Annotated in this window: 117 protein-coding genes, 2 tRNA genes and 1 pseudogene (1 of these 120 running past the window's edge); 73 read left to right on the forward strand and 47 right to left on the reverse strand. The window is 46.4% G+C overall.

The window, feature by feature from the left end:
* The 17 genes from ACTTJF_RS00005 to ACTTJF_RS00085 form a co-directional block, all read left to right on the forward strand.
* The coding region (locus ACTTJF_RS00005; protein ID WP_442550196.1) for a thiamine pyrophosphate-dependent enzyme at positions 1–722 on the forward strand (722 nt) is incomplete at its 5' end.
* A 218-nt stretch (positions 723–940) separates the two neighbouring features.
* Complete coding sequence (locus ACTTJF_RS00010) at positions 941–1,546, forward strand: LemA family protein (RefSeq protein ID WP_442550197.1); 606 nt, start codon at positions 941–943, stop codon at positions 1,544–1,546.
* A gap of 72 nt (positions 1,547–1,618) precedes the next feature.
* Entirely contained in the window at positions 1,619–2,119 is a 501-nt protein-coding gene (locus ACTTJF_RS00015) for a DNA-deoxyinosine glycosylase (RefSeq protein WP_442550198.1), read from the forward strand.
* A gap of 352 nt (positions 2,120–2,471) precedes the next feature.
* Positions 2,472–3,224: a DUF4198 domain-containing protein gene (locus ACTTJF_RS00020; protein ID WP_442550199.1), complete on the forward strand. Its 753-nt coding sequence runs from the start codon at positions 2,472–2,474 to the stop codon at positions 3,222–3,224.
* 48 nt (positions 3,225–3,272) lie between these two features.
* Positions 3,273–3,467: a hypothetical protein gene (locus tag ACTTJF_RS00025; RefSeq protein ID WP_442550200.1), complete on the forward strand. Its 195-nt coding sequence runs from the start codon at positions 3,273–3,275 to the stop codon at positions 3,465–3,467.
* 1 nt (position 3,468) lies between these two features.
* Positions 3,469–3,711, forward strand: coding sequence for a hypothetical protein (locus ACTTJF_RS00030; protein ID WP_442550201.1), 243 nt, complete (start codon positions 3,469–3,471; stop codon positions 3,709–3,711).
* A gap of 113 nt (positions 3,712–3,824) precedes the next feature.
* Positions 3,825–4,970 carry a toxin-antitoxin system YwqK family antitoxin gene (locus ACTTJF_RS00035; RefSeq protein ID WP_442550202.1) on the forward strand — a complete coding sequence of 382 codons (1,146 nt, stop codon included), beginning with the start codon at positions 3,825–3,827 and terminating at the stop codon, positions 4,968–4,970.
* Between the two features lie 59 nt (positions 4,971–5,029).
* On the forward strand, positions 5,030–5,371 hold the full coding sequence (locus tag ACTTJF_RS00040; protein ID WP_442550203.1) for a hypothetical protein: 342 nt from the start codon (positions 5,030–5,032) through the stop codon (positions 5,369–5,371).
* A 261-nt stretch (positions 5,372–5,632) separates the two neighbouring features.
* A complete protein-coding gene (locus tag ACTTJF_RS00045) occupies positions 5,633–5,953 on the forward strand; it encodes a DUF2325 domain-containing protein (protein WP_002949171.1) in 321 nt (106 codons plus the stop codon).
* A 3-nt stretch (positions 5,954–5,956) separates the two neighbouring features.
* The gene (locus tag ACTTJF_RS00050; RefSeq protein WP_442550204.1) at positions 5,957–6,673 is read left to right on the forward strand and encodes a hypothetical protein; all 717 of its coding nucleotides are present in this window, start codon (positions 5,957–5,959) and stop codon (positions 6,671–6,673) included.
* An 11-nt stretch (positions 6,674–6,684) separates the two neighbouring features.
* The gene (fldA, locus tag ACTTJF_RS00055; protein WP_009492535.1) at positions 6,685–7,176 is read left to right on the forward strand and encodes a flavodoxin FldA; all 492 of its coding nucleotides are present in this window, start codon (positions 6,685–6,687) and stop codon (positions 7,174–7,176) included.
* A gap of 251 nt (positions 7,177–7,427) precedes the next feature.
* Complete coding sequence (gene luxS / locus ACTTJF_RS00060) at positions 7,428–7,943, forward strand: S-ribosylhomocysteine lyase (protein ID WP_122870952.1); 516 nt, start codon at positions 7,428–7,430, stop codon at positions 7,941–7,943.
* A 207-nt stretch (positions 7,944–8,150) separates the two neighbouring features.
* Positions 8,151–8,726: a hypothetical protein gene (locus tag ACTTJF_RS00065; protein WP_442550205.1), complete on the forward strand. Its 576-nt coding sequence runs from the start codon at positions 8,151–8,153 to the stop codon at positions 8,724–8,726.
* A 208-nt stretch (positions 8,727–8,934) separates the two neighbouring features.
* Positions 8,935–9,111: a hypothetical protein gene (locus ACTTJF_RS00070; protein ID WP_442550206.1), complete on the forward strand. Its 177-nt coding sequence runs from the start codon at positions 8,935–8,937 to the stop codon at positions 9,109–9,111.
* Positions 9,053–11,494, forward strand: a complete 2,442-nt coding sequence (locus tag ACTTJF_RS00075) for a molybdopterin-dependent oxidoreductase (protein WP_442550207.1) — start codon at positions 9,053–9,055, stop codon at positions 11,492–11,494. Before ACTTJF_RS00070 ends, ACTTJF_RS00075 begins: the two co-directional genes overlap by 59 nt.
* Before the next feature lie 364 nt (positions 11,495–11,858).
* On the forward strand, positions 11,859–12,482 hold the full coding sequence (locus ACTTJF_RS00080) for a hypothetical protein (RefSeq protein WP_442550208.1): 624 nt from the start codon (positions 11,859–11,861) through the stop codon (positions 12,480–12,482).
* A gap of 49 nt (positions 12,483–12,531) precedes the next feature.
* A complete protein-coding gene (locus ACTTJF_RS00085) occupies positions 12,532–12,837 on the forward strand; it encodes a DUF5339 family protein (protein ID WP_442550209.1) in 306 nt (101 codons plus the stop codon).
* Positions 12,838–12,935: 98 nt separating this feature from the next.
* On the opposite strand, the gene ACTTJF_RS00090 is transcribed toward ACTTJF_RS00085, so the two are convergent.
* A complete protein-coding gene (locus ACTTJF_RS00090; RefSeq protein WP_442550210.1) occupies positions 12,936–13,892 on the reverse strand; it encodes an SLAC1 anion channel family protein in 957 nt (318 codons plus the stop codon).
* 167 nt (positions 13,893–14,059) lie between these two features.
* Here ACTTJF_RS00090 and ACTTJF_RS00095 point away from each other — a divergent pair, with 167 nt between their 5' ends.
* From ACTTJF_RS00095 to ACTTJF_RS00150, 12 genes are all read left to right on the forward strand, one after another.
* Positions 14,060–14,695, forward strand: coding sequence for a Crp/Fnr family transcriptional regulator (locus ACTTJF_RS00095; RefSeq protein ID WP_442550211.1), 636 nt, complete (start codon positions 14,060–14,062; stop codon positions 14,693–14,695).
* A gap of 65 nt (positions 14,696–14,760) precedes the next feature.
* Positions 14,761–16,107 carry an NAD(P)/FAD-dependent oxidoreductase gene (locus ACTTJF_RS00100; protein ID WP_442550212.1) on the forward strand — a complete coding sequence of 449 codons (1,347 nt, stop codon included), beginning with the start codon at positions 14,761–14,763 and terminating at the stop codon, positions 16,105–16,107.
* 10 nt (positions 16,108–16,117) lie between these two features.
* Positions 16,118–16,330 carry a YgaP family membrane protein gene (locus ACTTJF_RS00105; RefSeq protein ID WP_002949192.1) on the forward strand — a complete coding sequence of 71 codons (213 nt, stop codon included), beginning with the start codon at positions 16,118–16,120 and terminating at the stop codon, positions 16,328–16,330.
* Positions 16,324–16,497: a YgaP family membrane protein gene (locus tag ACTTJF_RS00110; RefSeq protein WP_298085586.1), complete on the forward strand. Its 174-nt coding sequence runs from the start codon at positions 16,324–16,326 to the stop codon at positions 16,495–16,497. The genes ACTTJF_RS00105 and ACTTJF_RS00110 overlap by 7 nt, the downstream gene beginning before the upstream one ends.
* 217 nt (positions 16,498–16,714) lie before the next feature.
* On the forward strand, positions 16,715–18,544 hold the full coding sequence (gene ciaB / locus ACTTJF_RS00115; protein ID WP_442550213.1) for an invasion protein CiaB: 1,830 nt from the start codon (positions 16,715–16,717) through the stop codon (positions 18,542–18,544).
* Positions 18,545–18,763: 219 nt separating this feature from the next.
* The gene (locus tag ACTTJF_RS00120; protein ID WP_314300771.1) at positions 18,764–19,180 is read left to right on the forward strand and encodes an acyl-CoA thioesterase; all 417 of its coding nucleotides are present in this window, start codon (positions 18,764–18,766) and stop codon (positions 19,178–19,180) included.
* A 59-nt stretch (positions 19,181–19,239) separates the two neighbouring features.
* Positions 19,240–19,398, forward strand: a complete 159-nt coding sequence (locus tag ACTTJF_RS00125; RefSeq protein ID WP_442550214.1) for a hypothetical protein — start codon at positions 19,240–19,242, stop codon at positions 19,396–19,398.
* 383 nt (positions 19,399–19,781) lie between these two features.
* Entirely contained in the window at positions 19,782–22,040 is a 2,259-nt protein-coding gene (locus ACTTJF_RS00130) for a molybdopterin oxidoreductase family protein (protein ID WP_442550215.1), read from the forward strand.
* 176 nt (positions 22,041–22,216) lie between these two features.
* Positions 22,217–23,236 carry an ABC transporter substrate-binding protein gene (locus ACTTJF_RS00135; protein ID WP_442550216.1) on the forward strand — a complete coding sequence of 340 codons (1,020 nt, stop codon included), beginning with the start codon at positions 22,217–22,219 and terminating at the stop codon, positions 23,234–23,236.
* Positions 23,237–23,288: 52 nt separating this feature from the next.
* The gene (locus ACTTJF_RS00140) at positions 23,289–24,782 is read left to right on the forward strand and encodes a subtype B tannase (RefSeq protein ID WP_442550217.1); all 1,494 of its coding nucleotides are present in this window, start codon (positions 23,289–23,291) and stop codon (positions 24,780–24,782) included.
* A 353-nt stretch (positions 24,783–25,135) separates the two neighbouring features.
* A complete protein-coding gene (locus tag ACTTJF_RS00145) occupies positions 25,136–26,143 on the forward strand; it encodes a FecCD family ABC transporter permease (protein ID WP_442550218.1) in 1,008 nt (335 codons plus the stop codon).
* On the forward strand, positions 26,143–26,916 hold the full coding sequence (locus tag ACTTJF_RS00150) for an ABC transporter ATP-binding protein (protein WP_442550219.1): 774 nt from the start codon (positions 26,143–26,145) through the stop codon (positions 26,914–26,916). Before ACTTJF_RS00145 ends, ACTTJF_RS00150 begins: the two co-directional genes overlap by 1 nt.
* Positions 26,917–27,370: 454 nt before the next feature.
* Here the strand turns inward: ACTTJF_RS00150 and gdhA are convergent, their stop codons facing one another.
* The 5 genes from gdhA to ACTTJF_RS00175 form a co-directional block, all read right to left on the reverse strand.
* Positions 27,371–28,729, reverse strand: a complete 1,359-nt coding sequence (gdhA, locus tag ACTTJF_RS00155; protein ID WP_442550220.1) for an NADP-specific glutamate dehydrogenase — start codon at positions 28,727–28,729, stop codon at positions 27,371–27,373.
* A 499-nt stretch (positions 28,730–29,228) separates the two neighbouring features.
* A complete protein-coding gene (locus ACTTJF_RS00160) occupies positions 29,229–29,417 on the reverse strand; it encodes a hypothetical protein (RefSeq protein WP_002949209.1) in 189 nt (62 codons plus the stop codon).
* Positions 29,418–29,478: 61 nt separating this feature from the next.
* The gene (locus ACTTJF_RS00165; protein ID WP_442550221.1) at positions 29,479–30,213 is read right to left on the reverse strand and encodes an EI24 domain-containing protein; all 735 of its coding nucleotides are present in this window, start codon (positions 30,211–30,213) and stop codon (positions 29,479–29,481) included.
* Between the two features lie 402 nt (positions 30,214–30,615).
* The gene (gene dut, locus ACTTJF_RS00170) at positions 30,616–31,311 is read right to left on the reverse strand and encodes a dUTPase (protein WP_442550222.1); all 696 of its coding nucleotides are present in this window, start codon (positions 31,309–31,311) and stop codon (positions 30,616–30,618) included.
* Positions 31,312–31,365: 54 nt separating this feature from the next.
* Complete coding sequence (locus tag ACTTJF_RS00175; protein ID WP_442550223.1) at positions 31,366–31,881, reverse strand: ATP/GTP-binding protein; 516 nt, start codon at positions 31,879–31,881, stop codon at positions 31,366–31,368.
* Positions 31,882–31,969: 88 nt separating this feature from the next.
* On the opposite strand from ACTTJF_RS00175, the gene ACTTJF_RS00180 reads away from it, so the two are divergent.
* Both ACTTJF_RS00180 and ACTTJF_RS00185 read left to right on the forward strand, forming a co-directional pair.
* Positions 31,970–32,347: a hypothetical protein gene (locus ACTTJF_RS00180; RefSeq protein WP_442550224.1), complete on the forward strand. Its 378-nt coding sequence runs from the start codon at positions 31,970–31,972 to the stop codon at positions 32,345–32,347.
* 10 nt (positions 32,348–32,357) lie between these two features.
* Entirely contained in the window at positions 32,358–32,765 is a 408-nt protein-coding gene (locus tag ACTTJF_RS00185) for a hypothetical protein (protein ID WP_442550225.1), read from the forward strand.
* A gap of 333 nt (positions 32,766–33,098) precedes the next feature.
* On the opposite strand, the gene ACTTJF_RS00190 is transcribed toward ACTTJF_RS00185, so the two are convergent.
* From ACTTJF_RS00190 to ACTTJF_RS00230, 9 genes are all read right to left on the reverse strand, one after another.
* Positions 33,099–34,631: a phosphoethanolamine transferase gene (locus ACTTJF_RS00190; RefSeq protein ID WP_442550226.1), complete on the reverse strand. Its 1,533-nt coding sequence runs from the start codon at positions 34,629–34,631 to the stop codon at positions 33,099–33,101.
* A 157-nt stretch (positions 34,632–34,788) separates the two neighbouring features.
* The gene (locus ACTTJF_RS00195; RefSeq protein ID WP_442550227.1) at positions 34,789–35,151 is read right to left on the reverse strand and encodes a diacylglycerol kinase; all 363 of its coding nucleotides are present in this window, start codon (positions 35,149–35,151) and stop codon (positions 34,789–34,791) included.
* Between the two features lie 138 nt (positions 35,152–35,289).
* The gene (locus tag ACTTJF_RS00200; protein WP_442550228.1) at positions 35,290–36,495 is read right to left on the reverse strand and encodes a multidrug effflux MFS transporter; all 1,206 of its coding nucleotides are present in this window, start codon (positions 36,493–36,495) and stop codon (positions 35,290–35,292) included.
* 622 nt (positions 36,496–37,117) lie between these two features.
* Entirely contained in the window at positions 37,118–37,396 is a 279-nt protein-coding gene (locus tag ACTTJF_RS00205; RefSeq protein WP_442550229.1) for a type II toxin-antitoxin system RelE/ParE family toxin, read from the reverse strand.
* Entirely contained in the window at positions 37,390–37,641 is a 252-nt protein-coding gene (locus ACTTJF_RS00210) for a hypothetical protein (protein ID WP_442550230.1), read from the reverse strand. Before ACTTJF_RS00210 ends, ACTTJF_RS00205 begins: the two co-directional genes overlap by 7 nt.
* A 525-nt stretch (positions 37,642–38,166) precedes the next feature.
* Positions 38,167–38,544 (reverse strand): hypothetical protein, encoded by a 378-nt coding sequence (locus tag ACTTJF_RS00215; protein WP_442550231.1) that lies wholly within the window; start codon positions 38,542–38,544, stop codon positions 38,167–38,169.
* Positions 38,525–38,875: a hypothetical protein gene (locus ACTTJF_RS00220; protein ID WP_442550232.1), complete on the reverse strand. Its 351-nt coding sequence runs from the start codon at positions 38,873–38,875 to the stop codon at positions 38,525–38,527. The genes ACTTJF_RS00215 and ACTTJF_RS00220 overlap by 20 nt, the downstream gene beginning before the upstream one ends.
* A 37-nt stretch (positions 38,876–38,912) precedes the next feature.
* Positions 38,913–39,299: a hypothetical protein gene (locus ACTTJF_RS00225; RefSeq protein ID WP_442550233.1), complete on the reverse strand. Its 387-nt coding sequence runs from the start codon at positions 39,297–39,299 to the stop codon at positions 38,913–38,915.
* Positions 39,293–39,538, reverse strand: a complete 246-nt coding sequence (locus ACTTJF_RS00230) for a hypothetical protein (protein ID WP_442550234.1) — start codon at positions 39,536–39,538, stop codon at positions 39,293–39,295. The genes ACTTJF_RS00225 and ACTTJF_RS00230 overlap by 7 nt, the downstream gene beginning before the upstream one ends.
* 158 nt (positions 39,539–39,696) lie before the next feature.
* On the opposite strand from ACTTJF_RS00230, the gene ACTTJF_RS00235 reads away from it, so the two are divergent.
* The gene (locus ACTTJF_RS00235) at positions 39,697–39,903 is read left to right on the forward strand and encodes a helix-turn-helix transcriptional regulator (protein ID WP_314391088.1); all 207 of its coding nucleotides are present in this window, start codon (positions 39,697–39,699) and stop codon (positions 39,901–39,903) included.
* Positions 39,904–41,105: 1,202 nt separating this feature from the next.
* On the opposite strand, the gene ACTTJF_RS00240 is transcribed toward ACTTJF_RS00235, so the two are convergent.
* The 10 genes from ACTTJF_RS00240 to mraY all read right to left on the reverse strand — a co-directional run bounded on the left by ACTTJF_RS00240 (position 41,106) and on the right by mraY (position 48,204).
* Positions 41,106–41,867: an aspartate carbamoyltransferase gene (locus ACTTJF_RS00240; protein ID WP_442550235.1), complete on the reverse strand. Its 762-nt coding sequence runs from the start codon at positions 41,865–41,867 to the stop codon at positions 41,106–41,108.
* A gap of 57 nt (positions 41,868–41,924) precedes the next feature.
* Positions 41,925–42,173: a hypothetical protein gene (locus tag ACTTJF_RS00245; RefSeq protein ID WP_442550236.1), complete on the reverse strand. Its 249-nt coding sequence runs from the start codon at positions 42,171–42,173 to the stop codon at positions 41,925–41,927.
* Entirely contained in the window at positions 42,166–42,408 is a 243-nt protein-coding gene (locus tag ACTTJF_RS00250; RefSeq protein WP_442550237.1) for a hypothetical protein, read from the reverse strand. The genes ACTTJF_RS00245 and ACTTJF_RS00250 overlap by 8 nt, the downstream gene beginning before the upstream one ends.
* Positions 42,401–42,661, reverse strand: a complete 261-nt coding sequence (locus ACTTJF_RS00255; protein WP_442550238.1) for a hypothetical protein — start codon at positions 42,659–42,661, stop codon at positions 42,401–42,403. The genes ACTTJF_RS00250 and ACTTJF_RS00255 overlap by 8 nt, the downstream gene beginning before the upstream one ends.
* A gap of 1 nt (position 42,662) precedes the next feature.
* Positions 42,663–42,851, reverse strand: a complete 189-nt coding sequence (locus ACTTJF_RS00260; protein WP_442550239.1) for a helix-turn-helix transcriptional regulator — start codon at positions 42,849–42,851, stop codon at positions 42,663–42,665.
* 194 nt (positions 42,852–43,045) lie between these two features.
* Positions 43,046–43,888, reverse strand: coding sequence for a hypothetical protein (locus tag ACTTJF_RS00265; RefSeq protein ID WP_442550240.1), 843 nt, complete (start codon positions 43,886–43,888; stop codon positions 43,046–43,048).
* A 13-nt stretch (positions 43,889–43,901) separates the two neighbouring features.
* On the reverse strand, positions 43,902–45,146 hold the full coding sequence (locus tag ACTTJF_RS00270; protein WP_442550241.1) for a tyrosine-type recombinase/integrase: 1,245 nt from the start codon (positions 45,144–45,146) through the stop codon (positions 43,902–43,904).
* Positions 45,147–45,578: 432 nt separating this feature from the next.
* A tRNA-Phe gene (locus tag ACTTJF_RS00275) sits at positions 45,579–45,654 on the reverse strand.
* Positions 45,655–45,798: 144 nt separating this feature from the next.
* Entirely contained in the window at positions 45,799–47,061 is a 1,263-nt protein-coding gene (murD, locus tag ACTTJF_RS00280) for a UDP-N-acetylmuramoyl-L-alanine--D-glutamate ligase (protein WP_442550242.1), read from the reverse strand.
* A gap of 78 nt (positions 47,062–47,139) precedes the next feature.
* Complete coding sequence (gene mraY, locus ACTTJF_RS00285) at positions 47,140–48,204, reverse strand: phospho-N-acetylmuramoyl-pentapeptide-transferase (RefSeq protein ID WP_442550243.1); 1,065 nt, start codon at positions 48,202–48,204, stop codon at positions 47,140–47,142.
* Positions 48,205–48,283: 79 nt separating this feature from the next.
* Here mraY and gpmI point away from each other — a divergent pair, with 79 nt between their 5' ends.
* From gpmI to ACTTJF_RS00315, 6 genes are all read left to right on the forward strand, one after another.
* On the forward strand, positions 48,284–49,762 hold the full coding sequence (gene gpmI / locus ACTTJF_RS00290) for a 2,3-bisphosphoglycerate-independent phosphoglycerate mutase (protein WP_442550244.1): 1,479 nt from the start codon (positions 48,284–48,286) through the stop codon (positions 49,760–49,762).
* 226 nt (positions 49,763–49,988) lie between these two features.
* Positions 49,989–51,332: a UDP-N-acetylmuramate--L-alanine ligase gene (gene murC, locus ACTTJF_RS00295; RefSeq protein WP_442550245.1), complete on the forward strand. Its 1,344-nt coding sequence runs from the start codon at positions 49,989–49,991 to the stop codon at positions 51,330–51,332.
* Positions 51,329–51,676 (forward strand): hypothetical protein, encoded by a 348-nt coding sequence (locus tag ACTTJF_RS00300; protein WP_442550246.1) that lies wholly within the window; start codon positions 51,329–51,331, stop codon positions 51,674–51,676. The genes murC and ACTTJF_RS00300 overlap by 4 nt, the downstream gene beginning before the upstream one ends.
* A 192-nt stretch (positions 51,677–51,868) precedes the next feature.
* Entirely contained in the window at positions 51,869–54,031 is a 2,163-nt protein-coding gene (locus ACTTJF_RS00305; RefSeq protein ID WP_442550440.1) for an endonuclease MutS2, read from the forward strand.
* Between the two features lie 606 nt (positions 54,032–54,637).
* The gene (locus tag ACTTJF_RS00310; RefSeq protein WP_442550247.1) at positions 54,638–55,231 is read left to right on the forward strand and encodes a LysE family transporter; all 594 of its coding nucleotides are present in this window, start codon (positions 54,638–54,640) and stop codon (positions 55,229–55,231) included.
* Positions 55,232–55,298: 67 nt separating this feature from the next.
* Positions 55,299–57,218, forward strand: a complete 1,920-nt coding sequence (locus ACTTJF_RS00315; protein ID WP_442550248.1) for an EAL domain-containing protein — start codon at positions 55,299–55,301, stop codon at positions 57,216–57,218.
* Positions 57,219–57,689: 471 nt separating this feature from the next.
* On the opposite strand, the gene hisG is transcribed toward ACTTJF_RS00315, so the two are convergent.
* From hisG to ACTTJF_RS00340, 5 genes are read right to left on the reverse strand one after another with little or no spacing between them, the layout of a single operon-like run.
* Complete coding sequence (gene hisG / locus ACTTJF_RS00320; RefSeq protein ID WP_002948222.1) at positions 57,690–58,298, reverse strand: ATP phosphoribosyltransferase; 609 nt, start codon at positions 58,296–58,298, stop codon at positions 57,690–57,692.
* Entirely contained in the window at positions 58,292–58,921 is a 630-nt protein-coding gene (locus ACTTJF_RS00325; protein ID WP_442550249.1) for a type III pantothenate kinase, read from the reverse strand. The genes hisG and ACTTJF_RS00325 overlap by 7 nt, the downstream gene beginning before the upstream one ends.
* Positions 58,908–59,240: a hypothetical protein gene (locus ACTTJF_RS00330; protein WP_442550250.1), complete on the reverse strand. Its 333-nt coding sequence runs from the start codon at positions 59,238–59,240 to the stop codon at positions 58,908–58,910. Before ACTTJF_RS00330 ends, ACTTJF_RS00325 begins: the two co-directional genes overlap by 14 nt.
* The gene (locus tag ACTTJF_RS00335; RefSeq protein ID WP_442550251.1) at positions 59,237–60,247 is read right to left on the reverse strand and encodes an outer membrane protein assembly factor BamB family protein; all 1,011 of its coding nucleotides are present in this window, start codon (positions 60,245–60,247) and stop codon (positions 59,237–59,239) included. Before ACTTJF_RS00335 ends, ACTTJF_RS00330 begins: the two co-directional genes overlap by 4 nt.
* Positions 60,244–60,810, reverse strand: a complete 567-nt coding sequence (locus ACTTJF_RS00340) for a hypothetical protein (RefSeq protein ID WP_442550252.1) — start codon at positions 60,808–60,810, stop codon at positions 60,244–60,246. The genes ACTTJF_RS00335 and ACTTJF_RS00340 overlap by 4 nt, the downstream gene beginning before the upstream one ends.
* A gap of 123 nt (positions 60,811–60,933) precedes the next feature.
* Here ACTTJF_RS00340 and gatC point away from each other — a divergent pair, with 123 nt between their 5' ends.
* The 9 genes from gatC to ACTTJF_RS00385 are packed head-to-tail and all read left to right on the forward strand — an operon-like array spanning position 60,934 to position 68,407.
* Positions 60,934–61,221 carry an Asp-tRNA(Asn)/Glu-tRNA(Gln) amidotransferase subunit GatC gene (gene gatC, locus ACTTJF_RS00345; RefSeq protein ID WP_185898467.1) on the forward strand — a complete coding sequence of 96 codons (288 nt, stop codon included), beginning with the start codon at positions 60,934–60,936 and terminating at the stop codon, positions 61,219–61,221.
* 4 nt (positions 61,222–61,225) lie between these two features.
* Positions 61,226–62,308, forward strand: a complete 1,083-nt coding sequence (locus ACTTJF_RS00350; RefSeq protein WP_122862615.1) for a type IV pilus twitching motility protein PilT — start codon at positions 61,226–61,228, stop codon at positions 62,306–62,308.
* A complete protein-coding gene (locus ACTTJF_RS00355) occupies positions 62,308–62,901 on the forward strand; it encodes a CvpA family protein (RefSeq protein WP_442550253.1) in 594 nt (197 codons plus the stop codon). Before ACTTJF_RS00350 ends, ACTTJF_RS00355 begins: the two co-directional genes overlap by 1 nt.
* The gene (locus ACTTJF_RS00360) at positions 62,898–63,371 is read left to right on the forward strand and encodes a Fur family transcriptional regulator (RefSeq protein ID WP_442550254.1); all 474 of its coding nucleotides are present in this window, start codon (positions 62,898–62,900) and stop codon (positions 63,369–63,371) included. Before ACTTJF_RS00355 ends, ACTTJF_RS00360 begins: the two co-directional genes overlap by 4 nt.
* The gene (gene lysS / locus ACTTJF_RS00365; protein ID WP_442550441.1) at positions 63,371–64,873 is read left to right on the forward strand and encodes a lysine--tRNA ligase; all 1,503 of its coding nucleotides are present in this window, start codon (positions 63,371–63,373) and stop codon (positions 64,871–64,873) included. Before ACTTJF_RS00360 ends, lysS begins: the two co-directional genes overlap by 1 nt.
* Positions 64,873–66,117 (forward strand): serine hydroxymethyltransferase, encoded by a 1,245-nt coding sequence (locus ACTTJF_RS00370; protein ID WP_442550255.1) that lies wholly within the window; start codon positions 64,873–64,875, stop codon positions 66,115–66,117. Before lysS ends, ACTTJF_RS00370 begins: the two co-directional genes overlap by 1 nt.
* Positions 66,117–66,659 carry a DUF1882 domain-containing protein gene (locus ACTTJF_RS00375; RefSeq protein ID WP_442550256.1) on the forward strand — a complete coding sequence of 181 codons (543 nt, stop codon included), beginning with the start codon at positions 66,117–66,119 and terminating at the stop codon, positions 66,657–66,659. The genes ACTTJF_RS00370 and ACTTJF_RS00375 overlap by 1 nt, the downstream gene beginning before the upstream one ends.
* 9 nt (positions 66,660–66,668) lie before the next feature.
* The gene (locus tag ACTTJF_RS00380) at positions 66,669–67,595 is read left to right on the forward strand and encodes an SPOR domain-containing protein (protein WP_442550257.1); all 927 of its coding nucleotides are present in this window, start codon (positions 66,669–66,671) and stop codon (positions 67,593–67,595) included.
* The gene (locus ACTTJF_RS00385) at positions 67,592–68,407 is read left to right on the forward strand and encodes a shikimate dehydrogenase (RefSeq protein WP_442550258.1); all 816 of its coding nucleotides are present in this window, start codon (positions 67,592–67,594) and stop codon (positions 68,405–68,407) included. The genes ACTTJF_RS00380 and ACTTJF_RS00385 overlap by 4 nt, the downstream gene beginning before the upstream one ends.
* Here the strand turns inward: ACTTJF_RS00385 and pyk are convergent.
* Positions 68,383–69,837 (reverse strand): pyruvate kinase, encoded by a 1,455-nt coding sequence (pyk, locus tag ACTTJF_RS00390; RefSeq protein ID WP_442550259.1) that lies wholly within the window; start codon positions 69,835–69,837, stop codon positions 68,383–68,385. The two genes, ACTTJF_RS00385 and pyk, sit on opposite strands and share 25 nt — an antisense overlap.
* An 80-nt stretch (positions 69,838–69,917) precedes the next feature.
* On the opposite strand from pyk, the gene ACTTJF_RS00395 reads away from it, so the two are divergent.
* A complete protein-coding gene (locus tag ACTTJF_RS00395; protein ID WP_314477093.1) occupies positions 69,918–70,973 on the forward strand; it encodes a TRAP transporter substrate-binding protein in 1,056 nt (351 codons plus the stop codon).
* 229 nt (positions 70,974–71,202) lie between these two features.
* Here ACTTJF_RS00395 and recR read toward each other — a convergent pair whose 3' ends face one another.
* Genes recR through ACTTJF_RS00410 form a run of 3 tightly spaced genes read right to left on the reverse strand, consistent with a single transcriptional unit; the run spans position 71,203 to position 73,680 of the window.
* On the reverse strand, positions 71,203–71,775 hold the full coding sequence (gene recR / locus ACTTJF_RS00400) for a recombination mediator RecR (RefSeq protein WP_442550260.1): 573 nt from the start codon (positions 71,773–71,775) through the stop codon (positions 71,203–71,205).
* A complete protein-coding gene (locus ACTTJF_RS00405) occupies positions 71,759–73,012 on the reverse strand; it encodes an ArsS family sensor histidine kinase (RefSeq protein ID WP_442550261.1) in 1,254 nt (417 codons plus the stop codon). The genes recR and ACTTJF_RS00405 overlap by 17 nt, the downstream gene beginning before the upstream one ends.
* Positions 73,009–73,680, reverse strand: a complete 672-nt coding sequence (locus tag ACTTJF_RS00410; protein ID WP_002948262.1) for a response regulator transcription factor — start codon at positions 73,678–73,680, stop codon at positions 73,009–73,011. The genes ACTTJF_RS00405 and ACTTJF_RS00410 overlap by 4 nt, the downstream gene beginning before the upstream one ends.
* 161 nt (positions 73,681–73,841) lie before the next feature.
* Between ACTTJF_RS00410 and dnaJ the strand changes: the two genes are divergently transcribed.
* Positions 73,842–75,014: a molecular chaperone DnaJ gene (dnaJ, locus tag ACTTJF_RS00415; protein WP_442550262.1), complete on the forward strand. Its 1,173-nt coding sequence runs from the start codon at positions 73,842–73,844 to the stop codon at positions 75,012–75,014.
* A 535-nt stretch (positions 75,015–75,549) separates the two neighbouring features.
* On the opposite strand, the gene ACTTJF_RS00420 is transcribed toward dnaJ, so the two are convergent.
* A complete protein-coding gene (locus ACTTJF_RS00420; protein ID WP_442550263.1) occupies positions 75,550–76,461 on the reverse strand; it encodes a helix-turn-helix domain-containing protein in 912 nt (303 codons plus the stop codon).
* 113 nt (positions 76,462–76,574) lie between these two features.
* Between ACTTJF_RS00420 and ACTTJF_RS00425 the strand changes: the two genes are divergently transcribed.
* Positions 76,575–78,530 carry a TonB-dependent receptor gene (locus ACTTJF_RS00425; RefSeq protein ID WP_442550264.1) on the forward strand — a complete coding sequence of 652 codons (1,956 nt, stop codon included), beginning with the start codon at positions 76,575–76,577 and terminating at the stop codon, positions 78,528–78,530.
* 8 nt (positions 78,531–78,538) lie between these two features.
* Positions 78,539–79,300, forward strand: a complete 762-nt coding sequence (locus ACTTJF_RS00430) for an alpha/beta fold hydrolase (RefSeq protein ID WP_442550265.1) — start codon at positions 78,539–78,541, stop codon at positions 79,298–79,300.
* Here the strand turns inward: ACTTJF_RS00430 and ACTTJF_RS00435 are convergent.
* The 5 genes from ACTTJF_RS00435 to ACTTJF_RS00455 form a co-directional block, all read right to left on the reverse strand.
* Entirely contained in the window at positions 79,274–79,483 is a 210-nt protein-coding gene (locus ACTTJF_RS00435) for a hypothetical protein (protein WP_442550266.1), read from the reverse strand. The two genes, ACTTJF_RS00430 and ACTTJF_RS00435, sit on opposite strands and share 27 nt — an antisense overlap.
* A 108-nt stretch (positions 79,484–79,591) precedes the next feature.
* Positions 79,592–80,758: an MFS transporter gene (locus ACTTJF_RS00440; protein WP_442550267.1), complete on the reverse strand. Its 1,167-nt coding sequence runs from the start codon at positions 80,756–80,758 to the stop codon at positions 79,592–79,594.
* Positions 80,759–81,109: 351 nt separating this feature from the next.
* On the reverse strand, positions 81,110–82,924 hold the full coding sequence (gene uvrC / locus ACTTJF_RS00445; RefSeq protein ID WP_442550268.1) for an excinuclease ABC subunit UvrC: 1,815 nt from the start codon (positions 82,922–82,924) through the stop codon (positions 81,110–81,112).
* A gap of 3 nt (positions 82,925–82,927) precedes the next feature.
* On the reverse strand, positions 82,928–83,068 hold the full coding sequence (locus ACTTJF_RS00450) for a hypothetical protein (RefSeq protein ID WP_442550269.1): 141 nt from the start codon (positions 83,066–83,068) through the stop codon (positions 82,928–82,930).
* A complete protein-coding gene (locus ACTTJF_RS00455) occupies positions 83,065–83,547 on the reverse strand; it encodes a hypothetical protein (protein WP_442550270.1) in 483 nt (160 codons plus the stop codon). Before ACTTJF_RS00455 ends, ACTTJF_RS00450 begins: the two co-directional genes overlap by 4 nt.
* Before the next feature lie 137 nt (positions 83,548–83,684).
* Between ACTTJF_RS00455 and nhaD the strand changes: the two genes are divergently transcribed.
* From nhaD to ACTTJF_RS00510, 11 genes are all read left to right on the forward strand, one after another.
* Positions 83,685–85,076: a sodium:proton antiporter NhaD gene (gene nhaD, locus ACTTJF_RS00460; RefSeq protein ID WP_314180319.1), complete on the forward strand. Its 1,392-nt coding sequence runs from the start codon at positions 83,685–83,687 to the stop codon at positions 85,074–85,076.
* Positions 85,077–85,085: 9 nt separating this feature from the next.
* Positions 85,086–86,618, forward strand: coding sequence for a glutamine-hydrolyzing GMP synthase (gene guaA / locus ACTTJF_RS00465; protein WP_442550271.1), 1,533 nt, complete (start codon positions 85,086–85,088; stop codon positions 86,616–86,618).
* Positions 86,619–86,747: 129 nt separating this feature from the next.
* The gene (locus ACTTJF_RS00470; protein ID WP_442550272.1) at positions 86,748–87,392 is read left to right on the forward strand and encodes a cupin domain-containing protein; all 645 of its coding nucleotides are present in this window, start codon (positions 86,748–86,750) and stop codon (positions 87,390–87,392) included.
* Between the two features lie 38 nt (positions 87,393–87,430).
* Positions 87,431–88,648, forward strand: coding sequence for a PIN domain-containing protein (locus ACTTJF_RS00475; RefSeq protein ID WP_442550273.1), 1,218 nt, complete (start codon positions 87,431–87,433; stop codon positions 88,646–88,648).
* A gap of 82 nt (positions 88,649–88,730) precedes the next feature.
* Positions 88,731–89,363 (forward strand): uroporphyrinogen-III synthase, encoded by a 633-nt coding sequence (locus ACTTJF_RS00480; protein ID WP_442550274.1) that lies wholly within the window; start codon positions 88,731–88,733, stop codon positions 89,361–89,363.
* A gap of 231 nt (positions 89,364–89,594) precedes the next feature.
* Positions 89,595–90,848, forward strand: coding sequence for a phosphoribosylamine--glycine ligase (purD, locus tag ACTTJF_RS00485; RefSeq protein ID WP_442550275.1), 1,254 nt, complete (start codon positions 89,595–89,597; stop codon positions 90,846–90,848).
* Positions 90,845–91,294 carry an RDD family protein gene (locus ACTTJF_RS00490; protein WP_442550276.1) on the forward strand — a complete coding sequence of 150 codons (450 nt, stop codon included), beginning with the start codon at positions 90,845–90,847 and terminating at the stop codon, positions 91,292–91,294. Before purD ends, ACTTJF_RS00490 begins: the two co-directional genes overlap by 4 nt.
* Positions 91,284–93,458, forward strand: a complete 2,175-nt coding sequence (locus ACTTJF_RS00495; protein WP_442550277.1) for an LPS-assembly protein LptD — start codon at positions 91,284–91,286, stop codon at positions 93,456–93,458. The genes ACTTJF_RS00490 and ACTTJF_RS00495 overlap by 11 nt, the downstream gene beginning before the upstream one ends.
* Entirely contained in the window at positions 93,458–94,168 is a 711-nt protein-coding gene (locus tag ACTTJF_RS00500) for a sodium:proton antiporter (protein WP_442550278.1), read from the forward strand. The genes ACTTJF_RS00495 and ACTTJF_RS00500 overlap by 1 nt, the downstream gene beginning before the upstream one ends.
* On the forward strand, positions 94,153–96,351 hold the full coding sequence (locus tag ACTTJF_RS00505; protein WP_442550279.1) for a polyribonucleotide nucleotidyltransferase: 2,199 nt from the start codon (positions 94,153–94,155) through the stop codon (positions 96,349–96,351). The genes ACTTJF_RS00500 and ACTTJF_RS00505 overlap by 16 nt, the downstream gene beginning before the upstream one ends.
* Positions 96,352–96,367: 16 nt before the next feature.
* Positions 96,368–97,222: a universal stress protein gene (locus tag ACTTJF_RS00510; protein WP_122862635.1), complete on the forward strand. Its 855-nt coding sequence runs from the start codon at positions 96,368–96,370 to the stop codon at positions 97,220–97,222.
* A gap of 455 nt (positions 97,223–97,677) precedes the next feature.
* Here ACTTJF_RS00510 and ACTTJF_RS00515 read toward each other — a convergent pair.
* Both ACTTJF_RS00515 and ACTTJF_RS00520 read right to left on the reverse strand, forming a co-directional pair.
* A tRNA-Leu gene (locus tag ACTTJF_RS00515) sits at positions 97,678–97,761 on the reverse strand.
* Positions 97,762–97,805: 44 nt separating this feature from the next.
* A complete protein-coding gene (locus ACTTJF_RS00520) occupies positions 97,806–98,105 on the reverse strand; it encodes a F0F1 ATP synthase subunit C (RefSeq protein WP_009493515.1) in 300 nt (99 codons plus the stop codon).
* 230 nt (positions 98,106–98,335) lie between these two features.
* On the opposite strand from ACTTJF_RS00520, the gene ACTTJF_RS00525 reads away from it, so the two are divergent.
* From ACTTJF_RS00525 to ACTTJF_RS00545, 5 genes are read left to right on the forward strand one after another with little or no spacing between them, the layout of a single operon-like run.
* Positions 98,336–99,715, forward strand: a complete 1,380-nt coding sequence (locus ACTTJF_RS00525) for a sodium-dependent transporter (RefSeq protein WP_442550280.1) — start codon at positions 98,336–98,338, stop codon at positions 99,713–99,715.
* Positions 99,716–99,717: 2 nt separating this feature from the next.
* Positions 99,718–101,058 (forward strand): sodium-dependent transporter, encoded by a 1,341-nt coding sequence (locus ACTTJF_RS00530; RefSeq protein ID WP_442550281.1) that lies wholly within the window; start codon positions 99,718–99,720, stop codon positions 101,056–101,058.
* Complete coding sequence (locus ACTTJF_RS00535) at positions 101,059–101,640, forward strand: TRAP transporter small permease subunit (RefSeq protein WP_442550282.1); 582 nt, start codon at positions 101,059–101,061, stop codon at positions 101,638–101,640.
* Positions 101,637–102,962, forward strand: a complete 1,326-nt coding sequence (locus tag ACTTJF_RS00540) for a TRAP transporter large permease (protein WP_442550283.1) — start codon at positions 101,637–101,639, stop codon at positions 102,960–102,962. The genes ACTTJF_RS00535 and ACTTJF_RS00540 overlap by 4 nt, the downstream gene beginning before the upstream one ends.
* Before the next feature lie 51 nt (positions 102,963–103,013).
* Positions 103,014–104,444, forward strand: coding sequence for a DUF4139 domain-containing protein (locus ACTTJF_RS00545; RefSeq protein WP_442550284.1), 1,431 nt, complete (start codon positions 103,014–103,016; stop codon positions 104,442–104,444).
* A gap of 513 nt (positions 104,445–104,957) precedes the next feature.
* Here the strand turns inward: ACTTJF_RS00545 and ACTTJF_RS00550 are convergent.
* Positions 104,958–105,602 (reverse strand): hypothetical protein, encoded by a 645-nt coding sequence (locus ACTTJF_RS00550; protein WP_442550285.1) that lies wholly within the window; start codon positions 105,600–105,602, stop codon positions 104,958–104,960.
* The gene (locus tag ACTTJF_RS00555) at positions 105,545–105,964 is read right to left on the reverse strand and encodes a hypothetical protein (protein ID WP_442550286.1); all 420 of its coding nucleotides are present in this window, start codon (positions 105,962–105,964) and stop codon (positions 105,545–105,547) included. The genes ACTTJF_RS00550 and ACTTJF_RS00555 overlap by 58 nt, the downstream gene beginning before the upstream one ends.
* 109 nt (positions 105,965–106,073) lie before the next feature.
* On the opposite strand from ACTTJF_RS00555, the gene ACTTJF_RS00560 reads away from it, so the two are divergent.
* Genes ACTTJF_RS00560 through ACTTJF_RS00570 form a run of 3 tightly spaced genes read left to right on the forward strand, consistent with a single transcriptional unit; the run spans position 106,074 to position 110,911 of the window.
* Positions 106,074–107,894, forward strand: a complete 1,821-nt coding sequence (locus ACTTJF_RS00560; protein WP_442550287.1) for a biotin/lipoyl-containing protein — start codon at positions 106,074–106,076, stop codon at positions 107,892–107,894.
* 18 nt (positions 107,895–107,912) lie between these two features.
* Positions 107,913–109,490: a phosphoenolpyruvate carboxykinase (ATP) gene (pckA, locus tag ACTTJF_RS00565; RefSeq protein WP_442550288.1), complete on the forward strand. Its 1,578-nt coding sequence runs from the start codon at positions 107,913–107,915 to the stop codon at positions 109,488–109,490.
* 17 nt (positions 109,491–109,507) lie between these two features.
* The gene (locus tag ACTTJF_RS00570; RefSeq protein WP_442550289.1) at positions 109,508–110,911 is read left to right on the forward strand and encodes a CAP domain-containing protein; all 1,404 of its coding nucleotides are present in this window, start codon (positions 109,508–109,510) and stop codon (positions 110,909–110,911) included.
* A 209-nt stretch (positions 110,912–111,120) separates the two neighbouring features.
* Here ACTTJF_RS00570 and ACTTJF_RS00575 read toward each other — a convergent pair whose 3' ends face one another.
* A complete protein-coding gene (locus ACTTJF_RS00575) occupies positions 111,121–111,399 on the reverse strand; it encodes a helix-turn-helix transcriptional regulator (RefSeq protein WP_442550442.1) in 279 nt (92 codons plus the stop codon).
* Positions 111,400–111,509: 110 nt separating this feature from the next.
* Here ACTTJF_RS00575 and ACTTJF_RS00580 point away from each other — a divergent pair, with 110 nt between their 5' ends.
* The 3 genes and pseudogenes from ACTTJF_RS00580 to ACTTJF_RS00590 all read left to right on the forward strand — a co-directional run.
* Positions 111,510–111,728 carry a hypothetical protein gene (locus ACTTJF_RS00580; protein ID WP_442550290.1) on the forward strand — a complete coding sequence of 73 codons (219 nt, stop codon included), beginning with the start codon at positions 111,510–111,512 and terminating at the stop codon, positions 111,726–111,728.
* Between the two features lie 189 nt (positions 111,729–111,917).
* The gene (locus tag ACTTJF_RS00585) at positions 111,918–112,355 is read left to right on the forward strand and encodes a hypothetical protein (protein WP_442550291.1); all 438 of its coding nucleotides are present in this window, start codon (positions 111,918–111,920) and stop codon (positions 112,353–112,355) included.
* A gap of 102 nt (positions 112,356–112,457) precedes the next feature.
* Positions 112,458–112,593: pseudogene (locus tag ACTTJF_RS00590) on the forward strand (NAD-dependent epimerase/dehydratase family protein); the annotation flags it as partial.
* Positions 112,594–112,810: 217 nt separating this feature from the next.
* Here the strand turns inward: ACTTJF_RS00590 and ACTTJF_RS00595 are convergent.
* Positions 112,811–113,365: a hypothetical protein gene (locus tag ACTTJF_RS00595; RefSeq protein WP_442550292.1), complete on the reverse strand. Its 555-nt coding sequence runs from the start codon at positions 113,363–113,365 to the stop codon at positions 112,811–112,813.
* 211 nt (positions 113,366–113,576) lie between these two features.
* Positions 113,577–113,705, reverse strand: the final stretch of a protein-coding gene (locus ACTTJF_RS00600) for a Type 1 glutamine amidotransferase-like domain-containing protein (RefSeq protein ID WP_442550293.1). It continues 489 nt past the right edge of the window; only the last 129 of its 618 coding nucleotides appear in the window; its start codon lies off the right edge, out of view; the stop codon is at positions 113,577–113,579.

Consider the following 113,705-nt stretch of genomic DNA (forward strand, 5'->3'; position numbering starts at 1 on the left):
TAAAAAGATATCTCGTCAAAAAATCCCAGTGGATCATCGGCGGCGACGGCTGGGCGTACGACATCGGCTTTGGCGGGCTTGATCACGTACTAGCTAGCGGCGAGAACGTAAACGTACTCGTACTTGATACCGAGGTCTACTCAAACACCGGTGGCCAAAGCTCAAAATCAAGCCGCGCGGGCTCCATAGCGCAGTTTACAGCCTCCGGCAAGCCGATGCAGAAAAAAGATCTAGGCTATATCACGATGACCTACGGAAATATCTTCGTAGCTCAAATCAACTCAAACGCGAGCCAAGCAAACACGATAAAAGCCATCGCCGCAGCCGAGGCCTACGACGGACCTAGCCTCGTGATCGCGTATTCGCCGTGTATCGCGCACGGTATAAAAGGCGGCATGGCCTACTCCGGCGGTCAAGGCGAGCTAGCGACCAAATGCGGCTACTGGCCGACCTACGTCTACGATCCGCGCCTAATCAAAGAGGGCAAAAACCCGCTCAAAATGACCTCAAAAGAGCCGGACTGGTCGCTTTACGAGGAGTTTTTGCTAAACGAGGTTCGTTACAACTCGCTTAAGAAAACCAACCCTGAGCACGCGGACGAGCTGCTAGCTAAAAACAAGGCCGACGCGCAAAGACGCTACCGCCAGCTAAAACGCCTAAGCTTGGCTGACTTTAGCGACGAGGTCGAGACTAGCGCGGAAGCTTCCCAAAGTTCCGAGTAGGGCGCAAATTTCTCTCGTCCAAATTTGACGGGCGGGAGAGATTTTCTTTAAATTTGACCGCTTGCTTTGGCGGTTAAATTTGCGCGGTATTGTTTGTAAGGTTATATTTGGTTTCCAGATAAACGCTTACTTAAATTTTTAGACAGGTAATTTTTAAGTAAATTTAAGTCTCAACAAGCAATAATCGCGCATTCTAATGCAATTAAAAAAGGAGTAAAATGTTTATCACTATAATCGTTGTTGCGGTTGCTTTGGCGGCTTATATTATTAAAATATATAATAAATTGCAGTCAATGATGCAAAATATAAGAGAAAGCTTTGCAAATATCCAAGCTACGCTTAAAAAACGCCTAGACCTTTCAAATCAAATTATAGACATAGCTAAAGATTACGCAAGCGGCGAGCAAATGGTGCAACTTGGCATTTCTGGAAACGGAGTCGCAAAAGTGGCTGCTTTAGCGCAGGCTTTTCCAGAGCTAAAAGCCAATGAAACATACCAAATGTTAATGTCGCAATTGGAAAAAATCGAAGGCGAGCTTTTAAATAGACGCGAGAACTATAATGCTGAGGTTAAAAGTTATAATGCCTATAAAAATGCTTTTCCTCAAGTTTTAATAGCTTCAAAGTTGTCTTTTGAGTCAGTGGCTTATTTTGATATTAACGATGAGGATTTTAGCGAAAATTTAAAAATATTTAAAAAGGACGATTCGGCAAAGATACAAGAGATTTTAAGTGACTCCAATAAGAAAATCACCGATATTGCAATGAATGCAAAAAAGATGATTAATGATAAGATTTCAAATAATTCTGATAAAAAAGATTAGTTCTTGTAAAATATGTAAATAATATGAACGGTTTAGATGATGGGGAATATGAATTAATTTCAAAGGCATAAAATGAGCCAAACCCATCCTTTTAAACCGATTTTTGATAAAAACTCTAAAATTTTAATCCTCGGCTCCTTTCCTTCCGTCGTTTCTTGTAAATTTGGCTTTTACTACGCAAATCCGCAAAATCGTTTCTGGCGGGTGCTAGCTCAAATTTTAAACGCTCCGCCGCCTGCAAGCACGGATGAAAAGATAAATTTCCTGCTCGCTCACCGCATCGCCATCTACGACGCCGCAATCTCCTGCGAGATAAAGGGCTCGAGCGACGCCAAAATGACTGCCGTCGAGCCCGCAAATTTAGAACCGATCTTTAAAACCGCAAATATCACGCAAATCTACGCAAACGGCGGCAAAGCGTACGAAATTTGCGAAAAATATCTAAAAACTCAAATTTTAAACGCAACCGGCAAACCGCCCGTCAAACTGCCTTCGACTAGCTCCGCAAACGCAAATTTTAGCTTTGAAAGGCTCGTGCGCGAGTGGTCGGTGGTAGCTGAGGCTTTAAAGTAGGTCAAAAACTCAAAATAACTTCGTTTTCGATCTCTATGCTTATTGGTTTTTAGCAAAATTTATCTTCTTGAGTAATTTAACTAACTATGCTGTTATTTTAAAACAAAAAATTATTTTTATATTGACATTGATTATTATTTTGATATAATTGCACCACTGATTTAAATTTTTCAGTGGTTATAGTATTTTTAATACTTGTATTATTTTATAAATTTAAATAAACAAAATCAGTTTTGATTACTAAATTTGTTAAAGCAACAGCAAAATTTAGTTATGTAGAAATTTAGAAATATTTTTGCGACATATATTAGAAACATAAAAAAATAGACATTTTAATCTAAAAGGATAGGTAATGAACAAGCATTTATTTGCACTTTTGGCTTTGGCGGCATTTAGCAGCCACTCTTTGGCTCACGAGTTTTGGCTATTTGGAAGCAGCAAGGACGTAACTAGCGTTGAGATCGGCTATGCAGACGATTTTCCAACTGTTGAAAAGATACCGGATAACAGGATTGCTCTATTTGAAGCCCCGTACATCATAGCCAAAAACGGCGAAAAGCTTAGCCTAAAACAAAGCGGCGAAAACTACCACTACGAAAGAGGCAAGCTTGAAGACGGTTCTTACCTTATAGCTGGCGAGTACAAGCCTACATTTTGGACAAAAGCTAGCGATAGCACATGGCACATGGGCAAAACCAAAGAGGATATCAAAGACGCCAAATACTGCAAAAAAGCGAGCATGAGCGCAAAAGGTGTCATAAACAAAAATGCGAAGGACGACTCTATAACAAAGCCTTCCAATCAGCGTTTAGAGATAGTTCCGCTTGAAAATCCGGCAAATTTCAAAGTTGGCGTACCGTTTAAAGTTAAAATTCTATTTGAAGGCAAACCGCTAGAAAGCGCTACGCTTGATGGAACATTTGACGGCTTTTTGAAAGAAAAAAGTGCATTTCACGGCGAAACTGAGCCAGACGGCACGATAGAGGTGCTAGCTCTTAAACCTGGAAAGTGGCTACTGCAAGTGGTGCATAAAATGCCGTTTGCCGACTCGAAAATTTGCGATGACGAGACGATCGCAGCAACTCTTGCGTTTGAGCTAAAATAGATCAAATTTGCAAGATCGCATCTTAAATTTATTAAAGGGCGCAGCAAGATGCGCCCTACTATTTTGCATTTTAAACTAAATTTTCCCAGTAAATTTTATAAAATCGTTGTTACGATAAAAGAACTTCTAAAACAATATACTCAAAACAAGCAGTTAAATTTATCGGTAAATTTAGTTTTTACTACGCAACTCCGCAAATACGCTGGCGACATCGTGCGAGATAAAGGGCTCAAGCGATACTAAAATGACCGCCGTCGCGCCTGTAAATTTAGAGCCGATCTTTAGCGGCGCGCGCATAGCGCAGGTGTTCGCCAACGGCGGCAAGGCACACGAAATCTGCGAAAAACACCTAAAAACACAAATTTTAAACGCAACCGGCAAACCGCCCGTCAAACTACCCTCGACTAGCCCAGCGAATGCAAATTTTAGCTTTGAAAGGCTCGTACGGGAGTGGACGGTTGTAGCTGATACATTAGGAGACGGTTAAATTTGGCAAGAGCCCTCAAATTTTACTCGTTTAAAATAAAAATAACCACGCCTTCATCTTAAATTTAGTTTCAAATTTTAAAATTACCCAAATAAAATAAAGCAGGAAAAACCATGAAAATCCTAAAATTTCTATTTTTACTTCCGCTTCTAGCCATCGGGGTGCAGGCGCTGGAGCCAAAAATCGTAATGAAGCCCGAAGCGAGCCTAAAAAACGGGCTTTACTACGTAAACGGCAAGCTCTACGACGGCACACTAAAGATGCTGCACTACAGCGTCGAGGATCTATACGGCGTAAATGCGATGGGTATGGTCTATCCGAGGCTAAAGCCGCTACCGCCTACGCTTATACGCGAGATAGACGTGCAGGGCGGCACGGCGGTGCGATATCGAGACTATTTTGACGGTAGAGACAAGCCCTCAAACGAATACCCCCTAAAAAACGGCGTCCGCGAGGGCACGGCGAAGCACTATCACGCAGATAGCGGCGCTCTGATGGGCGAGAGCGAATACAAAAATGACGTTCGCGACGGGCTCTACCGCCGCTACTACTTTGACGAGGGTGGCGCGTTAAAGCAGGAGGGCGTTTTCAAGGCGGACAAGCGAGAGGGCGTATTTACCGACTATTACGTTAGCGGAGAGGTTAGCGCGCGCAGTCCGTACGCCGGCGGGCTACGAAACGGCGAGGACATCGACTACTACAAAAGCGGCAAAATCCGCGGCGTGCGAACCTATAAAAACGACAAGCGAGAGGGCGCGGAAAAATGGTACTACGAAAGCGGCGCCGTGGAGGAGACGGGCGAATACAAAAATGACCGCAAAAACAGCATTTGGAAGCGATTTTACGAAAACGGCAAAACGCGCGTGGTAGAAAACTATAAAGACGGCGAAAAGGACGGCGTCGCGCGCGAATACTACCCAAGCGGCAAGCTGCGAGGCGAATACGAGTACAAAGACGGCCGCCAAATAGGCGCGGGGCTGGACTACTACGAGAGTGGGACGCTAGCTGCAAAAGTGATGTTTAAAAACGGGCGCTATCACGGACTATACGAGGAGTATCACGAAAACGGCGCGCTAAAGGCCAAAGTGATGTTTGAGGACGGGCTGGAGGTCGGCACAGCGAAACACTACTACGCAAACGGCAAACTAGAGGCTGAAGGGGAGTTTGAGCGTGGCAGGCTCATCCGCGCCAAAAAATACGATCAAGACGGCAAGCTAGTTAGCGACAAGTCTGATAAAAACGGACTTTCGCGGGAGTGAGTTTGGCTAAAATTTAAATTTGAGCTTACTTGGTGTGGTATTTTATTTGATTGAGCGTGGTGCGGACGCTTCGAGGGCTTTTGCCGTACTTTAAGCTGCATTTTTACAAAACCGATCAATACATCTACAACTACCCCTACACCGTCGGCTACCTGCTCTCGCAGTTTTTGCTGGGCGAGTTTAGGCGCGCGGGCGATAAATTTATCGGCGCGTATAAGGCGTTTTTGCGCGAGTGCGGCGTGATGAGCGTCGAGGATTTGCTACAAAAGCACTTCGGCAAAGATGCGCGAACGCTGGAGTTTTGGCTCGAGTGCGTCGATAATGTGCTAATTTATGCTAACGAGTTTAAGCGGCTCGAAAAGCAGATGGAGCTTGATAAGACGGCAAAATCGGACGGGTAAATTTGAACCCAAATTTGATTTATCTTCTATCAAATTTAAGAGCAAGAACTTTGAGCGTTTTTGCTCTTGCCGCCTATTCGTCAAATTTGAGCGCCGTTTCTTGATCCTAAAAGATAAATGAGTAAGTCAAATTTAAAATTTCCTCGCAAAATTTGACATGCGCTACAAATTTGCACTTAACTGATAACAACTATCATAACTAAGCTATTTTTTAGCTAATCTATTTTATAATAATCACAATCAAATAAACAGGAGTCCAAAATGTCAGTTTTAGTTATCGGAGCCGACGAGATAACGCCTATAAAAGCAGTCCTAAAAGACCTCGGCGCAGAAGCGATCGAGCACTGGGACGCGCGCAACGAAAACCGCGTAAATCGCAAACCGATCCCGCAAGATACCGAGTGCGTCGTGATGCTAACTAGTTTTTTAAACCACAACACGATGAAAACGATAAAAAACCAAGCCAAAAAGCGCAATATCCCGATCGTCTGCGCCAAAAGAAGCGTCAGCTGCGTGTTTAGCGAGTATTGCAAAGTCTTTGGGTTAGATAAGGAATTTGGATGCTGCAAGGTAAAAGACTAATAGATGAAATTCGGCTTTTTATCAGGTATTGGAGAAATAACTCCAAGTATTTTTTCAGGGCTTGACGCGGTAAATAAAGCCCGAATTTTTATAAATTTATACAACTGTTGCGCAGGTCGCGAGCTAAAAATTCCTCTTATTTATGCGTATTCGGGCTTAAATTTGGAGGAAATTTTTCTAAAGCGCATAGAGGATCTATGCGAGTTTAAAAATCCTAGCCGAAGTAAAATTTCAAGCTTTTGTATCGCCTCAAACGCCGTCATCTGCGCCTATAAAACGGGCAAATTTGACGCCGTCCCGCCGCTAGCCGTATCCCCCAAACACCCGGCTGCTAAGCTAATCCTTATGCTAAAATCCCAAAACGGAATATGTTTTGACGCGGACATAATGTTTTCTCAGTTTGTTTATGATAAAATACGCGCCAAACATTTTGATAAAAACGTTTATTTTCAAGACGGGATTATCTTTGCAGAGCAGAGCGGGCGCAAGCTTTTTGGCGTTATGCCGTGCTTTAAGGAGATAACAAAAGAGCGGTTTCATCTGGCTAACTGCGAGATCGCTAGGGGCTTTGAGGCGCTTAGCGGCGGGGAGTTTGACAGGATGTTCATCGTAGCTCCGAGAAATGCGAATTTCTCGCGCTACATCGAGGTTAAACGGGAGTGCGGATGCGGCGGATCGCTGCGACTGGTGCCCTACACGATAAGTCATCATATTTTTTAAAGGAAATTTAAATGATAGGTATCATTTTTGGAAGCAGTATGGGAAATACTGAGGAGGCGGCAAGCTTTTTAGCCGAGAATTTGGGGCTAGAAAACGAGCTTTTAAACGTAGCAAACTGCGACGCGGCTAAGCTAAACGGCTTTGACAAGCTGATTTTGGGCGTTTCTACCTGGGGTACGGGCGACCTTCAAGACGACTGGGACGCGTTTGATTTCGGCGGATTAAAGCTTAGCGGCAAGACGGTTGCGATATTTGGCACGGGCGATGCCGAGAGCTATGCGGATAGCTTTTGCGGCGCGATGGGCAAGCTTTACGATGAGGTCGTAAAAGCGGGCGCAAACGTCGTAGGCGCAGTGTCCGTGGACGGATATAAATTTGACGAATCAGAAGCCGTAAGAGACGGTAAATTCGTCGGTCTGCCGCTTGATGCCGATAACGAAAGCGAAAAAACCGAGCCTAGAATCAGCGCTTGGATAGAGCAGATCAAACCTCATTTTGCTTAAAATTTAATACTTCTAGTCGGGCTTTTGCCCGATTTTTCTTTCAAATTTAACTCTTTTTTATATCAAATTTGACTTTACCGCGCTACACAGCATTAAGGCGATTTAGGCGCATAACGGCTGCGCAAATTTTATCAAGACCGCTTCATAGCTAGCCGAGCAAATGCGGGCTTTTAATCAACTCAAATTTGAGCTAAAATTTAGCAAATTTAGCTAAAATCACGCCGAATTTATGTTAAAAATAAGGAGAAAATATGCCTCTACTAGATAGTTTTTGCGTCGATCACGTGAGGATGAACGCGCCCGGCGTACGTCTGGCAAAGACGATGAAAACGCCAAAAGGCGACGATATAAGCGTGTTTGATTTGCGTTTTTGCAAGCCAAACGAGGAAATCTTGCCCGAAAAAGGCATCCACACGCTAGAGCATCTGTTTGCGGGCTTTATGCGAGATCATTTAAACGGCAAGGGTGTTGAAATCATCGATATCTCGCCGATGGGCTGCAGGACGGGCTTTTATATGAGCGTGATCGGCGTGCCGAGCGAGGAGGCGGTCAAGGCCGCGTGGACGGCGTCGATGAAGGATATCCTAGGCGTCAAAAACCAAGAAGATATCCCCGAGCTAAATAAGTATCAGTGCGGCACGTACAAGATGCATTCGCTTGACGAGGCGCACGCGATCGCAAGCAAAATTTTAGAGCGCGGATTAGTCACGATAGATAACGAAGAGATCGCGCTAGACGTCGCTGCGATGGGGCTTAAAAAGCACTAATCGCTCGTTAAATTTAGCCGCCGTTTGCGCGGCTTTTACTTTCGCGGCAAATTTGGGCAAATCTCAAATTCGGCCTGGTTTGCTGCACTCTTACCTCAAATTTTACTCTTTTAATATACAAAACCCGCTTCGTAATAAAATATAGCGATGTAATTTTAAGCCGTAAATTTATAAAATTACATTAATAATTTTTCTTAAGGAAGTGCGATGAAAAGTTTTAAATTCGTTTTGATCGCGGCCTGTGCGGCGGCGATAGGCTTAAACGCCGAGGTTTTGACAAAGACGACCGATATATCGCTAGGCGGTAAAAAGGTCGGCAAGATCGAGGTTTTAACGCCGGTCGAGGTTGTCTCCAAAGACGGCGCAAAGGCTAAAATCAAGGTAAAAGGCGCCGTTTCGGCAAACTACCTGGCTCAGATACAGCGAAGCGTCAAAAATGCCGAGATTTTCACGGTTTTTGATGCCCAAAGCGAGGCGAATTTTAAGAAAATAAAAGAGGTCGAGGACGACTACGGCGAGCTTTGGTATGAGGTCGAGGGCACGTACGAAGTCGCCGCAGACGCGCTAGGTAGCGACGCAAACGCGCTATACAAACAGGCTCAGCAAAAGTACGAGGAGACCTGCTCGGCGTGCCACCGCTTGCACGAGCCAAACAGCTTTACGGCGGCTCAGTGGCCGGCAAATTTACAGTCGATGATCGATACGAACTACGTCTCGCTAGAGGAGACGGAGCTAAATTTGATCGTTAAATACCTACAGCATAACGCAAAAGCGGTAGAATAGGGCTTTGGCGCGCCTAGCTAAATTTGCTCGTCGCTTAAAACGTAAAATTTAGCGGCGTTTGTTCTTTAAATTTGGGTTTTATGTTTTACGGCGGCAAATTTAACGCCAATAGCTTAAATTTGCCTACATCTTGCTCGCCGTACAACCACGTTAATAATATATGGGCGAGTATCAAAATACGATTTTAAAAAGCAAATAAGGGAAAAAGTTGCCTAACCATGCAGATGTCACAAACATAGGCGTGCTTTGGGCGAGTATAGGGAGTGCTTGCGCTCCCGCTCACGGCAGGGCTTTGCTCCTGCAAAAAGTAAATAAGGGAGAAACCGATGAAAAGACGAGATTTCATCAAATTTTCGGCCTTGGCGGCTACGGCTGCGCAGGCTAGTAGGATAGAGGGCGTCAAACAGACGATTTTTGATAACAAAAAGGTATTCGGCGCAAACAGATTCGGTCCGTTTTGGGCAAATTTGAACTCATCGCAGATCGTTTCGGTAAGCGAATTTGAGGGCGATAAATTTCCAAATACGATGAACTATAGCTTGCCCGATTCCGTGCAGAACGAAAACCGCGTACTCTATCCGATGGTGCGCAAAAGCTACCTAAAAGCAAAAGGCGCGGCAAAGAGTGAACTGCGCGGCAAAGACGAGTTCGTGCGCGTTAGCTGGGATACGGCGCTTGATCTAGCGGCCAAAGCTCTAAAAGAAAACTTCGACAAATACGGCGCCGAGGCAATTTATGGCGAGTGCTACTGGTGGGGCGGCAGCGGCAAGGTCAGCTGGGGTCGTACGGTCGCGCACAGGATGCTAAAAGTACTAGGCGGCTACGTGGAAGAAAGCGGCGACTACTCGACCGGAGCGGGTCTAGTCATCATGCCTCACGTACTAGGCGGCAGCGCGGTTTACGACGCGCCGACGAAGTGGAAAGCCGTCGTCAAAAACGCTAAAAACGTAGTATTTTGGGGCACCGATCCTATCGTAACCAACCAAATCTCATCAGTGCCTCCGACTCACGACGGCTACGTAGGCATGCAGGAGCTCAAAAAAGCCGGCATCAAAACCTATAGCGTAAACGTCATGGTAAACGATACCGCGCGCTACTACGGCAGCGAAAACGTCATCGTACGCCCAAATACCGACACCGCGCTTATCATCGGAATGTGTCATTATTTGTTTACGAACAACCTCTACGATGAGGAATTTATCAAAAAATACACGGTCGGATTTAATAAATTTAAAGACTACTTCCTAGGCACGCAAGATAAAGTCGTAAAAGACATCGAATGGGCGAGCAAAATTTGCGGCGTACCTGCGGGCACGATAGCGCAGTTTGCTACGCGTCTAGCCAAAGAGCCTACGACCATGCTGATCGGCCGCGCGCTACAAAGAGCCGACCACGGCGAGCAGCCTTTTTGGGCGCTAGTGGTGCTAAACGCGATGCTAGGACACGTGGGTAAAGAGGGACTTGGGTTTGAGTTTAGCCTAGGATACGGCTCTGCGGGCGCTACGGACAAGATTGCTCCGGTGCTAAAAGGCCTAAGCACGCGTATCGACGAGAAATACGAAAACGTAGACGGCGCGCCGTGGAAAACGACTAAAAACATCACTATCCCGTCCTCTCGCAGCATCGAGGCGCTAGAGCATCCGGGTAAAGAGATCGACTACGACGGCACTAAGATCAAGCTACCGCATATGAGAGTCGCATACATGGCCTCAGGCTCGATGTTTACGCGCCATCAGGACGTAAACAACATCGTAAAACAGTGGCGTAAATTTGACACCGTTATCACCGCCGAGCCGTACTGGACTAGCACCGCAAAATTTAGCGACATCGTGCTGCCGGTAGCTATCGAGGTTGAGAGAAACGACATTAACCAAACGGGCGCTACGGGCGAATACATCGTGGCTTATAGGCCGGCGATAGAGCCGATGGGCGAGAGCAAGAGCGACTTTTGGATCTGCGAGCAAATTTGCAAACGCTGGGGCAGAGGCGAGGTATTTAGCGAGGGCAAGGACGAGCTAGGCTGGATGAAGGAATTTTACGCCGACGCGGCCGAGCAGGCTAAGGGGCTAAATTTGAGCATGCCTAGCTTTGAGGAATTTTACGAAAAAGGCTACGTGAGATTTGAAAAAGACAACGCGGAAACCGAGCTATACACGCGCCTAGCGGCCTTCCGCGAAAATCCCGCCAAAAACCGTCTAGGCACTCCGTCGGGTAAGATAGAGATCTACTCGCCGACGATAGCGAAGATGAACTACGCCGACTGCCCGCCGATGCCTACGTGGATAGAGCCTAAAGAGTGGCTAGGCAACGCTAGCAAAAAGTACCCGCTGCATGTCGTTAGCCCTCACTCTCGCTACCGCCTGCACAGTCAGCTAAACAACTCTATAATTAGAAATTTCGCCGAAGTTAGCGGCAGAGAGCCGGTGCTAATAAATCCAAAAGACGCCAAAGAGCGCGGCCTAGCCACGGGCGACGTTGCGCGCGTATTTAACGACCGCGGCGAGATATTAGCGGGCGTGCTAGTCACCGACATCGTGCCTGAGCGCGTCGTAGCTATCTGCGAGGGCGCGTGGTACGACCCTGAAAAATGGGGCGAAAAGAGCCTCTGCCAGCACGGCTGCGTAAACGTGCTAACATTTGACAAAGGTACGTCAAGTCTCGCGCAAAGCAACTCGGCTCACACCGTGCTAGCGCAGATTGAGAAATTTAAGGGGGAGATTAAACCTATACAAGCGTTTAGTAAACCTAAAATCTTACAATCTTTGTAGAATTTAACGCGTTGTCTCGCGAGTGCTTTTGAGAGAGATTTGAAATTTTAAGTCTGCGGCAGACTATTTGTCTAGCCTTGACTTAAAATTTCTGCACAACTCTCAAAATCATCTCGCGATACTTCCGCTTGTCTTTTTACGCTCAAATTTGCAGTTTATCAAATTTGAGCGTAAATTTACTTCTTTCGTATCCGTCAAATTTAAACATAAATTTTGCGCGGATTAAAAACTCTGCTAAAATTCGCTCAAATTTAACCCAAAGGTAGCGCCTTACAAATCCCGAATTTGATCCGAAATTTTATCCGCAAACGTATCGTTTCGGAGTGCATTTTATTGCCTTTTTTCTACCCCGAGAAGGGCGAGTTTGAGAGTTTTTGGGAGGGATTATAGGCTCGTTAGCCGCAAAACGGGCGGGGAGCTAGCAGACGACGCGCCCGGGCAGTGGCGCAAGAGCTGGCGGGTCATCGCGCGTAACGGCATGGACGATCCGTTTTTTGTGGATTTTGCTCTTGGGGACGCTTCGCCAGTGTATTTCGCCTATCACGGCGCCGGCTCGTGGGAGCCGATTAGGGTCGCGGACGACATAGTTAAATTTGAAGAAATTTTAACCGCTCTTGCCGCGCTTGAGGCGCCTTGCTCGCTTGAGGCGATCGCGCCGCTTGCTGATTTAAACAACGAATTTTACCGCGAGCTGGCGGACGACTACGCGTGGAAAGATGAAGCGCGCGAGGAGCCGGGATATAAATATTTCAGCGTTTTCATCGAGGACTTGGGCGCAGACAAGGTAAAAACGCTCGTGTTTTTAAAGAAAATTTTTGAAGACGGGAGCTTTGCGGCGACTAAAGATAGGACGCAAAATTTGCCGCTTTGCGTATTTAGCGGCATAGAGGAGTCGGCGTTGCCGCTGCAAGACAAACTCGCCTCGCTCGGAGTTAAATTTTACGCCCGCGAGATATCTTTTAGCGAATTTATCGCGCGTCATGGTTAATTTATCCAAATTTTGCTATCATACGCCGCATTTTTTAAAAAGGATAAATATGAAAAAATCACTGCTTTTCGTCGCGCTTTGCGCTTTTGCCGGACAGCTTGCGGCTGCCGATATGCCTGCTGTTTGCGAGGAGTATAGAAAAGTTTCTTACGATTTCATCGATTCGATGGCAAAACAAGCCGAGGCTCAGGGCAAAAAGGACTTTGACGCCGCCGCAACGAAAAAAGAGTTTGAAGCCGACTACGCGAGCATAAAAAAGCTTAGCAAGGATGAGCAAGAATCTACGTGCAACCAAGGTATAGCCGAGGTAAAAGAGCTTGAAAATATGCTAAAGATGATGGGAGCGATAAAGTAAATTTAAGTCGCCTCGGCTTATTTTACTTCGTAAAATTCGCGTTTAAATATCAAATTTGAGCGCGGATTTTTAAATTTACTTCCAAATTTACAAAACCGTCACTCAGGCACGCAAATTTCGCCGCGCCGCGCCGCTTTTACCGTGCAAAAGCCCACGATACCTATAAAAACGCATAAGATAGCAAAACCCGCCGCTCCCGCAAACAAGAAAAACTTAATCCCGTTAAACTCGAACGCTCGCAAAAACGCGATGCTAGCCGCAGCCGTCGGGAAGGTAAACGCCCACCACGAGAGGAAAAATTTAAGCCGCAAAAAGCTTTTAAACATAAAAAGGATTAGAAGCGCGAAAAATAGCGTGACGTAGAGCATGATCTTCGCCGTCGCGTCAAATCCGCCGGTAAGCTTGACGTAGTCCAAAAACGCCATCGCGGGCGGCGCGATCACGATAAAAAGCGTCGGGATAAATTTCTGCGGCATCTGGTCGTGAAAGATGATGCGGTAAAACAAAACCGCAAAAAGCACGGGCCAAAAAAATATCCCGATCGCAAAGTAATACCACGCAAGCTCGCTCGCGGCGGGCGCTGCTAGCGGGACGAAGAGATTGCCCACGATCGGGATAAACCACGCGGGGTTTGAGTGCGCGATCTGGACGTTATTTTTGATCCAAAAGGACACGACGTGCAGCGTGATAAAGGTCTGAAACGCAGTGCCCGCGCAAAAAAGCGCGTCGTAAACGGGCGCGAAGTCCCGCCAGAGCGAGGCGACTAGCAGCGTGCCGATCGAAAAAGCGGCGAAAAAATTTACGCGCACCGGGTGGAAAAACTCTGCCTTGCAAGCCTGCGGGTATCTGATTAGTTTTGCCGCGTAACAAGCGCAGATGAGCGCGTACGCTAGGCTCGCCGCGCCGCGTAAAATCTCAAAAACTGCGCCTGAGATATCAAAGATCAAATTTAGCCGCTCGTATGCGAGAGCCAGTCCGCCAAGCCCCATAACTACGGTGTAAAACATGATCGGAAAGTGCTGCAGCCAGCTTGGTTTTTCATCCTGCGTTTTCATATTTTTCCTTGTTTTTTCTAAATTTTAGCCCAATTTTAGCGCAATTTCGGTGAGTTAGTCACAAAATAAATCAATGCTTAAAATATTTTGTAGCTAAATTTTATCACCGCGCTTTTACGTAAAAGAAAATATAATTAAACAAAACCGAATTTAGTCAAGGAGCGCATATGTCTGGAGACGAGCTAAAAGATACGCTAAAGCAGCGGTTTACCTCTAAATTTACGCTTAGTGCGCAGGATGAAGAGGCGGTGCTAAAAAGCGCGACGCTAAAAAGCTTTAAAAAAGGCGAGAGGATATACCCAAAAGACGGCTGCCTTGGCTACGCGATCATCATAAGCGGTCGTGCGCGCGGGCTGGTTAGCACGAGTAATTTTAAAGAGATCACCGTCTTTAATCTGCAAGACGGCGACAGCTGCATGCTGTGCGGCTTTTGTTCGCTAGGAGCGCTACAAGCGGAGATAAATTTACAAATCGAAGACGACGTGCGGATGATTTTGATACCAAGAGAGATATTTAAGAGGCTACGCGAAAACTATCCGCAGGTGGCAAATCACGCGCTAGAGCTCATGGCGACGCGATTTAGTTCGGCGATAACCGCTATGGATCAGACGCTGTTTTTACCTCTAGCTCGGAGAATAATAAATTTCCTCGAGCAAAACGGCGCGAAAGACGGGCTAAAGATCACGCACGAACAGATCGCAAACGATATCGCTAGCGCGCGAGAAGCGGTATCAAGAGCGCTAAAGGAGATGCAGAAAAAGGGGCTCGTCGAGCTAAAACGCGGAGTCGTGACGTTAAGGTGACTTTGTTACATATTTAAATTTTAAAATGCGCTATGATTTGACAATAACTTCTAAAAGGAGCTTTTATGCAAAGCATCGACAGAAGAGGCGTCTTGAAAATTTTAGGCGCGGCGGGGCTAGCGGCGGCGGGAGTCGCAGGGGCTAGCAAGCTAAATGCGGGAGAAAATGCGGACATCCGCGCAAATATCCTGATAATCGGCGGCGGTCTAGGCGGCATCAGCCTAGCGGCGAAACTACGACGAGATATGCCAAACGCCGAACTAACGGTCCTTGATAAGGACGAGTACTTCTACTATCAGCCCGGCTTTACGCTCATCGCAGCCGGTCACTATCTGCCCGAAGACATAACCTACGAAAAATCAAATTTGATCCCAGACGGCGTAAAATGGATAAAGCAAAATGCCGTATCCATCGATCCGGCGGCAAATTCCGTCAAGCTAGAGGACGGGTCAAATTTGAACTACGACTACCTCGTGATAGCTAGCGGAGCGGAGTATGAGTTTGAGAATGTAAAAGGACTTAGCGCCGACGATATCGGTAGCGACAACGTGACTTCTATCTACACGATCCCAGGCGCCGTTGCTATGTCCGGCATAATGAAAAAAGTCGGCAAAGAAGGCGGCAAGATAGTCTTTAGCGACAACAAAACACCGATGAAGTGCTCGGGCGCAAATAAAAAAGTAACGCTGCTAACCGAAGATATGGCGCGAAATTTAGGCAACAGAGACAAGCTTGATATCTCGATATACTCGGGTGCGCGGACGATATTTTCCGCTCCGATTTATGCTAAAATGATAGAAGGGATGCTGGAGGAGCGAGACGTGAAGTATTTTACCTCGCATCAGCTGGTTGAGGTGGATAAAGGTGCCAATATAGCAGTATTTGAGCACGCTATGGCGTACCGTGAAAACGGCGAAAATAAACTCGCTAAAGAGCTAGTCGAAGTAAAATTTGACTACCTACATCTAGTGCCTCGCATGAAGGCTTCTAAAATCTACGCCGATGCAGGGCTAAGCGTAGAAAAGGGCGATGTGGCAGGTAACTGGATTAGCCTCACGCGCGAGACGCTGCAACACTCGAAATTTAAAAATATATTTGCCATCGGTGACGTTTGTGGATTTCCTGCAGGCAAAACCGGAGCTAGTATACGCAAGATGTATCCCGTGCTGGCGCAAAATTTAGCCGACGTCATAAAAGGACGCGAACCGAGTGCTAGATACGGCGGCTACACCGCCTGCCCGCTACTAACGAAATTCGGCAAGGCGGTGATGGTAGAGTTTAACTGGACGGGCAAGCCCGAGCCTACGATAGCGTGCATGGGCGCGACTCGCGAGAGCTATCTAAACTGGGCGATGAAGCTATATATGATGAAGCCGATGGTCATGCAAGGCATGATAAGAGGTCTAGCGTAAAGGAGAGAAAATGCAAAACGTCGGGATTTTAGATAAAACTATCCGCCTAGTAATCGCTGCGGTTTGGATATACGCATTTGGGTTCGTCTGCGAGTGTTGGCTGTGGCTGGTCGGACTCGTGCCGCTACTGACGGCTGTTTACGGTTATTGTCCTCTTTATAAATTTTTTGGTATAAATACGTGTAAAAAATGCAAAAACAAAGAAAGGAAAACTCAATGCTAAGTAAAAAAACTAGGATAATAAGAGCGCTGATCGGACTGGCGATAATGATCGCCGGAGCCGTGTTTAACAGCTGGTGGGGGCTGATCGGACTCGTGCCCTTTATCGTAGGGGTCACGGGATTTTGCCCCGCTTGTTACTTTTTAAACCGCTGTTCGCTAAAGCGCTAAATTTAGCCGAATTTACTCGCGCGGGCTTAAATTTGATCTCCAAATTTGACCCCGTCCCTCGTTTTTAGATAAATGCAAATTTGAGCTTTATAAACCAGTTTCTTTACGGCGCAAATTTAGCCGCACACACCGTCAAATTTAACTCCCGCTCGCTCATTTTTAACGCGATATGCATCAAATTTAAGCTAAAATAGGCCAAATTTTTAAAAGGATAAACGTGAACGATTTTAAAAGATTAAACGAGCTAGTAGCGGCCGGTAAAGACGAGCTAAACGCGATGTATAGGCAGCTAGATAACCCAAGCGAGGTCGTGCTAAAGATGCTAAAAATCGCCGGTTTTAAGGGTGAGAAGAGCGAAAAAGTCGCGGTTTTACGCCGCATAGTCGATCTAAAAACTGAGCCGCTAGAAAACGAGCTAAAAAAACAAGGGCGCGAGGAGACCGCGATAGGGCGCATAAAAGACGAAGCTTTTGAACTCGTGCGCGAGTTTTACGAAGCGCGCTTTGAAAAGCTTTTGGCGCGGGTAAAAGAGGAGAAAATTTTAGACGAGTTTTACCTAGCGCTACTTGGCGGCATACACGGCGCGGGAGTGGCGATGAACGCGTGGCAAAGCGCGTGGGACAGGCAAATCCTGCAAACGACGAATAAAGAATTCGAAGCTAAATTTGCAAGCATGGCCGAGGCGATCAAATTTATCGACGAAAACGGCCTTTATCAAAAAGACGGCGGGCAAAAGGGCGAGCGAAGCTACGGCGCAGTTATAAAAAACGGCGAAAAATACGCCTTTGCACCGTATGCAGCGGCCTTTGAAAGCGAAGTAAAACGCGTAGCGGACGCGCTGGATGAGCTAATCAAAAACCTAAAAACGCTAGCTTTAAACGACGAGCAAAAAGCTTACGTGAGGTATTTTGAAAAGCTAAAGGCGGCGTTTTGCGAGCGAGAAAATGACCGCGCGATCCCCGCGTGGCAGGATGCCGAGCGCGCGTGGATGGAGGTAAAAGGGTCGCTACAGCCCGGCCATCCGCTAGAGTACTACGAGGACGCCTACACGCACGCCGTTGCGCTCGAGTGGGATGTGAGGCTAGCGGGTGCGAGCGACTTTGACGAGGCGAAATTTAAAAAGGGCGTCATCCGCGCATACGAGCAAATTTGCGAGCAGTGCGGTATCAAGGACGCCCAGCTAGCACGCCAAGTCACGCAAAACGTCGCTAGAACGCAAACCTACATCAGCGTGCCGATGATCTACTACGGCGCCGAGCTAAACGGGCTTTTCTCCGCGCAGGTCGTGCCAAACGACGAGACCGTGAGCAAAGAGCGGGGCAAAAAGATATTCGCCTTCGTCGAGCACGTTTACGAGAGCGCCAAAGCACGGCCGTTTATGAAGCTTAGCGGGGAGATATTTTCGCGCGAGTTTTTGGACTACGGGCGCGAAATTTTGTTTAAAAAGCCGCAAATTTGGAAAAAAACCTACGAAATCTCCACGATCGGCCACGAGTTTGGGCACATACTTTTCGTCGGCACCGACACGGAAAAGGCGATGAACGCGGACGGCGAGTTTAAATTTATCGAGGAGTACAAGGCGACCACGGGTGGGCTAGTAAATTTCTTTATCGGCGGCGATGCGAGCTACGAGATGAGCGTATTTCACGAGCTGATCGCCCGCGCGGTCGGACTTATCGCGTGGCGCGAGGTCGATGAGGTGCGCGCGTACTACTGCGAGGGGCTTATCCATCTTAGCTTGCTGTTTGACTCGGGCGCGCTTAGCTTTGAGGACGGCGCTTTGGTTGTCAAATTTGACCGCGAGCATTACGCTAAATTTAAAGAAATTTGCCTCGCAAACTACAAAAAATTGGCACTTCACTACGCAAGGCGCGCTCCTGCGGGCGAGTTCTTGGCGAGATTTTGCGAGAAAGAGGGTAAAAGCTACTTGCCTAAACACGCGCAGGCAAGGGCCTTTGTAGAGCACTACTACGCTCGCTACAAGGCTATCGGAAACGAGCTTGACGAGAGCGGCGAATGGGAAAAGTGGCAAGCGGGAGAGAGATAGGGCGCGTCCTTAGCGTCAAATTTAACCTTTGCTTGCGGCGAGTTTGATTATAAATTTGCCTTTGGCGGGCCAGACCCGCACCTTTTGGGCGCTAAATTTGAGCCGTAAAGATGCGGGTTTTGCGAGTCAAATTTAAATCCCGGCTTGACGCAAGATAAGCTAAACGCGGCGGATTGTCGCTAAATTTGCAAAATTAAATAAAAAATAGAAAGGATAAAAATGGAAAAAACATTAGAAGGCATGGGCGAACCGCGCATGAAGCAAGTCGCCCTGCCAAAAGACACGAACTCTGCGGGCAATATTTTTGGCGGCTGGATACTAAGCCAGATCGACCTTGCCGGCGCTCAGGCCGCGCGAGAAGTGGCTCCCGAGCGCGTCGTGACGATCTCGATGCAAGAGATTATATTTAAACAGCCCGTTTTCGTCGGCGACGTCGTGAGCTGCTACGCCAAGATAACGGAAGTGGGCAATACCTCGATAAAAACCAAGATCGAAGTCACGGCGCAGCGGCTAAATGCGGCGGGCTTTCGCGAGTGCATACACGTGACATCCGCGATCGCGACCTACGTGAGTGTGACCAAGGACGGCGCGAAAAAACCGATCGACCCGGAGTTAAAAAAGTTTCACGGGTTTTGACCTGCTCGGCTTAAGGGCTTGGAGCAAGCTGGCTCGCTAGGCTCTTTAACGAGTCAAATTTGACTCTGTTTTGCGGACGGCTGGCAAACGAGTCAAATTTGACTAAATTTACGCGGCTTGCTCGCGAAGCTAAATTTAGTTTCGCGGGGTCGGCAGTCAAATTTGACCGACCGAAAACCGCGCTAAATTTACCGCACTCCAAAAATAGTTCAAAATAAATTTAACGCCAAAACGCTCGCGCTATCAGAAACTACTCAAATTAATCTTGCAAATTTAACCGTTTTTACTCGCTTCAAGCCTCACGGAGGGATCAAATTTGATTAAGCGTGGAAGTAGAATTTTAAGTTACATTAATACAATAACTAATTCTAATCTTAATAAAATCTCTCAATACGCCTTTATAAGTAACTAAAATGATACGCTAGAAAATACGATTTTACAGCTATTTTGGCTTTGTTTACAGATATACAATATAAATTAAATCTTAAATTTAAAAACTGATTTACGACATTAAGAGAATTTATTATCTTTTAAGGACAAATATGCAAATATTTCATATTTAATAAATGTGCAAATTTTGCACATCGGAAAAGGAGAAAAAATGGCAAAGACCGGTAAAGTCATATGCCCGTACTGCGGCACGGGCTGTCAGGTCGAGCTTCACGTCGAAAACAACGTGATAAGAAGCGCGCTTGGAGTACAGGATAACCCCGTAAATCAGGGCAATCTGTGCTTAAAGGGCTTTTACGGCTGGGACTACGTGGGGGCGCCCGATAGACTCACAAAACCGCTAATTCGCAAAAAAGACGGCGTATTTAGCAAGGACGGAGATTTTGAAGAGGCTAGCTGGGACGAAGCGCTCGATCTAGTCGTCTCAAAGATGAAAGAAGTAAAGGAAAAATACGGCCCGGACGCGCTAGTAGGCAACTACTCGGCTCGCTGTACGTTAGAGGACAACTACGTCGCGCAAAAGGTAATGCGCGCCGTAATCGGTACGAACAACGTCGATCACTGCGCTAGAATTTGACACGCTCCGACTGTGGCAGGTCTTGCCAAAACAATCGGTAACGGAGCGGCGACAAACAGCTTCACGGAGATCGGACCTTATAGTAATTGTATATTGATGATCGGCTCAAACCCCGAAAACGGCCACCCGATCGCGGCTATGCACATACAGCGCGCGCTAAACCGCGGCGCTAAGCTCATCGTGGTAGACCCGATAAAAACGGAATTTGCCAGCCGAGCGGACGTGCATTTGCAGCTAGCGCCCGAGCACAATATCGCGGTTATAAACTCGCTCATTTACGTTATTTTCGAGGAAAATTTAGTTAACTGGGACTTCGTAAACGAATGCACCAAAGGTGTAGAATACGTACGCGAAGCGGTCAAGGACTATTCGCCTGAAGCCATCGCTAGCTACACCAATCTAAATCCTGAGGACGTGAGAAAAGCGGCTCGCATGTACGCGACTATCCGTCCGGCCGTCATCACGCACGGCATGGGCGTCACGCACTTTAACCACGGCGTGGGCGCAGTTTGCGATATATCAAATTTATTCCTTTTAACCGGAAATATCTGCGAGCTAGGAAGCGGCGACCTACCGATACGCGGTCAAGAAAACGTCCAAGGCTGCTGCGATATGGGCGTGTTGCCGAATATTTTTCCAAATTTAGGCTCGGTAACCGATCCTAAACAGCGCGAGTGGTTCGAGCAGGTTTGGCATCTAGAGCCAGGCTCCTTAAACGGTAAAATCGGTATCCATAAAACCGAGGTACCAAACGCTATCCTTGACGGCAGAGTGCACTTTTTCTGGACGATGGGCGAAAACCCGGTTATGACCGATCCAAACACCAACCACTTCCTAAAAGCGATTTCAAAAGTCGATATGTACGTGGTTCAGGATATATTTTTAACCGAAACGTCGCGTAAAGCAGACGTCGTTTTGCCCGGCGTGGCAAGTAGCGAAAAAGAAGGCCTCTACGCCAACGCCGAGCGCCGCGTACAGCACAACGAACACGTCATCACGCCTCCGGGAGACGCCAGACAAGACTGGTGGATCATCTGCGAGATAGCGCGAAGGCTTGGAGCGACAGAGGGATTTAACTTTAACTCGCCTGAAGAAATTTGGGAAGAAGTACGCAAGTGCGATCCTAGAAGATACGGCGGCATGAGCTACTATCGTATCAAGAAGTATCATGGCTTGCACTGGCCGTGCCCTGATGAAAACGACATGGGCGGACAGAGCCTATATCTGGATAAAAAATTCTTTACGCCGGACGGCAAAGGTAAATTTATCCCTTGCTTGCACGTAAAGAGCGTCGCGGACATCGAGCCTGCAAAAGCCGAGTTTGCTAAGCGCGTAAATTTACCGCCCGAATACGAAGTGATGGCCGGCAGCGTGGACGAGCCGACCGATGCCGAGTATCCGATACAGCTGCTAACTACGCGTAAAGTCTATCAGTACGCCGGCGGCGTCATGACTAGACGCTCAAAAGCTATCGAAGAGGGCGGCGACAGCATCGGACCTATCGCGGAGATGAACCCTGCTCTAGCCCAGCGCTACGGCATCAAGCAAGGAGACTTCATCAAAGCGTGGAGTAGATACGGCTATATCGTTATCAAAGCAGACGTCACCGACATCATCCCGGACGGCGTCATACAGATGACCTACCACTACTGGGAGAGCTGCTGCAACGAGCTAACGAGCAACGGCTGGGACTTCATCAGTAAGACCCCGACCTTTAAGGCCGCCATCCAGATCCAAAGGATCGAGGAGGAGGAGTTTTTGCGTATTCGCGAGCTAAAACGCATCAAATTCCAAACCAACAAGGTCATCTACGACGACTATCACCACGAGTGATTTTTAGCCCCGCTTGCTAAACCGCGGGCGGGGCTTTTTAAATTTAGCTTTTAAATTCGCTTCTTGATTAAATTTTAAAAATATATCTTGTTTTAATATGCTTTTCTGTAATATTCCACAAATTTTAATATGCATTTTTGCAATATTATAAATTTATACTTCACAAGGAGCAAAAGATGAAAAAAATTCTTACGACGCTGCTTTTAAGCGCTATCGTCGCGCTAGGAGCCGAAGTCAAAACCATCACCGATATGACGGGCAACGAGGTCAAAATCCCCGCCCAAACGCAAAAGATAGCCGCGCTCTGGCACGCAAACAACCAAGTGATATTGGTGCTAGGCGGTGCGGACAAGATCGTAACTACGACCGATCAGATCAAGAAAAACAAGTGGTTTGCTAAAATTTACCCTCGCATCGCTGAGGTGCCGGCTGCGCTAAACGGCAACGACATCCAGATCGAGGAGCTAGTTAAACTAGCGCCGGACGTAGTCGTCGTATCAAATAAAAATTTCCAAGAAAACCTTACTAAAAACGGCTTTAGCGCGGCGAATTTGATATTTCGCGACTACGACGATATGAAAAAAAGCGTGCTGCTAACGGCCCAGATCATCGGCGGCGATGCGACTAGCAAGGCAAAAGAACTAAACGAAAATCTAGACGCCAACATCGCGCTAGTTACCGAGCGCACGAGCAAACTAGACGACGCCGCGCGCCCGAAAGTACTACACATCGTCGGCGGCGCAAACCTGCTAAAAATCGACGGCACCAAAACGATCATCGACACGTGGGTGAGATACGCAGGCGGTAAAAACGCGGTGCAAAAAGAGGGCAGCATGATAGAAATCACGGCCGAAGAGATCGTGGCGGCAGACCCTGATATCATCATCGTCGGCGGCGCGGACAATCAAAAAGCGGTTGAGAAAATTTACGCCGATCCCGTATTTGCAGGGCTAAAAGCGGTCAAAAACAAAAAAGTCTACGGCAACCCAAAAGGCGTGTTTAGCTGGGATAGATACGGCGCGGAGTCGGCTTTGCAAATTTTATGGGCGGCTACTATCATCCAGCCTGAGCTCTTTAAAGACGTCGACGTAAAAGCCCAAACTAAGGCGTTTTATAAGAAATTTATGAACTACGAGCTAAGCGACGCGGAATTTGACTACATCCTAAAAGGACTAAATCCGGACGGCAGCAAATAATCAAATTTGAGCGATTTTGCCGGAAGCCCGGCAAAATCAAAAGGAAGCAAAGATGAAAAAAGGGACGCTTGCATTTGGCGCGGCATGCCTTTGTGCGGCACTTAGCGCGCAGGCGGCGGATCTAAAATTTGACCCGGATAAATTTGAAACTCGCTCTATAAAATCTGGCGAAAAAGAGGTCAAATTTAGAGCCTACGAGGGGATAGTTTATGTAGCAAATCCCGTGGATAGCGAGTATCAGAGGTTAAATTTTTACGTCCCGGCGCAGTATTTTGAGGGTGGCAAAGACAAAAACGATAAAAACGCGGCGGGCAAATTTGACGCGGCAAGCGCTCCGATCTTTTTGCCAAACTCCATCGGCGGATATATGCCGGGCAAGCCTTTTACGCCGGCGCTTGATAAAAACGGTAAACCAAACGCCGTTCTGGCGGCGCTTGAGCGCGGTTACGTGGTCGCTGCGCCAGGAGCTAGAGGCAGGAGCTCAAAGGACGCAAACGGCAAATTTAGCGGCAAAGCGCCCGCCGCCATCGTCGATCTAAAGGCCGCCGTGCGGTATCTCAAATTTAACGACGCAGCGATGGCTGGCGACGCGAACAAAATCGTATCAAACGGCACGAGCGCGGGCGGAGCGATGTCGGCGCTGCTTGGTGTCTCGGCAAACGCAAGCGAGTTTGAGCCGTATCTGGCCGCACTCGGAGCCGCAAAGGCTAGCGACGAGATCTACGCCGCCTCAGTCTATTGCCCGATTACGAACCTAGAAAACGCTGACGCAGCCTACGAGTGGATGTTTAGCGCGCAGACGAAATACGAGAAAATGGACTTTAGCGCGCTGAGTGCGGCGGGATTTAACGACCGAAGCGGTAAACCAAAAACCGTCTCAGGCGAGCTAACCTCAGAGCAAAAAGAGCTCTCCGCCGCGCTAAAATCAGCCTTCCCCGCCTACGTAAATTCGCTAAATTTAAAAGACGCCAAAGGCCGCGCGCTCACGCTTGAGCCTAGCGGCGAGGGAAGCTTTAAAGAGTACGTCAAAAAGACGCTAGCAGACTCTTTCGCGGCTGCAAAAAGTCGCGAGAAAAGCCTGCTAAAGCCCGAGTTTTTCACGCTTGAAACGCAGGGCTGTACGCTTGGATATGATTTTAAATTTGAAGACTTTGTTCTATCCATGCCTCGCACTAAAGCTACGCCCGCATTTGACGGGTTAGAGCTACAAAATCCCGAAAACGACTTTTTCGGCGATGCGGACGCGGCGGCGAAGCACTTTACCGAATTTGGCGCAAAACGCGGCACGGGCGAGAGCGCGGATGCTAAAATCATAAAAATGGTAAACGCGATGAGCTATCTAGGCAATAAAAGCGCGGCCAAATTTTACCGTATCAGGCACGGCGCGGCCGACTCCGACACGGCTCTAGCGATACCGCTTATCTTGGTGCTGGGGCTACAAAATGCGGGCAAAATGGTTGATTTTGCGGTGCCTTGGGGGCAAGGTCACGGCGGCGACTATGATCTAGACGAGCTTTTTAGATGGATGGACCGAGTCGTAAAATAGCTTAAATTTGACGCGGCGGAAGCTTGCCTTTAAATTTGACTTGACGAAAATTGGCGGAAACGTTAGATTTAAATTTGATAACGCGGCAAGGGGTGCCTAGCCCAAATTTATCGTTAGCGCCAAGCCTTAAACGCAAAACGTCGGGCAAATTTGACCCAAGCGGCATAAATTCGGCACTTGGTGCTGATTATCTAGATCGCAAACAAAACCGCCTTTTTCTCGCTGTTTTAGCAGCGATCGCAAATAATAAACAAAAGCTTCGCTCGCCAAGTTAGCGGTAAGGCGAATTTAGCCCTTTTTCGAGCGATTTTTGTGCGGGCTGCCGCGGGCGGAGATTTTATTTTAGGAGAAAGATGAAAAATATTAGTTTTAAATTTACGCTGATTTTGCTAGCCGTGCTGACCGTATTTTGCGGCGTAGTCGCGCTTGGCGTCGGCAGGTTTTACGTGGCTCCCGGCGACGTGCTTAGCGTGATCGGCGGCTTTTTTGGGGTGCCGACGGACGCCGCGGCAAATATCCAAAACGTCGTCGAAAACATCCGCATACCGCGCATCATCGCGGCTATCCTCGTCGGAGCCGCGCTTAGCATCAGCGGAGCGGCGTATCAGGGCGTCTTTCGCAACCAGCTAGTTAGCCCCGATTTGCTGGGCGTTTCGGCTGGAGCTTGCGTGGGAGCCGCGGTTGCGATTATGTTTGATATGCCTCTTTTTTGGGTGCAGGCGTTAGCATTCGTCTGCGGGCTCGCGGCCGTAGGCATGACGCTATCCATACCGCGTCTGATGGGGCGCTCTAGTACGCTGATGCTGGTGCTCTCGGGTATCATCGTTAGCGGTCTGATGGCTTCTGTGATCGGCTTTTTAAAGTACGTCGCCGACCCCGAGACCAAGCTACCCGACATCGTTTACTGGCAGCTAGGCAGTCTAGCTAAGATCGATGCGGGCAATCTTAAATTTATCGCGCCCGTGATGATAGCCTGCGCGGTGCTGCTCGTAGCGATGAGCTGGAGGATAAACCTGCTCTCGCTAGGCGACGAGAGCGCGGCGAGGCTGGGCGTAAACGTAGCGCTAGAACGCGGCGTCATCATCGTCTGCGCGACGCTGCTAACGGCATGCAGCGTGTGCGTGAGCGGTATCGTGGCGTGGGTGGGGCTGCTGATGCCTCACTTAGCGCGCATGCTAGTTGGCGCGAACAACGTCCGCAGCCTGCCTGCTAGTATATTTATGGGCGCGATATTTTTGCTATTTGTAGACACCCTAGCGCGCACGATCAGCGTGAGCGAGGTGCCTCTGGGCGTACTTACGGGCTTTATCGGCACGATATTTTTCGTCTGGGTACTCTGGCGAAATAAAAAGGTTGCGTGATGCTTGAGGTTAAAAATCTAAATTTCGCCTATCCAAACGGCGCTGGTAGGCTAGAAAACGTAAATTTACGCGTCGGCAAGGGCGAGATACTAACGATACTAGGGCGAAACGGCGCGGGCAAATCGACCATGCTAAGCCTAATCAGCGGCACGCAGGCGCCGCACTCGGGCGAAGTTTGGCTCGGCGGCAAAAATAGCGCCCAGCTTAGCAACAAAGAGCGCGCCAAAATCATGGCCTACGTCGCTCAAAGCGAGATCTGCGAGTACGACTACACGGGGCTTGAGTTTATCACGATGGGGCGAGCGGCGCATCTGGGTATCTTTGCGCGGCCTAGCGAGGAGGATACGGCGATAGCGAAGGAATTTACCGCAAAGCTTGAAATCACGCACCTTGAGGATAAATTTATCACTCAGATGAGCGGCGGGCAAAAGCAGATGTGCTCGATCGCGCGCGCGATGGCTGCAAAGCCGCAGATCATCGTGTTTGACGAGCCGACCTCGGCGCTGGACTTTGGCAATCAGTATAAATTCCTACGCACCGTTAAGCAGCTAAAAGAGCAAGGCTACACCATCGTGCTAACGACGCATAATCCCGATTTTGCCGTGCTTTTAGGCGGCTATGTGGCGTTAGTTAAGGGTGGAGGCGAGGTGGCTTTTGGCACCGTGGATGAAATCATAGAAAGCGAGCAACTAAGCAAGCTTTACGGGTTAAATTTGAGTGTGAAGTACATCGAGCAAGTAGCCAGAAAGTGCTGCCTCACGTATCCGCTTTGACTGCGGCGCGCGAGAAACGGCGTAAATTTGCGCTAGGCAAAATCAAAAAGAACGCGGGCAGGGATACGCGGCGACGAGGGGATAAATTTATGTGCCTTGGGTATGAGGCGTGCGTAACCGTATTGTAAATTTGACTACTCCCGCTTGCCTCGTCGTTTGGTAAAATTCGCTCTCAAATTTAGCTCAAATTTTAGGCCGATAAAATTTGACCGAGCCTTAGCGCGTTTTAGTCGGCGCGGCTTTGTAAATTTGGCGGCTACGGGTTTGCGCCTTTAGTAAATTCGGCGTTAAATTTAAGGCTCGCAAATTTGGGCGGTTTTTGTTTTTCCCCGCGTTGCGCGCCGGAAATGATTAAAATTTGCTTCGTTAAAGCGGTCTTGCTAAAGCGAAGCAAAATCCCTCCCAAAAGGCTCGTTTGCAAAAGCGCGGTAAAACGAGCCTTTGAGGGCAAAATTTACACATATCCCTGATCTATCATCGCATCGGCTACCTTGCGAAAGCCCGCGATATTTGAACCAAGTACTAGATTTCCCTCGTCGCCAAACTCCTTACTCGTCTCGTAGCTAAGCTCAAAGATGTGATTCATGATACCGTGCAGTCTATGATCGACCTTTTCAAAGCTCCATGATGTCATGCCGGCGTTTTGCATCATCTCAAGACCTGACGTGCCCACGCCGCCGGCGTTTGCCGCCTTTGCCGGAGCGAAGTAAAAATCCTTTTGCGCGAGCATAAAATTTATCGCATCAAGCGTGCTTGGCATATTTGCCCCCTCAGCCACGAAGCGACAGCCGTTAGCGTAAAGTACTTTTATGTCGGCTAGGTGAAGCTCGTTTTGCGTCGCGCACGGAAACGCTCCGTCGCACGGCACGTCCCACACGCCGTTTCTGCCCTCTTTGTACTCGCTTACGCTTACGTATTTTGCGTTCGGTCTAAATTTGACGTATTCGCTAAGGCGCGCGCGTCTCACTTCTTTTAGCTCTTTAAGCACCGCTAGATCGATGCCCTCGGCGTCGTAAACATATCCGTTTGAATCAGAAACCGTGATAGGCAGCGCGCCTACTTGATAGAGCTTTTCTACCGTGTATATGGCGACGTTTCCGCTACCGCTTATGCTGCACTTTTTGCCCTCGAGGCCAAGGCCCGCTTTTTGTAGCATATTTTGCGTAAAATACACGAGCCCGTATCCGGTCGCCTCCGTGCGCGCTAGGCTGCCGCCCCAGTTTAGGCCTTTGCCCGTTAGTATACCGTCAAATCTGCCCGTGATTTTTTTATACTGCCCAAACATATAGCCTATCTCGCGCGCGCCCACGCCGATGTCGCCTGCGGGCACGTCCACGGTGTTGCCGATGTGGCGGTATAGCTCGCTCATAAACGCTTGGCAAAAGCGCATTATCTCGCCTTCGCTCTTGCCTTTTGGATCAAAGGTGCTGCCACCTTTTGCGCCTCCGATATTTACGCCCGTGAGCGAGTTTTTAAAAATTTGCTCAAATCCTAAAAATTTCAGCACGCCAAGATCCACGCTAGGATGGAGTCTGATGCCGCCTTTATAGGGGCCCACGGCTGAGTTAAATTGCACGCGGTAGCCGTTATGCACCTGCGGTCTGCCGTCGTCATCAGTGTAGGTAACGCGAAATATCACCGTGCGCTCGGGTATCACGATACGCTCTAGGATTGCGTGTTTTTGGTACTTACTCTCTTTTTTTATGAGCGGCTCGAGGCTGTTTAGCACCTCGGTCGCAGCCTGTACGAACACGCCTTGTCCCGGATTGGTTCTTTTTATCCACTCCATCGTTTTTTCGATGTACTCGCTCATTTTGTCTCCTATTCGTCAAATTTTCGTAGTTGAATATTAACTCTCCTAGAAAAAATTTTTATTTAAATTTATTTTTATATTTTTATTTTAGGAGATAGGTGTTACGTATTGAAACTAAATTTATCAAACGTAACTTTTTGATAAATTTGTTGCAGTTTTGTTTGGGCTTTTGACGGAGATTTTGGTCGGCTTTGGCGGGGATGTGTTAAATTTAGGAGATTTAAATTTACGGCGGCGCGATTTTGCCGTTTTGGCTTTTGCGCATTTTGGCGGGGCTTGGTTAAATTTGAAATTTAGCAGGCAAATTTGCGGCCGGTCTCGTCAAATTTTGCCCGCTTAAATTTAAATTTACGCCGCCGCGAGCTAAAATTTAAACTCGGATCAGACGCGCTTTTATTATCAATGACTAACTTTACGGGGTATATACAAAGCGGGAGTAAATTTGGGTGGGTTAAAATAGTAAAAAATCAAATTTTAGCCCAAAGCGGGCTAAAATCGGTTACATATCCTCTTTGATTTCGTCGTTGCTGCGAACTACTAGGCCCGAGCCGTGGATGACGCTAGGTATGCACGCCGTGCAGATATCGACCTCCTCGCCGTTTTTGTGGGCGCGGATAAATACGGCGTTTTCGTTTTCCGTGCTTTTTTGTCCGCAGACGTTGCAAACTACGATATTTTCAGTTCTCATTTGTTTTCCTTTTTTAAAATTTCGGCTTATTTTATTTAGTTTTTCGCTGATTTGAAATGATTTACATCAAGCGCGAAGTCTCGCGTAAAAAGAAAAAATGCGAAAAATAAATAACGAAAAAAACCTGCAAGAAAAGCCCGAAAATAGGCACCAAACATAGCAGATAAAAGCATAGCGCGGCGGCTTTAAATTTATATCCGCCGTAGTCCAGCAAATAAAGCTCGAATTTGTGCCGCGAGAGGGCGTTTGGCGCGACGTCGATGAAAAGTAGCGAATAATAAAGGTAAAAAAACGCCGGGTGCAGGGCGAGGAAATTTAGCGCGGGCACTGCTAAAATCGGCAAACAAATAAGCGCGATCAGGATAAATTTGAGCAAAATTTTGCCCATAAGAGCTGTTTGGCGCGCTAGACTAACGTTTGCCAGCTGCGCCTCGTCCACGCGGTAGTGTCTGCGGTTTATCTCTCGCGCGATCGTAGGAGTTAGAAAGCCCGCAACCGCGAGCGCGCAGAAAACCGAGAGCATGACGACTAGATAAGCGCCGACTGCGTAAAATATCGCGCCGATGAGCCACTTTGCGATGCCTAGGCTAAGGATTTTAGCCGCCATCGGATACTCGGCCAGCGCGCCTGTCTCTCCCGATACGGCGGCGTTTAGCGCCTCGTATAGTTCGCGGCCGCCAAACATCGCAATCGCCGCGATAATAAGCGCGGAAAAAACGAGCGGCAGGATAGAAAGCGCGATAAATTTGGGCGTGAAAAGGTCCTTTAACGAAAGGCGTAAAATATCAGCGAACAATGAATCTCCATTTTATTTAAATTTGTGCCGTTTTGCGGCAAAAGGGCGTTTGGGTGCAACAGATTTTCTAAATTTGACGCGCATTTTTTGCCAGCAAAAGCGGCACGGCAAATGCTTTTAACAGCACATAAAATTTAATGCGCGCATAGACTTCGCGACTAAATTTGACCGACTTAAATTCAGTCATAAATTTAGCTAAATTTATCATAGTTTGGGCTATCGGCGCGAGAGTTTGCTAGCGGCGTAAATTTTGCCGACTAAACGGCGGCATTTTAGCTAGCACGGCTAAACCACGCTCAAATTTAAACGCCCGCAACTTAAACCGCCAAGCTAAATCGCAAAAATCTTGGCTAAATTTAACGGCCGAAGCGGCGCAAATTTAGCCCGCAAAGCCGTCAAATTTTATTTTACCGCCTTGTACTCGGCCTCTAGCGCGGCGTAGATCTCCTCCACGCTTTTTAGTCCGCGGGCTAAAATCTCGTTCATCACGGCGTTATCTTCCTTGCCGTTCCAGACTTTTTTATACGCGCCCTCTTTGTAGCCGTGGTCTTGGCGGAAGCGATTTAGGACGTTTTTGCCGACGTAGCACTCGTAAAGCGAGCTTAAATTTACGCCGCATTTTAGGCTCATCGAGAAGTAAATTTTAAGCAGGTCAAAGAGCGAATACTCAAAGCCCGAGCACTTATTTATGAGCATTTCGACGTCGTTTATGATCTCGTAGATGTTCTCTTCGGCGACGTTAAACGGCTCGCGGCAAAACGCCTCAAAGCCGCTGCTAGCGCAGATATCGCTTGAGAGCTTTGCGATGTCGCCGAGGTTATTTAGCTTGTACTGCTCGAGCATCAAACTCATCAAAAAATGCCAGATATCCACGACCTCGACGCGCAGATTGTCTTCATTAGTTGGAGCGTTTATGCTTTTCCAGTGTTTCCAGGCAAAGCTGTCTATGAGCTCGGCGCACTCCATATATATGCAGCGTTTCCAGCTGATGAGTTTGCCGTTTTTGTTTATGCCGTTTTCCCAGCCGATGCCGTTTGTATCGTCGTTTAGGCTCTGCTGGAGATTTAGCATTTGGGTGATTTTTTCATTCGCGTTCATAAATTTTCCTATTTTTAAAATTTATGAATTATAGCGAAATTTTTAAACCGCGAACTAAACGTAAAATTTAAAGCTATCCAGCTGAGAAATGAGCTCGTCAAAGAGCTTTTTGGAGTTTTGCAGCAGTCTATTATCGGCCTTGTTTTGCTCCATCAGCCTATCAAAAAGCTTTAGCGTGCCGTCCGCGATAAAATTTTTATGATTTGCGTCTTTTATCTCGGGAAGCTCTTTGCGAAGCGAGTTTGCGAGATTTGTAACGCGCGAAAATATAGGGTCCTCGCCCTCTTTGACGTTTTTCATAAATTTATCGATGCTAGGCGCTATCTTTTCTAGAGCGGCTACCAGCTCCTCTTTATCGCGAGCGTCTAGCCCGTCGCCTTTATACGAGAAACTATATCCGTACTCGTGCGTGAGAGTGAGCGCGGATGCCGATGCGCCGGCTGTTTTGGCGCTAGCGTAGTCTACTGTTTTGTTGTCGTACATTTTTAGATTTATCTCGTCGCCGCCGCTGGTTTTAAAGCTAAAATCAAAGCTGTTTAGGCTCGCGTTTTGGTAGTTTTGTAGTTTCATATTTTTGCCATCCTTTTGGCTTTATATCGGCTAAATTTCTTTTTTCTTAATACCCCTTGCGCTAAAATCACTCAAAAAAAGGATGAAAATGTGCTGTTTTGCCGCGCGCGTATTTTTGCTCATTAGCGCGACCGTTTTGAGCTTCGTTTTGCACGGATTTTTCCCGCAAATTCCCGTCGTCGCGTTTTATTTTTTGCTGGCAAATTTGATCTCGCTTACGATATTTTCGCTATTTTTCGCGGGCAAACTGCCAAGCTTCGTTAAGCCCGCGGCGGTACACTATTTTAGCTTTATCGGCGGCTTTGCGTCGGGGCTTGCGATGGCTTTGCTTAGACGCGAAAAAGCGGGAGCTAAATTTGTTAGAACCGAGCTTTTTATCTTTGTTTTTTGGCTGATTTTGGCTTGCTTTATTGCGCTAAATTTTAGCCGGCTGTCGGCAAATTTGGCTCAAATTTTTAGCGCTTAAGGCAGACGAAATGGATGAAAAAATTTTAAAATTTATCCGCAAGATGCACTTGCTTAGCCTTGCTGTTTTAGACGATGGCAAGCCATACTGCGCGAGCTGCTTTTACGCCTTTGACGAGGAAAATTTGGCTTTTATCGTAGCAGGCGGCAAGGATAGCGCTCACGTGAAAGCGTTTTTGGCTGAGCCCTGCGTAGCCGGTACGGTAGCGCTTGATACCAAAATAGTCGGCAAGATAGAGGGCGTGCAGTTTCGCGCTCTAGCCGCTCCCGCAACCGCGCAGCAAAGCAAAATTTACTTCGCGCGCTTTCCTTACGCTTTGGCGATGAATCCGAACCTTTATAGTTTGAGTCTAGGTTGGGTTAAATTTACGCATAATGCGCTGGGGTTTGGGGGGAAAATAATCTGGCAAAGAGATTGATTTTGGCTATTTGCGGCTTGTCTCGCGAGTGCTTTTGAGAGAGATTTGAAATTTTAAGTCTGCGGCAGACTACTTGTCTAGCCTTGACTTAAAATTTCTGCACAACTCTCAAAAATCATCTCGCGATACTAGGCCTTGACTTTTTACTTTAAAATTTGAAGTCAAATTTGTAAATTTCAGCTTCAAATTTGAATATAAAAAGTCAAGGCGAAGTATTTTTGTTATAGACGAGGCGGATGAGCAAGGGCAAAGGAGCGTATATGTAATACGTGACTGCAGCCCGCAGCGAGATCCAACGAAGTATATGGCAAAAAGACAAGCCGCCAAAATTGCTTAATTAAAGATATCAAGTTTTTTATCGTATTCTTTTGTTACTACCCCAAAAAACCCGAGCAACGAACTAAAAACATTATCGTGCGAGACGGCGTCGTCTTTTTGCGCGCGTAGACGAGCTAGCGTGGCTTCGTCGCTTGCGTACGCCATCATCGGGATGCGCTTTTGTGTCTCGGGTGCGATGGCGTAGGGCATGCCGTGCAGGTAGATGCCGTTTTCGCCTAGGCTCTCGCCGTGATCGGAGAAGTACCAAACCGCGCTTTTATCGCCGCCCGCGTCCTTGACCGCCTTTATCACCTCGTCAATAAAAAAATCCGTAAAAAGCAGCGTGTTGTCGTAGGTGTTTACGATGCTATCGCTATCGCAGGAGCTAAGCTCGCTCGTGTCGCAAGTTGGGGTAAATTTGCGAAATTCGCTCGGATAGCGGGCGTGATATGCCGGGCCGTGCGAGCCTTGCAGGTGTAGGACGATGATCTCGTTTTGCGCGAGATTTTCGAGGCGTTTTTTGAAGGAGGACAGCATATTCGTATCGTATCCGGCGTCAAAATACTCGACGTTGCCCGCGTCCAAGCGGTCGCAAACGCCCTTGCACTTGCCTGAGTTGTTGCCTAGCCACACGACCTTGACGCCGACGCGTTTTAAGATATCAAGCGCGTTTTCGCTAAATTCTTTGCTGCTGTATTCTTTTCTCGTGGACTTTGAAAACAAGCACGGCAGCGAGACGGCTGTCGCAGTTCCGCAGGAGCGAGCGTCGCCGAAATAGACCAAATTTGGCTCGTTTTTCGTGTAAAAATTCGTGTCGTTTTTGGCGTATCCGCCGAGTGAATAGTTTTTCGCGCGGGCCGTTTCACCGACGATCAGCACCATCAGTCGTCGCTCGTTGCTGGGCATCATCGTCGCGTCCGTGCCGATTTGTTTAAATTTGGGCTTGAAAAACTCGAGTTTTACGTATTTTTGAGCCGAATATATCGGATAAAACGGCAGGTTGTACGTTCTAATGAAGCTGTTTTCTCGAAAAAATGGGATGATAGATTTGGTCTGCGGCAAAAATAGCGCCGCCGCGAGAGCTAAAAAGCCTGCAAATGCGGCAAATTTGATCTTTAAGTGTCGCCTTACGCCGCCGTACTCGATCCTCGTAAACGCAACCAAAAGGCAGGGCAAAACGCCCAAAAATAGCATGTAGCAAACGAGTTTTGGATTTAAAAAGCTTAATACCTCGCCCGCGTCCGTTTGCGCGACGTTTCTTATCATTTCGCTATCGATTATGATACCGTAGCTTTGCATGAAGTAGCTACTAGCGCACGTAATGGCAATCGCCGCGATACTAACCGGTTTAGCTAGATATGGTAAAAAAACGAGCGAAAATAGCGTGCAAAGCAGCGAAAAGTAAATAATCGGCAGGCTCGCGGCCATCGGCGCATCCGCGTCAAAACTAAGCTTTGAGTAAGCGAATTTAAATAATGCGAAATTTAGCGCGGCGATAAAAACGGCGTTTAAAAGCGTAAATTTAAACCAAGAAATACGTAGCTTCATAGCTTTCCTAATATTGATAATAAGAGTGAAACTTTATCCAAAAAAAGCTTAAAGTTTTAGTCATTCAGCGTTTGAGTTAAATTTTGACGCTAAATAAAATTCGAGCTTCTAGATTTAGATTTTGAGCGCAAATTTGATAGTCGCTCGGTCCTCAAATCTACTCGCCAAAGGCAAGCGCAAATAGCGTCCACGCCCAAGTTATCGCAGCCGTACCGATAGAGAGGCAAACGGCGGCTGAGGCGCAGTCTTTAGCGATTTTAGCTAGCGGATGAAAGTCCGGCGAAACAAGATCGACTACCGCTTCGACCGCGGTATTTAGGCACTCGCAGATCAAAACGAGTCCGAAAACTGCGATCAGTAGCACGTGCTGCGCAGCAGAAACTGGTAAAAATAGCGAAACTACCGCGAGCGGGACGATGACGCAAAGCTCAAAGCGAAACGCCGCCTCGTTTTTTAGCATCGCAGCGAGCCCCTCGAATGCAAATTTGGAGTTTTTAAAAAAGTTGTATTTTGGTTTCATATTTTGCCTTTAAATTTGCGCAATGATAGCGTAAATTTGCTTTATAAGGCGCTTTTGCGGACGGCGCGGTCATCTAAAATAAACTAAAAGGCGGCCTAATTTAGCGCTCAAATTTGATCAAATCCGGCCTGCGTAAATTTACTCCTCGGAAATCTTTGAAGTCCTGTAAAGTAACGCAAACGCCGCCGCTCCGATAAGCGCAAAGCTCGCAACCATCGGCAGTAGCGTGCCCTCAAACAGCTGCCCGGTCGCGACCCCGATAGGAAGCGAGATAAAGGTCGAAACCGAGCCGATCAGCGCGGCCGCCATGCCTGCGATCTTACCCATGGGCTCCATCGCCATCGCGTTTAGGTTGCCAAAAAGTATGCTCACGCAAAAAAAGCTACTCATGCAAAACGCCATAAAAGCCCACAGCGGCGGCACTCCGTCAAACGCGACGACGACGGGCAAAAACGCGACCGCGATGACGCAAAACGCCCCCATAGCGCGCATGCTGAGGTAGCGCATGCCGTAGATCATCACGAGCTTTGCGTTTACCATCGACGCGGCGCCCAGAGCTAGGGCATTTATAGCAAAGTAGATAGGAAACTCCTCGCCCAGCTTGTAACTCACCTCGAAAATCTGCTGAGCGGTGCTGATATAGCTCAAAAACATCCCAAAAATCAGCCCCAAAACGATCGTGTAGCCTGCGGTGCGTCTGTTTTTCACGACGTGCGCGGCTTCGCTTTTTATCAAATTTAGGCTAAATTTATTGCGATTTTGCGCAGGCAGGGTCTCGCTCTGGCGCAGTCCAAACCACGCTAGGCACGCAAACCCCATAAAAGTAAGCATCAAAAATATGCTGCGCCAACTATAAATTTTAAAAATAAAGCCGCCGATAATGGGAGCAAGTGCGGGCACGATGATGAAGACGGCCGCGATAAAGCTCATCACGCGAGCCATCGCGCGTCCCTCGTAGAGATCGCGGATAAGTGCCATCGCGATGATCCTAGGGCCCGCAGCGCCTAGCCCCTGGAAAAATCTGCTCGCTAAAAGCGCGGTAAAATCGCTCGTGACGACCGAAATAAAGGAGCTTGCCGTAAATATCGCAAGCGCTAGCAGTACGGCGTTTCGTCGCCCGATAAAGTCGCTAAGCGGCCCGTAAAATATCTGCCCGGCGGCAAAGCCCGCAAACATCGAGGAGATGACGAGCTGGGTTTGGTTTATCTGCGTCACGCCAAGATCCAGGCCGATCTGCATGAGTGCAGGCAGCATCGCGTCGGTGCTCATCGCTCCAAGCGAGGTTAAAAGCGCCATAAGCGCGACAAATTCTACGAAAGGTAAGGTTTTGGGGATAAATTTCATACTAAATTTTCCGCTTTTTGGATTTAGGGGCGATTATATAAAAAATAAGCTTAAATTTTGAGGTTGGTTTGGATGAAAATTTACGTCGAATAAATTTAGCGTTTTAACAAACGGCGGTTTAAAAAGTAGCAAGCCAGGCAAAACCCCGCGATGTCCGCGATAAACGGGTGGCCTATTCTAGGACAGAGATTTAGGCGTTATGTTGGAAAAATTATGTCCAAAATTTGATTACGCCAAATTTGTCGTGGAATCTAAAAAAAGTAACTATGTATTTTATTTTGTAGTATAAAATGAAGATGGTGGTTAGAGGCGACTTGACGATGTCTTTAAAAGACCTGGTATTACGCTATTTATTTAATAAAAACGCCAAAAATATTTTTAAAATATTTTTGGGTAATTCAGTTTTTAAAGCTTGAAAAAATGGTAATGAAAACTTTACTTTTCAATACAAAAACGTAGGTATGCCCTAAAATAGGCACTTCGTGATTTAAGCATTCGCCGTATTTAAGTTTCAAACGCTTAAACGGCTAAATTTTCTTAAGAATTGGGTATGTTTCACGGCTTTTTTGGCTCGAAACTTAATTAAGGTTAAAATGTGAAACAAAAGCCGTTTTTATTCGTTTCACGCTTGCCACTTATTCGCGCCGTAAATGCCTAAAACATAAATAGCGTCATCCTCTATCGCAAACGGTATCACGTAGCTTTTAAAAATAAGGTCTCTAACGCGCTCATCGTCAAAGCTTGCGGACTTGCGATACATAAGAGGGCTGTCGCTTATTGCTTGTAGCTTTGCGATTAGCTTGTCTCTAAAACCCTGCGCTCTGTTTGGGCTATCTTTTGCGATAAAGTCAAATACCGTCTTTAGCTCGCGGTTAAATCTAGCCGTGCGTCTAATTACCATTTTTCCATCTCGGCTTTTAGCGTCTCTAGCGGATACGTCTCAAGCTCGCCGCGCCTGATCGCTTCTATGTCGGCTTTGTATCCGGCTATTCTTTGCTCCATCGTCCTGCCGTCGTCGTAGATCGGGTAATCCTCGCCTCGCTCCAGCGTCTCAAAGCTTTTATTGGCGCTACTAGCCAAAATCTTACCTATCGCGACAAGCTGGTTTATTATGGTTTCATCTGCTCGTATGGTTAGAGTTTGCATATCCTAGCCTTTGTTTTAAAATCCACCACTATTTTAACCGTTTGGGGCTTATTATTTTATTAGATGACTAAATTTGACTACTTTGCAGACTTAGGATAAAATTGCGACTAGTCGCAAAACATTTCAAAGTCTGTAAAAATATTTAAAATCTGACAGTAGTAAAGAAAACGCGGCTACGCCGACCCCCACACCCTAGCCTTACTGCAAAGAACCTAAGAAAATCTGCTTCGATAAAAAAATGGAGGCGAAATAATTTCACCGTGACAAGTTGTCACGCTGTGTCCTGGTTATGTGATACACTACGGACAAATAGGGGCGGGGTGTCCTGCTCTAAGCTCCATAAAATAATGGTGCTTCATCTGTCGCACGCGTTAAATATTCTCGCTATTTTTAACGTATCGACTTAAAACATCCCGATAAATTGAGCTATCAGGATAAAAGCTAAAATCATCAATAAATCGTCCATTGTTTTATCTCCTTTTAGTAAGCTTATTCAAGAGGGCTATCAAGCCCCCTCTGATAAACCTACGCGCCTTTTAGGTCTTTGTGCCACGTGTAGCTACCTTTGGGCTCTAGTTTCGTTTCTAGCTCTTTGTTTAGCTCTCTTAGTAGCTTTATTCTCTCCCCTAGCTTTTCGCACTCGCTAGCATAATAATTAAAAAGGCGGTATGCTTGTAAGCCCGTTTCAAATAATGCGTCCGCCGTTCCTTTTGCCTCTCTCTTTGCTACCTCTGCTTTAAACGCTTCGCGAGCCTTATCGCCTCTTGCTCGGTCTAGCTCAATGCCTCGCTTATGCAAGCTGGTCCATAACCTAAAGGCGAAATCTTTTAACTGCGAATAGCTGGGCGCGTCTGCGCCCTTAGCTAAATACTTCAAAGCTTGGTTAAAGTCTCTTTTGTTCATTGCTCGCACCTTTGGCTATTTCCCAGCCCTTATCATCATAAGCGGTTATTTTCTTTACGAGGTCGTCCGCGCCTATTAATCCCTCGCGATACTGCGCTAACGTAAGTTGCATAAACTCGTAACGCGGCTCAATCTCGCCTAGCTTCGCGTTCTGCTCTTTTGCCGTCTTTAGCTCCTGCTCTGCTTTTTCAAGCGCGCTTAATAAAGCTTCCGCGCTCTCCTCTGCTTTATCCAGTCTGCTTGATAAATCCTCGATTATCTCGTTTGCTCCGATAAGGGCGTCCGTTAAAGCCGTATGGCTCATTTGCGATATTTCTTGCGATGTTTGCATTGTGTGTCCTTTAGTGTGATGTGTTGATTAGCTTCGCTTACGCGTCGCGCCTTTGGCTCTGCTTGCTTTTTAGTTTGATTAATTCCCGCTCTAGCTCGCTTAGTTTATTTTTTAGTATCATCTTATCGGCTAGTAGGCTTTGGATTTTAACTGCGCTTTTTGCTAACTCGTCGTAAAAATAGGCTATGCCGTCTTTTAATTCCGCGTTTTGTTTTTCAAGTTCGGCAAGGCGTTTATTTAATACGGTGTTTCCCTTTAATACTCTCTCGTTTTCGTGCTTTATCGCGCCGCGCTCATAAAACAGCAAGTAAGCCACATCATAAAGCGTCTGTTCGTCCGCTTCGGCTCGTCCGTTATTTTGCTCTATGATAAACTCGCAAAAGCTTTTTATTGCGGGTCTGTCTGAATTGGCTAGTATTAGCATTTCTTTTCCTCCTCTCTTTGTTCGGCTATTTTTTTATCTGCATAATCGCGCACCGCTTGGGCTACGTCGTCGATCGCCACGCTTAGGAAATAAGACGCGTTTGCCATTACGGCGGCATTAGTTCCTACGCCTTTTTGCAAATACGGCAAAGCATACACTAGCGTGCTAATAGCGTTTAGCGCGCTTGGTATCTCGTTGGTTAGGTCTAGCTCGTCGGCTATGTCAAATGTTAATTGCATTGGGGTCTCCTTTGAATATCAGTATTTTATGGTTTATTTGTAGAATAATATCATATTAAACTAATAAAGTCAATATCTTTTATTATGCTTTTATGATATTTTCACTTTTTTATGGTATGATACTATGACAAAACACAATAAAGGGGCTTTTTATGGAATTGACAAGAGACGATTTTAACGAATTGCTAAAACGCGTAAATTTGAGTAAAAAAGAGTTTGCGGAGCTTGTGGGTGTTCAGTATTCAAGTGTTAATAACTGGGGTAGTGGTAAATTTGGCGTGCCGTATTGGGTAAAAAGCTGGCTTGAAAATTACGAAAAATCCACACGCTACGAAAAAATCAAAGAATTAACTAAAGACCTTTAACCTCATCGCTCCTAATCCCAACCGCTTTAAATCTCTCTGCGATAGCTACCTAAGTTAAATTTACCTAGCTACCTACATTTAACGTACCCAGCTACCGGTATTTAATTCCCCTAGCTTACTCAGCGCAAAAATGCGTTTAGCTCTATGAATTAAACTCACCCAGCTTTTAGAGTTTTCCCTTTTTTTGTGGTAAACCTCTCACGCCTAGCTTTAACGGGTCAAATATTCGGCTTGTTAGTTTTCTCCAAATTTGGCGAAAAGTCCGTTTTTATTTTTTCGTGAAATCCAAAGGATATGAATTGAATGCCACCCCCTTTAAACTCAAGGGGGGGGGTGTCAGTAGTGGTTACATCCTTTTACTTTGCGCCTATGGGCTAAATCCGGCTTAGGGCATAATGCGCCTATGACCTAGATTAATCTACCTCATCGCTTTGGTTTTGCGTTCCATTTTTTTATGGAATGACGATTTTGAGGCTGCTCGCTCGACGGCGCAAAATTGCGCTGTCGGACAAATAGGCTATTTTGGGGCATTGTTACGTAAGCCGAAAATTAAGCGCACGCGCTAGGCTAAAAAGCTTTTGATCGCGTCAAGTTATCCGCCTCCGCGCTTTGAGGGGGGGCGTATCATCAAATTAACCTCACTCTATTTAAACGCAAAATAAAGCCCCCTGTTTGATTTTAACTCTTTTTGGTATCTTTGTATGTTCTGGAGGCTCTTTTTAAAACGTAGCCCCCTTATTTTTATTCTATGGGCTATTATGTTAATTTACTCTCTTTGCTATTAGATTATCACTCGTTTGTTTCACTCGCTCGCTAGACCCCGCGTGAGGTTTAAGGAAAGGATGGGAAATTTAGAGAGGAGAGGAGGGGGAAAAGTAAATGGAGGGGGAATACACTAAGGGGTCTAATTCTTAAAACGCGTTTTTTGTCGTCTTGAAAAAATATGAGTTATGCCCGTATGCGTGCGTATTATCGCACTCTTTATTTTTCAAGTTGATTAATAATGTATTAATTTTTCTTTAGATTTGCTGGAGAAGTATAGAGGGCGCAAAAATTCTGTTTCTTAAAGTAAATGAAACGGGCAAAAAGCGGCTTAAGGTTCGGGCGGTTTTTGGGGTAAAAATAGGCGGAATAATATGCGATGAGGTTACGGGCGCGTTACAATGTAACGTTACGGCGCGTTACGGATAGATCGGGGGCTGTTACGCCCTTAGCTCTCTTTTGTTATTGTGCGCTTTGTATGCGAGCTTTGCCGGCTGCGCTTTGGTTGCAGTGTCGATTATTTGCGAGAAATCGCGCACGGCTTGGCGCAGTTGTAGTTCTAGGCGTTCGGCTCTAGGCAGCAATGCAGGTTTATTTAAATCAATGATCGGAGCGGTCGCCTCTAGCCTCCATAAGCTAGCTTTTAGCCCGTCTTTGATTTTCTTGTCATAGATGTAAAATTTACTTAGCGAGGATAGCCCCGTATGATTTACGTAAAAAGCATTCTCATATCGTCGCAGATGAAAATATTCGGCTAGTTTTTGCACGTCAAAAGGAGAGGAGCTATCAAAGCATAAATCAACGCCTGAAACATTGCCGACCTCTTTTAAAAGCTCTGCAATGAGATTAGAGGGCGTTTGTTCGTCGCCGTATTGTTTTAGCCCAAATATTTCTAAACGCGCCCTATGCCTGCTATCTTGCGCCGTATTGGCATAAAAGATATTTAGGTCGTCAAGTTCAAAAATATTCGTCAAATTTAGTTCGGTGTCGTATCGGTATTTTTTGGCAATCGTTTTAAATCGCCAGTCGCTTTTATCCATTTTACGCCAACTTTTGCCGTATGCCCGTGCGATGAGGTTCAGGCGGTCAAGCTTCGATCCGTCTTTGCTTCGCCTATCTTTACGAAAATCGGCGCGTATGGTGTCTATGGCTATGCTAGGCGTTTCAGCTAGTATTTGGGTAATTTGAGGTAATATTTCCACGTTTTAATATCCAAAAGGGGCGGCTCGCTTGACACTAACCGCCCCTATTTTTTGGCTTTACGCTACTTTAACGCCGCGCGCTTTTAGCCACTCGATAGCCTTTTGTCTTTGGGCTTTATCTTTGAAGTAAGCCACCTTGTAATCTGTTTTTTTCGGGTCGTGCCATTTGCGCGTTATTAATCCTGCTCTCTCGAGATTGATTAATTCTACGTTTTGGTTACTAGCCACTATCTCGCACGCTCTAACGGGCGCGCCTTTTGTTATCATTTTTCGCAAAATTTGTTCTTTGATTATTAAACTACGCATTATTTTTACCCTCTCTAGGCTCTCTTATGCCTAGCTTTATTTCTAGCTCTTTTATGCTCTTACTCTGCGTCTGCACGATATGAAATAAATCATAAGCACAATCTAGCAAAGGTTGAGCGACGTCGTCTAAGCTCGCCACCTTGTAAGCGTGCAAATGCTTTTTAAAAGCCTTTAGCATAACCTCATCGCCTGCGCTAAAGCAAAGTTTGCTAGGCGTAAATACTAGCTTATTCATTATTTGCGCTCCTTTGAAAAAATCGCTCTCTTAGCCGTTGGTTTTCGGCTTGGAGGGCTTGGAGTTGATTGCGTTGTCCGTGTAGGACTTGAAATAAATTAAAGGCTACTGCCAGCCCTTGATTTAAACCCTCTTTGTAGTCGCTAGGCTCATCGCTTGTCGCAGATTTTAAGACGTCCGGATAAACTTCACCCAACATTCGAGCAAAATCTGAATAAAGCCCTTTTTCGGCTTCGTTTTCAAAGGCTTTCATTTTACGCGCCTTTCCTCATAAAAAACGCCTCTACCTCGGAGGGGTCAAAAAAGGTAATATTTTTACTAAACTTTATCGGCTTAAAAAAGCCCTGCTTGGCAAAATACCACACAGTGTTTAATCCTATGCCGTAAATCTTGGCGATTTGCGACGCTCTTAAATACTTCGGTTTGACTTCGTGTGTTTTCACGCTTTACCCTTTATTGTTCGTATTATCTTTGCAAAGATTAAGCGAATATTACAAAGGTGAGACGCTTGTGTAAACAGATTTTATTTTCCGTTTTTTTTGAAAAATGGGGAAAATTGAGGTAAATTTTAAAAAATTGTGGGGTTTAGCGCGGTCTTATTTCTCGGGGATAACCGCGCATTTATGGGGGTTTTGCCCTATTTATCCGATTTACGGAAATCATTTTCCGTCTTTTCGTATTCAGCTAGGAAATCGGCAAAATTTTTCATAACGTAATTACAAATACTTTGGGTTAATGTGCCACTGTCGATAGCTTCAGCTGCCTTTGCGGAATAATAAACATCAAGACTGCGTAATTCGTCTCGAAATTGATCTTTTACGTTTTGTATGTGCCTTTGTTTGTCTAAATAATGACTGATAACGGGGTTATCGTAAAAATATGCGTCCATTCTTTTTAAAAACTCACAATAATACGCTGTAGTTTCTAACGCTTTGGTGTGATCAGGCTCATAATGAAAAAGGTTACGGTGTAAATATGCTTTCCCCTCCTTGTTTGCTTGTTCTATGCCATTTTTTATTTCTTGTAGTTCCTCTAGGCTTTTGCAAGAAAAGCCCCGTGGCAGGGTTAGTCCAATTATTCCTACTGCTTTTTTGTAGTTTTCAAAAGAGAGAATTAGCTCTTTTTCGTCTTTTTGCTTAGCGTCTTGTTCGGCTATTATGCAAAGCTCCTTAAAATACAAAAAGAGCTCAAATTTTACCCTCTCTGCGGCTTCTCTAGTGTTGTTGATTTTTAAAAGAAAATAGAAATCATCCATTGTAAAGCCGTCTATTTCACCGCTTTTAACGTCGTCAATCATTTTCGTAAAAAAAGCCTTTTCAATATTGTTCCAAAAACTACTTTTTAAGAAATCGCTAATAAACGCCTCTACCGCCTCGGCTCGCGCGTTTGTTTTATCTGTTTTGTTGTTGTCAAAGGCTTCTAGGTCTTTATCTCTGCCTTTGCTCTTTGCGCTATTGCCTCGCGTTTTGTTTGTTGTCATTTTTTGCCCCCCTTTAATTATCTTTTGTGTCTAATACGTAACCGCTCCACCAGTCAAGCAAGATTTTAAGCTCGTCCAAAAAATCGGCTTTTTCCGAATAGCTTAAATCTACTTTGTCGCCGTGCAGATGGTCCAACGCCTTTTTAATAGCCTCTTTACTTACTCCGTGCTTTTGCATATTGTTAAACGCCTGCGTCATAAATATGCCTCTTAGGCTATGCAGGGTTACTACGCGCCCAGTTTGCCTATCTCTAAAATCAAAGCCCTTGATCGCATTCGTGGCGGTGTCTTTGTGGATATGGTCGGTAAAGTGGGAATTAATAAAGACGTATTCGTATGCTCTGCTTAATTTCGCCTGATCTTGCAATATGCGCATAACCTCATCGCTAATCGGTAATTTGAAGTCGCCTATCTCGCTACGTTTGATTTTTTGCTCGGCTCGCGGTATGGTTAAAAGCCTCTTTTCAAAATCCACGTATCGCCACTTTAAGCGAGATAACGGCGCAGCCCTTAGCGGCAGGTGTAGGCATAACTTCATCGCGTTTTTAATCGTCTCGAAATGAGGATAATCGTAAATGGCGTTAAAAAATGCCTTTAAGTCCTCGCGCTCGGTAAGTTTTGCGTAATGCTCTACTTTGGTTTTGGGTATGAGCGTTTTAGCGTCGATATTTGCCATAATGTTAATTTCGGCGTAGCCGCTCGATACTGCGAATAAAAAGACGCGGTTTAAAATTTGATTGATTATTTCAGCTGTTTGGGGCGTCGTCTTTGATACTTCTTTTAGTATGCTCGCTATCTCGCCGTGAGTTATGCTTTTTATGCCTCTATCCTTTAGGATCGGCATTACGTGATTTTCTATGCGCCCGCGCTTGGTTTTGAGCGTCTGCGGCAAAACGTTTTTAGCTTCAATCTCTAGCCACTCGCTAAAGACCTTTTCAAAGCCCCGGTTATGATCGCTTATTCTTTGAGCTTTGGCGCGCTTCTTGTCCGTTATCGGGTCTGCGCCGTTCATCACTAGCTTTTTAAGCTCGGTTCGCTTCTCTCTTGCCTCGGCTAGCGACAAAGTAGGGTAATTACCTAGCCCGGTGCTATTTGGCTTGCCAGTGTCTGGACTAATAAAGGCAAATACCCAACGTTTGCGCCCGGTCTTGCTTACTATTAGCCCTAAACCGTCGCCGTCCGTGAGCTTGTAGTCTTTGTCTTTGGGCTTTGCCTCTTTGATTTGCTTATCGGTAAGCGGTTTTACTATCCTAGCCATTACGCCTTAATCCCCTAAAATACGTTATTTGAAACGATTTAAAAATATTTTTTGGAGTTTTTGGGTAAAAGTTCGCCGCAAAAATACTTTTAAAATCGCTGCTGTATGCTCGCTAAGTGCCTAAAATACGGGGTATGATGAGGTTTAAAAATATTTTTCGCTATTTAAGCTTTAAAAATACCTATTTTAGGCGTTTCAAGCGTTTAAAAATATTTTTTGGGGTGCTTTGTAAGCCCGATAAATAGGGCGTTTGGAGAGTTTTAAAAATATTTTTTCGCTTGACTTTTAGAATTTTGCCAAAAATACTTTTAAAATACTTTTAAATCTTTAGCTTTGCCTGACTAGTTTAGATTGTTTTTTAGGGGTAAAATCGCTCAAAGTCCGTATTTTAGGGGGTTTTAAAAAGTGCTTTAGATTGTAAAAAACAGGGGATGGTGGTTAGAGGCAGAATCGAACTGCCGACACGCAGATTTTCAGTCTGCTGCTCTACCGACTGAGCTATCCAACCACGCTGTTAAAAAGAAATGTGATTTTAGCTATTTGATACTTAAATTTCGGTTAAAGACGCAAAATTCGGTGCATTTTTAAAATACAAAATTTATTTTTAAAGGCAGTCGCTCAAATTTGGCGGCTTTATGGTGCAAATATCGCGTCAAATTTGCAAATTTAAGATCACTTTTTTAAATTCATCCCCGCGCTCTACGTAGCTGCTAAACTGATCGAGGCTCGCTGCAGCAGGGCTTAAAAGCGCTATTTCGTCTAAATTTTCACTGTTTGTGCCGACTTTCGCAACTTCGTCAAATTTGAAATTTTTATCTATCTCGCCGACTGCGACGTTTAAAAGCTCGCATTTTACGGCCGGGATTTTAAACTCAGCCGCAAGCTTCATCAGCTTGTCCGCATTTGAGCCGATAGCGTAAATTTGCGCCTTAGCGCCGCGCAAGGCTTCAAAAAGCGGCCGCATATCTACGCCCTTATCGTCGCCGCCTAAAATCAAATGCAAAAATTTGCCCTCATATTGCTTTACGGCTTGGATGCTCGCGTCGATGTTGGTCGCCTTCGTATCATTGACCCACGTCCTGCCGCGCGCATCGCGAAACTCCTCTAGCTTGTTGCCCTCGATGACAAAGTCGTTTAACAGCTCTACGTCGCACCTATCGAGCAAAATTTTCTGGATAGCAAGCGCCAAAAGAGCGTCCGTTAAAAACGGCGTTTTAAAGGCGATATCGCTTAAATTTACCCCGCAAAACTCGGCCAAATCCGCCTCGTTTTCGTAGCTTATCACCTTTGCTTTAGTCGGCGCCCCGGCGTAAATTTTGGGTAGGATCGCGACCGTGTTTTCGCCCATCATAGCTAGCGGTTTTAGCTTGGCGCGCTCATACTCGGCAAAGTCGCCGTGCCAGCTGAGGTGATCTGGCGTGATAGGTAAAAGCGCGTATATGCCGGGCGTCGCGGCGTTCGTGTAGTGCATCGTAAAGGAGCTGGTCTCTAGCACCCAAATTTTGGCGTTTGGGTCAAGGTCTGCGAGCGGAACCCCGACGTTGCCGCCCATTATCGAGCCGTAGCGCTCCAGCAGGTGCTGTGCCATCTTCGTCGTCGTGGTTTTGCCGTTCGTCCCGCTGATCCAGACGGTAAAGGGCATTTTGGTGCCGTAAATTTTGTAAAAATAGTCGTACTCGCTGATTAGATTTTGCGCTTTTTTAACCAGTTCGTGGCCGGGCGGGAAGCCGGGACTCGGGATCTCTAAGCCGCTTTTTTCGGGTATGAAAAGATTTGGCGGTAGTAAAGCGTTGCCCCATTCGTCGCTTGAGATCTCGCTAAATTTATCGTCGTAGATATCCCAGCCGCCCTCTTTTGCGAAGTTTTTCGCGATCGCGCGCGTCGTACCGCCGTAGCCAAATAGCGATTTTCTCATTTTCTCCCCTTTGCCCGTAAAATTTGCGTTTCTCGTCCGCGCTAAGATCGGCTTTTCGCCTTTTTGCTCGCGCTAAATTTACCTGATTTTTAGCGCGGTCATGGCGATCAAATTTGCCAAAACGGCGATGAGCCAAAATCTCACGATGATCTTATTTTCCACCCAGCCTTTTATCTCAAAATGATGGTGTATCGGCGCCATGAGAAAAATTCTCTTTTTAAAAATTTTAAAGCTTCCCACCTGCAAAATCACGCTCAAGGTCTCCATAACAAAGACGAAACCGATGATGATGAGCAGGATTTCATTTTTCGTCATCACGCCCATGAGTCCGATATATGCGCCTACGCTGAGGCTCCCGCTATCGCCCATGAAAACCTCGGCCGGATGGCAGTTAAACCACAAAAATCCCATCAACGAGCCGATCAGAGCGGCGGCCACGACGACAGTTTCGCCTACGCCCGCGATCTTGGGCAAAAGTAAATACGAGCTAAAGACCGCGTGTCCGCAGATGTATGCAAATACGCCCAAAGTCAGCAGCGAAAACACCGCAGGCACCGTAGCTAGCCCGTCTAGGCCGTCGGTTAAATTTACCGCATTTGATGCTGCGACGATGACGAGCGTCCAAAAGGCCACCGCAAAAACGCCAAGATCAAGCACCGGAAATTTGTAAAACGGTAGGTAAAATTTACTGCCCAGCTCGCCGTGTAAATAGAGCATCGTCGAGACCGCAAACGCGATCAAAATTTGCGCCGCAAGCTTGGCTCTAGGGCTTAGTCCGTCGTGGTTTTTGCCGCCTGAGATTTTGCGAAAATCATCTTTAAAACCAAGCGCGGTAAAGCCCGCTAGACAGATAAGCGAGGCGAAGACGAAAACATTATCAAGACGCGCGCAGATCACGCTCGCCGCAAGTGCCGCTCCGATAAAGACGAGCCCGCCCATCGTCGGCGTTTTGGCCTTTTTTTGGTGCGTTTGCGGAGCTAGCTCGTAGATGGGCTGGGCGGCGTTTTTGGCTTTCGCCCACGCGATAAATTTAGGCAGCACCCAAACGGTCAAGCAAAATGCGATGAAAAACGAAAAGCCCGCGCGAACGGTGATGTATTGAAAGATATTAAAATTTAAGAATTCATAAATATAGTAAAACATAAAGACCTTTATTTTAAAAAAAACTAATTTTAGTATAATGCCGTTAAAAAATATCTAAATTTAAGGCAAAAATTTAAAAATGGCTCAAAAAACTATTTTGGTGATAACTGACGGCATCGGATATAATGAAAGTAGCGAATTTAACGCATTTGCGGCGGCAAAAAAGCCCACATACGACTGGCTGTTTAAAAACGTCCCAAACGCGCTCATAAAAACCTCGGGCCTAGCAGTGGGCCTACCTGACGGACAGATGGGAAACAGCGAGGTCGGGCACATGTGCATCGGCAGCGGGCGGGTTTTGTATCAAAATTTGGTAAAAATTTCGCTCGGTTTTGAAAACGGCTCGCTAGCCAAAAGCGAAAAGCTTTTAAATTTGTTTAAAACCTGCAAACGCGTCCACGTCGTCGGGCTTTACTCAGATGGCGGCGTGCACTCGCACATGAGCCACTTTGACGCGATGTGCTCTCTCGCGGTTGCAAACGGTTGCGAAGTATGCGCTCACGCGATAACCGACGGTCGCGACGTAGGCCCAAAAAGCGGGCTAGCATTCATAAAATCGCTGCAAGAAAAGGCGCAAAGCGGGGGCTTTAAGCTAGCTAGCGTTAGCGGTAGATTTTACGCGATGGACCGCGACAAGCGCTGGGACCGCGTAAAAACGGCCTACGACGCGATGACGCGAGGGGAAAATGGGCAAACCGTATCGCCGCTAGAATACGTCATGCAAAGCTACGAGGCGGGCGTGACGGACGAGTTTATCGTGCCGGCTAGTTTTGGCGGGTTTGAGGGTATCGGCGAAAACGACGGCGTGATATTTATAAATTTTAGAAACGACCGCGTGCGCGAGATCGCGGCGGCTTTGGGCGATGAAAATTTTAGCGAATTCGCGCGTCCGTTTGTCGTTAAAAATCTACTCACGATGACCGAATACGACGCAAATTTCGCCTTTCCCGTATTATTTGAAAACGAAAAGCTAAAAAATACCCTTGCCGAGGTCGTCGCAAACGCGGGCCTAACGCAGCTGCACACCGCCGAGACCGAGAAATACGCGCACGTGACGTTTTTCTTTAACGGCGGCGTCGAGGAGCTCGCTCAAAACGAAACGAGGGTGCTGGTGCCAAGCCCCAAAGTAAAAACATACGACGAAAAGCCCGAAATGAGCGCACAAGCCGTGTGCGAAGCAGTGCTAAAAGGCATGGAAGACGGGCAGGATCTTATCGTGGTAAATTTCGCAAACGGCGATATGGTCGGGCACACGGGCGAATTTGACGCGGCGGTAAAGGCGGTCGAGGCCGTGGATGCGGCGCTGGGACGCGTCGTGGCAAAGGCTAAAGAGAAAAACTACGCGCTAATCATCACGAGCGACCACGGCAACTGCGAGCAGATGAAGGACGCGCAGGGCAATTTGCTAACCAACCACACGACTTTTGACGTATTTTGCTTCGTGATGGGCGAGGGCGTAAAGGCGGTAAAAGCGGGCGGCCTAAACAATATCGCCGCGAGCGTTTTGGCGCTGATGGGCATCGAAAAACCCGTCGAGATGGACGAGGCGCTGTTTTAAATTTAACTCGCTTTTGAAGCTTAGTTTTATATCAACGACCTGCCGAGGCTTAAATTTAAAGCGAACTAGTTCTTTATATGGCGGGTCAAATTTGAATCTAAATTTGAACTCCGCCGCGTCCTAAGCGCCGCCGTAAAACCGCTAAAATCTACACAAATTTCATCTTTTCAGCATCCCAAAATTTCATTTTCGCTAAAATCGCCCTAATAAATTTAAGGGAAAATCAATGGAAAATTCAAGTCAAAAAAATTTCAAAATCGAGCGTAAAAAGGTCCATTTCATCGGTATCGGCGGTATCGGCATCTCGGCGATCGCGCGGTTTTTGCACGAAAAAGGCTTCATAATCAGCGGTAGCGACATCAAAGAAAGCCCGACCACGCGCGAGCTAGCCGCGCAGGGCATCGACGTCATCACGCCGCACAGCAAGGCCGCGATCAAGGATCAGGACTTCGTCATTTACTCGGCCGCGATAAAGCCTGATAATATCGAACTCGTCGAAGCGCGTAGCAAAGGGCTGCACTGCCTATCGCGCAAAGAGGCGCTACCGATGGTGCTTGAGGGCAAGCGCGTGTTTTCGGTAGCGGGCGCGCACGGCAAAAGCACGACCTCGGCGATGCTCTCTAGTCTCGTGGAGGGCTCGGTCATCATCGGTGCGATCGCTAAGCAGTTTGGCTCAAATATGAAATACGAGCCCTGCGACAACGTTATTTTCGAAGCCGACGAGAGCGATAGTAGCTTTCTTAACTCAAACCCGTATCTAGCCGTCGTGACCAATGCCGAGCCCGAGCACATGGAGCATTACGGCTATGATTTGGAGAAATTTCACGCGGCGTATCGAGGCTTTTTGGAGCGAGCCAAGGTGCGCGTGATAAACGCCGAAGACGAGTTTTTGGGTACGCTAAAGCTCGACGCCGTGCGCCTTTATCCGAGCGTGGACATAACCGAGCTTAGTATGATCGCGCGCGATTTCGTGCCTTATACTGCGTTTAATCTAAAAAATTTAGGCAAATTTGAAGTTCTGGGTATGGGCGAGCATATCGCCGTGGACGCGTCGCTAGCCATACTTGCTGCGCTGAATGAAACGTCTCTGGCGCAAATTAGGCAAAATTTGCTAAATTTTAAAGGTATCAAAAAGCGTTTCGATATCCTAACCGCGAGCCGCAAATTCGTACTCATCGACGACTATGCGCACCACCCAACCGAGATCAAGGCTACGCTACAATCAGTCTTTGAGTACGCCAAACTACTAGGCATCACCAAGATCACGGCGATCTTTCAGCCGCACAGATTTACGCGTCTGAGCGCAAATTTAGAGGCCTTTAAAGAGTGCTTCGAGGGTATAGACGAGCTTGTTATCCTGCCTGTTTACGCCGCTGGCGAGACGCCGATAGAGATAAATTTAAAAGAGGAGTTTAAGCGCTACAATCCCGTGATGACGCAAAAAGTCGCGCGCGAGGGCGAGGGGATCGTCTTTACGGACGAATTTGGCGTGAAAAACTTGCTCGATGACGGCCTAGTGATCGGCTTTGGCGCGGGCGACATCACATATCAGCTGCGAGGCGACGCATGAGGGTCATAATCGTACTTTTAGGCGTGCTTGCCGCGATCGCGATATTTAGCGTGAGCGACGAGAAGCTAAGCAAAAAGGCGAAATTTATCATCACTTTTTCGGTTATTTTTGTCGCGGCGGCGCTGTATTTTTACGAGACCAGGCTAGAAAGCGAGCAGGGCAAAAGGCTGGAACTAATCGCACTTTTTAATCAAGGCAAAACCCTAAAATGCGGAAAGTTTGACGTAAATAACACTAAATTTAACTATGAGTTCGGCACATCCTCTTTTGTCGCAAAACGCGCGGCAAAGGAGCTAAACAGCGTCAAGATCGCGCTTGACGGTTGCGAATTTAAAGGCGAATAATTGCGAAATTTTAAAGATAATCAAAATTTGACCCAAGGCGGCGTTTGGGAGACCGGCGGGCGAGAAAATAACGTCTATCGCGAGAAAAGAAACGGCGATGTCTTTGACGCCGCAGCGCACCGCGAGCAAAAAGAATTTACAAACGCGGAAGGCTTTGAGCGGCTTATAAAAATTTTAGATTTGCAAGGCTATATGGAGAGGTTTAACTCCTTTTTAGCGCGCCCTAAGCCGCTTTTTATGGCGGGCGACAGCAGGCTGCATTATGAGAAAATTTTAGAACTCTCGCAAAAGCAGTTTGACCCGCCCGCATCGGCTCAAAATCTAGACGACGCGCTCATGCGCCTTAGCAAGCAAGCCACGCTGCACGTGAGCGAGATTTTCGAGTTTGCTAAGATAATTGGCTACTTTACCTACCTAAAAACGCTCAAATTTGAAGGCAAACTAGGCGAATGGCTCGCTAAAATAGAAATCCCGCAGCCGATGCTAAAGCTCGCAAATTCATTTGACAAAAACGGCGAACTAAAAGACGAAGTAGACGAGCGTCTGGGCGGTATCAGAGACGCGTTTAGCGCAAAAAGAGCGCAAATAGACGCCGATCTACGCCGCCTCATCTACTCAAAATCTATCACGCCCTATCTCGTCGATACGCAGGTGCACTACATCAGCTCGGTCGAGGCGCTGCTCGTGCGAGGCGGGTTTAACCACGTGCTAAAGGGCACGGTCGTGGCTAGAAGCTCGGGCGGCTACTTCTACGTGGCACCCGAAAACATACAAAAGCTCAAAAAAGAGCAAAGCGAGCTGCTGGATAAAAAAGAGCAAATCGTCTACGAGCACTGTAAAATTTTTAGCTCCGCGATGCATAAGGGCTTGCCGTTTCTGAAATTTATAAACGGTGCGTTTGACGTATTTGACGCCTACTGCGCACGAGTTTTTACGGCAAAAAGCGCTGATCTGGAGTTCGTGCTGCCAAGCGGCGGATCAAATTTAAAGCTGGCAAATTTCGCCCATCCCGCGCTAAAAAATCCAAAAAGCATCAGTATCGACTTTAGCAAAAAGGTGCTGTTAATCACCGGCGTAAACGCTGGCGGTAAATCAATGCTGTTAAAATCGCTGATAGCCGCGGCATTTTTAGCCAAATACCTGCTGCCGATGCGCATAAACGCGCAAAATTCTCAGATCGGAAATTTCAAGGAATTTGACGCCATCATCGAGGATCCGCAAAACGTGAAAAACGACATCTCGACGTTTGCCGGCCGTATGGTGCATTTTTCCAAGCTTTTTACGAAGAAAAATCTGCTCATCGGAGTCGATGAGATCGAGCTGGGAACGGACTTTGAGGAGGCGGCGAGTCTATACGGCGTGATGATCGAGCGGCTGATGGGGCAGGACATCAAGATGATAATCACCACCCACCACAAGCGACTCGCTATGCTGCTAGCTAAAAACCCGGACGTCGAGCTTGTGGCGGCGCTTTACGACGAGGAAAACTCGCGACCTAAATTTGAGTTTTTAAAAGGTACGATCGGTAAATCATACGCCTTTGAGACCGCGGCTAGATACGGCATCGCGGCAAATTTAGTCGCGCAGGCGAAAAAGATCTACGGCGAAGACAAAGAAAATCTAAACGAAATCATCACAAAGACGCTGAATCTAGAGGTACAGCTCAAAGAAAAACTCGAAAGCGCCGAGAAAAAAGAGCAAAAGCTAGACTCGCTAATCGAAAATTTAAAAGAGCAAAAAGAGTGCGCCGAGGCCGAGCAGTACGAGGTTATAACGCGGCTGGAGAGGGAGTATTTTAAGGCGATAAACGAGGCTAGGCGAGCGATAAATCTAGACGATACCAAAGAAAAACAGCGCGCCCTAAACCGCGCAAACGAGGCCAAACGCGCCGTGCAAAAGCCCGAAATCTCCGCCGCACCCGAGCTAAAAGTCGGCGACCGCGTCAAATACGGCAAGATAAAGGGCGTCGTAGCAAGCCTTAGCAAAAACGATGCCGTGATACAAACCGACAACGTGAGCATGCGCGTACCGATAAATCAGCTAAAAATCAGCGGCGAAACGCCCGCACCCGCGAAAAAATCAGGCATAAATCTAAGCGTGCAAAAGCCGCAAAACGCTAGCGTCACGCTCGATCTACACGGCCTGCGCGCCGACGAAGCGGTGCAAAAGCTGGATAAATTTATAAGTGATAGCCTAGTGATGGGCTTTGACGAGGTGCAGGTGTATCACGGCATCGGCACGGGCAAGCTCGCCTACGCGGTCAAAAATTTCTTGCGCGAACATCCGAGCGTGAAGGAGTTTTTCGACGCGCCGGCGGGGCAGGGGGGATTTGGAGCGCAGATAGTAAGGCTGTGAATTTGCCTTGCTGCGGCTTGTCTTTTTGGTTTATACGTCGTTAGATCTAAATTTTACTCGGTCACTACCGACAAGGTAGCTCCCGTCGTAAAATTTAAATCTGCCTCGTCTAAACGCAAAAGATACTTCGCCTTATCTTTGTTGCGGTCAAATACGGCATTAAATTTACAAATTTGGGTTGTCGATACCCGTATCTTAAAAACTCAAATTTAAAATTTGCGGCTTGATAGCGTCAAATTTAACCTGCTCGCAGTTACGAGCCGCAGGCGAAGTAAAGCCCTTTCCGCCACCCAAGAAAAAGAAAAAGGCGGATACAAAAAGGGAGCTCTTTTGTTTCGGCTTTGCCTCGCAACTGCAGAGCAGAGCGCAATTTAAGCCTCACGCTCTTTACAATAAAGTAAAAAAACCTAACCTGCAATGCCAAATTTAACCAAACCGAATTTGGCACCTTAAAGGTGCAGGTCTCGGCGGATAAATTTCAAAATTTCAAAGTCAAATTTGCATATTTGGTTCAAATTTAAATCCGCCTATCTCGTCAAATTTAACGACCTCAAAATCTCTCAAATTTAGGTAAAATCCAAAATACAAAAATCAAAAAGGATGAAGATGAACTCGTTTTTGCAGGGATTGCTGCTGGGTTTTAGCGCGGCGGTACCGCTGGGGCCCGTAAACGTGATGATAATGAGCGCTGCGGTAAGATCGTTTTGGTCGGCGTTTGCTATCGGGCTCGGCGCTATGAGCGCGGACGCGGCGTATCTGCTGCTTTTGGCGTTTGGCTTGCTTGAGTATTTGCATGGCGAAATGGTAGAAAAATTCATCGGGATTTTTGGATTTTGCTACCTGGCTTACATCTCCTACGTCATTTTTAAAAATGCCAATAGGCCGGTAAAGGCGGACGTGCGGGGCGGTGAAGTCAAATTTAGAAAAAACTACGCAAAAGGCCTTTTTGTCACGCTAGCAAATCCATATACCGTCGGATTTTGGCTCAGCGTGGCAGGCTTTGCCAAAAGCTTTGAAAACGCGGGCGCAGTCGTGGCGGGGCTAGTCGCGGCGATATTTATCTGGATCGTTTCTATGCCGTTTGCCGTACATAAAAGCGCCAAATTTATCTCGCAAAACGTCGCAAAATGGCTAAACTACGTGTGCGCGGTCATTTTGCTGGGGTTTGCCTTCTTTTTACTTTATAAATTATTTTTATAAATTAGAGTTTTTATAATTAACTTAAGTAAATAATGATAAAATGACAACAAATTTTTAGAGAAGTTTAATGCAAAATTTTGATATTAAAAAATCGATGACGCAGTTTATCGTCCTGCCGATCGCCGTGCTCGTGATCTGCTCGTTTCTGGTAATATCTTTTATATTTTATAATAAATTTCAGGACTCGACTAACTACCCGTCAAACGTAACCGTTAACGAGAAGGCCGAGGCCTTTATGAATATAATTCAAATCATATATAAAAACATAGCAAAAGGCGATATAAAGGAGTTTCAGCGCTACTCTGAGGCTACTAAGGCCGTGCCGTCTTGGATATTTAAACAAGCGGGCGAAAAAGGCGAACTCCTAGTCCTAGCTAGCTCGCAGCATCCAAATTTGATAGGCGAAGTTTTGCCATATAAATTTTGCGAGATGGACGGCAAAGCTCACGTAAATTTGAAACAAAACGGCGTATATAAGCGCATAAATCTCATACAGGACAACAAGGCTGAGGTTTGCTATTTTAAGAAAATGGGCGACGTGATCCTTGGCTACAACATGATTCACAACGTCAAAATTTCAGGCTTGGACGATCCGCTTTTTGGAGAGTGGTTTATCGTAAATATGAAAAATACGTTCATCGTGACGGGCGTTATGGCGTTCATTTGTATTTTTCAGTATTTTCTCTTTTATAGAGGTATCCGCGATAATCAAATTTCGCTAGTAAAAAGCAACGAAAAGCTCCTGGAAAAAAATGCCGAAATGCAAAAGCGCCTTTATATCGACGATCTTACCGGCTTGCCAAATAAAGTAGCTCTGGAGCGCGATACGGCGGATATGAAAAATCCTAAAGTCATCGTCATGGATATCGATGAGTTTAGGAAGATGAATAACTATTTCGGCGCCTCGGTTTGCGATCAAATTTTGATAAAAATGACGGAAGTCTCGAAAAAATTTGCCGAGGATAACGGCATGGCCGTTTACCGCGTCGGACCAGATCAGTTTGCGCTGGTTGAGGATGCAGAGCTCTTTATCGACAGATACGAGGACCTGGCAAACGAACTTTTAGATAACATCAAAGGCCTAGTCATCGACGTGATCGCCGAGGACGGCGAACAAAGCGAGATCGAGATCCACTGTACGGTGGGCTTTGCGCTAGATGAATCAGACACGCTTAAAAAGGCGATGACGGCGCTTGAGTTTGCTAAGCAAAGCGGTAAGGATTATTTTTGCTACTTTAAAAACATCGACGATACGCCGCAATACGCCGAGCAAATCACTCGCTCAAATATGATACGAAACGCCATCATAAACGACAAGATCGTGCCGTTTTATCAGCCGATATTTAATAAAGAAAAGCGAATCGTAAAATATGAAACGCTAATCCGCATCCAAAACAGTAACGAAATCATCTCTCCAAGCGTCTTTTTGGAGGTTTCAAAGCGCATCAAACGCTACACCGATATCGAAAAAATGCTGATCGAAAAAAGCTTTAAGCTAATCGCCGAGAGGCCTGATGCGATGATTTCGATAAATTTATCCGGACGCGATATGACCGACGGCGACGTGAGCGTGTTTATCATCGAGAAAATGAACAAATATAAAGTCGCAGGACGCGTGATATTCGAGATCTTGGAAGATGAAAATATCGAAAACATCGAGCGCATCGGAGTATTTATCGACCGCGTGCGCAGGATGGGCGCAAAGATCGCTATAGACGACTTTGGCTCTGGATACAGCAACTTCTCGTATATCCTAAAACTAAAGCCCGACTACATCAAAATCGACGGCTCCATCATCAAAAATATCGACACGAACGAGGACTCTCGCGTGATAACGGGGGCCATCATCGCATTTGCCAAGAAGCTTGATATCACGGTGATTGCCGAGTTTGTCCGCTCAAAAGAGGTCTATGATACTTGCGTAGAGCTTGGTGTTGACGAGTTCCAGGGCTTTTATCTGGGCGAGCCTAGCGACAGCCTGCGCTAAGCCGGGCTTTTGAGTTTATTAAATTTAATTCTTACAAATAGTCGTAAATGCGGAGCGGCTTAAATTTCATCTCTAAATTCGGCGAGGAATTTGAGCTATTGGCGGTGAATTTAATTTTATCTCAATGCGCTTGTTTTGCAAATTTGACTCAGAACAAAATTAGCCCACTTGGCAAATTTAAGCGCCCTTGGTGATACTGGCGAATAAAAAAGATGGCAGCGGTGTTGGCGGTGTATTTGAAGTGCTTAAATTTGTATAGTGCTATGCTCTTGTTTGATTTGGTATAGCTTGACCGCAATAAAACTTAATAAGCGTGCGTTAGCCTCAAATTTCGTTCAATTTACGGAGTGACTAAGTCGCGGCAATAAATTTTGTGATCGGCGTAAGTCGGCAAGCCTCGCACCAAACGAGGCACGAGCCATGTTTATCGCAAAAGGCTCGCTTCAATATATGGCGTAAGTAGAATTTAGTTTAAATTTGTGCCTTGATCTTTTCGTAGAGCGATAAAATTTCGTCTTTTTTGATGATAAAGCTATTTTTGTTTGCGATGAGGTGCGCGGAGCTATGCATGATGGTCTCGGCGACTCTTAGTCCGTTTTGCTTCATCGTCGTGCCCGTTTCTACGACATCCACGATAGCGTCAGCTAGTCCGACCAACGGTGCTAGTTCGATCGAGCCGTATAGTTTGATGATCTTTAGCGCGGTGGCCTTTGCGGCGAAATAGTTGCGCGAGATGTGCGGCATTTTGGTGGCGATTTTTAGCTCGGGAGCGTTTAAATTTAGCTCCTCGCCCTCTTTGATACCCACGCAGACGCGGCATTTGCCGATTTTTAGATCAAGTAGGCGCACCACATCTGGACGGTGCTCTTCAAGCACGTCAAGGCCCACCACGCCGATATCTGCAGCACCGTTTACGACGTAGGTCGGGATGTCTTGGTTGCGAACCATTAGAAATTTAAAATCGCCCTCGCTCATCAGCAGTTTTCTATCCTCAAACTCAAACGAGCTTTGAAAAATTTTCCTAAAAATCGCGAGAGTTTCGTCGGCGATGCGGCCTTTTGGCAAAGCAACCGTTAGCATAAAATGTCCTTTTTTTGTTCGATTAGTTTTTGCATCCCGCGAAAGACGAGCATGCGGTCATAGATACTCGTGGCAAAAAAGCGCGATAAAAACTCGCCGTCGCCGCCCGTGAAGTAGATTTTTGAGCCGTTTGCCATATTTTCTATGAGAAGCAGGATCGGCTTGATGACGCCGTAGCTCACTGCGTCAGCCGTTTTTTGCGGGAGGGCGTCGAGACTCACTTGCGAATTTAGCGAGATTTTTAACCGCGGCGAGATAGCTTCGCAGGCCTTTAGCACGTGTGAGATGCCGGGTATTATCGCGCCGCCAAGATGCATCGAGTTCATCATCACGTCTATCGTTATGGCGCTGCCCGCGTCGATGATGAGGCCGTTTTTTATCGCGTAGCAGCTAGCGATACGGTCGATGCCAAGACCCTCGTAGATGGTGTCCAGCTCAAAATACGGCTCCAAATTTACGAATTTGGGCAAATTTTGAAGCTTGCCTGTCATTTCGTCATTTACGCTGATAAAATAAATCTTCTCGTCGCTTTTAAAATCTTTAAAATTTTCGAGCTTGATTTTGGTGATTTTGCCGTTTTCAAAGAAGGAGGCGTTGGTGTTGCCTACGTCACATAAAGTCATGTTTGTAGCCGTTTTCTTTCATCAAATTTGCGGTTTTCGAGCAGACATCCGAACTATAAAAAATAGCTTTTTTCTTAAAATTTACGCCTGTTTGCTCGGCGATTTTGCCGGCTATTTCATCAATCGCTTCAAATTCTTTGCTTAAAAATCTAGCCTTTGCGCTACGGAAAAATAAAAGCGTATAAAATCCCTTCATATCGACGCCCGTAAGTGCGACAAGGGTCTTTTTTTTAGTAAATTTATCAAGATCCACCCAGGTTAGATTTTTTAAAATAATCTTTTTGGCTTCCAGAACTTGATAAATTTCTTGCTTCGTCATTTAAGCTCTAAGCTGTAATTGTCGTAGTAAAATTCTTTCGCGCCGGCAAAAATTTGACTCTCGACCTCGTCTGAAAGCTCGTAAATTTTGGCATTTTCAAGCGCTAAATCGGTCTTGATGAGGTAGCCTGTTTTTTCCATTATATAAAGCGAGCCGTTGTAAACGGTAGCGCTTGAAAAGATGGCGAATTTAAATTCCACATCTTTTATCTTTTGTAAATTTAGGTCGCTAAGCACGATTTTGCCGTCTTTTAGTAGGATATATACGTATTCGCTGTTTATGACGATGTCTTTTATCTCGCCGTTATAGTAAACCGTTTTTTCTGGACTTATCGAGACGATACGCTTGCCGGTGGCCGCTATCATCGTGTCGTTTACGACGTTTAGAGATATGATGTTGTTAAAAAACTGTTCGCTGCTCACGACTACGTCGCGTAAAATTCGGCCTTGGTTTTTATCTACTATCATGATTTTGCCGTCAAGCGTAGGAAAGATGACGAGCGAGCTCATAAAAAACGGGGCCGCGACGCGGGAGTCTTGCGCGTAAACGCTTGAGCTCTCAAACTCGAGCAAAGTATCGTTTGTCGCGATGTCGATGAGGTATATGACGTTACCCGCGCTTAAAAGCGCTAGCTTATCTCCTTCAAGCGCAGCCGAGACGATAGCTTCGTTAAATTTTTTCTGAAACAAAATCTCGTTTGAGCTATTTGCTACGATCAAATTTCCGTCCAAATCGGAGCTGATAAATTTACCGTCGGCGGAATTTAGCAAGGTTGCGCCCTTTGGTAGCTTTATCTCCGGCGAGAGTAGGCCGTTTTTGGTTATGGCCATGCCATTTTTTAGCACCGCTCCGTTTAGGCTTGCCGTCGCGATGCTGGCAGGCAGTCTGTTTTCTGAAATTTTTTCATTTTGTACATCGGTCGGCTCGAAATACTGCCTTTTCGTGCTGCATCCGCCAAGCACCGCAATGCAAAGCGCGCCCGCTAAAATAGCTTGAAATTTTCTCATTTTGCGTTTCCTTGATAGTGTTCTAAATTTTTGACAATGGATTGTAGCTGTGAATTTAACGGAACCTTCTTAAATTCGTTTTTCGCCTCGTCGATTTTATTTTCTTTCATCAGCTCGTAACCTCTAATAACCGCCTTATACGAGCTTAAAATTTGACCGCTAGGCTCGTTTATCTGAGACTTTACGATATCTTTTAAAAGCGGGTCTATTTGCTCATTGGCAAGAGATTTTAGCACGTTCGTGTCGTTGTTGTCAACGGCTCTTTTAAACTCGTAAAGCGCGTAAAGCGAGGGGTCTTTTTGTTTTAGCTCGGCTTTTGCCTGCTCGTCTTTTGGATTGAGTATTAGTTTTGCATACGCGGCATTTGCGGCTTTAAATTCTTTTTCTTTTAAAGCGCCGTTTACATAGTATCCCGCCGCGCCGATGACGCCCAAAACGACCGCGCCGATGATAATTTTTTTATATTTTTTAAAAAATCTTTCGCTTTTTATTATGTTTTCTAAAAATTGTTCCTGAGTGTTTAACTCTTCCTTTATAGAATCAATATCATCTTTGATAGCCAAGTTTTTTCCTTAAATTTAAGTTATTGAAAGTTCGTAATTGTAGCATAATAAATATAAAACAGCATAAAAATCAAGGCAAATTGTGTTATAATGCGGGGAAATTTAAAAATTTGGCGAGGTTTTATGCAGATAGATGATACGTTATTAACCAAACTTGAAAAGCTTAGTTCGCTCAAAGTCGAGAGCGATAAGCGAAGAGAAATCGAAGGTCAGCTCAGTGAAATTTTGAGCTTCGCGGGAATACTAGATGAGCTTGATCTAAGCGCTTCTAGGGCGGTAGTAAGCTCTATAGAGGGCGGAACTCCGCTAAGAGAAGACGTAAGCGTGAGCTCGGACGTGATAGAAACTATACTAAAAAACGCTCCGATGAGCAGCGGGCACTTCTTCGTCGTACCAAAAATCATAGAGTAGCAAAATGGAAGAAATCGAAAAATTTAACACCAGTCTTGAAATACTGCTAAAAACCGTCGTTCACAACAAAGCCAGTGACTTGCACATCGTATCAAGAAGCGAACCGCAAATCAGAATAGACGGCACATTAAGACCTCTAGAACTCGGAGTTTTGAGCGGACACGACATACAAGATATCTGCTATGCGCTCATAACCGACGTACAAAAAAGCGAACTGGAGGAAAACAGAGAGCTTGACTTTGCGATAGAGCTTCCAGGCGTCGGACGCTTCAGAGGCAACTACTATTACACGATGAACGGCGATTTGGCTGCCGCGTTTCGTATCATCCCGACCGAGATTCCTTCGCTAGACGATCTTAAAGCGCCTAATATCTTTAAAGAAGTCGTAAAGCGCGAAAAAGGAATGATACTAGTTACCGGCCCGACGGGTAGCGGTAAATCAACTACGCTTGCGGCTATGCTAAACGAGATAAATTTGACCGAAAGAAAGCACATAATCACGATCGAAGATCCTGTGGAGTTCGTGCATACGAATAAAAAATCTCTTTTCTCTCACAGAAATATCGGTACAGACACGCAATCTTACGCTAGAGCGCTTAAATTTGCCCTCCGTGAAGACCCGGATATCATCCTGGTGGGCGAGATGAGAGATAGGGAGACGATATCGACCGCTATCACGGCTGCGGAGACAGGTCACCTCGTATTTGCGACCTTGCACACAAACTCGGCCATCCAGACCATCAACCGTATCATAGATAGCTTTGAGGGCGGCGAGCAGCTTCAGGTGCGAAATATGCTTTCCGTTTCGCTAACTGCGGTTATCTCTCAAGCATTGCTTCCAAAAATCGGTAGCGGACGACTTGCGGTTCATGAAATTTTGATAAACAATGCCGCCATAGCAAACCTTATCCGCGAAAATAAGGTGCATCAAATTTACTCTCAAATGCAGCTAAATCAGCAAATGACCGGCATGACTACTCAAACGCAAGCTCTCATGAAGGCTATCAGAGCAAATCAGATAACTAAAGAGATGGCGATGAGATACTCTACGAGCCAGCAAGAGCTGGGCGGATTGTTGGGTATGTAATGGATTTTGTTACATTATTTGACGTAGTCGTCGTTTCGCTCGTTTTGATACTGGGCATAAAAGGCGTAATAAGCGGACTAATAAAGGAAATTTTCGGCCTTATCGGCCTTATCGGCGGTATCGTCGTAGCTAGTAGATTCGGCGCTAGAGTCGGCACTCTAATAAGCGATAATATCTATAAGATAGAGGGCGATTCCGTTCTGTTTTTCGCCGGATTTTTGGCGACGCTTATCGTGTTTTGGGTACTTTGCCTAGGTATCGGAGCCTTTTTGTCGAAGCTAATCGGACTAAGCGGACTTGGATTTTTAGATAAACTGGGCGGATTTATCATCGGAAGCGCCAAAATTTTCCTAGTTTTTGCGGTTTTGATAGTGACCATTTCAAACATTCAAGTCTTAAATAATAAAATCGAACCGTATTTTAGGGGAAGTAAACTGTATCCGGTCCTGCTGGATACGGGCAAATGGATAATGAACGTGGATGTAAAAGGCATAGCAAGCGGAGTAGGAAATATCGAGACGCCGTTTGACGCCTCTATGCAGGAGCAAAGGCCAAATTTAGAGATAAATTCGACGATTAAGGAGTACAAATGATGATTGAGAATTTAGAATACGACGCGCTTCTTGAGAAATTTAAAAAAATTTTGAGAGATAACGGGCTAAAATACACGCAACAGCGAGAAGTTCTACTAAAGACGCTCTACAACAACGACGAGCACTTCACTCCGGAGAGACTTTATTTTTTCATTAAAGAGACCTATCCTGACTTAAACGTCGGTATCGCGACCGTTTATAGGACGCTAAATTTGCTCGAAGAGGCCGAGATGGTAACATCTATCAGCTTTGGCTCGCAAGGTAAAAAATTCGAGCTCGCAACCAAGCCTCACCACGACCACATGATATGCCGCAGATGCGGAACTATCATCGAATTTGAAGACGCAACAATAGAAAAAAGACAAGCAAATATCGCAAAAGAGCACGGCTTTAAGCTAACCGGACACATGATGCAGCTTTACGGAGTATGCAAAGAGTGCGGTGCCAAAGAGACAAAGGGCGGCAAGTGATATTTGAAAATCAACTGGAGATCCAGAGGTTAGAGACTGCAAATGAGTTAAGAAGCGCGGGCGTAAATCCCTATCCGCATTTTTTGCGCCGCGATATGGATATAACTAAATTTAGGCTCAAATTTAAACACATTATAGACACCGAAGAAAAGAGCGCCGAAGGACAGCTAGTAAGCCTCGCCGGACGCGTTAAGCTTATCAGGGATGCGGGCAAGGCGATATTTGCCAACATCGAGGATGAGGACGGCAATCTTCAAATTTACTTTAGTAATAAGACGCTTGATCCGGATTGGTTTAAGGTCGTAAAGAAAAATATCGAAGTAGGCGACATCGTATACGTGCGCGGGTATGCTTTCGTCACGAGAACGGGCGAATTTTCTATGCACGTTAGCGAGCTAACCTTGGCGTCAAAGGCCATTTCGCCGCTTCCGGAGAAATTCCACGGACTAACGGATATCGAGACCAGATACCGCCAGAGATACCTCGATATGATAATGAATCCGGAGGTTAGGGCCGATTTTAAGCGCCGCTCGGTTATCGTTAGCACGATTCGTAGATTTTTCGAAGACAAGGGCTTTTTAGAGGTTGAGACTCCTATGATGCACCCGATCCCCGGCGGAGCCAACGCTAAGCCTTTCGTTACGTTTCACAACGCGCTTGGCGTGGAGAGATTTTTGCGCATCGCGCCCGAGCTTTATCTGAAGCGTCTCATCGTGGGCGGTTTTGACGCCGTTTACGAGATGAATAGAAATTTCCGCAACGAGGGTATGGATCTAACGCATAATCCCGAATTTACAAGCATCGAGTTTTACTGGGCATGGCACACTTATCACGATTTGATGGGGCTAACCGAGGAGCTATTTAACGTGCTTCTTGATAAGCTTGACATGTCTAAAATCATCGAATTTGACGGTATGCAGATCGATTTTAGCAAGCCGTTTAAACGCATAAGCTACAAAAAAGCACTCGTAGAAATCGGCGGACTGGACGAAGCTATCATTGACGATAAAGATAAAATTTTAGCCAAGCTCAAGGCAGACGGCTTTGAGGCAAACGCTAAGCTTGATTTGGGGCATTTACAAGCCGAGCTTTTCGACAACTACGTAGAGAGCAAGCTAACCGATCCGACCTTTATCATCGACTATCCGATCTCTATCAGTCCGCTTTCTCGCAGAAGCGACGCAAATCCCGATATAGCCGAGAGATTTGAGCTATTTATCGCAGGACGCGAGCTAGCTAACGGCTTTAACGAGCTAAACGACCCGATCGATCAATACGACCGTTTCGCTTCACAGATCGAAGCCAAAAACGCCGGCGACGACGAAGCTCACGAGATGGACGAGGACTACGTGAGGGCTCTTGGCTACGCGATGCCTCCGACTGCGGGTCAGGGTATCGGCATAGATAGGCTCGTGATGCTACTAACCAATAAAAAATCCATCCGCGACGTGGTGCTTTTCCCTGCGATGAGACCGCAAAAAAACGAAACCAAGGAGAATTAATGAGTTTGCAAAGTTACGATAAAGAAATTTTTGATTTAGTAAATTTAGAACTAAAACGCCAATGCGACCACCTCGAGATGATCGCGAGCGAAAATTTTACCTATCCTGAAGTAATGGAAGTAATGGGCTCGGTTCTAACCAACAAATACGCAGAAGGCTATCCCGGCAAACGCTACTATGGCGGCTGCGAATACGTCGATCAGATCGAGCAGCTAGCGATCGATCGCTGCAAAGAGCTTTTTGGTTGCGAATTTGCAAACGTACAGCCAAACTCAGGCTCGCAGGCGAACCAGGGCGTTTACGGCGCGCTTTTAAATCCTGGCGATAAAATTTTAGGCATGGATCTAAGCCACGGCGGACACCTAACTCACGGCGCAAAGGTAAGTAGCTCGGGTAAAATTTATCAGAGCTTTTTCTACGGCGTGGAGCTTGACGGACGCATAAACTACGACAAGGTGATGGAAATCGCGCAAATCGTAAAACCTAAGATGATTGTGTGCGGCGCAAGCGCATATACGCGCGAGATAGAATTTAAGAAATTCCGTGAGATCGCCGACGCCGCAGGCGCTATACTCTTTGCAGACGTAGCGCACATCGCGGGCCTAGTCGTAGCCGGCGAGCATCAGAGTCCGTTTCCGCACTGCGACGTGGTGAGCTCGACTACGCACAAAACGCTTCGCGGACCTCGCGGCGGTATCATCATGACAAATAACGAAGAGTATGCCAAAAAGATAAATTCGTCCATCTTCCCTGGCATTCAGGGCGGACCGCTAGTTCATGTCATCGCGGCAAAGGCGGTAGGCTTTAAACACAACTTAAGTCCGGAGTGGAAAATTTACGCCAAGCAAGTTAAGGCAAACATCAAAAAACTAGCCGAAATTTTAGTAAAGCGCGGCTTTGATCTAGTTAGCGGCGGTACGGATAACCACCTGGTTTTGATGAGCTTTTTAAACCGCGAATTTAGCGGTAAAGACGCTGATATCGCCCTTGGAAACGCGGGTATAACGGTAAATAAAAATACGGTCCCGGGCGAAACAAGAAGCCCGTTTATCACAAGCGGTATCCGCATAGGAAGTCCGGCGCTTACGGCTCGCGGTATGAAAGAGGCGGAATTTGAGATCATCGCAAATAAAATCGCCGACGTGCTAAGCGACATCAATAATGCCGAGCTTCAAAGCAGGGTAAAAGCCGAACTAAAAGAGCTTGCGAGCAAATTTATTATCTATGATAGGGCGACTTATTGATGCAGAGCATAGACACCGCGCTAATCAAAATGAATACGAGCCACTACTGGATCAAGCGCGATAGTATCGTAAGCAAGATCGAGTACAAGGGTCGGACGTTTTTTAATAAATTTGAGCTAATAAACGAGCCTCTAAGCTATCAGGTGATAAAAGATCACGACGAGGGCAAGATTACCGTCGCGCACTCGCTGATACTGCCGGGAGACAAGGTCGAAAATATCGTCTTTGACTACAACGGCAGGATGCCCGAGCGCTTTTGGCACCGAGCTCAGCTTTTGCTCCGCGAGGAGGGGTTTATAAATTTTACCGCCTATGAGAGCAAGACGCCGGGACACTTGCATCTTTACGTACACAAGGGGCACACGACGCTAAATGAGGGCTATCAGATCGCAAATAAGCTATCTATGCTGCTTAGTTCGCGTTTGGTTAAAGAGTGGAGAGTATTTCCGACGATGGAAATGCCGAAAGAATTTAACATCTTGACGTTGCCGTATAAGGTCTATCAAAAAGAGCGCGGCGCAAGCTGGTCAAAACATATGTAAGGAGTAAAAATGGAGTATAACGAGCTAAGAGACATCATGCTTGATAATAACGAGGACAAAAAGAGCAAAAACGTCAAGAGGATCCTCATCCTCGTCGCCGTTTTCGTCATTATCTTTTTAGCTGTTCTCATCGTGATGAAATTTTTAAATTCGCCGGAGACTAACGATCAAGTCGCGCAAACCGACTCTAGGCTGGTTTTACCGCCTGAGCCAGACAATATGCGAAGCATCCCACAGCAAGTGAGCGTACCTGCCACTCCGCCTAGCGAGCCTGCGCCGCAAGTAGCGCAAACTAACGTCCCTCCAGTCGCTCCGCCTCCTCCGTCCGAGCCTCAGGCGCAGCAGCCAACTCCTGCCTTTGAGCAGGTGTCTATCGTGCCTGAAAACAAAGGCCAAGATAGCTTTGAGGATATGGTAAAAGCGCTTAAGGAAAAAGAGGATAAAAGGCAGCAAGATGTAGGTGCGGTAGCCCCTACGCCGACCGAGCCTTCTACTATACAGGGCGCTTTAAAGCAAAACGATACGCCAAACGCTCAATCAAGCGAGCCAAAAGCCGAGCCTAAGCAGCACGTAAACGTAGTAAAGCAAAAAGAGCCTAAACAAGAAAAAGCTACAAAACAGCCTAAAAACGATGTGTCCAAAGAAAAACCAGCAAAACAAAAGCCGGCCAAACAAGCTCCTGCGGCTAGCGGCGGGGATGCTCACAGCGGTAGTTACGTGCAAGTTTTCGCCGTTAAGCACTTTAATGAAAAAGCGCCGGAGCTTGGCAAGCTAAAAGCCGCAGGATACGCGTATAAGCTATATAGAACGAACGTAAACGGTAGCGAGATTATCAAAGTGCTAGTCGGTCCTTATAGCGGCGAGCAGCTAAAAAGCGAACTTGATAAAATCAAGCAAAGCGCGGCTCCAAACGCCTTTATCGTAAATATAAAATGATGATTTTTGCCGTTTTTGGCAACCCTATCTCTCACTCCGTTTCGCCGAGGCTACATAACCTAGCCCTCGGCGAGCTGGGTCTATCTCGCGAAGCTCTCTATACTCGCTACGAGCTAGCATACGGCTCGCAACTCATCTCCAAATTTAAAGAACTAAAACTAAGCGGCGCAAACGTCACCATCCCTCACAAAGAAGCTGCGCTCACGCAGTGCGATATCGCAGACGAAACGGCTGCCAAAATCGGCTCCGTAAATACCCTGGTATCCCGCGGCGATAAAATTTACGGCTACAATACCGATGCTCCAGGATTTTTACGAGGGATAGAAGATTTTAGACAGATAAATTCAGCTCTCGTTTTAGGCGCTGGCGGGACGGCCAGAGCGGTAGCCTATGCATTAAAAAGCCGCGGCGTGCGAGTTTGCGTGCTGAATAGAAGCGAGGAGAGGCTAGTAAATTTTGCCGAATTTGAAAAATTTAGCTGGACGGATTTCGGCAAATTTAATGGCGGCAAATTTGATCTCGTCGTAAATACGACCTCGGCGGGACTAAAAGATGAAAATTTGCCTGCACCGATCGAGATTTTACGTCCGATTTTTGACGAAGGCAAATTTGCCTTTGACGTGATTTACGGCAAAAAAACGCCTTTTTTAAATTTAGCCGCCGCTAGCGGGCTCGCGCATAAAGACGGCTCTGAGATGCTGCTTTTTCAAGCGGTAAAGGCGTTAAATTTATTTTTCGAGGGTTCGCTTGACGAGACTAAAATCGAAGCCTCGATGCGAAAAGCCCTTTACTTATCGGCTTCTTCTAGATAATAATCTATCTGAGCTTTTCTTAAAATTCTGATCAAGTCAGAGCTACCCGCCACTCCAGTCGGATATCCGGCCGTCATGATGTAGCTTTTGTCGTCTTTTATATAGCCTCTTTGGACTGCTGCTTTGATCGATTTAGCCATTAGCGTATGCAGCCTTTCTTCCTTTTCTATCACGAACGCCGCCGTGATACCCCAGCAAAGAGTCAGCCTATACGCAGCCTGTTCGTTGTGCGTTATGGCGATGATATCTATATCCGTGCGGTATCTGGCTAGTTTCGCCGCTGAGCCGCCCGATGAGGTTAGCGCGATGATGCCGTCTACTTTTAGCGCCGAGGCGAGCCTGGCGGTGCTAGAGGCCATCATGTCAGTATCGTCGTAGCGGTCGAAATCAAATTTGTTAAAAGGATAAATTTGCTGCGTTTGGATTATGGTGTTGCTCATGGCTTCCACGACGGCGACCGGGTTTATGCCGACTGCGCTTTCTTCGCTTAGCATGACTACGTCGGTGCCGTCTAGTACGGCGTTTGCCACGTCGCTGATCTCGGCTCTAGTTGCCGTTTCGTGCTCGGCCATGCTTAGCATCATCTGCGTAGCGGTTATGACCGGCTTAACGGCTTCGTTTGCTTTTTTGATGATGAGCTTTTGGATCGTCGGCACCTTGTAGTACGGCACCTCGATACCTAGATCTCCGCGAGCGACCATTACGCCGTCGCTAACCTCGATGATTTCGTCGATATTTTCTACGGCGTCAAATTTTTCTATTTTGGCGTAAATTTGAGCTTTAGAGCCAAAGCCTTTTAGGATTTCTCTGGCTTTTCTTATATCGTTTGCATTTTGCACGAAAGAGATCGCGACGAAATGCACGCCGTTTTTAGCGCCGAATTCCAAATCTTTTAAATCCTTAGGCGTGATAACTTCGATATTAAGCTTAGTATTTGGGAAATTTACGCCCTTGTTCGAGCGGAGTATCCCGTCGTTTTCCACCACGGCTTCTACTTTTTGGGCGCTTGCGTTTATGATCTTAGCGCGGATCTGTCCGTCGCATAGATATATGTACTCGCCCGTTTTTAATGCGGCTAAAATTTGAGGCTGATTTATGCAAAGCTTATAGCGATTTTCGTCTATTTGCTCGCCGAGTATTTCTTCTTTTACGAAGACTAGCGTATCGCCGATTTTTAGTTTAAATTCGCTTCTGTCTAGTTTGCCGACTCTTATTTTAGGGCCGCAGATATCCTGAAATATACCTATTTTGCGCCCGAGCTTCGCTTCTACTTGCCTGATTTTATCGATATTTGATTTGTGGTATTCGTGCGTACCGTGGCTGAAATTTAGCCTAAAAGTATTGACTCCGGCTAAAACTAATTGCTCCATAACCTCTATGGATTCGCTGGCCGGTCCGACCGTGGCTAGGATTTTGGTTTTTTTATTCATGGATGCCCCTTTTTTGCGCAATTTTACCAAATTTTTAAAAAAAATAAGTATAATCGGCCAATTTATTTCAAGGAGCAAAAATGAAAAAGTTTTTAGCGGTTTTGGCTGCTTTTGGCTTGGCGCTAAGCGCGAACGCAGCGGACAAAACCTATAAACTAAAGCTAGCTAGCACCTGGGAGAGTACGACTCCGGTTTTGGGTGACGCGGCGAAAGAATTTAAACGCGTGGTCGAGACGCTATCTGACGGCAGGCTAGAGGTGAGGATAGACTATCCGTCTAAACACAAGGCGCCGTTTGGCATCCTAGACTTTGTTAAGGGCGGTCAGTACGATATCGGCTACACTGCGTCTTATTACTACAAAGGCAAGGACGCAAACACTATGTTTTTCACAGCCGTGCCTTTCGGTATGACTGCAGGCGAACTACGCGCATGGTATGAGTTTGGCGGCGGCAAGCAGCTAGAGGAAAAAGTTTATGATAAATACAACATCAAAGTCTTTAACGCGGGCGACACGGGCACGCAAATGGGCGGTTGGTTTAAAAAAGAGATAAAAAGCGTAGAGGATTTAAAAGGCCTAAAGATCAGAATTCCTGGCTTTGGCGGCGAGGTTATGGCGCGCGTGGGAGCGACGATAAACACCATCCCGACCGGCGAGCTATATATGGCGCTAGAGATGGGCACGATCGACTCGGTCGAGTGGGTTAGTCCTGCGTTTGATATGGGCTTAGGCTTTCACAAGATCGCTAAATACTACTACACAGGCTGGCAAGAGCCGAGCGGTCAGACTCAGTTTTTCGTAAATAAAAAGACCTACGAGAAGCTACCTGCCGACCTTCAGGCCGTGATCGAGGCTGCGGCTAACGAGGTAGCTAGCATGCTAAATACGCGCTCGTTCTTTGATAACGCCGAATACTGGGCAAAAATGAAAGCTGAGTATCCTGATATCGAGGTTCGCTCGTTCCCGCAAGACGTTATGGACGCGCTTAGAAAAGCAAGCGACGAGATCCTAGACGAAGAGGCGGCGAAAGATCCGCTGTTTAAGGAGATATTGGACTCTCAAAGAGCGTTTTTGGCTAAGGCTCGCGAGTGGACGAAAATTTCCGAGTTCTCGTATATCCAAAAAACTACGAAATAACTTCTCGTCGCTCGTTTCGGGCGGCTTAAATTTACGGCCTTCGGGTCGTAAATTTTTAAACTCTCTTTTTATTCCTTTTTGGCTTTAGGGCTGTGCGTTAAATTTGAGTCGTTGTAAATTTGATTAGCTTACGTGGGCAAATTTGCTCGCCAAATCTTAAATTTGGATTTGAGCGAATTTAAAAACGTAGCGTTAAATTTATAAAAATCCTCACGCGCCAGACTTAAATTTACAACTCCGTCCTACTATCAAGCGCTTTCATAAGCGATAAAAGATCAATGTTTTCGAGATTTACGCCTGTTGGTACGCCTTGGGCTATCTTGCTAAATTTGACGCCCAAATCGCTTAGCTTATCTTCGATAAATACCATCACCGCATCGCTGCTAAGCCCCGGCGTTAGCGCGAAAATGATCTCGGTCACGCCGTTTTGCTCTATGATCGCGCGCAGTTTTTCGGTTTGCTCCTGCGTTATCTCCTCAAGCACGAAGTAGCGCCCGCGGTAGATCGCGCTTTGCTCGAAAACCAGGATATCTTTTGGACTTTCGACAACGGCTAGTAGCTCCTTCTCGCGCGTTTCGTCGCTGCAAATGTCGCAAATTTCATCTTCGCTAAGTCCGCCGCAAATTTGACATTTGCCCGTAAACCTCACTGCGTCCTCGATGCTTTGCGCGAGTTTTAGCCCGCCGAAGCTATCCTTTAGGCAGACGTGATAGGCGTAGCGCTGGGCGGATTTTTTACCCACGCCGGGCAACCGCTCAAAGGCCGCCACGAGCTCGTTAAATTTCTCAAGCCCTTTTTTCAACGCTTTCCTTTGGATCGGTGCAAATTTTAAACGCGTGATAGCCGTCCTCGTATGAGTATTTTAGGCTAAATTTGTGCATGCGGCAGATGTGGTCGATGATGTAAAGCCCCAGACCCATGCCGCTGCTTTTGGTGCCCTTTTCGCGGATGAAGGCCTGCATATAGTACTCGATAGGATTTTGTAGCGGTTGGCCTAGATTTCTCACGACGATGCCGTCTTTGTCGCAGATAACCTGCGCCTTTTTGTCGTCGGCGTATTTTAGGGCGTTATCTATGAGATTTTTGATCGCGAGCGAAAAGAGCCCGAAATCCACGCGTAGCAATATATCTCGGCGGATATCTACGCCTACTTTTTCTTCAAATTTATCGAGCATCAGCATGTCGCGCGCCTGATCGAGGATGTTTGAAAAGTACGATTCCTGATAGTTTAGCGCGTAGTTTTTGGATAGTAGCTGTTCGATCTTGCCAAACTCGTTTATGAGCATATCTAGGCGCTCAAATATCGCTATCAAGCGGGTTTTGTGCGTAGGGTTTTGCACCATCTCGGAGACTATGCGCCCCTTACCGATCGGCGTTTTTAGCTCGTGCATGATAGTGCGTAAAAACAGCTGCCTAGAGCGCAAAAGCTCCCTGATCTTGCTAGCTGCGGCGTCAAATTCTATCGCGACTTTGGCGATCTCGTCGTCGGAGTCGGGTTTGGCGATATTTACGTCCATGTTTCCGGCGCCGAATTTCCTGATATCAGAGCTTAGTTTTTTAAGCGGCATCAGCGACTTCATCACCGAAACGTAAAGCGACACCAAAAGCGCCGTCGTGAGGATAAAACCAACCCAAATCGGATCGTTTATATTTTTCGTATCGTCGCTTTCTAATAAAATTTGAAACGAAGGATTTTTGATCTGCAGGTACAAACTATCCTGAAAAAGCAGCGACTGAAATAGCCCTAGCTGCGTTTGCTTGGCAAAGACAGTCTTACCCGTGCTTATGACGTTTGCGACGGTTTTGTCGCTTTTAACGTAGGTTAGTCCGAAATTTCTAAAATAATTAGTCAAATCGCTAGGCGGATTTGACTTTTCGTATGAGGCGATGAGGTAGTTTATCGCGTTTAGCTGCTTGTTTTTTATCTTTTCTAGCGCGTTATCTAGCTGTATGCTCGCAAACGTGTAGAACAAGATACAAACAAGCGAAAACGCCAGCGCGAAAACTACCGAAATTTTCGTGGTTAAGGAGTATCTCATCCTATGAGTTTATAGCCTATTCCACGTACCGAAAATATATGCTTAGGCGCTTTTGAGCTGTCGCCGATCTTGGTTCTTAGTCTGCCGATGATGACGTCTAGGCTCTTTGAGTCTTTGTCTTTTAGGCTTTTGCAGTTATAAACCAGCTGCTCGCGAGAAACCGAAAAGCTGTGCTGTTTGATAAGATAGCTCAAGATCTCGTATTCGGCAGGCGTTAGCGTTAGACTTTCGTTGTTGTAGTAAATTTCGTGTCTGCGCTCGTCTATCCTAAACAGCGTATCCACGACCTCTTCTTGCACTTCGTTGGTCTTTTTGTAACGGCGGATTAGGCTCATGATGCGCGCGTACATTTCCTTTGGATCGTACGGTTTTGGTAGATAGTCGTCCGCGCCTAGTTGCAGGCCGACGACCTTGTCGCTGATGTCGCTGCGAGCAGAGGAGATAATGATAGGGATGTTGTATTTGCTGCGGATTTCCTTGCACACCTCTAGGCCGTCCATGCCCGGTAAAGTAAGGTCTAGGATAAGCAGGTCGAAATTTTTCACTCCGGCGCTTAATCCCAAATAAGGATCTTCGAAATTTGTTACTTTTATATTAAAATCGCTCAAGTACTCGGATAGGATTTGCGCGAATTCCGGATCGTCTTCAATCATTAAAACATTAATCATTTTAAGCCTTTCAAATAGATTTAACGAAAATGATTATAACCAAAAAATGTTAAATTTTTTTTCCGAATTTACTATCCTCGTTTAAAATTCTCCCCCGCTTTGAATTTTTATAAATAATAAGATAAAATCGCCCTTTAAATTTAAAAAATTTAGGAGATTTTGTGGAAATAGACTACTACGAAATTTTAGAAATCAGCAAAAATAGCGACTCTGAAACCATAAAAAAAGCATTTAGAAAACTAGCGCTAAAGTACCACCCGGACCGCAACCAAGGCGACAAAGAGGCGGAAGAAAATTTTAAAAAGGTAAACGAAGCCTACCAAGTGCTAGGCGACGAGGAAAAGCGCGCGATATACGATAGATACGGCAAGGCAGGGCTTGAGGGTAGAGGCGGCTTTAGCTCTAGCGGATTTAGCGCGGATTTTGATTTGGGCGATATCTTTAACTCGTTTTTCGGCGGCGGATTTGGCCCCGGCGCAAGCAGCCGCAAAAGAAGCAGCGACAAGTATCCGCTCGATCTAGAGATAGCTCTTAGGATCAAATTTAACGAAGCGGTATTCGGCGCCGAAAAAGAGATAGAATTTACGATCAAAAAACCGTGCCAAGCCTGCAAAGGCAGCGGCTCGAAAGACGGCAAAACGCAGGTATGTCCGCACTGCGAGGGCAGGGGCCGGATATCGCAGCAAAGGGGCTTTATGAGCTTCGTGCAGGAGTGTCCGTACTGTAACGGCACGGGCGAAACGATCAAGGATAGATGTTCTGATTGCGGCGGTAGCGGCTACAAAGAAGAACGCCAAAGCGTCAAGGTAAATATCCCCGAGGGCATCGACGACGGCATGCGTATGCGCGTGAGCGAAAAGGGCAACGTCTCCTCAACGGGCGCCAGAGGCGATCTGTACGTGCATATCGAGGTTGAAGCCGACGAGCATTTCGTGCGTCACGAAAGCGACGTTTACATCGAGATTCCGGTATTTTTCACGCAGGCGATTTTGGGCGAGACGATCACGATCCCGACGCTAAAAGGCACGACCGAGCTAAAACTACCGGTCGGCGCAAAGGACAAGCAACAGTTCGTATTTGACGGGCTCGGTATAAAAAACGTAAATAGCAAAAGGTACGGCAGGCTCGTAGCGCAAATCTCTGTAAAAACGCCAAAAGAGCTAACGGACGAGCAGATCTCTCTACTAAATCAGTTGCAAGAAAGCTTTGGCATCAAAGCCGGCAAGGCGAGCTACGACGAGGAAGAGGACGAGGGGATCTTGGACAAGATAAAAGGGTGGTTTAAAGGCGAAGAGGCTGGCGACAAAGGCAAGAAAAAAGGCAAAAAGGCGTAAAATTTGACTTTGTGGAGGGTAAATTTAGCCGAATTTGCCCGTAAATTTTAGCTTAAGGGTCGGCTAAATTTGGGCTCGGGGCTTGCTTGAATTTTATAAATTTTGAGGTTTTTAGATTTTTCGGCGACTTTTTTGCTCGGTTTTATAAATTTGCAAATTTTGGAGCACTATTTTTGTCTTTGCTTGTGCCGTTTCATCAAATTTGCCTTCAAAACGCCGAGTGACCTAGGTTTACTCACCCATTGCATAAAAATTTGACGGGTTAAATTTGTCTTTTAAATTTATAAAATCGTAGCGGCCAGGCGGACAAATTTAGCCGAATTCCGCTTAAATTTTAGCGATTTTTGTTCTCAAACCGCGCTTGCTCGCCAAATTTAGCGTAAAAATAGCCTGTCGCCATATCTAACTTATGCAAGTTATAAATCCGCGCCGTTAAATTATGCGTTAAGCCAAAGTCGTGCCAATTATTGGAGGCGTTATTTTATCGGGCTTTTGAGCGCCGTTCGCGGCAAATTTACGGGCAAATCTCGTAAAATTAATAATAATATTTTCTATTTTTCATCAAATTTTTGGGTGCCGTGCCGTAATAATTGCAAAAAAGCTTGCTGAAGTGGCTTTGATTTTTAAAGCCCGTCGCAGCCGAAATTTCGGCGATATTTAGCTCCGAGCCTTGCAGCATCGCCAGTGCTCGCTTCATTCGCTCTTCGCGCAAAAATTCGTAAGGAGTTTGCCCAAACAAACTTTTAAAGCCGACTTTAAGCTTAAATTCGTTCAGTCGCACCTGTTTTGAGAGTTCTTTTATAGACGGCGGATTTTTGATATCTAAGCTCAAAATTTGCCTGGCTTTTTGTAGCGCGTTTTTGTCCGCTTCGTCTAGTATAACATGCTTATTTGGGCATTTTAAGCGGCTGAATTCGTTATAAATAAGCTCTAAAATTTTACTTTCCAAAAGCAGTCTTTCAAGCGGCTCGTCGGCGTTTAGCGATAAAATTTGCTTTAATAAAATTTTATTTACGGCGCAGGTGTAGTTTTGCGAGACGAGTTTGTTTGTGCCAAGCTCGATAAGATCGCCGAAATTTGCGCTCATAAATGAGTTTTCTAGGAATAAATTTATTCCCGCGTGCGCGCCGCCGTAAATCTCTTGATCCGAGCTTGGTAGATCGACCGAGCTGATCGTGGATAGTCCGCTTTTGTATTCGATTTTGCCATTCGCCGAGCTTAGGCTGATGCCTCCTTGTAGGGTGAAATTTATAAAGCAACCCCGCAAAGCGTGAAAATCGCCGACTATTTTGGTGTCGTCTTTAGCGTCCATTTTTATCGTGCCGAAGGCTATTTCATCGCTTAGCGCGATATTTTTGGCGCGGATTTTGACGCCAAGACCAGCCAAAACTCCGTCTTCGCTGCTATTAAATTTATCCATAAAAACGTCTGCGGATACCGTGCGCAAATTTTTCCTTTAAATATAAAAATAAATCCGTCATTTGTAAATTTCGGGTTGATAATAAATTTCAAAAATATTATACTATCCTTAAAGTAAAGAAATTATAAAAGGAGTCTAAAGTGAGAAAGATTTTGCTTTTAAGTGCGGTTGTGGCGTTAGCGATAGCAGCTCCCGCCGTGAGGCTGGGTGAGGTCAGCGTATCGGCTCAAAAGATCGATGAAAACGCTAGCGAGGTGGCGGCTGCGGTGAGCGTGCTGGACGAAAAAGAGTTGCGGCTTAGAGAAGCAAAGGATCTAAACGGGCTTAGGAGCGCATCGTCAAATTTATCGTTTTTGCAAGGCGGAGGTATTTCGCTTTTTATCATGCGCGGCGTGACGAGCGATTACGCATTTGATAGCCCAAACGTCGGGCTTTATCTGGACGGCGTGAGTTATCTTGGCACTTACGGCAACTACGTATTTTTGGAAGATATCGAGCGTATCGAGATCCTAAAAGGGCCTCAAAGCGCACTTTACGGCAAAAACGCCTACGCAGGCGTGATAAATGCGGTCTCCAAAGCTCCTACCAACGAACCGCAAGCAAAGATCGGACTAAAGCTTGGCGAGGATAGCCTGCGTGGTATTAGTTTTAACGCAGGCGGAGCGATAGTAAAGGATAAATTTCTGGCTAGTTTTACCGGTTTTAGCGAAAAGAAAAACGGCTTTATGTATAACGAAAATTTAAACAAAAGCGACGACTACAAAGACGCTCTTTATGGCAAAATTTACTTTAGATTTTTACCTACGGACGAGCTTACGGTGGATCTTATTCAAAACTATTATAGGATAGCCAACGGCGCGCAAAGGTCGAATTTGCCTAGCGCAGCTAATAGAACGCGCTACGCCAACGGCATGGAGGGCGAGGAAAACGCCAAAAACTACGAAGCGTCGCTAAAGGCAGAATATAAATCGGGCGACTATGCGCTCACTTCGCTTACGACTTTCAGGGATTACAAAAACGACAGCAGCTACGACGGCGATCATCGCCCCGCGTCCTTGTTGGACGTGTATTACAAAGAGGACAGAAAGGATTTTACGCAGGAGTTTAGATTTAGCGCCGATAACGCGTATGGCAAATTCGTCCTAGGCGCTGCGGCGGGAGCCACGCAAAGAGACGTGCAAAGTAGCGTAAATAGCGTAATGTTCGGCGGTATTCGCTCGCTGCAAAATAACAAAACCAGAAGTAAAAACTACGGCGTTTTTACGCATAATGAAATTTATCTGCCGCTTGATTTTTCGGTTATTTTGGGAGCTAGATTCGACAAAGATAGGGTTAAATTTCAAAACCGTATGAACGGCGAAAATTTAAGCGATTCGTATAGCGCGCTATCACCCAAGATCGGACTAAAATATGCTATAAACGACGAGGTTACGGCGTATGCGAGCTTATCGAAGGGCTATAAACCGGGCGGCTTTTGGGCTGCGTCGCCTACGTCTAAAAAATGGTACGATAAAGAAACGATGACTAGCTATGAGGTCGGCGTAAAAGGGGCTTGGGAGCGGTTTGAGCTAGGCGCCGCCGTTTTTCGCGCCGATATCAAAAACAAGCAGGTAGTAAGCGTCATCGTAGCGCCTAATATCACGGTGGCAGAGAACGCCAGCAAAGCGCGCTCCCAAGGCTTTGAACTAGACGGCGCCGTGCTTTTGGCGGACGGATTAAAGCTTAGCGCAAATTTGGGCTACGCAAAAAGCGTCTTTAAAGACTATAAAGACGCACAGGGCGATTATAGCGGCAAATACGTATATTACGCGCCAAGGCTAACTTATGGCGCAGGGCTTTCGTACGAGGCTCCAAGCGGATTTTACGCGGCGACATTTTTGCGAGGACAGAGCAAATTTTATACCGATAAGGCCAATGTCGTAGAAAACGCGGGCTACGCGACCGTCGATGCAAAAGTAGGCTTTAATCACAAAAACATCAACGTTTATATTTACGCTAATAATCTTTTCGACAAAGATCACGACGTAAAATACGCCACGATGCACTACCTGTCCGACCCTCGCGAGATCGGCGTGAAATTTGAATATAAATTTTAAGGAAAAAGATGAAAAATTTTAAATTTAAAAGCGGCGAAAATCTAAGCTACGACGACTTTGGTAGCGATTTTAAAGATGTTTTGGTTTATCATCATCCGCTGATGATTTTTCCGCAAAATACCTTGATAAATTTCTGCGATAAAAATCAAATAAGGCTTATTTTGATATATAGAAGCGGGCATTTTAACAGCTCGCTTTTTGGTGCGGACGATAGTTTTTTAAAATTCGCCCTGCACCTAAAAGAGTTTTTCTCGGCGTTAAATTTGGGTGAATTTAGCGTGCTGGGCGAGTCGGTGGGCGCGGCTTACTCCTACGCTACGGCGGTAGCTTGCGAAGAGGCGAAAAAGGTGTTTATACTAAGCGGATTTAACGCCCCGCCCGAGCTTTTGGCTGACTATGCAGACTATGTGCACATAAAGGAAATTTATGATTTTGCATCGCACAATACGCCTGAAAATACGGCGCAAACGGCGTGGGAAAAATACGGCTCGCAGGCTAAGGGTGCGCTAAAAGAAGCGATAAAAGCGCAGCTTAACGGCATCGGCTTTGACCTCTGGCTCCAAGCTAGGCCGTGGGGATTTGAGCTAAAGGATGTCCCTCAAAGCGTGCTTATGTATCACTCCAGGGCCGACGAGGAAGTACCTTTTGCTGTCGCTTCGCAAGTGTCGAGGATGCTGCCAAACTGCGAACTAATCGCCGCCCAGGGCACGCCTCATCATAGCGCGAAAGCTCTTTTGGATTTTTTAAAGATCATCAAAGAGCGGTTGTAAATTTAGCTTTTGCGTAAATTTTACGAGCCAAATTTGCGCCGTTTTAAGCGTAAATTTAAGCTCGTTTTGCGGTTTTTCTGTTGCGGGTAGGTTTGCTTGATGCGGGATAAATTTACCGCCTTTTTGCGCCAGAGGCTTAAATTCGGCCTTGCTCGGGTTAAATTGCGTGCGTTTAATCCGCATTGCCGATGCGGGCTAAATCTGCAAAGCGATTTGCAAAACTCTGCGGAATAAAATTTACGCAGTTTTTTGTACTAGACGGCGACTTAAATCCCGCAAAATCGTAATCCGCTAGATAAATTTATAAATCTTTATAAAATAAACTAGGCTCAAAACGCAAAACGCCGCCGCGCCCAGCACGACCGCTCCGTAACCCAACATCCCCGCCAAAAGCGTTCCGAGATAAAACGAAAATATCTGAAATGTCATACTTAAGCTGCTTTGCACGGCGTATTCGCTAGCGGGTCGCCGTCCCGAGGCGCGTTGCATCATCATCGTGGAGATTATCGTCGCTTGCGCCATATATACCGCATACGCCGCGCTCGAAGCAAAAAGTACCGACGCGCGGTCCGTCCAACCGCCGATAGGTAACCAGATGGCTAGGATGCCTAGCGTCTGCATTGCTACGGCGTATAAAAAGGCTCTTTTGGCGCCTAGCTTTTTTACCGCAAAGCCCGCCGCGAGCGCACCCGCGAAGCCAAATATCGTGCCGTATATGTGCAAGACCTCGCCGATATCTTCCAGCTTCCAGCCGATATCTACAAGCATTGGACTAAGTAGTCCAAACGCCGCGCAGATACCGATAGATTGTACGAAAAGCACGCTAAGCCAAGCCTTTTTGCCTTTAAAAAAGCCAAACATCGCCCTAAAATCCAGCCCCTCGCCGGCGTTTACGCGCTCAGGCTCTTTAAAGAAAGCAAGGCTAAGCAAGGAAACCGCTATCAAAGACGTCAAGAATAAATTCGCCTCACTCCAGCCGAATTTTGCGTAGATGACGAGTGTTAGGCCGTTACCGGATACGTGTCCTATCAATCCGCCGCTAAGCTTGAGGGCGTTTGTGAAGCTTAAATTCGAGCTGTTTGAAATTTTGATAAAAAATGCGTTCGACGTCATCGTCCAGGTGGCCGAGATAAAAGCCAAAAGCACCGCTAAAGCGATTACGGCAGGTAAATCGTCGCGCGGATTTAGAAGCGAAACCGCATATAAAATCGCCAAAGTAAGGCACTGAAAGGCTAGGATAATCTTTTTGTAACCGCCTATTTTTAGCGCGATAGCGTCGATAAACGGCGACCACAAAAAAGCCAAAACCGCGAAAAGTCCAAGCCCTCTAAGTGCGCCGACGCGTTCTAAACTAAAACCGTCTTGACGCAGGATGCTAACGAGCCCCTCGCCGAAAAATCCGATGCAAATAAACTGCGCGATGCAAAGGCTAAGCACAGTTAGCGACCTGTAAAGCAAATTTATCCTTTGATTTTTTGGCTAGATTATATTTAAATGGATAGACGTTATCAAGAATATTTTGACGTTTAGGGGATAAATTTTTATATTTTTAGTTAAATTTGAGCTTTTTACGATTTTGGATTGTAAATTTAGCCGAAGCTAAAGCCGCTTAGCGGATCAAATTTAGCTAAAAACATAATCCTAAATCCGCGGCTCAAATTCGGCAAGAACGAGCGCACACAAGAAATAACCCAAAATGGCTTCAAATTTACGCAAAATCGCCGCATCAAAATTTAAGTCGAAAACTTGGCTAAATTTACCCGCAAATTCGTCCAAATTTTAGAGCAAAATTTATGAAGTCCGGGCACATCAAATTTCGCTCTCTTTTAGTTGCTCGATTTTAGCCGCTACGCTCCTATTCGTCACCTTTTCTATTTCCTCGCTCGTTGCGGTCATTATCGCTTCAAAGCTACCGTAAAATTTAACGAGCTTTGCGATACTTCCCGCCGATACGCCCGCGTCTGCTAGCTTGCTAGCGCCCAGATCCTCCTTGCGCTTGGTTTTTTGATGAAAGGTGATGGCAAATCGGTGCGCCTCGTCGCGAAGTCGCTGGAAAAACTGAAGCCGTCTGTCGCCCGTTGGTAGCGTAAATACGCCGCCCGGAGCGTAAATTTTATCCCTCGCGCCGCCTTTTGCGCGGTGGGCTTTGGCGTCTATTTTTTCTTTTGATATGGCGAGTATATCGACGTTTGCGCCGCTGCTAGCGATGATATCCGTAGCAAGATCTAGTAGCGCCTGACCGCCGTCGATGAGCCATAGATCGGGCGGGCTTAGCTTGTCAAATCGCAAAGCGCGCTCTGTTAGCATCTGGCGCATCTGATCGTAGTCGTTTGCGTGAGAGAGGTGCATGTGGCGGTAGTGCTCTTTGGCGAAGCTTCCGTGCTCAAAGCGCACCATCGCGCCGACCGCGGCAGCGCCGAACATGTGCGAGTTGTCAAAGGTCTCGATGGTGTACGGCGCGCAGGCTAGGCCGAAATACTCCTTTAGCTCGTCCAAAAACGCGTCGTCGTGGGTTTTTAGGTATTTTTGGATAAAGACTTGCGCGTTTGTTAGCGCCATCTCGCAGATGCGCTTTTTCTCGCCGATTTTAGGCACCGAGATGCTAAATTTGCGGCCGTGACGAGCGGTCAAAATCTCCTCTACGAGGCCTGCGTCCTCAAAGGCTTCTAGCGCGTAAATTTTCGCGCTCACTACTGGCGCGCCTGCCGGGAAGCTCTCTAAAACGATTTGTTTGTACGCATCGTTTAGATCGCCTTGCGAGCTCATTTTGGCGTTCGTGATATTTTGATACACGCCGCTGATTTTGCCGCCGTGCACGCTAAAACGCACCGCGCAAAGCAAATTTTGCTCCGCTCCCACGGCAAAAACCTCAAAATCCTCGAGCTTAGCCAGATCGACCTCGATTTTGATGTCTAGGTCTTTGATGGCGTTGATTTTATCTCGCACGAGGGCGGCTTGCTCGTAGTTTTCGTTTTGGGCGTATTTATTCATCAAATTTACAAGCTTTGGCAGCATAGAAAGCGGATTATTTAGCGCTGCGATCGCGCCATCTACGACCTTGGCGTAGTCTGCGGGCGAAATTTTGCTGATGAGCGGGGCCTCGGAGTAACCGATCTGATAGGGCAAGTACGCGCCCGTGGCTTTGAGCGCGCTTTTGCTTTGCACGAGTTTAAAGCTCAGCCTTAGCGCATCCAAAAGCTCGCGCGCGCCGCGAAAATACGGGCCGAAATACTTGACGTTTTTGCCTCGGACGATCTTGCGAGTGATCTCAAAGCGCGGGAAATCCTCATCCAAATTTACGTAGATGTATGGATAGGTCTTATCGTCGCGCAGCAAGATGTTGTATTTGGGCCTTAGCTGCTTGATGAAGGAGTTTTCCAGTATCAGCGCGTCGGCTTCGCTGGGAGTGACGATATACTCGAGGTGTACGGCCTCGCTGATCATCTTGTGGATGCGCGGGCTAACCTTGGGCGATGGGGCGAGACTTGGCGTAAATGAAAAGTAGCTTTTGACGCGGTTTTTTAAAACTTTAGCCTTGCCGACGTAAAGAAGCTTGCCTGCTTTGTCGAAATACTGATAAACGCCGGGCTGTGCGGGTAGCGAGCGGATCTCGTCGATTAGCAAAATTTAGCTCCCGTTTGCAAATTTACGCTTTTGCTTTTGCGCGGTTAAATTTGGCGAGGTTTGCGCCATATAGTTTTTATAAATTAAAAGCCCTGCGCTTGCGTGCTTTTTGCCTAAATTTAGCCCTATTTTATTTTGTTTCATCGCGCCCCGCTTGATTCTTTGGCTAAATTTTGCTTGATAGCGAGGCGGATCTTTTCGAACCCTTCGAAAATCCGCTCGCTTTTGGCTAAATTTACAAACTCTCCCCTAGCAGGTTCGGCGTAGGTAAAAATTCGCTTTTTTTCGTACGGGTCGGTCGTTTTTTTAAATTTTAAACGCTTTGTCACAAAAAATTTAACGTCCGTTACGCGAGCTAGCCTGCCGTCAAAATTTACGCTAGAATAGATTTTTAATAAGCCTTTTAACATTTTTATACTACTATCGCTTTTTAATTCCTGAAGTCCCAGCGGATGAAACAGGGCGAAAAACAAAACGCCGTTTTTCTCGTAGCAAAAGGCGATGAGCCTGCGATGATTTAGGCTTAAAAGCTGTAAAAATTCCCCGCATTCGCTACGGTTTTTTAGTTCTTTATAAAAAGGATTATCAATAATATGTCGAATAATAGTCTTAGCGTCTTTCATAAGGCGATTTTAGCATTTTTTTTGTTAATTTTTATAGCAGGCTGCGGCCACAAGGGCGATCCGTTCTACGAAGCGCCGTCCGAGCCATCAAACAGCAAAACCGAAAAAATAAATAAACTATAAATCAAGGAGAGTAAATGAAGATCGTCGGACTTTTGAGTCTGTTTTTTGCTTTAGCCTTCGGTAGCGGCGACGCTGCGGGCGAGGCTTTAAATTTAACGACTACGTGGGTGGGTATAGCAAGCCTCATCATTTTCGTCGTGGGATATTTTTTTATCGCTACGGAGGAAAATTTTCACATAGATAAGGCCAAGCCGGCCATATTTATCGGTACTTTTATGTTCCTACTCATCGGCTTTTATATGCTGGCAAACGGCCTAGACGTGCATTTGCTGCAAAATGAGGTAAATCACCTGATTTTAGAGATTTCGCAGATCGTATTTTTCCTGATGGTCGCGATGACCTATATCGAGGCGCTCATCGAGCGTGACGTGTTTAACGCGCTAAAATACAACCTCGTCTCAAAAGGCTACACGTATAAAAGACTCTTTTGGCTAACGGGCGTTTTGGCATTTTTCATCAGCCCCGTCGCCGATAACCTAACCACCGCTCTCATCCTCTCCACTGTACTTTTAACGATAGATAGAAATAATACGAATTTCCTAGTCGCGGGTGCGATAAACATCGTCGTCGCCGCAAACGCGGGCGGCGCATGGAGTCCGTTCGGCGATATCACGACTCTGATGGCTTGGGCTGCGGGCAAAGCTCCGTTTATCGACTTTTTCGCGCTTTTCCCGGCTTCGTTTATCGGCTGGCTAGTTACGGCTTTCTTGCTAGCGCGCATCGTACCTGCGGGTAGCCCGCACTTTGATCCTGCGACAGAGCCGAAAGTAAGCATCAAAAAAGGCGGCAAAGTCGTTATCGGTCTTGGCGCATTTACGATATTTTCGGCAGTTATGATGCACCAGCTTTTCCACTTGCCTGCGATGTGGGGCATGATGTTTGGCTTCTCGCTTCTTAGCATCTATACCTATATCTACAAAAAAACTAATAAAAACGAAGAGCCGATGCACGTCTTTCACTATATGTCAAAGATCGAAAACAACACGCTCTTCTTTTTCTTCGGCATCCTTGCCGCCGTCGGCGCGCTACACTTCGTCGGATTTTTGAACTACGCCGTTTCGCTTTATGATAAATTCGGCGCTACGACCGTAAATATCGGCGTCGGCTTCCTATCTGCTATCGTGGATAACGTCCCCGTAATGTCTGCCGTACTAAAAGCAAATCCTATGATGGGCGCGGATGCGGGCGAGAGCTTAAGTCAGTGGTTACTAGTTACCTTGACTGCCGGTATCGGCGGCTCGATGATTAGTTTCGGTTCTGCCGCCGGCGTCGGCGTCATGGGCAAACTAAAGGGCATATACACCTTCGGCGCGCATATGAAATACGCTTGGACCGTGGTTGCCGGCTATATCGTATCGGTCGTGATCTGGTACATACAGTTTGAAATTTTTCATTTATATTTTTAAAGGACGCTCATGAATAACACGATAATAGTTTTGGATTTTGGCTCGCAGTATACCCAGCTCATCGCTAGACGCTTACGCGAGCAGGGCGTTTATACCGAAATTTTGCCTTTTAACGTCAAGGTTGAGGAGATTAAGGCGAAAAAACCAAAAGGCATAATCCTAAGCGGCGGCCCTGCTAGCGTTTATGCTCCGGATGCGTATTTTTGCGACGAGGGCGTATTTAAGCTAAAACTGCCGATTTTAGGCATTTGCTACGGCATGCAGCTTTTGGCGCATAAATTCGGTGCCGAGGTTGCTCCGGCCTCTCACAAAGAGTACGGCAAGGCAAGCCTAAACGCTCTAAAATCCCATCCGCTTTTTGCCGATACGCCTGAAAAGCAAATCGTCTGGATGAGCCACTCCGACCTCGTAAAAAACTTGCCAAACGGCTTTGAGGCAATCGCGACGAGCGAAAATTCGCCTTATTGCGTATTTGGCGATGAAAAACGCAAATTTTACGCTCTGCAGTTTCACCCGGAGGTGCAACACAGTGAGTTTGGTACTCAAATTTTAAAAAATTTCGCCAAATATATCTGCGGCTGCGAAAGCACGTGGAATATGGGCAGCTTTGCCAAAACCCAGATCGCTAAAATCAAAGAAACCGTGGGCAACAAAAAAGTCCTTTGCGCCGTTAGCGGAGGCGTGGACAGCTCTGTCACTGCCGCGCTTTTGGCCGCCGCGATACCGCAAAATTTGATCTTAGTTTTCGTCGATAACGGACTACTTAGAACGGGCGAGCGCAAGCAGGTCGAGGCGACCTTTAGAACAAAGCTTGGCGTGGAGCTAGTTAGCATAGATGCGAGTAAAACTTTCCTAGAAAGGCTCGCGGGCGTAACCGATCCAGAAAAAAAACGCAAGATCATCGGCGAAACTTTTATCGAAATTTTTGAAAAAGAGGCCAAAAAGCACGATAACGTCAAATTTTTAGCCCAAGGTACGCTCTACACCGACATCATCGAAAGCTCGGTCGTAGGCTCGAGCAAGACGATCAAAAGCCACCACAACGTGGGCGGACTGCCTGATTGGATGAGCTTTGAGCTAATCGAGCCTTTAAGAGAGATTTTTAAAGACGAGGTGCGCCAGCTAGGCCTTGAGCTTGGTCTTTCGCGCGAGCTCGTGTTCCGTCATCCATTCCCGGGACCGGGCCTTGCGATCCGCATAATGGGCGAGGTAAATACGTCTAGCCTAGAACTCCTGCGCAAAGCCGACGTGATCCTACGCGACGAGCTAAAATCAAGCGGCTGGTATAACAAAACGTGGCAAGCTTTCTGCGTGCTTTTAAACGTAAATTCAGTCGGCGTAATGGGCGATAACCGCACCTACGAAAACGCAGTGTGCGTGCGCGTAGTGGACGCTAGCGACGGTATGACTGCTAGCTTCTCGCGCTTGCCGTACGACCTGCTAGAAAACGTCTCTCGCCGCATCATAAACGAAGTAGACGGTATCAACCGCGTAGTTTACGACATCTCGAGCAAACCGCCTGCAACGATAGAGTGGGAGTAAAATTTAGGCGTTTTGCGCCTAAATTTTATTTTAAACCGACTCAAATTTGACAAAAAGAGATAATCCTTATCAATAAATCGTCCGAAAATTTTAGCTACAATGATGCGTAAATTTACGAAAGGAAGAAAAATGAGTAAAATTTACAATCTAAACGCCGATACGAAAGTGATCGAAAAAAGCGTCGTTAGCAAGAGAATTTTTGATTGCGAGAATGCTCACGTCGACGTGTTTGCCTTTGACGCGGGCGAGGAGCTGGATCACGAGATGCTATTTTGCGACAGCCTCGCGTGGGTCGTAGAGGGCGGCGCAAGCCTGCACTACGGCGAAAAGCAGATGCATCTAGGCGGCGAGCAGGCCTGCCTCATAGAGAAAAAAGTATGGCGAAAACTAGTTTTCAACAAACCGACGAAATACGTCTCAATCGATTTTAAGGAGGACTTAATGATAGATCATTTACCTAAGGCGGCTATTTTTAGCCTAGTGGATGCGGTCGAATACGAAGAAGGCAAAATCGTGAGCAAAACGCTCGTCAAAAACGAAAGCGGCTCGATGTCGCTACTGTCGTTTTCAAAAGACCAACAACTCTCTACTCACGCGGCTCCGGGCGACGCTCTTTTGGTCGCGCTTGACGGCGAGATGAAACTAACCATCGGCGACGAGCATTTTGATATCAAAAAGGGCGATACTATCGTGCTTCCGGGTAAAATCCCGCACGGGCTAAAGATCCCGGAAAAATTTAAAATGTTACTCATCGTAACAAAAGATAAGATGTAGAGTTTCGGGGCGATTGTCCCGACTCGTTTAGGAAATATATGGCAAGATTTATAATAGATGACGAAAACATAAGCGTAGATAATTTAGCAACTCTAAAAAAGCTAGGACAAAAAGATAAAATTTATATCGTAACCAACAATAGACAAAAGCTAAGCATCTCCGTTTTGGCGTGGTTTCTGGCGCGAAAAATCAAAATAAAAATCATACTTTTAGAAAGCGCTCACAAGGACTATGCCGATAAAATAATTACGTTTTTAATGGGTAAACTCTCGCACAAAAAAGACAAAATTTACATCGTCAGCAACGATAAATTTTACGACGACGTGATAGATTTTTTTAATAAACAAGATAAAAACGGCGGCAAATTTCATAAACTCAAATTTGACTTCAACCGCTCGCATACGGCGCAGCTCATTGAAGAAAATCAAGACGAAATCGCGATTTTGATACGAAACTCGGGCAGCCTCAGCGAGCTTCATATGAAATTTATCTCAAAATTCGGCAGCAAAAACGGCGCCGGCGTGTATAACGCGCTAAAAGAGGACGCGAGGAAAATTTACAAAAAACCTCAAATTGAAAACTCGCAAAAAGGCGAAGTAAAGCGTATCGCAGCGCCAAATTCCGCAAAATCTAGGCCGGCGACGCAAGGTGATGAGCAAAAATTTGACGAGCGAGAAAAATCAAAAACCGAGTCAAATTTAAGCGGGGAGGTTTTACAGGCTCAAATCGCCCAGACAAAAGAGCAAAATTTAGAAAATCGCTCGCAAATAGCTCAAAATTCGGAGCTCGAAAAACCGCAGCCTTTAGAGAGCGAAAACGGCGTAGCGGCAAACAATGAAAATTTACAAGAGGCAAAAGCCGTAGAAGCAAATTTAAGCGATGATCTGGGTTCTACCGAGCACCCGAAAGACGCGGAGCAAAATTTGAGCGTCAAAGCTTCTAGCGAGGATCTTAAAGCTGATGGGAAAGGGCAAAATTTATCAAACAAGCGTCCGCCGCAAAAATCAAAACAAGCTCCCGCGCTGCAAAACGAAGTAAAAAATAAAGCTGAAAATACGGCAAAAACGCAGCTTGCGCCCAAGATAGACGAGGCAAAAAAGCAAGAGATAAGAAAAATCGCATTTGAGAGTAAAAATTTGGGCGATTTTCACAACGGACTGGTGAAAAAATACGGCGCAGAGGACGCCGGCAAGCTGTATAAAGCGCTAAAACAAAAGGCAAAAGAGTACCTAAGCAAGCGCAACTCTGCAAAGTAAAATTTGAGTTTTGGTTGCAGCTTTTAAAATTTGAGGATTTGCGGTAAAATTTGGACGCAAAATCATAAACTTGAGGGTGAAAATGATTTATCTAGTTGGGTCAAATTTGGAATTTGAGGGCGTAAAGACGCTGGTTTTAAACGAGATAAAATTTAATAAATTTAGCGTAAATTTGGCTGAATTTGGCGCGCTGGTTTTGACCTCTAAAAACTCTGTAAACGCGCTAAAATTTAATCAAATTTCGCCCGCTAGTTTCCAAATTTACTCCATCGGCGACGGCACTAGCCGTGCGGCTAGCGAGTTTGGCTTCGCTCAAATTTACACTGCGCAAAACGCTCATGGAAACGATTTTGCCGCCGAGATCGCACCGCTTTTGCGGGGTAAAGAAACGCTATTTTTAAGAGCGCGTGAGACAGCTTCGAGCGTGGGCGAAATTTTGCGTTCAAGCGGCGTAAATTTGACGCAAATAATCGCCTACGAAAACATTTTTAAACCGCTTGGCGAGGAGCAAAAACCGCCTAAAAACTCCGTGATTATTTTTACGGCTCCCTCGGCGGTACGAAATTTTACTCGAAATTTCGGCTGGGATGAGAGCTATAAAGCCGTCGCTATCGGGCTTACGACTGCAAAAGAGCTTGGAAATTTTATCGTGCCCGCAGTGAGCGCCCAGCAAAATATAAATTCCTGCGTAAGCCTCGCAAAAACGCTACTTTAAGCTAAAATTTTATATAATAACCTTGCCTGAGTGATTTGGCAGCGTATTTTTACAGGGTCCAACACATTAGTATCGGCGAAGATGTGCGGAACTGTGTGACGTGGCTTCGTTTGAGCGTGCGAGCGCGAGAAGTTGCGACCTAAAGGAACCGCCTATTTGCAAGGTTGGCTTTGAATTTTCGGGCCACTTATATGCGCACCGCTCACTTGGGTTTTTATTTTTGGAGAAATTATGAAAATTTTGATAATCGGAAGCGGCGGGCGCGAGTACTCCATAGCTCTAAAACTTCAAGAATCCCGCAAACACGAGCTTTTCTTTGCTCCGGGCAACGGAGCCACCTCAAAACTCGGCACAAATCTAAAAATCAAAGACTATAATCAGCTCGCAGAATTTGCCGAGACGGAGCAGATAGAACTAACGATCGTCGGTCCCGAAGCGCCGCTAAGTGACGGCATCGTGGATATATTTAAGGCGCGAAATTTAAACATTTTCGGACCGAGCAAGTCTGCGGCTAGACTCGAGGGCAGCAAGGCGTTTATGAAAGACTTTTTGGCTAGAAATGCTATCCGAACGGCGGCCTATCTAAATACCGATGATTACGATGCTGCGGCTAAATTTATCGACTCTCTTGCTGCTCCGGTTGTCGTTAAGGCCGACGGACTGTGCGCGGGCAAAGGCGTGATAATCGCACAAAGCCGCGAGGAAGCAAAGGCCGCCGCTCGCGATATGCTAAGCGGAGAGAGCTTCGGCGAGGCTGGCAAACGCGTGGTCGTGGAGGAGTTTTTGGACGGATTTGAGCTTAGCTTTTTTGCGATTTGCGACGGCGAAAATTTCGTTAGCCTGCCCGTAGCGCAAGATCATAAACGCCTAAAAGATAACGACGAGGGACCAAATACCGGCGGCATGGGCGCATACGCTCCTAGTCCGCTAGCAAGCCCCGAGCTAATAAAACAGGTCGAAGAAGAGGTCGTAAAACCGACGCTAAAAGGTATGAAAGCCGAGGGAAATCCTTTCTGCGGCGTGCTTTTCGTGGGGCTTATGGTGGTTAAGGGCGTGCCGTACGTGCTTGAGTTTAACGTGCGTTTCGGCGATCCGGAGTGCGAAGTGCTAATGCCGCTGATCGACGGCGATCTGGGCGAAATTTTACTAAACGCGGCAAGAGGCGATCTAAAGCCCGTGAAGCTAAAAGACGAATTTGCCGTCGGAGTCGTGATGGCTAGTAAAAATTATCCTTTTTCAAGCTCGCCTAGGGCCAAAATCAGCGTAAAAAACGTGCCTGAAAACTCGCACATAGCATTTGCCGGCGTGAGCGAGCAGGGCGGCGAGATATATGCCGACGGCGGGCGAGTGCTCGTGTGCGTGGGGCTTGGCAAAAGCATAAAACAAGCGCAACAAAAGGCCTACGAGCTTTGCGAAAACGTAGAATTTGACGGCGCGCAGTACCGAAAAGATATCGCCTGGCAAATGCTAAAAGGGCGCGAATGAGCAGAAGCGTCATCGACAAGCTCGAAGACGAAAATATCACGCTCGCTAGCGCCGGCAAAAGAGCCGTCGCGTGGGGGATAGATAAATTTCTCATCTCATTTTTGTTTTATGCCGTTTACTACGAGAAATTTGACGGACTGGACTACGAGCAAATCAGTGCTCTGGCTATGGAAATGATACCGCAGATAGTCTTCCTCGAGGTTATTTACCAGACGTTTTTTACGTGGTATTGCGGCGCTAGTATCGGCAAGGTCGCGATGAAGATCGTGTGCGTGGATATCGATCTGCTCGATAAACCCAATCTGCTAAATTCTCTCACTCGCTCTTTGGTACGCATTATCAGCGAAAACGCATTTTTCCTAGGTTTTGCTTGGGCGTTTTCAAATCCATTATTTCAAACGTGGCAAGATAAGGCCGCAAAAACGGTAGTTATAAATGTTTACTAGAATTTTTTTGACGCTTATTTTCGGGGCTTTTAGTTGCTATGCCGTTCAAAATTTCGAGCTTTTAGCCGATGACGTAAAGCGCGACGGCGGCGTTGTTACGGCGGATAAAAACGTGCTTGTTTATTCGCAAGATTATTTGATGAGCGCGGATAGAGCCGTTTACGATCAGCAAAAAGAGATTTTGGAGCTTTTCGGTAACGTAAATTTGATAAGAAATAAGGACGAAATCTCGCGCTGTTCGTACGCAAAGATCGATCTAAATAGCAAAGATAGCAACTACGAGACGCTATTTATGATGAACCGCAATATGGAAGTGTGGATGCAAAGCGATGAGAGTAACAGTACGTCAGAATTTTACAGAGTAAACGGCGCGGTCGTGTCAAGCTGCAACGTCCAGGACCCGGACTGGAAGATTAAATTTAGCAGCGGCAAGCTAAACCGCGAGAGTAAATTTTTACATCTATTTAACCCCGTATTTTACGTCGGAAACGTCCCCGTGCTTTATCTTCCGTATTTTGGCTTTTCAACCGATACTCGCAGACGTACCGGGCTTTTGCCGCCGGAGTTTGGTTACGGTAAAAACGATGGATTTTACTACAAACAACCGATCTATATCGCCGAATACGACAGCTGGGATTTACAGTTTGATCCGCAAATTCGCACTAGACGCGGTACGGGTATCTACGGCACGTTTAGATTTGCCGATTCGCCTTATTCTAGAGGTTCGGTGACGCTCGGCGCTTTTAGAGATACCGAGGGATACCGCCAAAGACAGATCGAGAAAAACTCGCTAAGACTCCCTCTGAAAAACAAAACGCATAAGGGCGCTGATGTAAAATATGAGCGAGATAGGCTCGTTAAACACCTGATAAACGAGGATCTGCAGGAGGGCTTGTGGCTCGATGCGACGGCGCTAAACGATATCGACTATATAAATTTGAAAAAACGAGGCTCGGGTAGCGACGACAACCCCCTCGTAACCTCAAAACTAAACTATTTTCTAAGTAGCGACAAGCACTATTTCGGTGCATACGCGAGATACTATACTGATACCTCAAAAATCGGTAGCCCAAACGAAAACAAAGATACGCTTCAAGAGTATCCGAGCTTTCAGTATCATAAATTTACCGACAACTTCATCTTGCCGAACGTGCTTTATTCTGTCGATCTCTACTCGCATAACTACACGAGAAAAATCGGCGTAAAAGCGACGCAGTACGAATTTAACCTACCAGTCTCCTTTCATTTGCCTTTAGCGGACGATTATCTTAAATTCTCGTATTATCACTATTTATACGCCACTAGCGTGGACTATGCAAAGAAAATGTACCGTCCGACCGGAGATGAAGACAAGAGCGCAAACTACATAGAAAACTACCACAAACTCTCGCTATACACCGACCTAGCTAAAGCTTATGAGAGCTTTTATCATAGTTTAAATTTGGGCGTGGATTACGTAGTTAAAGCTTATAATGAAGGTGACCTGCCAGATAGATATGAGACAGCCGAAGAGGATGGCAACGTATACGTCTACGACATGCTAGGACGAAAATATCAAAGCTTCATCAATCCTCAGTACACTAGAGACGAGGTTTCGGCTAGAGCGACGCAGTATTTCTTTAACAAAGACGGAAGAAAATTTTTGCGCCATACGATTTCGCAGGGTTATTACACCAAAGAGAACAAGCGCTCAAATTTGAAAAACATCATCGGCTGGTATCCGCTGGCGAATTTGTCTTTTTACAACAGGCTTGAGTACTCTTATGACAATAAATACTTTGAAAAAGTTCAAAGCGGCGCGAGCTATACGCACGATAAATTCGGCGCTAGCCTCTGGCACACGATGCAAAGAAAAAATGCTCAGGAAAAGCAAAACTATCTGCACCTAAACGGTTACGTCGAGCTTCCGCATAACTATAGACTATTTAGCGGTACTCAGTACGACCTCGAGCGCGACTACAATAAGCAGTGGCAGCTAGGCGTCTCTCACCGTAGAAAGTGCTGGAATTATACTTTCGTCTATGAAGAGGAGCTTGAGCCTACGACGACCACGAGCGGAACGGCCGCCAAAAAATCAAGAGGGGTTTACTTCTTTATAAATTTCTATCCGATGGGCGGCGTGCACTACGACTTTTCAGTAGGCCAGACAACGCAGGGTAATTAATGGGCAACTACGAAGACTTTATGTTTGAAAACCAGCTCGAGGCGGCCGAAAAACTGCTTGAAATTTTGCCCAAAAAAGAGCTAGCTGCGGGTGAATATCTAATGATATGCGGCTCTATAGACTCGGTCATCATGGTCGATAGCGTAGCTCGCGGGCTAAATTTGAGCTACGAGATTTTATTTTGCGAGCGCATTTTTGCGCCGAATAACCCCGAGTGCGAAATCGCGATGGTTAGCGAAAAAGACGACGTAGTGCTAAACGACGAGCTGATTCGGAGCTTTGGCATTAGCTATGACTTTGTTTACGGCGAGGCTGACCGTAAGTACGACGAAAAGATCCTAAAAAACGTCTATAAATTTAGAAAAGGCAATCTCATCGGCGATCTAAAGGATAGAAACATCCTGCTCATCGACGAGGGCTGCGAGACGGGACTCACGGCGCTAACCTGCCTAAAAACGCTCATGCGCGAGCGGGTAAAGTCAGTCACCTACGCTACGCCGCTCATCGCTACCGACGTAGCCGCGGCTATCGCGCCGCTGGTGGACGAAATTTACGCCGTGCATAAGATCGCAAATTTTATCGAAGTGGATTTTTACTACAAAAACAAAATCGAACCAAAACCCGAAACCGTGCTTTCCATATTAGAGGAGAGTCCGTTTTATATACCATTACAAAAACAAGGAGATATTAGGGCATGCAGTATTCAATAGAAGTCAATAATCAAGTCGAAATTTACGATATAAACAAGGTCGCCAAGCAAGCTAGCGGCGCGGCGCTTTTACGCGTAAAAAATACCGTCGTTTTAGCCACCGTCGCTCGCGAAGATACGCAAGTTAGCGAGGATTTTTTACCGCTAACGGTGCAATACATCGAAAAAAGCTACGCGGCAGGCAAGATCCCGGGCGGCTACGTAAAAAGAGAAACCAAGCCGGGGGATTTTGAGACGCTAACTTCGCGTATCATCGACCGCTCGCTGCGCCCGCTCTTTCCAAAGGGCTACGCGTATCCGACGCAAATCGTCGTTATGGTGCTATCTTGCGATCCGGAAGTCGATCTGCAAGTCGTCGCGCTAAATGCGGCCTCAGTCGCGCTTTATCTTAGCGACATCCCCGTAAATGCGCCTGTTTGCGGCGTGCGCGTGGGGTATATAGACAATAAATTCGTAATAAATCCTAGCAACTCCGAGTTAAAAACATCTGCGCTCGATCTTTACGTGGCGGGCGTTAAAGACGAGCTTTTGATGATCGAGATGAGAAGTGTCGCGACGGAAAAAGACGAGATAGTGCCTATCGCGCTAGATCCTATGATGGATCCGAATTTAGGCGGCGGCGTGATAGCGATGCAGGATATGAACGAATTTAGCGAAGATCTCATCGTAGAGGCGATTGCAGAGGCCGGTAAAGCCATACTTCGCGCCTCAAACGCTTATGAAGAGGCATTTAGCCAGCATAAAAAAGAAGACGCGCAGCTAGAGCTAAAACCGGAGATCGAAAACGAGAGCGTCGCGGTTTATCTAAACGAATTTTATAAAAACGACGTAAAAGCCGCTATAAATCAGATGGCTAAAAGCGAGCGCGCTAGCGAACTAACCAAGATCGCTAAGCAAATTTTGACCGACGAAGTAGCTCAAAAAGAGGGCTGGGAGGAGGAGGTCGTCTCTAACGTCCTAGCTAAATTTAAGAAAAAAATCGTCCGCGAGCAGATCATAAACGAGGGCGTTCGCGCCGATGGCAGAGGGCTTAAGGAGGTTCGCCCGATCAGCATCGAGACGAATATCCTGCCAAACGCTCACGGCAGCTGCCTCTTTACCCGCGGTCAGACGCAGGCTCTCGTAGTAGCCACTCTAGGCACCGACGGCGACGCGCAGATGTACGATATGCTAACGGAAAAAGGCGCCGTGACGGATAAATTTATGTTTAACTACAACTTCCCCGGCTTTAGCGTCGGCGAGGCTAGCCCGCTAAAGGCTCCGGGCAGACGCGAGCTGGGTCACGGCAATCTCGCTAAACGCGCGCTTGCGCCAAGCATCGACGTAAATTCGCCTTATACTATCAGACTCGTGTCCGAAATTTTAGAAAGTAACGGCTCAAGCTCGATGGCCAGCGTTTGCGGCGGCTCTTTGGCGCTAAGGGCTGCCGGCGTCGATACGCCAAAACTAGTCGCGGGCGTCGCGATGGGGTTAATTTTCGAAGGCGATAAGCACGCCGTACTAACAGACATCATGGGGCTAGAGGATCACGACGGCGATATGGACTTTAAAGTCGCAGGTAGCAAAGACGGCATAACAGCGCTTCAGATGGATATAAAGCTAGGCGGTATCAGCCTTGACGTGCTAAAAGAGGCGCTTTTGCAGGCGCGCGAGGGCAGGCTGCATATATTAAATTTGATGGAAAAAGCAAACGAAAATATCTCCGTAAACGAAGACATACTCCCTAAACTAGAGCTTTTTAGCGTTGATCCGGGCAAGATCGTCGATATCATCGGACAAGCGGGCAAAACGATAAAAGAGATCATAGAAAAATTTGACGTCGCCATCGACCTTGACCGCGAAAAAGGCGAGGTAAAGATCGCCGGCGCGCAAAAATCAAGCGTAGATGCGGCTAAAGACTACATCATACAAATCGTCTCAAAAGACGGCGGCAAGGGCTTTGGCGGTAAAAGAGGCGGCAAAGACGGCAAGCCTCACAAGACGCCTGAATTTAATATCGGAGACGAATTTGAGGGCGAGGTAAAAAGCGTGGTAGAATTTGGCGCCTTTATCGGGCTTCCGGGCGGCGTGGACGGACTTTTGCATATCTCAAAGATCAAAACGCCTCTAAAAGCCGGCGATAAGGTCAAAGTAAAAATCAGCGAGCAAAAAGGGCACAAAATTTCCCTTTCTTTGGCGCAATAAATTTAAAGGAGAACCGATGCAGTATAAAAAAATATTCTTCCCCATAGGTGCCGGCGACGACGTAAAAGAGCGTATCAGAGGAGCTTTGCTGGTCGCTAAGCATTTTAACAGCCACATCGAGATTTTGGCTTGCCAGCTAGATCCTGGCGTCGTTTATAACATGAAAATGACGCTTCGAGGTGGCGTGCTTTATGATGAGTTTTTAAAGGCGGCGAAGGCGGAGCTCGGCGTCGAGCACGAACGCAACGAGACTATTTTTCATAAACTTTGCGAAGAGCTAGACGTGCAGATCAGCGACGAGCCGATCGAGGGCAAGACGACGGCTAAATTTACCACAAAAAGCGGCAAGCGAAGCGTGGTGGTCGAGCAGGAGTCTAAATTTTGCGATATGGTAGTCGCCGCAGTACCGCTTGACGGCAAGATTACGGGTACGTTTGAGGCGGCGGTGCTAAAAAGCGGTAAAACAGCGATCACGATACCAAGGCGCATAACGAGCTTTAAGGCTGACAATATCCTGGTTAGCTGGAACGGCTCGACGCAAAACTCGCGTGCTGTAAGTAGCTCGATCGAGCTGCTAAAAAAAGCTAAAAAGGTGCATTGTATCACTTGCATGCCGCATTCTGGCGACGGTAGTGCAGAGGAAAATCTAAAAAAACTAGAAGAGTACCTAAAACTGCACGGCATACAGGCGACTTACGAGGTAGTTAGCACGACTTCGGTGCCGGGCGAGGCTCTGCTGCGAAGCGCTAAAGAGGGCGGATTTGACCTGATCGTGGCGGGCAGATACGGCGAAAACGGCTTTTTGGAGATATTTTTGAGCGGTACTTCGAGATATTTCCTTAAAAATACGACGATACCGGTCTTTATGTAAGAGAAAATTTGGAGCCGAATTTTCAAATTTGACGTTTGGCTCCAATACAAATTTAAGCGACTGGATTCTTGCAAGAGTTCGGCCGCTTTTTTATTTTAGAATTAACTTCGGGCGCTTGCCGATTAAATTTGAGATTTTTATTTCCCCTGTTTTTGCCATTGTTTTAAATTTAGGTATAAATTATAGCTGATAAACTTGTCTTACGGGGCTGCTGCTTTCGACGATTTTTAAAACTTAAATTGGTGATTTGTTTTTTAGGTTATTTAAATTTGCAAACCGCTTTTTCAATTTGATTGTATAAAGAAGTGCGGCGACTATTAAAATATTCTAATAGACTAGTGTATTGCAATCGCAAGAGCGCTTGCGTATATCGACTTAATTTTTATACGGTCACAATTTTGGCTAGTAGATCATTGATAGCTTAAATAGTTTTTCTTGGGAGTTAATAAGAATTATGGTGCGACCTGCGAGATTTGAACTCGCACACCCTTCGGCACTACCACCTCAAAGTAGCGTGTCTACCGTTCCACCAAGGTCGCACGTGGATTAAAACAACAAAAGAGCGGGACGAACCCGCCCGATATTAAAACATTGGATTTGCGTAAAGAACGATTAGCGCGATAACTAGCGCGTAGATAACTTGCGCTTCGATCATCGCAAGAGCAACGAACATCGTCGTAGTTAGCTTGCTACCGACGCCTGGATTTCTAGCCGTGCCTGAGATTGTCGCAGAAGCGGTATTTCCCATACCGATAGCGCCGCCAAGAGCCGCTAGGCCTAGACCGACTGCTGCTGCAAGAACAGAGTAAGATTTTAGCATTTCGCCGCCATCCGCAAACGCGAAGCTGGCAATTGCCATCATTAAGAAAACAACTTTTTTCATAAAGTCTCCTTGTAAATTTAAGCCATTTCGGATCAGACCCCTACTTTGAAGCTTTGAGAGCGCATTTTATAAAAATTTAGCTTTGAGTTACTTAAAACCGAGAAAAATTTTCATAAAATTTCCATTCGCCAAATTTGCCGCCGCGTAGTGCTACAAATTTACAAAAAATTTCAGCTGTGTTTCGTTTTTCTACGAATTTATTTAAAAATTAGAATTTTAAAAGCTTTTTTATGCTAGCCTCGCTTCTGAAATTTCAAATACTAAGGTTAAATTTGGCGCAGGATAAATTTTCAAAAATCGGCTTTATCTTAGCCGTCGCGGGCTCTGCGGTGGGGCTTGGAAATGCGTGGAAATTCCCGTATTTAGTCGGTCAAAACGGCGGTTCGGCCTTCGTGCTTTTGTATCTTTTTATGACGTTTTTTATCGGACTTGCGATATTTTTCGGCGAGATAGCTATCGGTAAGCTTTCTGAATCTGACCCCGTAAACGCCTTTAAAAAACTTGCCCCAAAGCGCAAAGAAGCGTGGAAATTTGCGGGTTTTACGATGATTGGCGCGATCATCATCGCCTCTTTTTACACGGTCATCATCGGATGGATACTAAAATACGCAGTTATGGTAATAACCGAGCTGCCAAAGGATGTTGAGGCTTCCGAGAAAATTTTCGGCAGTTTTTACGCTAACGACGCCGCGTCTCAAATTTTTTACTTCACGATCGTATTTTTTCTATGTATTTTTATCGTTTCAAAAGGCATAAAAAGCGGCATCGAGCGCGTAAACGTCTGGATGATGCCCTCGCTTCTTATCTTGCTCATCATCATGCTTAGCTACTCGTTTACGATGGACGGCTTCGTGCAGTCGGCTAAATTTTTGCTGGTTCCCGATTTTTCAAAACTAGGCGTGAGTAGCATTCTCACCGCTCTTGGACTTGCGTTTTTTACGCTGTCTTTGGGTGTCGGCGTCATTATCGTTTACTCTGCGTCGCTGCCTGATAATACGAATCTCGTTAGCTCCTCGATCATCATCGTCGTGATAAACGTCGTGATGGGCATTTTGATGGGGCTTGTTATCTTTACTTTCGTGTTTGAGTTTGGCGCGACGCCTAGTCAGGGCGTGGGGCTCGTGTTTATCTCGCTGCCGACGCTATTTGCGAAGCTAGGCACGCTTGGACACGTGCTCGCGTTCGCGTTTTTCTCGGCACTGCTTTTTGCAGGCATTACCTCGGCCATCTCAATGCTGGAGCCTTTCACGCATTATCTCATCCGCGAATTTGGCTTTTCTCGTAAAAAAGCCCTCGCGCTAATCGGCGCTTTCATCTACTGCATGGGCATTTTGTGCATACTTTCAAGCATCGAAGGCGTTAAGGAAAATTTGGTATTTTTCGGCAAGAGCTTTTTTGACTGCCTTGATTTTCTTAGCTCAAATATCATCATGCCAATCGGCGGCATCACGGTGTCGATTTTCGTCGGCTTTGTCATCAAAAAAGACGCGCTTTACATACTTTTTGGGCCGTATATGAGCAGGGCCGTTTTTGAAATTTGGTATTTTATGATTAGATTCGTAGCCCCTATTAGCATCGTCATCATCACGATAAATGCGCTAAGAGGCTAACCGTGTCAAGCGATAAATTTTCTAAAATCGGATTTATACTATCCATCGTGGGTGCCGCGATCGGGCTTGGCAATGCGTGGAAATTTCCATACATGGTCGGCGCAAACGGCGGCTCGGCGTTCGTGCTTTTGTATCTTGTTTTTGCCGTTGCGGTTGGGCTTAGCATATTTTTTGCCGAGATGGCGATGGGTAAAATTTCAAACTCCGATCCCGTTAACGCCTTTCGTTCGCTCGCTCCTAAAAACGGCAAATTTTGGGGGTATGCCGGCGTCATAATGATAACTGGCGTTTTAGTTGCGTCGTTTTATACGGTTATCATCGGCTGGGTTATTAGGTATTCGGTTTTATCTCTTGGCGAACTTCCGCAAAGTATCGCGGTTTCGGGCGAAAATTTCGGTAAATTTATAGGCTCTGATATCTCGGGTCAAATTTTATACTTTAGCATCGCGTTCGCGGCCTATTTTTTCATCCTCTCAAAGGGCATAAAAGGCGGTATCGAACGCATAAATTTATGGCTTTTACCGACGCTTTTTTTACTGCTCATTTTTATGCTGATTTACTCGATGCAGATGGGCGGATTTTCGCAGGCGGCGGAGTTTTTGCTAGTGCCTGATTTTTCTAAGATCACGAGCGAGGCTGTTTTTGTAGCTCTTGGCTTAGCATTTTTTACGATGTGCGTTGGTATCGGCGCGATCGCGACGTATTCTGTTAGTCTGGATGACAAGACCAATCTTTTCACATCTTCGCTCTACGTTGTCGCGCTAAATATCATCGTTAGCGTCGTCATCGGACTCATCGTTTTTACCTTTGTTTTCGAGTACGGCGAGCAGCCTAGTCAGGGCGTGGGGCTTGCGTTTATATCGCTGCCCACGCTGTTTGCTAAGCTAGGAGCGATGGGAAACGTCTTAAGTTTTACATTTTTTACCGCGCTTATTTTTGCGGGCCTTACGTCGGCTATCTCGATGGTCGAGCCGCTCGTTTTTTATCTCATAAACGAGTTTAAGATCCCTCGCCTAGGCGCGATCGCGATCGTAGGCGTTTGCGTTTATTGCCTAGGCACGCTTTGCGCGCTTTCAAATATTACCGAATTTAAAGACGCGCTCACGTTTTTCGGCAAGGGATTTTTTGACGTTTTAGACTATCTTAGCTCAAATATCATGCTGCCGCTGGGCGGTATCGTGATCGCGGTATTTGTGGGCTACGCGATGAAAAGAGGCAGCCTAGAGGAGCTATTTTTGCCGTATATGGGTAGGGCGGTTTTTGAAATTTGGTATTTTTTACTACGATTCGTCGCGCCGATTTGCATTTTGGCGATAATGATAAGACAAATTTTGGGGAGTTAAATGGAACGAAATTTAAAAAAAGTAGAGCGATTTTTTGGTAAATTAGGCGACATCGTGGGCTATGCCTGTGTACTCGTGATGTTTTTGATGATTGCGGACGTTTTTTTTAACGTCACGGCGAGATATTTTTTCAAATACGGCAACGTAGGCCTCCAGGAGCTTGAGTGGCACTTTTTTAGCATCATCATCCTGCTTGGAATGAGCTACGCGCTAAAAGACGACGCGCACGTGCGAGTGGATATATTTTACGAAAAGATGAGCGTAAAGAAAAGGGCGCTCATAAATATGGCGGGCGTCATCCTTTTTATCCTGCCGCTTGCGCTTTTGGTCGCGTGGCTGAGCTGGGACTACGTCGTGGAGGCGTACGAGAGCGGCGAGGGTAGCGCAGATCCGGGCGGTTTACCGTATCGCTGGGTCATCAAGGCTTTTATACCGTTTAGCTTCTGGCTACTTATATTTTTTAGCGTCGGATACTTTATAAAGTGGCTAAACGTCTATCTAGACGCCGGGTCAAATTTAAGCGAGGCGGGCAAATTTGACGCAAATTTAAGCAAAACCGCGCAACAAGGAGAGGGAAAATGACCGGCATAGTAATGTTTTTAGCCGCGCTTTTTATGCTTGCTATCGGCTTTAGCGTCGCATTTACGTTTGGCGCGATAGCCGTCATTTTCGGGCTCATCGGCGGTATGGTCGAGAGCTTTGGCGACGGGGGCGGCTTTATGGGTGGGCTTGAGATATTTAAAGAGACGTTTAACTTTATGCCTTACCGCATCTACTCGATAATGGAAAACAAAATCCTCATCGCCGTGCCGCTTTTCGTTTTTATGGGCATTATTTTACAAAAGACCAAGCTAGCCGAGAGGTTGCTCGAGAGTATGGCGTTTTTATTCGGCGAGATTCGCGGCGGCGTGGCGATCAGCACCGTGCTAGTGGGCGCGCTACTAGCCGCATCTACGGGCGTTGTGGGTGCTAGCGTCGTAGCTATGGGCGTTATGAGCTTGCCCGTGATGCTAAAGTACAACTACAACAAGGCTCTAGGCTGCGGCACTATCTGCGCTTCGGGCACGCTCGGGCAGATCATCCCGCCTTCGATCGTACTTATAATTCTCGGCGACGTCTTTACGGTGCCCGTCGGCGATCTTTTCCGCGAGGCGATATATCCGGGTCTTGCGCTTGTTGGCGCATATATAGCCTATATCCTCATCGTCTCTTACGTCAAAAAGGACTACGCGCCGCCCGTCGTAGTAGAGAGCGACGTGCCTAAATCAAAGCAAATTTTAAACGCTATCCTCGCGATTTTGCCGCCGCTAGTACTTGTCGTGCTGGTGCTTGGTTCGATATTTGAAGGCATCGCTACGCCGACGGAGAGTTCGGCGTTTGGCTGCGTGGGCGCGATCTTGCTTTCGGTTTTTTACAGGACTTTTTCGTTTAAAATGCTAAAAGAAGCGCTCGAAGAGAGCGTCAAAACCACGGCCGTCGTCTTTACTATCCTTATCGGCGCGACGGCGTTTTCGATGGTGTTTAGCTACACCGGCGGCGACGAGATCGTTGAGGAAGTGATGTCTAGTTTGCCTGGCGAAAAATGGGGCTTTATTATCTTAGCTATGATTACGATTTTTGCGCTAGGATTTTTTATAGACTTCGTCGAGATTTCGTATATCGTGCTACCGATCTTGGCGCCGATTGCCGTAAATTTAGGCATAAATCCGCTATATTTTGCCATCGTTATCGCGATGAATTTACAGACTTCGTTCCTTACGCCGCCGTTTGGTTTTAGTCTCTTTTATCTAAAAGGCGTGGCGCCGACAGAGGTCAAGACCTCCGACATCTACCGCGGCGTGGTGCCCTTTATCGCGATACAAATTTTAGTTCTGATCATCTTTACGATCATCTTGCTAGGCTAAAATTTATCTTTGTAAGGCTATAATCTCTTAAATTTACCCAAAGGAGAGAAAATGAGAGAGATAGCCTTAGTTTCGGCGTTTGCCCTGATCGCGAGCGCCGAAAGCAACTTGATAGAAATCTACAAAAACGCCTCATTTATACATCAAAACTTTAGCAACCAAAAAAGCGAATTTAGTTTAAATTTGCCCGATTTCGTCGAGCTTGAGGATATCGACGTGGCTGCGTCGTGCGAGCTAGTGAGCCTAAATTTAAACGAAGCAAAGCCCGCAGAAAACGAGGCCTATGCTAAATTTAAGCAAAACGAAAAAGAGCTTGAGGAGCTAAACGATAAACTAAACGCGCTAAACTCCAAAAACGCTTTTTTAAATAATTTTCCCGCTTTTAAAGAGCAAAGCGTCGCTAATTTGGACGCCGACGGCGATAAATTTTACGAAGCGGTGCTAAAAAATCTAGCTCAAATTTCGCAAACCAAAAAGCAAATCGACGAGCTGAAAAAGAAAATGAACGCGACCGAGATTAAAAATTTTCAAAAGCTTGATTTGAAATTCGAATGCGACCCAAAACAGGTCAAGATCTCCTATCCCGTGGGCGTTAGCGTAAATTTGAAAAATAAAATCCATGCCGACGTCGCAAAAGGCAAGGTCGAAATCTCGCAAAATTTGACCGTGACAAATCCGCTGGGCATCGATCTAAACTCCCTCACCATCGCGCTTTATCCGTTTTACTACTCGTCAAATTTGACGCCCGCTCCGTTTTATCCGCGCTACGAAGGCAAGCCGGCGCCGCGAAATATGATGCCGCTAGGAGCCGCGCCGATGATGGAGGCGAGTGCCGATATGGCGGCGCGAAAGGCATACGCAAAGAAAAATAGCGTCAAAGACGTGCAAGCCAGCAACGATCAAAACGCGCTCGCAAACGCATGGCGCATCGAGGGCGTGAGCTTAAAAGCGGACGAAACGGCGGACTTTGCCTACGACAAGCAGAGCCTGGATGCTAAATTTGACCTCGTGATCGACGGCTACGGCAGCGCAGGCGCGTTCGTTAGAGCCGCGTTTAAACCCGAGCGAAGCATCGAGGGTGCGCAAAGCGAGTTTAAGATTGACGGCATAAATATCGGCAAAAGATACGTAGGATACGCCGCCGGCGAGGAGGCGAAGGAGTTTTTCGGCAAAAATGAGCTTGTTAGCGTGAAAAAAGAAGCTAACGGCGAATATACGAAAGAGTCGTTTTTCGGCTCGAAAAACAAGATCTCGCGCGGGTATAAATATAGCGTAAAAAACGGCTCGAAGCTCGCTTGGGACGTAGTTTTAGAGGAGCAAGTACCCGTCAGCGCGCATGAGAGCGTAAGCGTGAGCGTGAAAAACGATCCGAAAGAAAACGAGATAGGCAAAGACGGCAAGGTAACGTGGAAATTTGCGCTTAAGCCAAACGAGAGCAAGGAGATAAATTTCTCCTATGAGCTAACCAAGCCGAGCGAGTAAGATTGTAAATTTCTTGTCGCGGCTTGTCTTTTTGCCCTATACTTCGTTGCTTTTAAATTTGGCTAGGTCATTACCGACAAGGTAACTCCCGTCGCCAAATTTAAAAGCGCCTCGTCTAGAACAAAAATACTGCGCCTTATCATTTTACGCTCAAATTTGACATTAAATTTACAAATTTGAGCCGCCAAAACCCGCACCTTGAAAATGCAAATTTAAACCTGCGACGCTTTGCGCGAGCAAAGCAGTGTCGCCACCTTAAAAGCGTCGTAGGGGGTGGGGAGCGACTTCGCGTCTGCTTGCAGTTGAGAGCATGGCGAAGCAAAATTAAGCCCCCACCCCCTTTATATAAAGTAAAAAAACAACCTCAAATGGTTGTTTTTTACTCAAGGAAACCAAGCTCGCAATGCCAAATTTTAACCAAGCCAAATTTACTGTCGTCGAGATGCGGGTCTCAGCGCGTCAAATTTTATAAATTCAACTTCGATTTTACCCGCCAAATTTGACTTACAAAATCTAAAAACCAAACTCGGCGTAAAATTCGTTCAGGTAGTCCGAGTAGTATGTGTTGCCGTTTCTAGCGTCAAATTTGCCCGCTATCTCTAGAGCTATCTTGTAGTCGTTCTCGTCGCCAAACGCGCTAACAGCGATGAAAAATCGCAGGTCGTTTAGATCGTCGTTGCCATCTAAGATCGCCGCGGAGTGCTTGCGCGCTAAATTTAGCGCCGTCTCGCACTCGCCCAGTCTAACGGCGATCTCGATTAGCGGGGCGACCATGTTTATGACGCGAGGATTTGACTCGATCGTCGCCGTGGCCTTTGGCAAAAGGGCTTTTGCCTCTTCTATCTTGCCTGTTTTAATCATGCTAGAAAGTATCGGCGCGTAGGTCGTGTGAGGTACTTCGCCGCAGGTTAGCTCGCCCGAGAGTATCGGCGCGGCAAGCTCCAGCGCTGCCTCATGCTCGCCGACAAAATTTAAATATGCGATCTCACCCGATGCCTCGCACGCCTCGCAGTCGGCCATATCGTCTTTGGCGAGCTTTTTCCATAGCTCATAATTTGCCTTTGCCTCTCTAGCATCGCCCATGTCGATGTTTTGATTCATCAAGGCCTTGTAGTATGAGGCCAGCGAGAGCTCCATGCGCTCGTAGTAAAACAACATCGCCTCGTTGCCTCGTCTATGAGCTCCTTTTCTATCACGGAGCTTTGAGCGACGCCCGAGACGATCCATTTAAATTTCCACAGGCAGTCTACAAAGTCGTCAAAATTTGGGTATTCGCTCTCGTTTTCTTTTGAATTTTGCACGATATAGTCCGTGAGCCACATTAGCGCTCTGGTTCTTAAAAACGCGCCGAATTTTTCAAATTCATCGTTTAGCACAAAGTCGCAAATTTGCGCGGCAAACGCCAAATCCTGCGCCTCTACGGCGTCTCTTATCTCGTCAAACAAAAACTCTTCTTTATCGGCTAATCTATCAAATTCTTTTAGCTTTTTATAAAGCTCTTCTAGCGTGCGCTCTTGCATTTGCTCCCCTCGTTAAACATTTTTGTGATAATGCTTTGATTTTATTATATCCACTTAATCTAAAACTAGGTAAAATTAGCACGATTTTGAAATTTGACAAGGCGGCAAAATGGCGAAAAAATTTATAGACGTTATGGACACTACCTTTAGAGACGGCTTTCAGTCGGTTTTCGGCGCGCGCGTGGCGATGGCTGATTTTTTACCCGCGGTTAGCGCGGCTAAAGAGGCCGGCATAACGCACTTTGAGTTTGGCGGCGGGGCGCGGTTTCAGAGCCTTTACTTTTACCTAAACGAAGATGCGTTTGCGATGATGGATAAATTTCGCGAAACGGTCGGGCCCGAGGCAAACCTGCAAACTCTAAGCCGCGGCGTAAACACCGTGACGCTAGATACGGGCAGCCGCGAGCTAGTCGATCTGCATGCAAAGCTCTTTAAAAAGCACGGCACGACCACGATACGAAACTTCGACGCGCTAAACGACGTGGAAAATTTAAAATACTCGGGCGAGCGTATCGCTCATCACGGGCTAAAGCACGAAGTGGTCGTCACGATGATGGATCTGCCTGCGGGCTGTTCGGGCGCGCACGACGTGGCGTTTTACGAGCGGATTTTGCGCGAAATTTTAGACGCGGGCATCCCGTATCACAGCGTCTGCTTTAAAGACGCCAGCGGCACCTCTAGCCCGCAAAAAGTATATGAGACCATCAAAATGGCTCGCAAACTCCTCCCGCAAAATACCCATATCAGACTCCACACCCACGAAACCGCAGGCGTTAGCGTCGCGTGCTATATGGCCGCTCTAGAAGCGGGCGCAGACGGCATAGATCTAGCCGCAAGCCCTGTTAGCGGCGGCACCAGCCAGCCAGATATCCTAACCATGCTACATGCCGTTAAGGGCAAAAACTACGATCTGGGCGGGCTTGACGTGGAGAAAATTCTAAAATACGAAAGCGTGCTAAATGAGTGCTTGAAAGATTATTTCCTGCCGCCTGAAGCCGTGCAGGTTAGCCCGCTCATCCCGTTTAGCCCGATGCCCGGCGGCGCGCTAACGGCAAATACCCAAATGATGCGCGATAATAATATCTTGGATAAATTCCCCGAGGTCATCCTTGCGATGCGCGAAGTCGTGCAAAAGGGCGGCTACGGCACGAGCGTGACGCCTGTGAGTCAGTTTTATTTCCAGCAGGCGTTTAATAACGTGATGTTTGGCCCATGGAAAAAGATCGCCGAGGGCTACGGCAAAATGGTGCTAGGGTACTTTGGCAAGACGCCCGTGGAGCCCGATAAGAGCGTAGTTAAGCTAGCTAGCGAGCAGTTAAGCTTAAAACCGACCAAAGAACACGCCATGGATATCGCGGATAAAGACGAGAGCAAGTCGCTTAAATTTACGCGCGAGTTGCTTAAAAAAGAGGGCATCGAGCCTAGCGAGGAAAATATCTTTATCGCTGCGGCGTGCAAAGAAAAAGGCATCGCGTTTCTAAAAGGCGAAGGCAAGGTAAATATCCGAAAAAAATCGACAAATGCGTGCGAAACTAGCGCGCCGACCCCTCGCGCGAAAACTCCGATAAACGAAAAATACAGCGTCACCGTAAACGGCAAGAAATTTGACGTCGAGGTCGCCGACGCAGACGGCAAAGCCGAGATAAAAAGCGTAAAACCCGCAAGCATAGCGCACATGCCGCCTCCCGAGCTCTCTCCTGCTAAAACGACCGGCGGCAGCGGCGAACCGGTGAAAAGCACGCTTCCGGGAAACGTGTTCAAAATCCTGGTCGCAGTGGGCGATAGCGTGAAAAAGGGACAAAGGATGTTCGTGCTGGAAGCTATGAAGATGGAAATAGACGTAAACGCTCCAAAAGACGGGCTGGTAACGTCTATCGAGGTACAGCAAGGACAAACCGTAGCAAACGGTCAAATTTTAGCGAAAATTTAATCCAAAAAAGGAAGAAAAATGGTAAACGAAATAGAAAAATTAGGTCTTAAGGACATCAAAAAAATCAACCACAACCTAAGCTACGACGAGCTTTTCGAGCTTGAAAAGGCGATGGGCGAGGGACGCGTGTCAAGCAACGGCACCTTTATGGTGGACACGGGCATCTTTACGGGTCGCAGCCCAAAGGATAAGTACTTCGTAAAACAAGATCCGAGCCAAAAGTACATCGCTTGGGGCAAGGTAAATCAGCCTATCTCAAAAGAGCTTTTCGATAAGCTTTTAGCTAAAGCTAAAGCCCAGCTAAGCGGCAAGGAAATCTTTATCCAAGACGCATTTTGCGGCGCGAGCGAAAAGAGCAAAAAATCGGTTCGCTTCGTAACCGAAGTCGCTTGGCAGGCGCATTTTGTTAAAAATATGTTCATCCGTCCAAACGAGGCCGAGCTAGCTAAATTTAGCCCTGATTTCGTGGTTTTCAACGCGTGCAAATGCAAAAACGAAGAGTGCAAAGAGCAAGGGCTAAACTCCGACGTTTTCGTTATCTTTAACGTCGAGGAAAACGTCGCGGTTATCGGCGGCACGTGGTACGGCGGCGAGATGAAAAAGGGAATTTTCTCGATGATGAACTACTGGCTACCGCTTGAGGGCAAGCTAAGCATGCACTGCTCGGCAAACGTGGGCAAGGACGGCGACACGGCGCTATTTTTCGGTCTAAGCGGCACGGGCAAAACGACGCTATCGACCGATCCAAACCGCAAGCTAATTGGCGACGACGAACACGGCTGGGACGACGAGGGGATATTTAACTTCGAGGGCGGCTGCTACGCGAAGTGCATAAATTTAGACCCGAGTAGCGAGCCTGAAATTTACGCCGCGATCAAACGCGACGCGCTGCTTGAAAACGTGGTCGCGGACGAGGCTGGCGTCGTAGACTACAAAGACGGCAGCAAGACCGAAAACACCCGCGTCAGCTACCCGATCTATCATATCGATAACTACGAGCCAAGCTCCGCGGGCGGCCATCCGAAAAACATTATCTTTTTAACTGCCGACGCATTCGGCGTTTTGCCGCCGGTCGCAAAGCTAACCAAAGAGCAGGCGATGTATTATTTCCTAAGCGGCTATACGGCAAAAGTCGCGGGCACCGAGCGCGGTATCACCGAGCCCGTAGCGACCTTTAGCGCGTGCTTTGGCGAGCCGTTTATGCCGCTGCATCCGACCGTTTACGCTAAGCTGCTGGGCGAAAAGATCGACAAGCACAACGTTAGCGTCTATCTCGTAAACACAGGCTGGAGCGGCGGCGCGTACGGCGTGGGCAAGCGAATGAGCATCAAAGCCACGCGTGCATGCATAAACGCGATCCTAGACGGCAGTATCAAAAAGTGCGAATTTGAAAATTTTGAGAAATTTAACCTAGCGATCCCAAAAGAGCTCGCGGGCGTCGAGACGAAGCTACTAAATCCGATCAACACGTGGGAAAATAAGGACGAATATGTCGCGACTAGAGATAAACTAGCGGGTATGTTTGAGGCGAATTTTAAACGCTACGAGGACGTAAAAGAGGGCGTAGAATACGCAAAAGCAGGCCCTAAGGCTTAAATTTAAAGGGCGCGGGATTGAAATTTTACTCTGTAAAACGCAGGCTTAAATTTAGCCTTTTAGCCTGCGCCTTTTTTCTTGCGGGTTGCGATATCTTGGGCGGACAGGGTAAAGACTCCGCGCTAAAGTCCGCCAAGCAACCCGAGTTTTCTTTTGTTCCGGACTCCGACGCGGTCGCGTATCTAAACGAGTATCGCCGAGGCTCCGGACTCTCTAGCCTAAGACAAAATCAAATTTTAAGCCAAGCCGCCAAAAATCACGCCGACTATAGCGCTCAAAACGAATACATGGGGCACGACGAGATGGCCGGACGGGCTAAATTTAGCGGCGCGACTCCGGCCGACAGAGCTCTAGCCGTGGGCTACAAATCAACTCTAGTGCTTGAAAACATCGCTTATAAAAGCGACTTTAAAGAGGCGGTGGACGGGCTATTTTCGGCGATATATCACCGATTTGCATTTTTAAATTTGAGCGTCGACGAGGTCGGCTACGCGCTCGCGTCCAAGGACAAATTTAACGCCTTCGTCTTTGAGATGGGCAACTCGAGGCTTAACGGTTTTTGCGCTAGAGGTGCGAGCGATACGGGTGCGGGGCGGTTTTATACAAACGTCTGCGCCGATAAAAATCTAAAAATAAAAGACGCTAAATTCGATAATTTCACCGGCTCTAGCAAGCCTTTCGTCAAATTTCCCGACGCTACTGCCGTGACGCCATATTTTAGCGGCGAGATCCCGGATCCCTTCCCCGAGTGCAAGATCACGGCAAATCCCGTTAGTATCGAATTTAACGCAAACGCAAACGAAGTAAAATTTAAGGATTTTGAGATATTTAAAGACGGGCGAAAGATCCAAAATTTGCACGTCATCACGAGCGCCAACGATATAAATTCTAAATTTTCGTCCAAGCAGTTCGCGGCTTTTTCGCGGGAGGTTTTTGACTTCGGCGCGCAGTACGAGGCGGTTTTTAGCTACGAGCAAGCAGGCGCGCGAAATCAAAGCACCCAAAACGCGGGCGCGCAGGTAAAGCAGATAAAATGGAGCTTTAAAACCAAAACTCCGCAAAATCCATATTTCGACGCGCGCGACGGCGACGTGCTGGGCGTGGATGCGGATAAGACCTACGAGATATTTTTCCGCCCCAAAGACTGCAACGACCTCATGACGCGCTACTCTTACAAGGCCTCGGGCTTTATGACGCCTACGGTCGCGCAAAGCGGCACGAACACGCTAAGCGTGAAGCTAAAAGGCATGGCCGGCGATACGCTAAGTATCGCGGCGGGCGGCATGAGCGTTAAGGTACGGCTCAAAACCAGCTCGCCAGAAGCCGTGCGCGAGAGGAGGGCGTTTTACGTGAAGGCGGGAGTGATGATCGCCGGCGTGATCGTAATTTTTGCGCTAATCGGCAGAAGGATGAGGCGGTAAATTTACGCCGCTTTTTGGATTGTGCTGTAATTGTGTTTAATGTGGGTAAAAATCAGCTAAATTTAAGCGAAGCGCTTTTGGGCTATTTCTGATGAGTTATGCTGCTTTGATTTTACGCCTTTTTTTGATTTTAAAATACGAAAGCGCTTTTTACAATTTAAGCCCGAATTTGCCCGCTATTTTAGTTAAATTTCACGTCAAATTTGCTCTTACTTGCCGCCGTCTCGCTCAGAAATTTCCTTAAAAAATTCGTTTATATCGCAGTTAAAAAGTTTTGAAAGCTTAAAAAGATGAAGTAGATTAAAGTGCTTGCCGTGTGCGTTATTTTCCATATTTGCGTAAAATCCGCCTGATGCCTGCCCTATACTTAGAGCCGTCTCGAGTTGGCTTAGATTTTTCTCTTGCCGCATCCTTTTTACATTTGAAGCTACGGTATCAAAAAACCGCTCGTTTTCCTCTTCTGTCGTTATCTCAGGTAAATTTAACACGCCCATTCCTATAGAAAAGTTTTCTATAAGTTTATTTCTCATATAATTCTTTATCAATCTGCTATGGCGATTATGCCTATAGCAGTAATAAAATGCAAAAAGGATTGATTGTGGCTATTTTTTGTCTTATTATTTTTTCTGTAGTTTTTCTTTATGCTAACCAGACATACAAGCTAACCATGGCGAGAATGGAAGAAGACTTTTTAAATGGTCTCCCAAGTCTTGACACCACCTTAAGATTAAATGGTTATGCAGCATTTTTTAGGTTTATATCAAAGTGGGCAATAGTAATTTCTTTGATTGTTGTCATTGCCGATATATTTAAATAAGAGAGTAAAATATGTTTTTAGGAATATTATTTACTATTTTTCTAGTTCTTTATTTGTTAGTAAATTTGGCAGGGCTGGGCGACCCATATTTTGTTAAAAACTCTCCGAGTGCCACCTTCATAAAGTATGCTACTTTTATTTTAGGCATAGCACTGCTTTTAAATTTATTATCATAGTTGGAGATTGAATATGATTTGGATTTGGATAGCGGCTTTGGTTTTGGTTCAGGCAACCAGTGGGCTTTCACTGGTGATTGCATTTGCAATAACAATATATAAGATAAAAAACAGTAAACCAAGACTTGATCTTGACCCTGAAGTAGTCTTAGAGTATAAAAGATTTGTAAAATATCATACAAGTTTAAGTAATTCTCAAATTTATGATTTAATGACGAGATATACTTTAGAAATCGTTGAAATATTGCGGAATACAAATATTAGCTTAGAGGAGCGCGCCACCTTAACAATACTAACGACTTGCTTTATACTAAGTGAATATTATGAAAAACACGATTTTGCTACGGCTGGAATATTGGCGAATAAGATGCTTGTGGAATGGCGTGATGATTTAAGAAGAAAAGGTTATTTTGAAGGCTATTCATCTACGCGAGAAGTGTTGGAATTTTGATACTCTGTAAACACTAAAAACCAAGAACTAAGTAAATATTTCATAGATATGTTTAAAGTCGGATTATTTATCAGCCTATCTTTTTGCATTAAAGACAGGGTAATGAAAATTTTAATAACAGGCGGAGCGGATTACATCGGCTCTCACGCGCTAAAAGCACTTTTAAAATAAGGCAGACAAGATATAGCGGTCGCGGATAATCTCTTGGAAAGGTGCGACAAAGGCACTTGATACACTCTAAAAAATCGGCGAATTTTGCGAATAGTAAAATTTAGCTCGCGCCGCTAGCCGTAGTTTTCAGCTCGCCTTAAACGCCGCCGTTTTTAAATTTTAAAATTTACGCAGGCTTTGACGCATAAAAATTTAAAGCGCCGTTTGCTAAATTTAGGCGCGTTCTTAAATTTACCGACCAAAAATTTAAAATTTCTCGCCAAAGTTAAGGTTGGCACTAAAATTTAGTCTAAATTCGGATTTATCTCATCCGCAAGTTTTAAAATTTTATCCCGCACCGCCTCAGGGGCGTAGATATCCATCCACTCTATCCCATTTGATGCGCTAAAAAGCACGGCGATCCGCCCCTCGCTCATCGCGCGCTTGGCAAGCTTGGTCGCCGCGGGGCTGTTGCCCATATTTGGCGTTTCGTCTATGCTTATCTCGGCGCAGCGGCGCAAAATAGGCGCTAGATCAAACTCGCCCTCGAGCAAAATAATAACCGAGCCGCGCCTAAAGCTGCAGGCGTTCCAAAAAATCTCGGCGCCGTTTATGCATTCGCGCGAGAGATCGAGGCGAAATTTACCCCGCTCGTGCACGAGAAAACTAAAGTCGCTCAAGCTTAGCGGATGCTCCACGCTACCGAAGGCTCCCACGATACTATCTTTGCGGCCGTTATAGACGTAGGCGGCGAGCGAGTTTTTCAGTAGCGGCGCGATGATCTGATCGTGCGTGCTCGTGCGATCGTCATCTCTGGCGCGGCCTGCGATCTTTACGAAAAACGGCTTGAAATACTCCATAGACGCTCCTTAAATTTATAAAATTTGCTCGCTTTTGCTTTTAAATTTAGCGCTTGCGGCGGTTAAATTTAGCCTGCCATCGCATTTTCGGCTTGTTTTTCAGACGTCGCCGTTTTCAAATTTTAAAATTTGACACAGATTTTAGCGCTTAAAATTTAAAGCGCCGTTTTTCTAAATTTAGACGCGCTTTTGGAACGCCGCGCGTCTAAATTTACCGCCCCAAAATTTCAAATTTATCACCGTGCACCGCGATCGCTTCGGCGTTATTTATCGGCGTCAAATTTAGCTTGCCGCTGTAAGCTTTTAAAATTTCAGCCGCGCTTTGCACGAAGGGCTCTTC

Source organism: Campylobacter sp., from assembly GCF_052170435.1.
Taxonomy (GTDB): Bacteria; Campylobacterota; Campylobacteria; order Campylobacterales; family Campylobacteraceae; genus Campylobacter_A.

Excerpts from the sequence above, each read along its gene's own strand:
- ACTTJF_RS00010 (WP_442550197.1), top strand. The coding sequence starts at position 941 with ATGTTTATCACTATAATCGTTGTTGCGGTTGCTTTGGCGGCTTATATT.
- ACTTJF_RS00015 (WP_442550198.1), top strand. The coding sequence starts at position 1,619 with ATGAGCCAAACCCATCCTTTTAAACCGATTTTTGATAAAAACTCTAAA.
- ACTTJF_RS00020 (WP_442550199.1), top strand. The coding sequence starts at position 2,472 with ATGAACAAGCATTTATTTGCACTTTTGGCTTTGGCGGCATTTAGCAGC.
- ACTTJF_RS00025 (WP_442550200.1), top strand. The coding sequence starts at position 3,273 with ATGCGCCCTACTATTTTGCATTTTAAACTAAATTTTCCCAGTAAATTT.
- ACTTJF_RS00030 (WP_442550201.1), top strand. The coding sequence starts at position 3,469 with ATGACCGCCGTCGCGCCTGTAAATTTAGAGCCGATCTTTAGCGGCGCG.
- ACTTJF_RS00035 (WP_442550202.1), top strand. The coding sequence starts at position 3,825 with ATGAAAATCCTAAAATTTCTATTTTTACTTCCGCTTCTAGCCATCGGG.
- ACTTJF_RS00045 (WP_002949171.1), top strand. The coding sequence starts at position 5,633 with ATGTCAGTTTTAGTTATCGGAGCCGACGAGATAACGCCTATAAAAGCA.
- ACTTJF_RS00050 (WP_442550204.1), top strand. The coding sequence starts at position 5,957 with ATGAAATTCGGCTTTTTATCAGGTATTGGAGAAATAACTCCAAGTATT.
- fldA (WP_009492535.1), top strand. The coding sequence starts at position 6,685 with ATGATAGGTATCATTTTTGGAAGCAGTATGGGAAATACTGAGGAGGCG.
- luxS (WP_122870952.1), top strand. The coding sequence starts at position 7,428 with ATGCCTCTACTAGATAGTTTTTGCGTCGATCACGTGAGGATGAACGCG.
- ACTTJF_RS00065 (WP_442550205.1), top strand. The coding sequence starts at position 8,151 with ATGAAAAGTTTTAAATTCGTTTTGATCGCGGCCTGTGCGGCGGCGATA.
- ACTTJF_RS00075 (WP_442550207.1), top strand. The coding sequence starts at position 9,053 with ATGAAAAGACGAGATTTCATCAAATTTTCGGCCTTGGCGGCTACGGCT.
- ACTTJF_RS00085 (WP_442550209.1), top strand. The coding sequence starts at position 12,532 with ATGAAAAAATCACTGCTTTTCGTCGCGCTTTGCGCTTTTGCCGGACAG.
- ACTTJF_RS00090 (WP_442550210.1), bottom strand. The coding sequence starts at position 13,892 with ATGAAAACGCAGGATGAAAAACCAAGCTGGCTGCAGCACTTTCCGATC.
- ACTTJF_RS00095 (WP_442550211.1), top strand. The coding sequence starts at position 14,060 with ATGTCTGGAGACGAGCTAAAAGATACGCTAAAGCAGCGGTTTACCTCT.
- ACTTJF_RS00100 (WP_442550212.1), top strand. The coding sequence starts at position 14,761 with ATGCAAAGCATCGACAGAAGAGGCGTCTTGAAAATTTTAGGCGCGGCG.
- ACTTJF_RS00105 (WP_002949192.1), top strand. The coding sequence starts at position 16,118 with ATGCAAAACGTCGGGATTTTAGATAAAACTATCCGCCTAGTAATCGCT.
- ACTTJF_RS00110 (WP_298085586.1), top strand. The coding sequence starts at position 16,324 with ATGCTAAGTAAAAAAACTAGGATAATAAGAGCGCTGATCGGACTGGCG.
- ACTTJF_RS00120 (WP_314300771.1), top strand. The coding sequence starts at position 18,764 with ATGGAAAAAACATTAGAAGGCATGGGCGAACCGCGCATGAAGCAAGTC.
- ACTTJF_RS00135 (WP_442550216.1), top strand. The coding sequence starts at position 22,217 with ATGAAAAAAATTCTTACGACGCTGCTTTTAAGCGCTATCGTCGCGCTA.
- ACTTJF_RS00140 (WP_442550217.1), top strand. The coding sequence starts at position 23,289 with ATGAAAAAAGGGACGCTTGCATTTGGCGCGGCATGCCTTTGTGCGGCA.
- ACTTJF_RS00145 (WP_442550218.1), top strand. The coding sequence starts at position 25,136 with ATGAAAAATATTAGTTTTAAATTTACGCTGATTTTGCTAGCCGTGCTG.
- ACTTJF_RS00150 (WP_442550219.1), top strand. The coding sequence starts at position 26,143 with ATGCTTGAGGTTAAAAATCTAAATTTCGCCTATCCAAACGGCGCTGGT.
- gdhA (WP_442550220.1), bottom strand. The coding sequence starts at position 28,729 with ATGAGCGAGTACATCGAAAAAACGATGGAGTGGATAAAAAGAACCAAT.
- ACTTJF_RS00160 (WP_002949209.1), bottom strand. The coding sequence starts at position 29,417 with ATGAGAACTGAAAATATCGTAGTTTGCAACGTCTGCGGACAAAAAAGC.
- dut (WP_442550222.1), bottom strand. The coding sequence starts at position 31,311 with ATGAACGCGAATGAAAAAATCACCCAAATGCTAAATCTCCAGCAGAGC.
- ACTTJF_RS00175 (WP_442550223.1), bottom strand. The coding sequence starts at position 31,881 with ATGAAACTACAAAACTACCAAAACGCGAGCCTAAACAGCTTTGATTTT.
- ACTTJF_RS00180 (WP_442550224.1), top strand. The coding sequence starts at position 31,970 with ATGTGCTGTTTTGCCGCGCGCGTATTTTTGCTCATTAGCGCGACCGTT.
- ACTTJF_RS00185 (WP_442550225.1), top strand. The coding sequence starts at position 32,358 with ATGGATGAAAAAATTTTAAAATTTATCCGCAAGATGCACTTGCTTAGC.
- ACTTJF_RS00190 (WP_442550226.1), bottom strand. The coding sequence starts at position 34,631 with ATGAAGCTACGTATTTCTTGGTTTAAATTTACGCTTTTAAACGCCGTT.
- ACTTJF_RS00195 (WP_442550227.1), bottom strand. The coding sequence starts at position 35,151 with ATGAAACCAAAATACAACTTTTTTAAAAACTCCAAATTTGCATTCGAG.
- ACTTJF_RS00200 (WP_442550228.1), bottom strand. The coding sequence starts at position 36,495 with ATGAAATTTATCCCCAAAACCTTACCTTTCGTAGAATTTGTCGCGCTT.
- ACTTJF_RS00205 (WP_442550229.1), bottom strand. The coding sequence starts at position 37,396 with ATGGTAATTAGACGCACGGCTAGATTTAACCGCGAGCTAAAGACGGTA.
- ACTTJF_RS00210 (WP_442550230.1), bottom strand. The coding sequence starts at position 37,641 with ATGCAAACTCTAACCATACGAGCAGATGAAACCATAATAAACCAGCTT.
- ACTTJF_RS00215 (WP_442550231.1), bottom strand. The coding sequence starts at position 38,544 with ATGAACAAAAGAGACTTTAACCAAGCTTTGAAGTATTTAGCTAAGGGC.
- ACTTJF_RS00220 (WP_442550232.1), bottom strand. The coding sequence starts at position 38,875 with ATGCAAACATCGCAAGAAATATCGCAAATGAGCCATACGGCTTTAACG.
- ACTTJF_RS00225 (WP_442550233.1), bottom strand. The coding sequence starts at position 39,299 with ATGCTAATACTAGCCAATTCAGACAGACCCGCAATAAAAAGCTTTTGC.
- ACTTJF_RS00230 (WP_442550234.1), bottom strand. The coding sequence starts at position 39,538 with ATGCAATTAACATTTGACATAGCCGACGAGCTAGACCTAACCAACGAG.
- ACTTJF_RS00245 (WP_442550236.1), bottom strand. The coding sequence starts at position 42,173 with ATGCGTAGTTTAATAATCAAAGAACAAATTTTGCGAAAAATGATAACA.
- ACTTJF_RS00250 (WP_442550237.1), bottom strand. The coding sequence starts at position 42,408 with ATGAATAAGCTAGTATTTACGCCTAGCAAACTTTGCTTTAGCGCAGGC.
- ACTTJF_RS00255 (WP_442550238.1), bottom strand. The coding sequence starts at position 42,661 with ATGAAAGCCTTTGAAAACGAAGCCGAAAAAGGGCTTTATTCAGATTTT.
- ACTTJF_RS00265 (WP_442550240.1), bottom strand. The coding sequence starts at position 43,888 with ATGACAACAAACAAAACGCGAGGCAATAGCGCAAAGAGCAAAGGCAGA.
- ACTTJF_RS00270 (WP_442550241.1), bottom strand. The coding sequence starts at position 45,146 with ATGGCTAGGATAGTAAAACCGCTTACCGATAAGCAAATCAAAGAGGCA.
- murD (WP_442550242.1), bottom strand. The coding sequence starts at position 47,061 with ATGAGAAAATCGCTATTTGGCTACGGCGGTACGACGCGCGCGATCGCG.
- mraY (WP_442550243.1), bottom strand. The coding sequence starts at position 48,204 with ATGTTTTACTATATTTATGAATTCTTAAATTTTAATATCTTTCAATAC.
- gpmI (WP_442550244.1), top strand. The coding sequence starts at position 48,284 with ATGGCTCAAAAAACTATTTTGGTGATAACTGACGGCATCGGATATAAT.
- murC (WP_442550245.1), top strand. The coding sequence starts at position 49,989 with ATGGAAAATTCAAGTCAAAAAAATTTCAAAATCGAGCGTAAAAAGGTC.
- ACTTJF_RS00300 (WP_442550246.1), top strand. The coding sequence starts at position 51,329 with ATGAGGGTCATAATCGTACTTTTAGGCGTGCTTGCCGCGATCGCGATA.
- ACTTJF_RS00305 (WP_442550440.1), top strand. The coding sequence starts at position 51,869 with ATGGAGAGGTTTAACTCCTTTTTAGCGCGCCCTAAGCCGCTTTTTATG.
- ACTTJF_RS00310 (WP_442550247.1), top strand. The coding sequence starts at position 54,638 with ATGAACTCGTTTTTGCAGGGATTGCTGCTGGGTTTTAGCGCGGCGGTA.
- ACTTJF_RS00315 (WP_442550248.1), top strand. The coding sequence starts at position 55,299 with ATGCAAAATTTTGATATTAAAAAATCGATGACGCAGTTTATCGTCCTG.
- hisG (WP_002948222.1), bottom strand. The coding sequence starts at position 58,298 with ATGCTAACGGTTGCTTTGCCAAAAGGCCGCATCGCCGACGAAACTCTC.
- ACTTJF_RS00325 (WP_442550249.1), bottom strand. The coding sequence starts at position 58,921 with ATGACTTTATGTGACGTAGGCAACACCAACGCCTCCTTCTTTGAAAAC.
- ACTTJF_RS00330 (WP_442550250.1), bottom strand. The coding sequence starts at position 59,240 with ATGACGAAGCAAGAAATTTATCAAGTTCTGGAAGCCAAAAAGATTATT.
- ACTTJF_RS00335 (WP_442550251.1), bottom strand. The coding sequence starts at position 60,247 with ATGAGAAAATTTCAAGCTATTTTAGCGGGCGCGCTTTGCATTGCGGTG.
- gatC (WP_185898467.1), top strand. The coding sequence starts at position 60,934 with ATGCAGATAGATGATACGTTATTAACCAAACTTGAAAAGCTTAGTTCG.
- ACTTJF_RS00350 (WP_122862615.1), top strand. The coding sequence starts at position 61,226 with ATGGAAGAAATCGAAAAATTTAACACCAGTCTTGAAATACTGCTAAAA.
- ACTTJF_RS00355 (WP_442550253.1), top strand. The coding sequence starts at position 62,308 with ATGGATTTTGTTACATTATTTGACGTAGTCGTCGTTTCGCTCGTTTTG.
- ACTTJF_RS00360 (WP_442550254.1), top strand. The coding sequence starts at position 62,898 with ATGATGATTGAGAATTTAGAATACGACGCGCTTCTTGAGAAATTTAAA.
- ACTTJF_RS00370 (WP_442550255.1), top strand. The coding sequence starts at position 64,873 with ATGAGTTTGCAAAGTTACGATAAAGAAATTTTTGATTTAGTAAATTTA.
- ACTTJF_RS00375 (WP_442550256.1), top strand. The coding sequence starts at position 66,117 with ATGCAGAGCATAGACACCGCGCTAATCAAAATGAATACGAGCCACTAC.
- ACTTJF_RS00380 (WP_442550257.1), top strand. The coding sequence starts at position 66,669 with ATGGAGTATAACGAGCTAAGAGACATCATGCTTGATAATAACGAGGAC.
- ACTTJF_RS00385 (WP_442550258.1), top strand. The coding sequence starts at position 67,592 with ATGATGATTTTTGCCGTTTTTGGCAACCCTATCTCTCACTCCGTTTCG.
- pyk (WP_442550259.1), bottom strand. The coding sequence starts at position 69,837 with ATGAATAAAAAAACCAAAATCCTAGCCACGGTCGGACCGGCCAGCGAA.
- ACTTJF_RS00395 (WP_314477093.1), top strand. The coding sequence starts at position 69,918 with ATGAAAAAGTTTTTAGCGGTTTTGGCTGCTTTTGGCTTGGCGCTAAGC.
- ACTTJF_RS00405 (WP_442550261.1), bottom strand. The coding sequence starts at position 73,012 with ATGAGATACTCCTTAACCACGAAAATTTCGGTAGTTTTCGCGCTGGCG.
- ACTTJF_RS00410 (WP_002948262.1), bottom strand. The coding sequence starts at position 73,680 with ATGATTAATGTTTTAATGATTGAAGACGATCCGGAATTCGCGCAAATC.
- ACTTJF_RS00430 (WP_442550265.1), top strand. The coding sequence starts at position 78,539 with ATGAAAAATTTTAAATTTAAAAGCGGCGAAAATCTAAGCTACGACGAC.
- ACTTJF_RS00435 (WP_442550266.1), bottom strand. The coding sequence starts at position 79,483 with ATGCGGATTAAACGCACGCAATTTAACCCGAGCAAGGCCGAATTTAAG.
- ACTTJF_RS00450 (WP_442550269.1), bottom strand. The coding sequence starts at position 83,068 with ATGAAACAAAATAAAATAGGGCTAAATTTAGGCAAAAAGCACGCAAGC.
- ACTTJF_RS00455 (WP_442550270.1), bottom strand. The coding sequence starts at position 83,547 with ATGAAAGACGCTAAGACTATTATTCGACATATTATTGATAATCCTTTT.
- nhaD (WP_314180319.1), top strand. The coding sequence starts at position 83,685 with ATGAAGATCGTCGGACTTTTGAGTCTGTTTTTTGCTTTAGCCTTCGGT.
- guaA (WP_442550271.1), top strand. The coding sequence starts at position 85,086 with ATGAATAACACGATAATAGTTTTGGATTTTGGCTCGCAGTATACCCAG.
- ACTTJF_RS00470 (WP_442550272.1), top strand. The coding sequence starts at position 86,748 with ATGAGTAAAATTTACAATCTAAACGCCGATACGAAAGTGATCGAAAAA.
- ACTTJF_RS00475 (WP_442550273.1), top strand. The coding sequence starts at position 87,431 with ATGGCAAGATTTATAATAGATGACGAAAACATAAGCGTAGATAATTTA.
- ACTTJF_RS00480 (WP_442550274.1), top strand. The coding sequence starts at position 88,731 with ATGATTTATCTAGTTGGGTCAAATTTGGAATTTGAGGGCGTAAAGACG.
- purD (WP_442550275.1), top strand. The coding sequence starts at position 89,595 with ATGAAAATTTTGATAATCGGAAGCGGCGGGCGCGAGTACTCCATAGCT.
- ACTTJF_RS00490 (WP_442550276.1), top strand. The coding sequence starts at position 90,845 with ATGAGCAGAAGCGTCATCGACAAGCTCGAAGACGAAAATATCACGCTC.
- ACTTJF_RS00495 (WP_442550277.1), top strand. The coding sequence starts at position 91,284 with ATGTTTACTAGAATTTTTTTGACGCTTATTTTCGGGGCTTTTAGTTGC.
- ACTTJF_RS00500 (WP_442550278.1), top strand. The coding sequence starts at position 93,458 with ATGGGCAACTACGAAGACTTTATGTTTGAAAACCAGCTCGAGGCGGCC.
- ACTTJF_RS00505 (WP_442550279.1), top strand. The coding sequence starts at position 94,153 with ATGCAGTATTCAATAGAAGTCAATAATCAAGTCGAAATTTACGATATA.
- ACTTJF_RS00510 (WP_122862635.1), top strand. The coding sequence starts at position 96,368 with ATGCAGTATAAAAAAATATTCTTCCCCATAGGTGCCGGCGACGACGTA.
- ACTTJF_RS00520 (WP_009493515.1), bottom strand. The coding sequence starts at position 98,105 with ATGAAAAAAGTTGTTTTCTTAATGATGGCAATTGCCAGCTTCGCGTTT.
- ACTTJF_RS00525 (WP_442550280.1), top strand. The coding sequence starts at position 98,336 with ATGCTAGCCTCGCTTCTGAAATTTCAAATACTAAGGTTAAATTTGGCG.
- ACTTJF_RS00535 (WP_442550282.1), top strand. The coding sequence starts at position 101,059 with ATGGAACGAAATTTAAAAAAAGTAGAGCGATTTTTTGGTAAATTAGGC.
- ACTTJF_RS00540 (WP_442550283.1), top strand. The coding sequence starts at position 101,637 with ATGACCGGCATAGTAATGTTTTTAGCCGCGCTTTTTATGCTTGCTATC.
- ACTTJF_RS00545 (WP_442550284.1), top strand. The coding sequence starts at position 103,014 with ATGAGAGAGATAGCCTTAGTTTCGGCGTTTGCCCTGATCGCGAGCGCC.
- ACTTJF_RS00550 (WP_442550285.1), bottom strand. The coding sequence starts at position 105,602 with ATGTTGTTTTACTACGAGCGCATGGAGCTCTCGCTGGCCTCATACTAC.
- ACTTJF_RS00555 (WP_442550286.1), bottom strand. The coding sequence starts at position 105,964 with ATGCAAGAGCGCACGCTAGAAGAGCTTTATAAAAAGCTAAAAGAATTT.
- ACTTJF_RS00560 (WP_442550287.1), top strand. The coding sequence starts at position 106,074 with ATGGCGAAAAAATTTATAGACGTTATGGACACTACCTTTAGAGACGGC.
- pckA (WP_442550288.1), top strand. The coding sequence starts at position 107,913 with ATGGTAAACGAAATAGAAAAATTAGGTCTTAAGGACATCAAAAAAATC.
- ACTTJF_RS00585 (WP_442550291.1), top strand. The coding sequence starts at position 111,918 with ATGATTTGGATTTGGATAGCGGCTTTGGTTTTGGTTCAGGCAACCAGT.
- ACTTJF_RS00595 (WP_442550292.1), bottom strand. The coding sequence starts at position 113,365 with ATGGAGTATTTCAAGCCGTTTTTCGTAAAGATCGCAGGCCGCGCCAGA.